The organism is Kitasatospora sp. NPDC023176, from assembly GCF_055560495.1.
Map to the genome: position 1 here is coordinate 221,431 of NZ_JBVHIP010000006.1, position 93,156 is coordinate 314,586.

At 71.0% G+C, this 93,156-nt stretch carries 95 protein-coding genes; 75 read left to right on the forward strand and 20 right to left on the reverse strand.

The window, feature by feature from the left end; all coding sequences use genetic code 11:
* Positions 1 to 130 precede the first annotated feature (130 nt).
* Positions 131 to 3,607, forward strand: coding sequence for a DNA-directed RNA polymerase subunit beta (gene rpoB, locus ACZ3YL_RS12190; RefSeq protein WP_188308274.1), 3,477 nt, complete (start codon positions 131 to 133; stop codon positions 3,605 to 3,607).
* A gap of 117 nt (positions 3,608 to 3,724) precedes the next feature.
* Positions 3,725 to 7,618 carry a DNA-directed RNA polymerase subunit beta' gene (locus ACZ3YL_RS12195; protein WP_188308273.1) on the forward strand — a complete coding sequence of 1,298 codons (3,894 nt, stop codon included), beginning with the start codon at positions 3,725 to 3,727 and terminating at the stop codon, positions 7,616 to 7,618.
* Positions 7,619 to 7,768: 150 nt separating this feature from the next.
* On the opposite strand, the gene ACZ3YL_RS12200 is transcribed toward ACZ3YL_RS12195, so the two are convergent.
* From ACZ3YL_RS12200 to ACZ3YL_RS12225, 6 genes are all read right to left on the reverse strand, one after another.
* Positions 7,769 to 9,031, reverse strand: a complete 1,263-nt coding sequence (locus tag ACZ3YL_RS12200) for a M48 family metalloprotease (protein WP_465656937.1) — start codon at positions 9,029 to 9,031, stop codon at positions 7,769 to 7,771.
* Between the two features lie 135 nt (positions 9,032 to 9,166).
* Positions 9,167 to 9,682, reverse strand: a complete 516-nt coding sequence (locus tag ACZ3YL_RS12205; RefSeq protein WP_465656939.1) for a Pycsar system effector family protein — start codon at positions 9,680 to 9,682, stop codon at positions 9,167 to 9,169.
* A 17-nt stretch (positions 9,683 to 9,699) separates the two neighbouring features.
* Positions 9,700 to 10,650: a hypothetical protein gene (locus ACZ3YL_RS12210; protein WP_188308271.1), complete on the reverse strand. Its 951-nt coding sequence runs from the start codon at positions 10,648 to 10,650 to the stop codon at positions 9,700 to 9,702.
* A gap of 50 nt (positions 10,651 to 10,700) precedes the next feature.
* On the reverse strand, positions 10,701 to 12,914 hold the full coding sequence (locus ACZ3YL_RS12215) for a hypothetical protein (protein WP_465656940.1): 2,214 nt from the start codon (positions 12,912 to 12,914) through the stop codon (positions 10,701 to 10,703).
* Positions 12,911 to 13,738: a hypothetical protein gene (locus tag ACZ3YL_RS12220; RefSeq protein ID WP_188308269.1), complete on the reverse strand. Its 828-nt coding sequence runs from the start codon at positions 13,736 to 13,738 to the stop codon at positions 12,911 to 12,913. The genes ACZ3YL_RS12215 and ACZ3YL_RS12220 overlap by 4 nt, the downstream gene beginning before the upstream one ends.
* A 111-nt stretch (positions 13,739 to 13,849) precedes the next feature.
* Complete coding sequence (locus ACZ3YL_RS12225; RefSeq protein ID WP_465656942.1) at positions 13,850 to 14,569, reverse strand: Crp/Fnr family transcriptional regulator; 720 nt, start codon at positions 14,567 to 14,569, stop codon at positions 13,850 to 13,852.
* A gap of 306 nt (positions 14,570 to 14,875) precedes the next feature.
* On the opposite strand from ACZ3YL_RS12225, the gene ACZ3YL_RS12230 reads away from it, so the two are divergent.
* The 4 genes from ACZ3YL_RS12230 to ACZ3YL_RS12245 all read left to right on the forward strand — a co-directional run bounded on the left by ACZ3YL_RS12230 (position 14,876) and on the right by ACZ3YL_RS12245 (position 18,276).
* Entirely contained in the window at positions 14,876 to 15,550 is a 675-nt protein-coding gene (locus ACZ3YL_RS12230; RefSeq protein WP_465656944.1) for a DUF4097 family beta strand repeat-containing protein, read from the forward strand.
* A gap of 94 nt (positions 15,551 to 15,644) precedes the next feature.
* A complete protein-coding gene (locus ACZ3YL_RS12235; protein WP_465656945.1) occupies positions 15,645 to 16,820 on the forward strand; it encodes a sensor histidine kinase in 1,176 nt (391 codons plus the stop codon).
* Positions 16,817 to 17,497, forward strand: a complete 681-nt coding sequence (locus ACZ3YL_RS12240; RefSeq protein WP_188308265.1) for a response regulator — start codon at positions 16,817 to 16,819, stop codon at positions 17,495 to 17,497. Before ACZ3YL_RS12235 ends, ACZ3YL_RS12240 begins: the two co-directional genes overlap by 4 nt.
* A gap of 140 nt (positions 17,498 to 17,637) precedes the next feature.
* Positions 17,638 to 18,276, forward strand: a complete 639-nt coding sequence (locus tag ACZ3YL_RS12245; RefSeq protein WP_465656947.1) for a hypothetical protein — start codon at positions 17,638 to 17,640, stop codon at positions 18,274 to 18,276.
* A gap of 56 nt (positions 18,277 to 18,332) precedes the next feature.
* Here ACZ3YL_RS12245 and ACZ3YL_RS12250 read toward each other — a convergent pair whose 3' ends face one another.
* A complete protein-coding gene (locus tag ACZ3YL_RS12250; RefSeq protein WP_465656948.1) occupies positions 18,333 to 20,123 on the reverse strand; it encodes a vWA domain-containing protein in 1,791 nt (596 codons plus the stop codon).
* A complete protein-coding gene (locus ACZ3YL_RS12255; RefSeq protein ID WP_188308262.1) occupies positions 20,120 to 21,184 on the reverse strand; it encodes an ATP-binding protein in 1,065 nt (354 codons plus the stop codon). The genes ACZ3YL_RS12250 and ACZ3YL_RS12255 overlap by 4 nt, the downstream gene beginning before the upstream one ends.
* 112 nt (positions 21,185 to 21,296) lie before the next feature.
* Between ACZ3YL_RS12255 and ACZ3YL_RS12260 the strand changes: the two genes are divergently transcribed.
* The 4 genes from ACZ3YL_RS12260 (at position 21,297) to ACZ3YL_RS12275 (ending at position 25,748) form a co-directional block, all read left to right on the forward strand.
* Complete coding sequence (locus ACZ3YL_RS12260; protein ID WP_465656951.1) at positions 21,297 to 22,037, forward strand: SIR2 family NAD-dependent protein deacylase; 741 nt, start codon at positions 21,297 to 21,299, stop codon at positions 22,035 to 22,037.
* A gap of 100 nt (positions 22,038 to 22,137) precedes the next feature.
* A complete protein-coding gene (locus ACZ3YL_RS12265; protein WP_188308260.1) occupies positions 22,138 to 23,352 on the forward strand; it encodes a cytochrome P450 in 1,215 nt (404 codons plus the stop codon).
* A gap of 15 nt (positions 23,353 to 23,367) precedes the next feature.
* Entirely contained in the window at positions 23,368 to 24,366 is a 999-nt protein-coding gene (locus ACZ3YL_RS12270) for an ADP-ribosylglycohydrolase family protein (RefSeq protein WP_188308259.1), read from the forward strand.
* Positions 24,367 to 24,425: 59 nt separating this feature from the next.
* A complete protein-coding gene (locus tag ACZ3YL_RS12275; RefSeq protein ID WP_188308258.1) occupies positions 24,426 to 25,748 on the forward strand; it encodes a serpin family protein in 1,323 nt (440 codons plus the stop codon).
* 91 nt (positions 25,749 to 25,839) lie between these two features.
* Here the strand turns inward: ACZ3YL_RS12275 and ACZ3YL_RS12280 are convergent, their stop codons facing one another.
* The 4 genes from ACZ3YL_RS12280 to ACZ3YL_RS12295 all read right to left on the reverse strand — a co-directional run bounded on the left by ACZ3YL_RS12280 (position 25,840) and on the right by ACZ3YL_RS12295 (position 30,822).
* Positions 25,840 to 26,955, reverse strand: a complete 1,116-nt coding sequence (locus ACZ3YL_RS12280; RefSeq protein ID WP_188308257.1) for an ADP-ribosylglycohydrolase family protein — start codon at positions 26,953 to 26,955, stop codon at positions 25,840 to 25,842.
* Between the two features lie 49 nt (positions 26,956 to 27,004).
* Entirely contained in the window at positions 27,005 to 28,294 is a 1,290-nt protein-coding gene (locus ACZ3YL_RS12285) for a DUF2786 domain-containing protein (RefSeq protein WP_465656955.1), read from the reverse strand.
* A 90-nt stretch (positions 28,295 to 28,384) separates the two neighbouring features.
* Positions 28,385 to 30,001, reverse strand: a complete 1,617-nt coding sequence (locus ACZ3YL_RS12290; RefSeq protein WP_465656957.1) for a transporter — start codon at positions 29,999 to 30,001, stop codon at positions 28,385 to 28,387.
* A complete protein-coding gene (locus ACZ3YL_RS12295) occupies positions 29,998 to 30,822 on the reverse strand; it encodes an ABC transporter ATP-binding protein (protein WP_188306745.1) in 825 nt (274 codons plus the stop codon). The genes ACZ3YL_RS12290 and ACZ3YL_RS12295 overlap by 4 nt, the downstream gene beginning before the upstream one ends.
* A gap of 255 nt (positions 30,823 to 31,077) precedes the next feature.
* On the opposite strand from ACZ3YL_RS12295, the gene ACZ3YL_RS12300 reads away from it, so the two are divergent.
* From ACZ3YL_RS12300 to ACZ3YL_RS12340, 9 genes are all read left to right on the forward strand, one after another.
* Positions 31,078 to 31,626 carry a DUF1707 and DUF4190 domain-containing protein gene (locus tag ACZ3YL_RS12300; RefSeq protein WP_223242733.1) on the forward strand — a complete coding sequence of 183 codons (549 nt, stop codon included), beginning with the start codon at positions 31,078 to 31,080 and terminating at the stop codon, positions 31,624 to 31,626.
* A 235-nt stretch (positions 31,627 to 31,861) separates the two neighbouring features.
* Positions 31,862 to 33,463 (forward strand): DUF2142 domain-containing protein, encoded by a 1,602-nt coding sequence (locus tag ACZ3YL_RS12305; protein WP_188306746.1) that lies wholly within the window; start codon positions 31,862 to 31,864, stop codon positions 33,461 to 33,463.
* Between the two features lie 378 nt (positions 33,464 to 33,841).
* Entirely contained in the window at positions 33,842 to 34,213 is a 372-nt protein-coding gene (gene rpsL / locus ACZ3YL_RS12310) for a 30S ribosomal protein S12 (RefSeq protein ID WP_014144289.1), read from the forward strand.
* A 2-nt stretch (positions 34,214 to 34,215) separates the two neighbouring features.
* Positions 34,216 to 34,686, forward strand: coding sequence for a 30S ribosomal protein S7 (gene rpsG / locus ACZ3YL_RS12315; protein WP_188306747.1), 471 nt, complete (start codon positions 34,216 to 34,218; stop codon positions 34,684 to 34,686).
* Positions 34,687 to 34,725: 39 nt separating this feature from the next.
* The gene (gene fusA / locus ACZ3YL_RS12320; protein ID WP_188306748.1) at positions 34,726 to 36,831 is read left to right on the forward strand and encodes an elongation factor G; all 2,106 of its coding nucleotides are present in this window, start codon (positions 34,726 to 34,728) and stop codon (positions 36,829 to 36,831) included.
* A gap of 217 nt (positions 36,832 to 37,048) precedes the next feature.
* The gene (gene tuf / locus ACZ3YL_RS12325; protein ID WP_031063092.1) at positions 37,049 to 38,242 is read left to right on the forward strand and encodes an elongation factor Tu; all 1,194 of its coding nucleotides are present in this window, start codon (positions 37,049 to 37,051) and stop codon (positions 38,240 to 38,242) included.
* Positions 38,243 to 38,429: 187 nt separating this feature from the next.
* A complete protein-coding gene (locus ACZ3YL_RS12330) occupies positions 38,430 to 40,499 on the forward strand; it encodes a hypothetical protein (RefSeq protein ID WP_188306749.1) in 2,070 nt (689 codons plus the stop codon).
* A 191-nt stretch (positions 40,500 to 40,690) separates the two neighbouring features.
* The gene (locus ACZ3YL_RS12335; RefSeq protein WP_188306750.1) at positions 40,691 to 41,650 is read left to right on the forward strand and encodes a glycosyltransferase family 2 protein; all 960 of its coding nucleotides are present in this window, start codon (positions 40,691 to 40,693) and stop codon (positions 41,648 to 41,650) included.
* Positions 41,647 to 42,072: a GtrA family protein gene (locus ACZ3YL_RS12340; RefSeq protein WP_317621232.1), complete on the forward strand. Its 426-nt coding sequence runs from the start codon at positions 41,647 to 41,649 to the stop codon at positions 42,070 to 42,072. Before ACZ3YL_RS12335 ends, ACZ3YL_RS12340 begins: the two co-directional genes overlap by 4 nt.
* 94 nt (positions 42,073 to 42,166) lie before the next feature.
* Here the strand turns inward: ACZ3YL_RS12340 and rfbC are convergent, their stop codons facing one another.
* Together rfbC and rfbA are read right to left on the reverse strand one after the other, a co-directional pair.
* On the reverse strand, positions 42,167 to 42,766 hold the full coding sequence (gene rfbC / locus ACZ3YL_RS12345) for a dTDP-4-dehydrorhamnose 3,5-epimerase (protein WP_465656963.1): 600 nt from the start codon (positions 42,764 to 42,766) through the stop codon (positions 42,167 to 42,169).
* The gene (gene rfbA, locus ACZ3YL_RS12350; protein WP_465656965.1) at positions 42,763 to 43,638 is read right to left on the reverse strand and encodes a glucose-1-phosphate thymidylyltransferase RfbA; all 876 of its coding nucleotides are present in this window, start codon (positions 43,636 to 43,638) and stop codon (positions 42,763 to 42,765) included. The genes rfbC and rfbA overlap by 4 nt, the downstream gene beginning before the upstream one ends.
* 83 nt (positions 43,639 to 43,721) lie before the next feature.
* On the opposite strand from rfbA, the gene rfbB reads away from it, so the two are divergent.
* The 6 genes from rfbB (at position 43,722) to ACZ3YL_RS12380 (ending at position 49,020) form a co-directional block, all read left to right on the forward strand.
* Positions 43,722 to 44,699, forward strand: coding sequence for a dTDP-glucose 4,6-dehydratase (rfbB, locus tag ACZ3YL_RS12355; protein WP_188306753.1), 978 nt, complete (start codon positions 43,722 to 43,724; stop codon positions 44,697 to 44,699).
* Positions 44,696 to 45,631, forward strand: coding sequence for a dTDP-4-dehydrorhamnose reductase (gene rfbD / locus ACZ3YL_RS12360; protein ID WP_465656968.1), 936 nt, complete (start codon positions 44,696 to 44,698; stop codon positions 45,629 to 45,631). The genes rfbB and rfbD overlap by 4 nt, the downstream gene beginning before the upstream one ends.
* A complete protein-coding gene (locus ACZ3YL_RS12365) occupies positions 45,628 to 46,959 on the forward strand; it encodes a lipopolysaccharide biosynthesis protein (protein ID WP_465656970.1) in 1,332 nt (443 codons plus the stop codon). Before rfbD ends, ACZ3YL_RS12365 begins: the two co-directional genes overlap by 4 nt.
* 68 nt (positions 46,960 to 47,027) lie before the next feature.
* Complete coding sequence (locus tag ACZ3YL_RS12370) at positions 47,028 to 47,717, forward strand: glycosyltransferase family 2 protein (protein ID WP_317621234.1); 690 nt, start codon at positions 47,028 to 47,030, stop codon at positions 47,715 to 47,717.
* Positions 47,714 to 48,112, forward strand: a complete 399-nt coding sequence (locus ACZ3YL_RS12375) for a DUF2304 domain-containing protein (protein WP_188306756.1) — start codon at positions 47,714 to 47,716, stop codon at positions 48,110 to 48,112. Before ACZ3YL_RS12370 ends, ACZ3YL_RS12375 begins: the two co-directional genes overlap by 4 nt.
* A gap of 5 nt (positions 48,113 to 48,117) precedes the next feature.
* Positions 48,118 to 49,020: a glycosyltransferase family 2 protein gene (locus tag ACZ3YL_RS12380; protein ID WP_188306757.1), complete on the forward strand. Its 903-nt coding sequence runs from the start codon at positions 48,118 to 48,120 to the stop codon at positions 49,018 to 49,020.
* Between the two features lie 78 nt (positions 49,021 to 49,098).
* Here the strand turns inward: ACZ3YL_RS12380 and ACZ3YL_RS12385 are convergent, their stop codons facing one another.
* Positions 49,099 to 50,859 (reverse strand): hypothetical protein, encoded by a 1,761-nt coding sequence (locus ACZ3YL_RS12385; RefSeq protein WP_188306758.1) that lies wholly within the window; start codon positions 50,857 to 50,859, stop codon positions 49,099 to 49,101.
* Positions 50,860 to 51,178: 319 nt separating this feature from the next.
* Here ACZ3YL_RS12385 and ACZ3YL_RS12390 point away from each other — a divergent pair, with 319 nt between their 5' ends.
* The 37 genes from ACZ3YL_RS12390 to glmM all read left to right on the forward strand — a co-directional run bounded on the left by ACZ3YL_RS12390 (position 51,179) and on the right by glmM (position 75,792).
* Entirely contained in the window at positions 51,179 to 52,978 is a 1,800-nt protein-coding gene (locus tag ACZ3YL_RS12390; RefSeq protein ID WP_188306759.1) for a hypothetical protein, read from the forward strand.
* 392 nt (positions 52,979 to 53,370) lie between these two features.
* Positions 53,371 to 53,679 carry a 30S ribosomal protein S10 gene (rpsJ, locus tag ACZ3YL_RS12395; protein ID WP_012785157.1) on the forward strand — a complete coding sequence of 103 codons (309 nt, stop codon included), beginning with the start codon at positions 53,371 to 53,373 and terminating at the stop codon, positions 53,677 to 53,679.
* Positions 53,680 to 53,693: 14 nt separating this feature from the next.
* On the forward strand, positions 53,694 to 54,341 hold the full coding sequence (gene rplC, locus ACZ3YL_RS12400) for a 50S ribosomal protein L3 (protein ID WP_188306760.1): 648 nt from the start codon (positions 53,694 to 53,696) through the stop codon (positions 54,339 to 54,341).
* A gap of 4 nt (positions 54,342 to 54,345) precedes the next feature.
* Complete coding sequence (gene rplD / locus ACZ3YL_RS12405; RefSeq protein WP_188306761.1) at positions 54,346 to 55,023, forward strand: 50S ribosomal protein L4; 678 nt, start codon at positions 54,346 to 54,348, stop codon at positions 55,021 to 55,023.
* Entirely contained in the window at positions 55,023 to 55,343 is a 321-nt protein-coding gene (gene rplW / locus ACZ3YL_RS12410) for a 50S ribosomal protein L23 (protein WP_411293020.1), read from the forward strand. Before rplD ends, rplW begins: the two co-directional genes overlap by 1 nt.
* 43 nt (positions 55,344 to 55,386) lie before the next feature.
* Complete coding sequence (rplB, locus tag ACZ3YL_RS12415; protein ID WP_188306762.1) at positions 55,387 to 56,223, forward strand: 50S ribosomal protein L2; 837 nt, start codon at positions 55,387 to 55,389, stop codon at positions 56,221 to 56,223.
* 11 nt (positions 56,224 to 56,234) lie between these two features.
* Complete coding sequence (rpsS, locus tag ACZ3YL_RS12420) at positions 56,235 to 56,516, forward strand: 30S ribosomal protein S19 (protein WP_030055821.1); 282 nt, start codon at positions 56,235 to 56,237, stop codon at positions 56,514 to 56,516.
* A gap of 50 nt (positions 56,517 to 56,566) precedes the next feature.
* Positions 56,567 to 56,914 carry a 50S ribosomal protein L22 gene (rplV, locus tag ACZ3YL_RS12425; protein ID WP_033824229.1) on the forward strand — a complete coding sequence of 116 codons (348 nt, stop codon included), beginning with the start codon at positions 56,567 to 56,569 and terminating at the stop codon, positions 56,912 to 56,914.
* Positions 56,914 to 57,738 carry a 30S ribosomal protein S3 gene (gene rpsC, locus ACZ3YL_RS12430; protein ID WP_188306763.1) on the forward strand — a complete coding sequence of 275 codons (825 nt, stop codon included), beginning with the start codon at positions 56,914 to 56,916 and terminating at the stop codon, positions 57,736 to 57,738. Before rplV ends, rpsC begins: the two co-directional genes overlap by 1 nt.
* A 5-nt stretch (positions 57,739 to 57,743) precedes the next feature.
* A complete protein-coding gene (rplP, locus tag ACZ3YL_RS12435; protein WP_030055824.1) occupies positions 57,744 to 58,163 on the forward strand; it encodes a 50S ribosomal protein L16 in 420 nt (139 codons plus the stop codon).
* Entirely contained in the window at positions 58,163 to 58,387 is a 225-nt protein-coding gene (gene rpmC / locus ACZ3YL_RS12440; RefSeq protein WP_049649042.1) for a 50S ribosomal protein L29, read from the forward strand. Before rplP ends, rpmC begins: the two co-directional genes overlap by 1 nt.
* Positions 58,387 to 58,659 (forward strand): 30S ribosomal protein S17, encoded by a 273-nt coding sequence (gene rpsQ, locus ACZ3YL_RS12445; protein ID WP_030055826.1) that lies wholly within the window; start codon positions 58,387 to 58,389, stop codon positions 58,657 to 58,659. Before rpmC ends, rpsQ begins: the two co-directional genes overlap by 1 nt.
* A gap of 102 nt (positions 58,660 to 58,761) precedes the next feature.
* Positions 58,762 to 59,133, forward strand: coding sequence for a 50S ribosomal protein L14 (gene rplN / locus ACZ3YL_RS12450; RefSeq protein WP_030393301.1), 372 nt, complete (start codon positions 58,762 to 58,764; stop codon positions 59,131 to 59,133).
* A gap of 15 nt (positions 59,134 to 59,148) precedes the next feature.
* The gene (rplX, locus tag ACZ3YL_RS12455) at positions 59,149 to 59,460 is read left to right on the forward strand and encodes a 50S ribosomal protein L24 (RefSeq protein ID WP_030232484.1); all 312 of its coding nucleotides are present in this window, start codon (positions 59,149 to 59,151) and stop codon (positions 59,458 to 59,460) included.
* Positions 59,460 to 60,029: a 50S ribosomal protein L5 gene (gene rplE, locus ACZ3YL_RS12460; protein WP_030393302.1), complete on the forward strand. Its 570-nt coding sequence runs from the start codon at positions 59,460 to 59,462 to the stop codon at positions 60,027 to 60,029. The genes rplX and rplE overlap by 1 nt, the downstream gene beginning before the upstream one ends.
* A gap of 4 nt (positions 60,030 to 60,033) precedes the next feature.
* Positions 60,034 to 60,219: a type Z 30S ribosomal protein S14 gene (locus ACZ3YL_RS12465; protein ID WP_030055830.1), complete on the forward strand. Its 186-nt coding sequence runs from the start codon at positions 60,034 to 60,036 to the stop codon at positions 60,217 to 60,219.
* 289 nt (positions 60,220 to 60,508) lie between these two features.
* The gene (gene rpsH / locus ACZ3YL_RS12470; protein ID WP_188301635.1) at positions 60,509 to 60,916 is read left to right on the forward strand and encodes a 30S ribosomal protein S8; all 408 of its coding nucleotides are present in this window, start codon (positions 60,509 to 60,511) and stop codon (positions 60,914 to 60,916) included.
* 22 nt (positions 60,917 to 60,938) lie between these two features.
* Positions 60,939 to 61,478, forward strand: coding sequence for a 50S ribosomal protein L6 (rplF, locus tag ACZ3YL_RS12475; protein WP_188306764.1), 540 nt, complete (start codon positions 60,939 to 60,941; stop codon positions 61,476 to 61,478).
* A gap of 3 nt (positions 61,479 to 61,481) precedes the next feature.
* Positions 61,482 to 61,865, forward strand: a complete 384-nt coding sequence (gene rplR / locus ACZ3YL_RS12480) for a 50S ribosomal protein L18 (protein ID WP_030232494.1) — start codon at positions 61,482 to 61,484, stop codon at positions 61,863 to 61,865.
* Between the two features lie 48 nt (positions 61,866 to 61,913).
* Positions 61,914 to 62,534 (forward strand): 30S ribosomal protein S5, encoded by a 621-nt coding sequence (gene rpsE, locus ACZ3YL_RS12485; RefSeq protein WP_030393306.1) that lies wholly within the window; start codon positions 61,914 to 61,916, stop codon positions 62,532 to 62,534.
* Positions 62,534 to 62,716: a 50S ribosomal protein L30 gene (gene rpmD / locus ACZ3YL_RS12490; protein WP_030055835.1), complete on the forward strand. Its 183-nt coding sequence runs from the start codon at positions 62,534 to 62,536 to the stop codon at positions 62,714 to 62,716. Before rpsE ends, rpmD begins: the two co-directional genes overlap by 1 nt.
* 2 nt (positions 62,717 to 62,718) lie before the next feature.
* Positions 62,719 to 63,171, forward strand: coding sequence for a 50S ribosomal protein L15 (gene rplO / locus ACZ3YL_RS12495; protein WP_030280790.1), 453 nt, complete (start codon positions 62,719 to 62,721; stop codon positions 63,169 to 63,171).
* 337 nt (positions 63,172 to 63,508) lie between these two features.
* On the forward strand, positions 63,509 to 64,819 hold the full coding sequence (secY, locus tag ACZ3YL_RS12500) for a preprotein translocase subunit SecY (RefSeq protein WP_188306765.1): 1,311 nt from the start codon (positions 63,509 to 63,511) through the stop codon (positions 64,817 to 64,819).
* Positions 64,819 to 65,472: an adenylate kinase gene (locus tag ACZ3YL_RS12505; RefSeq protein WP_465656977.1), complete on the forward strand. Its 654-nt coding sequence runs from the start codon at positions 64,819 to 64,821 to the stop codon at positions 65,470 to 65,472. Before secY ends, ACZ3YL_RS12505 begins: the two co-directional genes overlap by 1 nt.
* Positions 65,473 to 65,590: 118 nt before the next feature.
* Positions 65,591 to 66,430, forward strand: a complete 840-nt coding sequence (gene map / locus ACZ3YL_RS12510) for a type I methionyl aminopeptidase (RefSeq protein ID WP_188306767.1) — start codon at positions 65,591 to 65,593, stop codon at positions 66,428 to 66,430.
* A gap of 129 nt (positions 66,431 to 66,559) precedes the next feature.
* Positions 66,560 to 66,985, forward strand: coding sequence for a large conductance mechanosensitive channel protein MscL (gene mscL, locus ACZ3YL_RS12515; RefSeq protein WP_188306768.1), 426 nt, complete (start codon positions 66,560 to 66,562; stop codon positions 66,983 to 66,985).
* Between the two features lie 194 nt (positions 66,986 to 67,179).
* Positions 67,180 to 67,401 carry a translation initiation factor IF-1 gene (infA, locus tag ACZ3YL_RS12520; protein ID WP_003956442.1) on the forward strand — a complete coding sequence of 74 codons (222 nt, stop codon included), beginning with the start codon at positions 67,180 to 67,182 and terminating at the stop codon, positions 67,399 to 67,401.
* 32 nt (positions 67,402 to 67,433) lie between these two features.
* Positions 67,434 to 67,547 (forward strand): 50S ribosomal protein L36, encoded by a 114-nt coding sequence (gene rpmJ, locus ACZ3YL_RS12525; protein WP_003956441.1) that lies wholly within the window; start codon positions 67,434 to 67,436, stop codon positions 67,545 to 67,547.
* Between the two features lie 175 nt (positions 67,548 to 67,722).
* Positions 67,723 to 68,103, forward strand: coding sequence for a 30S ribosomal protein S13 (gene rpsM, locus ACZ3YL_RS12530; RefSeq protein WP_188306769.1), 381 nt, complete (start codon positions 67,723 to 67,725; stop codon positions 68,101 to 68,103).
* A gap of 72 nt (positions 68,104 to 68,175) precedes the next feature.
* The gene (rpsK, locus tag ACZ3YL_RS12535) at positions 68,176 to 68,583 is read left to right on the forward strand and encodes a 30S ribosomal protein S11 (protein WP_030232513.1); all 408 of its coding nucleotides are present in this window, start codon (positions 68,176 to 68,178) and stop codon (positions 68,581 to 68,583) included.
* Between the two features lie 130 nt (positions 68,584 to 68,713).
* Positions 68,714 to 69,736, forward strand: a complete 1,023-nt coding sequence (locus ACZ3YL_RS12540; protein WP_030055844.1) for a DNA-directed RNA polymerase subunit alpha — start codon at positions 68,714 to 68,716, stop codon at positions 69,734 to 69,736.
* 127 nt (positions 69,737 to 69,863) lie between these two features.
* Positions 69,864 to 70,343 (forward strand): 50S ribosomal protein L17, encoded by a 480-nt coding sequence (gene rplQ / locus ACZ3YL_RS12545; RefSeq protein ID WP_188306770.1) that lies wholly within the window; start codon positions 69,864 to 69,866, stop codon positions 70,341 to 70,343.
* Between the two features lie 79 nt (positions 70,344 to 70,422).
* On the forward strand, positions 70,423 to 71,334 hold the full coding sequence (truA, locus tag ACZ3YL_RS12550; RefSeq protein ID WP_465656981.1) for a tRNA pseudouridine(38-40) synthase TruA: 912 nt from the start codon (positions 70,423 to 70,425) through the stop codon (positions 71,332 to 71,334).
* 41 nt (positions 71,335 to 71,375) lie between these two features.
* Positions 71,376 to 73,034, forward strand: coding sequence for an ABC-F family ATP-binding cassette domain-containing protein (locus ACZ3YL_RS12555; protein ID WP_188306772.1), 1,659 nt, complete (start codon positions 71,376 to 71,378; stop codon positions 73,032 to 73,034).
* A gap of 232 nt (positions 73,035 to 73,266) precedes the next feature.
* Entirely contained in the window at positions 73,267 to 73,710 is a 444-nt protein-coding gene (gene rplM, locus ACZ3YL_RS12560; RefSeq protein WP_030055846.1) for a 50S ribosomal protein L13, read from the forward strand.
* Between the two features lie 45 nt (positions 73,711 to 73,755).
* A complete protein-coding gene (gene rpsI, locus ACZ3YL_RS12565; protein WP_317621235.1) occupies positions 73,756 to 74,265 on the forward strand; it encodes a 30S ribosomal protein S9 in 510 nt (169 codons plus the stop codon).
* A 162-nt stretch (positions 74,266 to 74,427) separates the two neighbouring features.
* Complete coding sequence (glmM, locus tag ACZ3YL_RS12570) at positions 74,428 to 75,792, forward strand: phosphoglucosamine mutase (RefSeq protein WP_188306773.1); 1,365 nt, start codon at positions 74,428 to 74,430, stop codon at positions 75,790 to 75,792.
* 98 nt (positions 75,793 to 75,890) lie between these two features.
* Here glmM and coaA read toward each other — a convergent pair whose 3' ends face one another.
* Positions 75,891 to 76,886 carry a type I pantothenate kinase gene (coaA, locus tag ACZ3YL_RS12575; protein WP_188306774.1) on the reverse strand — a complete coding sequence of 332 codons (996 nt, stop codon included), beginning with the start codon at positions 76,884 to 76,886 and terminating at the stop codon, positions 75,891 to 75,893.
* Between the two features lie 99 nt (positions 76,887 to 76,985).
* On the opposite strand from coaA, the gene glmS reads away from it, so the two are divergent.
* Positions 76,986 to 78,842, forward strand: a complete 1,857-nt coding sequence (glmS, locus tag ACZ3YL_RS12580; RefSeq protein WP_188306775.1) for a glutamine--fructose-6-phosphate transaminase (isomerizing) — start codon at positions 76,986 to 76,988, stop codon at positions 78,840 to 78,842.
* Between the two features lie 39 nt (positions 78,843 to 78,881).
* On the opposite strand, the gene ACZ3YL_RS12585 is transcribed toward glmS, so the two are convergent.
* On the reverse strand, positions 78,882 to 79,439 hold the full coding sequence (locus ACZ3YL_RS12585; RefSeq protein WP_465656984.1) for a Uma2 family endonuclease: 558 nt from the start codon (positions 79,437 to 79,439) through the stop codon (positions 78,882 to 78,884).
* A 173-nt stretch (positions 79,440 to 79,612) separates the two neighbouring features.
* Between ACZ3YL_RS12585 and ACZ3YL_RS12590 the strand changes: the two genes are divergently transcribed.
* The 5 genes from ACZ3YL_RS12590 to ACZ3YL_RS12610 all read left to right on the forward strand — a co-directional run bounded on the left by ACZ3YL_RS12590 (position 79,613) and on the right by ACZ3YL_RS12610 (position 84,738).
* Positions 79,613 to 81,088, forward strand: coding sequence for an NAD(P)H-hydrate dehydratase (locus ACZ3YL_RS12590; RefSeq protein ID WP_465656986.1), 1,476 nt, complete (start codon positions 79,613 to 79,615; stop codon positions 81,086 to 81,088).
* 186 nt (positions 81,089 to 81,274) lie between these two features.
* Positions 81,275 to 82,474: an alanine racemase gene (alr, locus tag ACZ3YL_RS12595; RefSeq protein WP_188306715.1), complete on the forward strand. Its 1,200-nt coding sequence runs from the start codon at positions 81,275 to 81,277 to the stop codon at positions 82,472 to 82,474.
* Positions 82,471 to 83,790 carry an alpha/beta fold hydrolase gene (locus ACZ3YL_RS12600; RefSeq protein ID WP_465656988.1) on the forward strand — a complete coding sequence of 440 codons (1,320 nt, stop codon included), beginning with the start codon at positions 82,471 to 82,473 and terminating at the stop codon, positions 83,788 to 83,790. Before alr ends, ACZ3YL_RS12600 begins: the two co-directional genes overlap by 4 nt.
* Positions 83,791 to 83,909: 119 nt before the next feature.
* Positions 83,910 to 84,413, forward strand: a complete 504-nt coding sequence (gene tsaE / locus ACZ3YL_RS12605) for a tRNA (adenosine(37)-N6)-threonylcarbamoyltransferase complex ATPase subunit type 1 TsaE (protein WP_188306717.1) — start codon at positions 83,910 to 83,912, stop codon at positions 84,411 to 84,413.
* Positions 84,414 to 84,543: 130 nt separating this feature from the next.
* A complete protein-coding gene (locus ACZ3YL_RS12610; protein WP_188306718.1) occupies positions 84,544 to 84,738 on the forward strand; it encodes a hypothetical protein in 195 nt (64 codons plus the stop codon).
* Between the two features lie 107 nt (positions 84,739 to 84,845).
* Here ACZ3YL_RS12610 and ACZ3YL_RS12615 read toward each other — a convergent pair whose 3' ends face one another.
* A complete protein-coding gene (locus ACZ3YL_RS12615) occupies positions 84,846 to 85,412 on the reverse strand; it encodes a hypothetical protein (protein ID WP_188306722.1) in 567 nt (188 codons plus the stop codon).
* Positions 85,413 to 85,568: 156 nt separating this feature from the next.
* Between ACZ3YL_RS12615 and tsaB the strand changes: the two genes are divergently transcribed.
* The 5 genes from tsaB (at position 85,569) to ACZ3YL_RS12640 (ending at position 89,117) form a co-directional block, all read left to right on the forward strand.
* A complete protein-coding gene (tsaB, locus tag ACZ3YL_RS12620; RefSeq protein ID WP_188306719.1) occupies positions 85,569 to 86,243 on the forward strand; it encodes a tRNA (adenosine(37)-N6)-threonylcarbamoyltransferase complex dimerization subunit type 1 TsaB in 675 nt (224 codons plus the stop codon).
* 23 nt (positions 86,244 to 86,266) lie between these two features.
* Entirely contained in the window at positions 86,267 to 86,746 is a 480-nt protein-coding gene (gene rimI / locus ACZ3YL_RS12625) for a ribosomal protein S18-alanine N-acetyltransferase (RefSeq protein WP_465657016.1), read from the forward strand.
* The gene (gene tsaD, locus ACZ3YL_RS12630; RefSeq protein WP_188306720.1) at positions 86,739 to 87,845 is read left to right on the forward strand and encodes a tRNA (adenosine(37)-N6)-threonylcarbamoyltransferase complex transferase subunit TsaD; all 1,107 of its coding nucleotides are present in this window, start codon (positions 86,739 to 86,741) and stop codon (positions 87,843 to 87,845) included. The genes rimI and tsaD overlap by 8 nt, the downstream gene beginning before the upstream one ends.
* Positions 87,842 to 88,129, forward strand: coding sequence for a hypothetical protein (locus ACZ3YL_RS12635; protein ID WP_188306721.1), 288 nt, complete (start codon positions 87,842 to 87,844; stop codon positions 88,127 to 88,129). The genes tsaD and ACZ3YL_RS12635 overlap by 4 nt, the downstream gene beginning before the upstream one ends.
* Positions 88,130 to 88,208: 79 nt before the next feature.
* Positions 88,209 to 89,117, forward strand: coding sequence for a polysaccharide deacetylase family protein (locus ACZ3YL_RS12640; RefSeq protein ID WP_465656992.1), 909 nt, complete (start codon positions 88,209 to 88,211; stop codon positions 89,115 to 89,117).
* A 1-nt stretch (position 89,118) separates the two neighbouring features.
* On the opposite strand, the gene ACZ3YL_RS12645 is transcribed toward ACZ3YL_RS12640, so the two are convergent.
* Positions 89,119 to 90,285 carry a THUMP-like domain-containing protein gene (locus ACZ3YL_RS12645; RefSeq protein ID WP_465656994.1) on the reverse strand — a complete coding sequence of 389 codons (1,167 nt, stop codon included), beginning with the start codon at positions 90,283 to 90,285 and terminating at the stop codon, positions 89,119 to 89,121.
* Between the two features lie 41 nt (positions 90,286 to 90,326).
* Positions 90,327 to 90,662 carry a hypothetical protein gene (locus ACZ3YL_RS12650; RefSeq protein ID WP_223242317.1) on the reverse strand — a complete coding sequence of 112 codons (336 nt, stop codon included), beginning with the start codon at positions 90,660 to 90,662 and terminating at the stop codon, positions 90,327 to 90,329.
* Positions 90,663 to 90,910: 248 nt separating this feature from the next.
* On the opposite strand from ACZ3YL_RS12650, the gene groES reads away from it, so the two are divergent.
* Together groES and groL are read left to right on the forward strand one after the other, a co-directional pair.
* Positions 90,911 to 91,216: a co-chaperone GroES gene (gene groES / locus ACZ3YL_RS12655; protein ID WP_014136232.1), complete on the forward strand. Its 306-nt coding sequence runs from the start codon at positions 90,911 to 90,913 to the stop codon at positions 91,214 to 91,216.
* Positions 91,217 to 91,347: 131 nt separating this feature from the next.
* The gene (gene groL, locus ACZ3YL_RS12660) at positions 91,348 to 92,976 is read left to right on the forward strand and encodes a chaperonin GroEL (RefSeq protein WP_465656996.1); all 1,629 of its coding nucleotides are present in this window, start codon (positions 91,348 to 91,350) and stop codon (positions 92,974 to 92,976) included.
* The last annotated feature ends 180 nt before the right edge of the window (positions 92,977 to 93,156 follow it).

A 93,156-nucleotide genomic window follows, 5' to 3' on the forward strand; every position in this document is an offset into this window, starting at 1 on the left:
CCGCAAAGCGGCTCTGACCTGGGGTTTCGACCCCGGCGGAGGCCAGTGGCGAGGGAGACGGAATCCAGGCTCAAGCAGGCCCGGCTGGTACGCGCGTAGTGAGCTCCGAGCCCTCGGAAGGACCCCCCTCTTGGCCGCGCCGCGCAACGCCTCGAACAATTCCGCCGCATCCACCGCCCCGCTCCGCGTCTCGTTCGCGAAGATCAAGGAGCCCCTCGAGGTCCCCAACCTCCTGGCCCTGCAGACCGAGAGCTTTGACTGGCTGCTCGGCAACGCGGCCTGGAAGTCCCGGGTCGAGCAGGCGTTGGAGTCTGGTCAGGACGTCCCCACCAAGTCCGGTCTGGAGGAGATCTTCGAGGAGATCTCCCCGATCGAGGACTTCAGCGGGTCGATGTCCCTGACCTTCCGCGACCACCGTTTCGAGCCGCCGAAGAACTCGATTGACGAGTGCAAGGACCGCGACTTCACGTTCGCGGCTCCGCTCTTCGTCACGGCCGAGTTCACCAACAACGAGACCGGTGAGATCAAGTCTCAGACGGTCTTCATGGGCGACTTCCCGCTCATGACCCACAAGGGCACGTTCGTGATCAACGGCACCGAGCGTGTCGTCGTGTCGCAGCTCGTCCGCTCTCCGGGCGTGTACTTCGACTCCACCCTGGACAAGGTGTCCGACAAGGACATCTACTCCTGCAAGGTCATCCCCTCGCGTGGTGCCTGGCTGGAGATGGAGATCGACAAGCGCGACATGGTCGGCGTCCGCATCGACCGCAAGCGCAAGCAGTCCGTCACCGTGCTGCTGAAGGCTCTCGGCTGGACCAACGAGATGATTCTCGAGGAGTTCGGCGAGTACGAGTCCATGCGCAACACCCTGGAGAAGGACCACACCCAGGGCCAGGACGACGCGCTGCTGGACATCTACCGCAAGCTGCGTCCGGGCGAGCCGCCCACGCGCGAGGCCGCGCAGACGCTTCTGGAGAACCTGTACTTCAACCCGAAGCGCTACGACCTGGCCAAGGTCGGCCGGTACAAGCTCAACCGCAAGCTGGGCAACGCCGAGTCCCTGGACTCCGGCGTGCTCACCGAGCCCGACATCATCGGTGCGATCAAGTACCTGGTGAAGCTGCACGCGGGCGAGACCGAGTGGCGTGACGAGACCGGCCGCGACATCGTGGTCGAGGTCGACGACATCGACCACTTCGGCAACCGCCGCCTGCGCAACGTCGGCGAGCTCATCCAGAACCAGGTCCGTACGGGTCTCGCCCGTATGGAGCGCGTCGTGCGCGAGCGCATGACCACCCAGGACGTCGAGGCGATCACGCCGCAGACCCTGATCAACATCCGGCCGGTCGTCGCCTCCATCAAGGAGTTCTTCGGCACCAGCCAGCTGTCGCAGTTCATGGACCAGACGAACCCGCTGTCGGGCCTGACCCACAAGCGTCGTCTGTCCGCCCTCGGTCCCGGTGGTCTCTCCCGTGAGCGCGCCGGCTTCGAGGTCCGTGACGTGCACCCCTCGCACTACGGCCGCATGTGTCCGATCGAGACCCCGGAAGGCCCGAACATCGGTCTGATCGGGTCGCTGGCCTCGTACGGCCGGGTCAACGCCTTCGGCTTCATCGAGACCCCGTACCGCAAGGTCGTCGACGGTGTCGTCACCGAGAAGGTGGACTACCTCACCGCCGACGAGGAGGACCGCTACGTCATCGCCCAGGCGAACGCCCCGCTGACCGCGGACCTGCACTTCGCCGAGCCGCGTGTCCTGGTCCGCCGCCGTGGTGGCGAGATCGACTACATCCCGGGCTCCGAGATCGACTACATGGACGTCTCGCCGCGCCAGATGGTGTCGGTCGCGACCGCCATGATCCCGTTCCTCGAGCACGACGACGCCAACCGCGCGCTCATGGGCTCGAACATGATGCGCCAGGCGGTGCCGCTGCTGAAGAGCGAGGCCCCGCTGGTCGGTACCGGCATGGAGTACCGCTGCGCCGTCGACGCCGCCGACGTCATCACCGCCGAGAAGTCGGGCGTGGTGCAGGAGGTCTCGGCCGACTACGTCACCGTGGCCAACGACGACGGCACGTACACCACGTACCGCGCCGCCAAGTTCACCCGCTCCAACCAGGGCACCGCCTTCAACCAGAAGGTGCTCGTGGACGAGGGCGCCCGGGTCGAGGTCAACCAGGTGCTGGCCGACGGCCCGTGCACCGACGAGGGCGAGATGGCCCTCGGCAAGAACCTGCTCGTGGCGTTCATGTCGTGGGAGGGTCACAACTACGAGGACGCGATCATCCTGTCGCAGCGCCTCGTGCAGGACGACGTCCTCTCCTCGATCCACATCGAGGAGCACGAGGTCGACGCCCGTGACACCAAGCTCGGCCCCGAGGAGATCACCCGGGACATCCCGAACGTCTCCGAGGAGGTCCTCGCGGACCTGGACGAGCGCGGCATCATCCGGATCGGCGCCGACGTCGTCACCGGTGACATCCTCGTCGGCAAGGTCACCCCGAAGGGTGAGACCGAGCTGACCCCCGAGGAGCGCCTGCTCCGCGCGATCTTCGGCGAGAAGGCCCGTGAGGTCCGCGACACCTCGCTGAAGGTCCCGCACGGTGAGTCCGGCAAGGTCATCGGCGTCCGCGTCTTCGACCGCGAAGAGGGCGACGAGCTGCCCCCGGGCGTGAACCAGCTGGTCCGCGTCTACGTGGCCCAGAAGCGCAAGATCACCAACGGTGACAAGCTCGCCGGCCGTCACGGCAACAAGGGCGTCATCTCGAAGATCCTGCCGGTCGAGGACATGCCGTTCCTGGAGGACGGCACCCCGGTCGACATCATCCTCAACCCGCTGGGTGTCCCGTCCCGAATGAACCCGGGACAGGTCCTGGAGATCCACCTCGGGTGGCTCGCCAAGCAGGGCTGGGACGTCTCCGGTCTCGCCGACGAGTGGGCCCAGCGCCTGCAGGCGATCGGCGCCGACCAGGTCGAGGGCGGCACCAACCTCGCCACCCCGGTCTTCGACGGCGCCCGCGAGGACGAGATCACCGGCCTGCTGGACAACACCACCCTCACCCGTGACGGTGAGCGCCTGGTGAACTCCACCGGCAAGGCCCGCCTGTTCGACGGCCGCTCCGGCGAGCCGTTCCCGATGCCGGTCTCGGTCGGCTACATGTACATCCTCAAGCTGCACCACCTGGTCGACGACAAGCTGCACGCCCGTTCGACCGGTCCGTACTCGATGATCACCCAGCAGCCGCTCGGTGGTAAGGCGCAGTTCGGTGGTCAGCGCTTCGGTGAGATGGAGGTGTGGGCCCTCGAGGCGTACGGCGCTGCGTACGCCCTGCAGGAGCTGCTCACCATCAAGTCCGACGACGTGCTCGGCCGCGTGAAGGTCTACGAGGCCATCGTCAAGGGCGAGAACATCCCCGAGCCCGGCATTCCCGAGTCCTTCAAGGTTCTCATCAAGGAAATGCAGTCGCTCTGCCTCAACGTGGAGGTGCTGTCCTCGGACGGCCAGTCCATCGAGATGCGGGACTCCGACGAGGACGTCTTCCGCGCCGCCGAGGAGCTCGGCATCGACCTGTCCCGGCGCGAGCCGAGCAGCGTCGAAGAGGTCTGACGGAGGTCGGGCCGGCTCGCGCTTCTGAATCCAGCAGAGCGTGCGGCCGGCCCGCCCCCAGGCCCCCCTCAGACCAACAGACAAACTCTCGAATCACGAAAGAGGGCTTGACGACCAGTGCTTGACGTCAACTTCTTCGACGAGCTCCGCATCGGCCTGGCCACCGCCGACGACATCCGCCAGTGGTCCCACGGCGAGGTCAAGAAGCCGGAGACCATCAACTACCGCACCCTGAAGCCCGAAAAGGACGGACTCTTCTGCGAGAAGATCTTCGGCCCCACCCGGGACTGGGAGTGCTACTGCGGCAAGTACAAGCGCGTCCGCTTCAAGGGCATCATCTGCGAGCGCTGCGGCGTCGAGGTGACCCGCGCCAAGGTGCGCCGTGAGCGGATGGGCCACATCGAGCTGGCCGCCCCGGTCACCCACATCTGGTACTTCAAGGGTGTGCCGTCCCGCCTCGGCTACCTGCTCGACCTGGCGCCGAAGGACCTCGAGAAGGTCATCTACTTCGCCGCCTACATGATCACCTGGGTCGACGACGAGCGCCGCCAGCGCGACCTGCCGTCCCTGGAGGCGCACGTCTCGGTCGAGCGCCAGCAGATCGAGAACCGTCGCGACTCCGACCTCGAAGGCCGTGCCAAGAAGGCCGAGACCGACCTGGCCGAGCTGGAGGCCGAGGGCGCCAAGGCCGACGTGCGCCGCAAGGTGCGCGAGGGCGCCGAGCGCGAGATGAAGCAGCTGCGCGACCGCGCGCAGCGCGAGCTCGACCGCCTCGACGAGGTGTGGGCCCGCTTCAAGAACCTCAAGGTCCAGGACCTCGAGGGCGACGAGCTGCTCTACCGCGAGCTGCGCGACCGCTTCGGCACCTACTTCTCCGGCTCGATGGGCGCGGCGGCCCTCAAGGACCGCCTCGAGACCTTCGACCTGGCGGAGGAGGCCGAGCGTCTCCGCGAGATCATCCGCACCGGCAAGGGCCAGAAGAAGACCCGTGCGCTCAAGCGCCTCAAGGTCGTCTCCGCGTTCCTGCAGACCAGCAACAAGCCCAACGGCATGGTCCTGGACTGCGTCCCGGTCATCCCGCCGGACCTGCGTCCGATGGTGCAGCTGGACGGTGGCCGCTTCGCGACCTCCGACCTGAACGACCTGTACCGCCGCGTCATCAACCGCAACAACCGCCTGAAGCGCCTGCTCGACCTCGGTGCCCCCGAGATCATCGTGAACAACGAGAAGCGCATGCTCCAGGAGGCCGTCGACGCGCTGTTCGACAACGGCCGCCGCGGCCGTCCGGTCACCGGCCCGGGCAACCGGCCCCTGAAGTCCCTCAGCGACATGCTGAAGGGCAAGCAGGGTCGCTTCCGCCAGAACCTGCTCGGCAAGCGAGTCGACTACTCGGCCCGTTCGGTCATCGTCGTCGGCCCGCAGCTCAAGCTGCACCAGTGCGGTCTGCCCAAGGCCATGGCGCTGGAGCTCTTCAAGCCGTTCGTGATGAAGCGCCTGGTCGACCTGAACCACGCGCAGAACATCAAGTCGGCCAAGCGCATGGTCGAGCGTGCCCGCCCGGTCGTGTGGGACGTGCTCGAAGAGGTCATCGCCGAGCACCCCGTCCTGCTGAACCGTGCGCCCACCCTGCACCGCCTCGGCATCCAGGCCTTCGAGCCGCAGCTGGTCGAGGGCAAGGCCATCCAGATCCACCCGCTCGTCTGCACCGCGTTCAACGCGGACTTCGACGGTGACCAGATGGCCGTCCACCTGCCGCTCTCCGCGGAGGCGCAGGCCGAGGCCCGCATCCTGATGCTGTCCTCGAACAACATCCTGAAGCCGGCCGACGGTCGCCCCGTCACCATGCCGACCCAGGACATGGTGCTCGGTCTGTTCTTCCTGACCTCGGACCGCGACAACGTGAAGGGCGCCGGCCGCACCTTCTCGTCGACCGCCGAGGCGATCATGGCCTTCGACGCCCGCGAGCTGGACGTCCAGGCCCCGATCGAGCTGCGCCTCGGCGCCGGCACCGTCCCGCCCCGCGGCTGGACCCCGCCGGTGGACGAGGATGGCCAGTCGAACTGGTTCGACGGCGAGCCCTTCCGCCTCGGCACCACCCTGGGCCGCGCGCTCTTCAACGAGCTGCTGCCCGAGGACTACCCGTTCGTCGACTACGAGGTGGGCAAGAAGCAGCTCTCCGCGATCGTCAACGACCTGGCGGAGCGCTACCCCAAGGTCGTCGTCGCGGCGACCCTGGACAACCTGAAGGCGGCCGGCTTCCACTGGTCGACCCGCTCGGGTGTCACCGTCTCCATCTCGGACGTCGTCGTCCCGCCGAACAAGCCCCAGATCCTGGAGGGCTACGAGGCGAAGGCGGAGAAGGTCCAGCGTCAGTACGAGCGCGGCCTGATCACCAACGACGAGCGCAAGCAGGAGCTCATCGGCATCTGGACCCAGGCGACCAACGAGGTCGCCGAGGCCATGAACGAGAACTTCCCGAAGACGAACCCCATCTTCATGATGGTCGACTCGGGTGCTCGTGGAAACATGATGCAGATGCGCCAGATCGCCGGTATGCGTGGTCTGGTGTCGAACGCCAAGAACGAGACCATCCCGCGACCCATCAAGGCGTCGTTCCGTGAGGGTCTCACCGTGCTGGAGTACTTCATCTCCACCCACGGTGCCCGTAAGGGTCTGGCCGACACCGCCCTCCGTACCGCCGACTCCGGCTACCTCACCCGTCGTCTGGTCGACGTCTCCCAGGACGTCATCATTCGCGAGGAGGACTGCGGCACCGAGCGCGGCCTGAAGCTGGCGATCGGTTCCGTGGGCGCCGACGGCGTGCTGCGCAAGGCCGACGACGTCGAGACCAGCGTCTACGCCCGCATGCTCGCCGAGGACATCACCGTCGACGGCAAGCTGCTGGCCACCGCGAACACCGACCTCGGTGACGTGCTGATCGACGAGCTGATCCGCCACGGCATCGGCGAGGTCAAGACCCGCTCGATCCTGACCTGTGAGTCGGCCGTCGGCACCTGCGCCATGTGCTACGGGCGCTCGCTGGCCACCGGCAAGCTGGTCGACATCGGTGAGGCGGTCGGCATCATCGCCGCCCAGTCCATCGGTGAGCCCGGCACCCAGCTGACCATGCGTACCTTCCACACCGGTGGTGTGGCCGGTGACGACATCACCCAGGGTCTGCCGCGTGTCGTCGAGCTCTTCGAGGCCCGTACCCCCAAGGGTGTGGCCCCGATCTCCGAGGCCACCGGCCGGGCGCGGATCGAGGACACCGAGAAGACCCGCAAGATCGTCGTCACGCCGGACGACGGCAGCGAGGAGATCGCCTACCCGGTCTCCAAGCGCGTCAAGCTGCTCGTCAGCGAGGGCGAGGCGGTCGAGGTCGGCCAGAAGCTGACCATGGGTGCCACCAACCCGCACGACGTGCTGCGCATCATGGGCCAGCGTGCCGTCCAGATCCACCTGGTCGCCGAAGTCCAGAAGGTCTACAACTCGCAGGGCGTGTCGATCCACGACAAGCACATCGAGATCATCATCCGGCAGATGCTCCGCCGCGTGACGATCATCGAGTCGGGCGACGCCGAGCTGCTCCCGGGCGAGCTCGTCGAGCGCGGCCGCTTCGAGACCGAGAACCGTCGTGTGGTCGCCGAGGGCGGTCACCCCGCCTCCGGCCGTCCGCAGCTGATGGGTATCACCAAGGCCTCGCTGGCCACCGAGTCCTGGCTGTCGGCCGCCTCCTTCCAGGAGACGACCCGGGTGCTCACCGACGCGGCGATCCACGCCAAGTCGGACCCGCTGCTGGGCCTCAAGGAGAACGTCATCCTCGGTAAGCTCATCCCGGCCGGTACGGGTCTGCCCCGCTACCGCAACATCCGGGTCGAGCCGACCGAGGAGGCCAAGGCCGCCATGTACTCGGCCGTCGGCTACGACGACTACGACCTGTCGCCCTTCGGCGCCGGCTCCGGCCAGGCGGTTCCGCTGGACGACTACGACTACGGCCCGTACACCGGCTGAGTCGAGCGTCACTGATCGCAGGGCGGTCACCCCTCACGGGGTGGCCGCCCTGCGGCGTTTTCGCGCCGGTCTGCTCGGCGCTGTTGGAGCTCGGCTCAGCTCGGCTCAGCTCGGCTCGGCTTGGCTCAGCTTGGCTTGGCTCGGCTCGGCTCAGCGATGGGTGGCGGCGGCCGTGGCCGCGCGCCAGTCCTCCAGGCGGCGGATCCGGGTATGGGTGTCCGGGTGGCTGGACAGCAGCCGCCGGCCGAGGCCCGGCCGGACGGCGCGGCCCCCGTTCTCCCGCGCCGCGATCGCCAGGGCCTGCTCCTCGTCCCGCAGGAAGCCGTGGAAGACCTCGATCATGGCGTCGGCGAACCCCAGCTCGGCGGCCTGGACGTCCGCCCGCAGCTCGGAGCGGCGGCCGACCGCGGCGAGCAGGTACGGCGTGACCACGACCAGCAGCAGCGGCGGGAAGGACACGGCCACGGCCACCACCAGGACGATCGCGACCAGCCCGACCACGAGGGCGCCGAGCAGCGAGAACACCGAGGCGATCCGGAACGCGATCACCGCCGCGATCCGGAAGACCGCCCAGGCGATCCGGGCCGGCATCGAGTACCAGTGGCCGAGCAGGGTCGCCCAGGCGTGCCCGCCGCGGTGGTGGCCGAGCTCATGGGCGAGCACGGCGGCCAGCTGGGCGTCGGGGAGGGTCTCCAGCGCGTACCGGGTGACCCCGACGATGTGCCCGGCGGCCGCGGTGGCGTTGACGGCCTTGTGGTCCTCGATCCACAGGTCGTACGCCTCCGGGTTCACCCCCGCCTTGGCGGTCACCTGGTGCCAGATCGGCTCCAGCCTGGTCAGCTCCGAGTGCAGCGCCGGACGCATCCGGAACAGGTAGCGGGCGAGGACCTTCTCCGTCGGGCGGTGGAAGACCAGCGCGCCGGAGGCGATCCAGAGGCCGATCAGCACCAGGTTCAGCGGCTCGGGGAGGAACAGCGAGACCAGCGTGACGACCAGCAGGCTGCACAGGAAGTGCGGGAGCTGCAGCAGCAGTTGGCCGACCGCGGTCGCGTCGGCGCCGCGCTGGCGGGCGGCCAGGTGGATCCGGCCGGTGTGCGGGTCGATGTCGACGGTGGGGTCGAGGAGCGGCGGCCGCGGTGGGGCGGGCGGCGGGGCGAAGCCCTGGGCGGGGACGCGGGGTGGCTGCTGCCGGGGGTGGGCGGGGGGTGCGTACTGGGGCGGGACGGGGGTGCTGGGGTACTGGGGCGGGGGCGTGGTCGGGTACTGCGGAGCGGCGCTGGGGTACTGCGGCGGGACCGTGGTCGGGTACGGGGGAGCGGCCTGCGGGTGCTGCGGCGGGACGGTCGGGTACTGGGGCGGGGGACCGGCGGGGTACTGCGGCGGCGGGGTGTCCGGGTAGGTCGGTTCGGTCATGGCGAGGTCCTCGGGGCCGGGACGCGCGCGGCGGCGGCGTCCGTACGGTGATGAGCGGTGCTGGACGGAGCGGGACGGTGCAGGACGGAGCGGGACGGTGCTGGACGGAGCGGGACGGGTGGTGCGGGAGCCGGGTCAGCCCAGGAACAGGGCGGTGACCAGCGGGAACAGTCCGACGCCGAAGGCGAGGATGCCGATCCGGACCCAGGAGTGCTTCCGCGAGGCGATCAGGCTGTTCTCCGCGAGCGCGGCGCGGACGGCCTCGGCGGCCAACTCCTCGGTGTCGGCCAGCGCGTCGGCGAGCAGACCCTGCTCGGCGGCCAGCCGGATGTCCCCGAAGTAGCCGAGCGGGCGGCCCGGGCGCCAGGTGCTGCGCCGGAACCGGGGCAGCACCGCGAACAGCAGCGCGACCAGCGAGACGGCGATGCCGAGGCCGCCGAGGGCCAGCAACACCTCGGCGGCGCTGGAGAGTCGCTGCGGCGCCCAGCCGGTGCTGGTGAGCAGGCCGCCGAGCACCCCGACGATGACGCCGAGGGCGGCGACCAGGACGGCGGCCTTGCTGTCCGCGCGGGCGATCTCGGTGCGCAGCTCGGCGAGCAGCGCGGTGCCGGGCGGTGGCGGTATCGGGCCGGTGGCGGGAGGGGCGGGCACGGTGGGGCTCCTCGGGTTCACTGCGACAGCGGAGGGTTCGGGCCCTTGTCGAGCCGGGGTGCGTCCGGGCCGGCGGGCCGGTGGCGCAGGATGGCTTCGAGCGCGGCCTTCGCGTCCCGGCGCGGGCCCTCCAACTCGAAGTCCTCCAGGGCGTTCTGGTCGAGCAGCCGCTGGATCACGTGGAGCTGGCCCTGGACCAGCTCCTGCTGCTCGTCCTTGAGGTAGCCGAGGGCCCGCGGCAGGTCCTCGGGGTGGGCGGCCACCTGGAGGGCCCAGGCGGTCACCCCGCCCTGCTCCAGGTGGTACTGGTAGAACGTCGCCTTCGCGGCGAGGATCTCGTTCGCCTCCTGGACCTGCCGGAGGGCGTGCGGGTGGGCCTGGGTGTCGAAGTGGTAGCCGCGCAGCCGCTCCTTCTGGTCGCGGGCGGCCTGGTCGATGTCCAACTGGACGGCGCAGCGCACCCGCAGGCCCTCGGCCTCGGCGACCGGGTACTCGTCCAGCGCCTGCTGGACGGCGGTCTCGGCCTCGCCGCTCCGGTCGGTGGTGAGGCCGCGGGTGACCGCCCGCATCCGCTGCCGGATGCGGGGGACGAGGAGGGCCGGGACGTCACCGATCCGGCCGGCCACCACCAGCTCCGGGGCCGCGACCTGCCAGTCGACCTCCACCACGGCCTCGAAGGCGCCGACGTCGTCCCGGCCGGGCAGCCGCTCCGTCATCCGCAGGTGGTGCAGGCCGAGGTCGATCTCGAACGCGGCCTGGTAGCCCCGGCCGACCAGATCGCTGAAGCCCGGGCGGTGCGGCGGCAGGAAGACCTGGTGCTCGCCGGACGGGGTGGTCAGGACCAGGGCGGAGTCGGCCCGGGCGTCCGGCCGCTTGGGCAGGCCGAGCGCGCGGCCCAGCGGGTGGACCTTCAGGACCGGGTCGATGAGGTCGCCGGCGGGGAGGTCGGGGCGGTGTCGTGCCGACATGCGCGGGTGCTCCAGGATCGGGACGGGTCGTCGGTTCGGGTGGTGCGGCCTCAGCCGCCGGGCAGGGCCGGCGCGGCAGGGCCGCCGGTGGGGCCTCGACGGACGGTGCGGACCAGGTGGTCCAGCCGCTGGCGGTCGCGCTCGGTGACGGCCAGGTCGTCGAACAGTTCGGTGAGCCGGGCGGTGGTCTCCGGCTGGTCGGCGGCACCGGTCAGCCAGCCGCGCAGCACGCCCAGGGCGGCGTCGCGGTAGAGGCGGTCGTCGAGTGCCGTGCGCCACAGGGCGACCAGCAGTGAGCGGACCGGCGCGGACTCCTCGGGGCCGGGCAGCAGCGTGACGCTGACCACGCCCCCCGGCTCGGGGCGCGGGCTGCGGGCGTACCAGTCGAGCAGCAGCGGCCGGCCCAGCGCACCGTCCTCGGTGCGCCGGGCGGCGGTCAGGAAGGTCGCCAGGGCCAGCTGCCGCAGCTGACCCAACCCGGAGAGCCAGCGGACCAGAGCGCGCAGAGCCTGCTCCGCCTCGGCGGAGAGCAGCAGCAGTTCGGCCGCTTCGAGCAGGCCGAGCACCTGGAAGCGGTCGGGCTGCTCCGGAGCGTGCGGGTCGAGCTGGAACCTGGCCGCGAGCTGGTCCAGCTCCTCGGCGCTCAGCCGTTCGGCGGCCAGCGCGAAGGCCTCCAGGGCCTGGGCCGGCAGCAGCGGGCCGAGCAGGGCGTAGCAGCGGATGGCCGTCCAGCGGCGGCGGGCGCTGTCGTCACCGGCCCAGCCGCGCAGGATGCGAGGGACGGCCGCGGTGCCCGCGTGGTAGGCCAGGGCGAGGCTGTTGGCGGCCTGGAGGCAGAGCCGGAAGTCCTTGGCGCCGGACCAGGGACCGAGCAGGCCGCTCATGGTGGCGGAGAGGTCGACGGAGGCCAGCAGGGCGGTGGTGGAGGCCACCCGGGCCCGGACCAGGGCGCGGGAGTCGGTGGCCAGCGCGTTCAGCCAACCGGTGATCGCGGGGCGGGCCGAGGGGTGGCTCGTCCAGACCTCGCGCAGCAGGGTGGGGGAGGTGCGGGGGTCCTGGAAGGACGCCATCCGCTGGGGGACCGGGCCCCAGGGGGTCTGCTCGGTCTCCTCGGTGAGTTCGGCCCGGGCGAGGGCCATCCGCTCCTCGATCGAGCTGCCGAAGGGCGGGATGCCGTCGGGCCGTCCGGGGGTGCGGATCGTCTCCAGCCGGCGGAACAGCTTGTCGGCGCACTCGGCGGCCAGGGTGTAGGGGGCGTGGTCGAAGACGGCCAGGGAGATCAGGAACGCCTTCTCCCGGAGGTGGAGTCCGTCGTCGCCGAACCAGCGGCCGACCTGGTCCTGGATGATGCCGTGGCCGAACTTGGCGATGTCCGATGGTTGGTCCGTCGTGGACGAGTACGCGGCCAGCGCGCCGGCGAACTCGGCGATCTCCCGCATCGGCCGGTTCTGTGCCAGGAACACCCGAACGGGGTCAAGGGCGAGCAGCTCGTCGACCAACGGGGTCAGGGCGAGCTGTCGCAGTCGGGCTACGTGCCTGAACAGCACGTCCCGGGGGTCGGGCGGTTGCCAGTCGACGGTGGGGAGTTCGCGGATCGCGTCGGACCGGATGGTGGTGATGACCAGGTAGCCGTCCTGTTTGGCAAGGATCTCGCGGAGGCGGTCGAGGTCGGATCGGAGCAGAGGGCGGGTGCGGGACGGCGTGTAGTCGGTGAGCAGGTAGCCCTGGGACGGTTCCGCGCCGGTCAGCAGAGCGGTGGGGGAGACATCGGGGTCGAGGTTGCGGATCCGATCGGCGCCCGTTCCTCGAAGCAGCATCAGAGCGGCGGAGCGGCGGCCGGTGTCGGCCCGCCCGGTGAGGATCAGGACCCGCTGCTCCTCCAGTACGCATACGGCCTCGTGGAAGTGCGGTCCGGGGCGGAAGACCTTGTCCAGAGCGTCCAGCTCTTCCGCCGGCACCTCGCCGGAGGCGTGCAGCGGAGCACCGAAGGCGGCGCCGAGCTGGTACACGGTGGTCTTGTGGCCGGTGACGACGTCGCCGTGGACCTGGCCGCCGGAGACGACGTGCTCGTCGCCGCCGACGAGGTTGCCGCCGAAGCTGGGGTCGCCGCCGGCGAAGAGGTAGTTGCGGCCGGCGAAGGAGTCCGGGACGTGTTCCAGCAGTTCCTGGACGGCCTCGTAGGCGTTCTGGGGCTCCTCGGGTGGGGCCTCCTGGCGGTCGTCCTCGTCGGGGACGGCGGCGTCCGCCTCGGCGGTGGCGGTCATCGGTCGCCGCCGACGGTGTTGCCGGTGTTGACGTCGCCGTGGACCTGGCCGCCGGAGACGATGTGCTGGTCGCCGCCGATCAGGTTGCCGCCGAAGGTCGGGGTGCCGCCGAGGAACTGGAAGGTGGCGGGGGCCTGCTGGGCCTGCTGGGCCTGCTGGGCCTGTTGGGGTTCCTGGATCCCTTGGGGTTCCTGGACCCCCTGGGGGACCGGGGCGGCGGCCGGGATCGGGTCGTCGGCCGGGGCGGGTACGGCGTGCAGCCAGGCCGGGAAGTCGCCCTCCTTGCCCCGGACGGTGACCCGGTGGAACGCCTCCGGCGCCAGGCCGCCGTGGCCGTGCCGGACGATGCCCTGGTAGAGCGGGTCGGACACGGCGAGCACGCAGGGCTCGTCCAGGGCCCGCAGGGTGGCGCGCAGGGGGGTCGAATCGAGCAGTCGGAAGGCCTGGTTGAGGTCCCAGCCGACGGCGCCGCCGAGGGCTCCGCCGAGTTCCTGAACGGCGACCTCGCCGGAGGCGAGCACGATCCGCAGCCGTACCCGGGCGCTGTCGGCGGCGAGGCGGTTGTTGGCGTGCAGCAGGACGGGGGTCTCGTTGATCAGTGCGTGCAGCAGCCGGGGTTTGGGAACGGTGGGGCTGATCAGGACCATCACGCCGTCGCCACGGTCCTCCAGGCGCTGGTCGGCGGGTTCGACCCCGGCGCTGCGCAGCGTCTCGTGCAGGACGGAGTAGAGCATGCGGCGCATGAAGGCCTGCTCGACGTCGTCCCGCCGGCCGAACTGTTCGATGTCCAGCAGCAGGATGGTGTGGTTCACCGGATCGGTCATGGTCGCCTCTCTGTTGGTCTTCGCGGCTCAGCCTGCCCGTTGCGGGCGTCGCGGCGTGAGCGCCGTTGAGGTACTCGCTCTGTGACGGTGTGCACAGAACCCCTGTGCGGATCAGCGGAGTTGACCGGGCCTCCGGAGCAGGTCGGGGCGCGCGATGACCAGGGAGCGGCGGCTGGTGGCGACGATGCCGCGCTCCCGCAGGGACTTGAGCAGCCGGGCGACGGCCTCCCGGGAGGCGCCGACCGAGCCGGCCAGCTCCTGTTGGCTGAGCGGGACGGAGACGACGATGCCCGCGTCGGTGCGGCGGCCGTGGGTGCGGGCGAGTTCCAGCAGGAGGTCGGCGAGCCGTTCGCTGACGCTCAGCGAGGCGAACTTGAGCCGGTGGTGGTCGGCGGCGCGCAGCCGGTCGGTGGAGAGGGCCAGCAGCTGCATCGAGGCGGCGGGGGTGCGCTGGAGGTAGGCGGTGAAGGCGGCGCGGTCGACGGCGGCGGCCTCGACCCGTTCCAGCGCGGTGACGGTGGCGGCCCGGGGCCGGCCGCTGAGGGCGGCGGACTCGCCGACGATGTCGCCCGGTCCGCGCAGGGCGAGCAGCGCCTCGTACCCATTCTCGGCGAGGGCGGTCACCTTGAGCCAGCCGTGCAGGACGAGCAGGACGTGGTCGGAGGGTTCGCCCTCGCGCAGCGTGGTGGAGCGTGCGGGGTAGGTGAGCCGGTGGCCGAGGGCGAGCAGGGCGGTGCGGTCGGCGGGGTCGAGCCGGGCCAGGAAGGGCACGCGGTCGTCGAGGCCGTGACCGGTCGCGGGACCTGGTCCGCCCGGCGGCGTGTTGGCCATTCCTGATCAGCCCTCGTTGTCTTCGCCTCGGCGCGGTGGGGCCGGGGAGGTCGAGCTCGGGGAGGTTGAGCCCTTGGGAGGCTGAGCTCCGTGAGGTTGAGCCTTGGGGGGTGAGCCCCTGGGAGGTTGAGCGCGGGCAAACAAGCTACCGGCGGAGCGGCCGCCGCGCCGGTGAATCCGCGAATTGCCCCTCATCCCCCTCGCGGGGGAGCCGGGGGAACCGCTCCGGCGAGGGAGGTGCGGCGGGGGCCGGTCGCGGGAGGGTTCTCGGTGTCGGGATGACGGGGCTTGCGAAGGGGGCCGGACATGAAGCGGGTGCTGGGCGCGGTGGCGATCACGGCGGCGGTGGTGCTGGGGATGCAGGGGTGTCTGCCGTTCTGGGGCGACGACGAGCACCGGACGGTCGACTACGGGGTGGCCGGGCAGGTCAAGGAGCTGGTGGTCGAGGCGGAGAACGGCGGCGTGGTGGTGACCGGCACCGGGGACTCGGTGCGGGTCGTCGAGCGGCAGAGCTACCGGGGGAGCGCGCCGAAGACCACCCACGAGGTGAAGGACGGCGTGCTGCGGCTGGGGTACTCGTGCGACTCCTGCGGGGTCGGCTACACGGTGCAGGTGCCGGCCGGCACCAAGGTGCGGATCAAGGAGGAGAACGGCGGGGTGCGGCTGGTCGGGCTGGCGGCCGAGGTGGACGCCGCGGTGGAGAACGGCGGGGTCGAGGCGACCGGGCTGACCTCCCCCACGGCGCACCTGAGCGCCACCAACGGCGGGGTGCGGGCAGACTTCGCGGCGGCGCCGACGACCCTGGACGCCGAGGTCGGCAACGGCGGGGTGCGGCTGAAGGTGCCGTCCGGGGAGGCGTACGCGGTGAACGCCCGGGCGCAGGAGGGCGGCGCGGACGTGGGTGTCCCCTCGCAGGCTGGCGCGGCGCACACCATCACCGCCCGGGCGGAGACCGGCGGTGTGACGGTCAGCGGTGTCTGACCGGGCGGTGCCGGACGTTCTGCCGGTAGGGCATGATCTTCTCCGCGGGGGCTGGTTCCCCGGGTACGGGGGAGGTACGACGGTGGAGCGCGCGGTGCGTTGGCGGAGCCGCACGGCCGGGCTGAGCCCGTACGTGCTGGACACCTTCCTGGCGGTCTGCTCGGCGGCGGTGTCGCTCTGGTCGGTCTACAACGACGACACGGACTGGCCCTGGTGGGTGTACCTGCTGGCGGGGTCCACCGCGCTGTTCCTGCCGTGGCGGCGCCGTGCCACGCTGACCGCGCTGATCGTGGGCAGCGCGCCCTCGCTGGTGCTGTCGGTGGTGGCGCACTCGGCGAATCCGCAGGTGCCGCTGTACGCGGTGATCGGGATGTACACGGTGGCGGAGCGCTTCCCGGACCGGCAGCGCTGGTCGGTGCTGGCGGTGGTGGTGGCCGCCAACGTGGTCGGCACCCACTCGCCGAACGGCGCCCTGTTCAGCGTGCTCACCTCGGGCGGTTCCTTCGTCTTCGGGGCCCTGGTGCGCACCCAGCGGGAGCTGGCCCGGATGCAGGCGGAGCGGGCGCGGGAGGCCGGGGTGCGGGCGGCCAGCGAGGCGGCCCGGGCGGTCGCCGAGGAGCGGGCCCGGATCGCCCGGGAGATGCACGACATCCTGGCGCACGCGGTGTCGCTGATGGTCATCCAGGCCGAGGCGGGGCCGCTGGTGGTGCGCGGCAACCCGGACCGGGCGATCCGCGCCTTCGACACGATCGCCGACGCGGGCCGGGACGCGATGGTCCAACTGCGGCGGGTGCTCGGGGTGTTGAAGGACCCGGACGCCGAGCGGGAGCTGGCGCCGCAGCCCCGGCTGGCCGAACTCGCCGACGTGGCCGAGCGGGTGCGCCAGGCCGGTTTGCGGGTGGACCTCGAACTCGCGGACGGGCTGGGCGGGTTGCCGGTGGACGTGGAGGCGGCCGCGTTCCGGATCGTGCAGGAGGCGTTGACCAACACCGTCAAGCACGCCGGGGCCGACCGGGTCGCGATCCGGGTGCGGCGCGCCGGAGAGGTGCTGGAGGTGGTGGTCTCCGACAACGGCCGCGGGGTGCCGCTGACCGCCGATCGCATGGTGGCCGGCTGGTCCGGCGGGCGCGGGCTGGTCGGCATCCGTGAGCGGGCGACGGCCTGCGGCGGCCGGGCCGAGGCCGGTCCGGGGCCGGAGGGCAGGGGTTTCCTGGTGAGTGCCCGGCTGCCGCTGGGGCCGGCGGGTGTGGTGGAGAGGGTGGGCGGATGACGCCGATACGGGTGGTGGTCGCGGACGACCAGGAGCTGGTGCGGGCCGGGTTCGGGATGATCCTGGACGCCCAGCCGGACATCGAGGTGGTGGCCGAGGCCTGCGACGGCGCCGAGGCCGTCGAGGCCGTGCGCGCGCACAAGCCGGACGTGCTGCTGCTGGACGTCCGGATGCCGGTGATGGACGGCCTGGAGGCGGCCCGCCGGGTGTGCGAGGAGTTCCCGGCCACCAAGGTGATCATGCTGACCACCTTCGACATCGACGACTACGTCTTCGACGCGCTGTACGCGGGTGCCAGCGGCTTCCTGCTGAAGGACGTCCGGCGGGACGACCTGGCGCACGGGGTGCGGATGGTGGCCTCGGGGGAGGCGCTGCTGGCGCCCTCGGTGACCAAGCGGCTGATCGGCGAGTTCGCCGCCCGCCGGCCGGGCGGCCGGGAGCGGGCGGTGCGGCCGCCGTCCAGGCTGCTGGAGCAGCTGACGGCGCGCGAACAGGAGACGCTGCGGCTGATCGCGCGCGGGCTGTCCAACGCGGAGATCGCGGCCGAACTGGTGGTCAGCGAGCACACCGTGAAGACGCACGTCAGCAATGTGCTGAGCAAGCTCGGGCTGCGCGACCGGGTGCACGCGGTGGTGTTCGCGTACGAGGCCGGGGCGGTGGTGGCGGGGGATTCCTGAGGCACTCCCCCGCGCGGGGGAGGGGCCGGATTCGCCGGTGCGGGCGATCCGCGACGAGGGGCCCGGCCGGGAGGCTCTGGGGTGTCGGAACGGGACACGGGCCACGGACTCGGGCCACGGACACCACGGGAGAACCTCGTATGAACGCCAGCCGCACCAGCCGCACCAGCCGCGCCAACCGCACCAGCCGCGCCGCCTGCTACGCCGCCGTCGGCGCCCCGGCGCTGATGGCCCTCTACGGCGGCATCCGCCTGGTGCCCGGCTCCCGCGAGCCCGGCCTCGGCTGGACCACCGGGCACACCGCGATGTTCGCCGGCCTGCTGCTGTTCGCCCCGGTGCTGCTGGCCCTGCGCCGGCTGCTCGCCCCGCGCGGCACCACCGGCGGGCGGCTGGCCGCGAACGCCGCGCTGGGGACGGCCTTCGCGGGCCTGGCGGCCTCGCTGGTGCAGATCGGGATCGACCTGTGCGTCGGCCTGGCCGCGGCGGACAAGGGCGAGCAGGTGCGGCTGTTCCAGCGGGTGCAGGACGTCCCCGGGGTGCTCCCGGCCGTCTACCAGGTCGGCCCGCTGCTGTTCTACGTCGGTCTGCTGGCGCTGCTGGTCGCGGCCTCGGTGGGAGCGGGCCGGGCGCTGCGCTGGTGGAGCCCGGTGCTGATGCTGCTCGGGACCGTCGCCTCGGGGGCCGACCTGGCCTTCATCCCGCTGGCCGCCGCCTGCTACCTGGTGGCGCTGTCCCCGCTGGTCCGGCTCGGCGCGGCGCCCCGTACGGCGCTGGCCTGACGACGGGCCTGACGAAGGCTCTGGCGAGGGCCCTGGTGAAGGCCTTGGCGACGGGCCTAGGTCATCCGGAACACCGGCCCGCGCGGAGTGAACGGCAGTCCGGCTCCGCGCGGGACGAGGAAGGCGTGCTCGCGGCGCAGCCGCAGCACGTCGCACTCGCCGTCGGTGATCACCAGGACGGGCGCCCCGGGCGGGAAGTCCTCGGCCCGTTCCAGCAGGTCGATGCCCGGCTGGAGGACGGTGCCGCCGCGCCCGTGCACCCGCAGCCGCCCGGCGATCTCCTCGACCGGGAGGTACCCGGCGTCGTGCGGGGCGGCGTCGCAGTGCACCACCCGGGCGGCCGGGACGTCCCGGGCGGCGGCGTAGGAGGCGATCGCGCCGAGCGCCTTGCCGAGCAGCGTGCGGTCCATCGAGCCCGAGGTGTCCAGGACGACCCCGAAGGTGCAGCGCGGCACCTCCTCCTCGGGGTGGTAGCGGCCGGCCCGGGGGATGTCCGGGGTGGCGGACTGCCGCCGGGCCGGGCGGGAGTAGCTGCGCACCGGTTCCGGCCGGGGCACGAACTCGTCGAACCAGCGGGCGAGTCGAGCGTCCCAGGGCAGCGGCGGGTGGGCGAGTGCGCGGATCTCCTCGACCAGCCCGGCCGGGAGCAGGCCGCGTTCGCGCTGGTGCAGTTCGAAGCCCTGTTGGAGGCCGCGCCGGTAGAAGTCGTCGAGGTCCACGTAGTCCCGGGGCGCTCCCAGCTGCTCGCCGAGGATGTCCGGGCGGTTCTTCCCGGCGAGGGTGGCGAGGCGGCGGATCCGGCGCTGGTCGCGGGCGATCCGGTCGTACACCTCCTCGGCCGACAGGCCCTTCAGCTGCGGGTCGTGCAGCAGCCCGTCGGGCATCTCGCCGACGCCCATCTCCAGCAGCCAGCCGTTGATGACGTAGTCGGCGGCGACGTTGAACAGGAACGGGTCCCGCCCGCCGCGGCGCTCGCCGTGCCGCAGGGCGGCGTGCAGGATCTCGTGGCCGAGGATGAACCGCCACTCCTCGTCGGAGTAGTGGCGCAGCGGGTTGACGTAGATCTCGGCGGCCTCGGCGTTGACGGCGGCCACGGCGATGTCGTGGGCCCGGGCGAGTTCGGCGTCGGCGACCACGGTGAGGCCGGCCGCGATGCCGCCGAGCAGCGGGTACGAGGAGACGAACCAGTTGAGCGCCCGGTTCCAGGGCCGCTGGGGCAGGCGTTCGCCGGTGGCGGCGTCGATCCGGCCGCCGGCCCGGTCCATCGCGGCGGACATGGTGCGGGTGAGCGCGGCGGCGAAGGCCGCCGACCAGTCGTCGGGCTGCCCGTAGCCGCGCCACTCGACCAGCAGTTGGTCGCGCTCGGCGGTGCCGGCCGTCCCGGCGGCGTCGACCGCGGGCAGGCCGGCGCGGCGCCAGCGGGCGGCCAGTTCCTCCTCGTCGCCGCCCGGGTACTCCTGGGGGAGGGCGACCGGGGCGCGGCCGACCGGGAAGGTGGCGAGGAAGCGGTTGACCACCGCGCAGCGGGCGGCGGCCTGGTACGCGTCGGGCTGGGTCCGGGTGCCGCCGGCGCTCGGGAGGTGGCCGAAGCCGAGGTGCAGCAGGCAGTGCGCCAGCGCCCAGGCCCACTCCTCGGGTTCGGCCCGGCGGCGCGGGTTGACGTGCAGGGTGCCGTTGGAGTCGGCCACCGCCCAGCCGTCCGGCGGGGCGGTGGTGCACTCCTCGGTGCGGCAGACGTCGGCGCGCAGGGCGGCGAAGGCCGGGTTGCGGCGCAGCAGCCGGACGCCCTCGGCGAAGGCCTCGGCGCCCGGGTCGGGCTTCTTCCGGTCGGCCTGGGCGCGCTTCACCGGCGGGCCTCGACCAGCCGGGGCATGTCCCGGGCGGCCTCGATCAGGAACCAGGAGGGCAGCACCGGGTTGCCGTCCGAGCCGTCGGCGATCACCGTCTGGGCGACCTCCACCGAGATCTCGGCCAGTTGCACCAGCAGCGACTTGGCGCGGAAGGCGGTCTGCCGCTGCGCCCCGGAGGCGTGCTCCTTGCCGGCGGGCAGTTCCTTGACCAGCCGGCCGCGGAAGGCGTCGGCCAGGTAGTAGAGCAGGTCGCGGTCCTCCAGCCGGTGCGGCCAGCGGGCGTCGCCCTTGAGGATGGCCTCCAGGCCGTAGGAGTTGCGGACGATCTTCGCGTAGCCGCAGAAGGCGATCGCGTGCTGCGGGGTGAGCAGCCCGTAGGCGACGACCTTGAGGGTCGCCTCGTCCAGGGTGGGGCCGAAGGAGTGCAGCGCGTCGGAGAGCATGTGCCAGGCGCGCGGGGTGGAGAACGGCTCCTCGGTCTTGGGCGGGGCGGACCACAGGTGGTCGGGCCGGTCGGTGAGGTGGTCGACGATCCAGGGGTGGATCCCGGCGCCGGCCGCCCAGCGCAGCCAGTCCTCGGCACTGGCCCGCAGATGGACGTGGACCATGCGGTTGACCAGCGCGGACGCCATCGGGCGGGCGAGCGCGCCGTCGGTGGCGCGGTTCCCGGCGCCGATCACGATGGAGCCGGGCGGCAGCTCGTAGGAGCCGATCCGGCGGTCCAGGATCAGCGAGTAGAAGGCCTTCTGGACGTCCGGCGAGGCCGCGTTGAGCTCGTCCAGGAACAGCAGGTACGGCTCGTCGCGGGCGATCTGCTCGGGCGGGCAGAACCGGGAGCGGCCCTCGGGGGTGAGCTGGGGGACGCCGATCAGGTCCTCCGGGGCGAGCTGGGTGCCGACCAGGCTCACGCAGTCCAGGCCGAGCGACTCGGCGAACGCCCTGACCAGGGAGGACTTCCCGATCCCGGGGGCGCCCCAGAGGAACACCGGGCGGACGGTGGCCAGGCCGAGCAGCAGCTCGGGGATCTGGGCGGGCGAGACGCTGACTGCTCCCTGCACGGGGCTCCTTCGCGGCGACGGTGCGTGACCGGCCCAGTGTGCGGCCGGAGTTGGCCGGGCGCACCCGGATTTTCGGTGGCCCGGGTGGCCCGGCGCCCGTACCGTCCGGGGTATGAACGCGAAGCGCCCCCTGATCGCCGTGCTCACCGGCGCGGGCATCTCGACCGACTCCGGCATCCCCGACTACCGCGGCCCGCAGGGACTTTGGCGCAAGGACCCGTCGGCCGAGGAGCTGGTCACCATCGGCCCGTACCGGGACGACCGGGCGGTGCGCGAGCGGGCCTGGCGGATGCGGCTGGAGACCGGTGCGCTGGCGGCCGAGCCGAACGCCGGGCACCGGGCGCTGGTCGACCTGGAGCGTTCCGGGCTGCCGCTGCGGGTGCTCACCCAGAACATCGACGGGCTGCACCAGCGGGCCGGCCTGACCGCCCGCAAGGTGCTCGAACTGCACGGCAACGTCCGGGAGACCCAGTGCCTGAGCTGCCGGGTGGTCGGCTCGATGGCGGACGCGCTGGCGCGGATCGAGGCGGGGGAGCCGGATCCGCACTGCCGGGCGTGCGGGGGGATCCTGAAGCCGCGGATCGTGATGTTCGGCGAGAACCTGGACCAGGAGGTGCTCGGCCAGGCCGACTCGATCGCCCGGGCCTGCGACCTGTTCATCGCGGTCGGCACCAGCCTCCAGGTGTTCCCGGTGGCCGGGCTGCCGTACAACGCGGTGAGGAGCGGGGCGAAGCTGATCATCGTGAACGGCGAGGAGACGCCGTACGACGTGGCCGCGACCGAGGTGATCCGGGAGCCGATCTCCACCGCGCTGCCGAAGCTGGTGCGGCGGCTGGCACTGGAAGGGGTCTGAGGGGCGGCGGTCGGACGGGTCGGAAGGGTCTCTTTACGGATGTACCGCGTGCGTACGATGATCCTTCCGGCGTCCCCTCACGGCCTGGAGTGATCGAGCGATGACGACGACGGCGAAGTTCGACCCCTGGTCGGCGGCGTTCGTGGCCCACCCGTACGACGCGTACGCCGAGCTGCGCGAGCACGCGCCGGTGACGTACCACGAGCCGACGAACCAGTGGCTGGTCTCACGCCACGAGGATGTCAGCGCCCTGCTGCGCGACCGGCGGCTCGGCCGCACCTACACCCACCGGTTCAGCCACCAGGAGTTCGGCCGCCCCGAGCCCGACCCGGCGCACGAGCCCTTCCACACCCTCAACGACCACGGGCTGCTCGACCTGGAGGCGCCCGACCACACCCGGATCCGCCGGCTGGTCTCCAAGGCCTTCACCCCGCGCATGGTCGAGGGGCTGCGGCCCACCGTCCGGCGCCTCGCCGGCGAACTGGTCGACGGGCTGCTCGCGGCCGGCGGCGGCGACCTCATCTCCGCCGTCGCCGAACCGCTGCCGGTCGCCGTGATCGCCGAGATGCTCGGCGTGCCGGAGGCCGACCGGCACCTGCTGCGCCCCTGGTCCGCCGACATCACCGGGATGTTCGAGCTCAACCCGAGCGAGGAGACCGCCCGCCGGGCCGTCACCGCCAGCATCGAGTTCTCCGACTACCTGCGCGCCCTCATCCGCGAGCGCCGGGCGGCCCCCGGCGAGGACCTGATCAGCGCGCTCATCCAGGCCCAGGAAGGCTCCGACGCGCTCAGCGAGCAGGAGATGGTCTCCACCTGCGTGCTGCTGCTCAACGCCGGCCACGAGGCGACCGTCAACACCACCGGCAACGGCTGGTGGGCGCTGTTCCGCCACCCCGGCGAACTCGCCCGGCTGCGCGGCTCGGTGGACGGACTGCTGCCCACCGCCGTCGAGGAGCTGATGCGCTGGGACACCCCGCTGCAGATGTTCGAACGCTGGGTGCTGGAGGACGTCGAGGTCCGCGGCGTCACCATCCCGCGCGGCGCCGAGATCGCCCTGCTCTTCGGCTCCGCCAACCGCGACCCGGAGCGCTTCGCCAACCCCGACCGCCTCGACCTCGGCCGCACCGACAACCCGCACATCACCTTCGGCGCCGGAATCCACTTCTGTCTGGGCGCTCCTCTTGCCAGACTGGAACTCACCGAGTCCTACGGCACGTTGCTGCGCCGGGCCCCGGGCCTGCGGCTGGTCCGCGAGCCCGAGTGGAACCCGGGCTACGTGATCCGCGGGCTCAGCGAACTGCTGGTCGAGGTCTAGACGGGGGAGAAGGCCGTGGGCAAGGCGACGGGCGCGCTGCTGGGGCTGGCGATCGGCGACGCGATGGGCCGGGTGACCGAGTTCAGGAGCGTCGAGCAGATCGCCGCCGACCACCCGGACTGGCGGCGACTCCCGCTGCCGGCGAAGGCGTTGGTCACCGACGACACCCAGATGACGCTCGCCCTCGGCCGCGGCCTGCGCACCGCCCTGGCGCGTGGGCCGCTCACCCCGCAGCGCCTGGAACGGCCGGTCCGGGAGGAGTTCGTCGACTGGTGGCGCTCCCCGGAGAACAACCGCGCCCCCGGCATGACCTGCCTGCGCGCCTGCGAGCGGCTCAGCCACGACGCGTACCGCTGGCAGCAGGCCAGCGACGTCGGCTCCAAAGGCTGCGGCGCCAACATGCGGGTCGCCCCGGTCGGCCTGATCCGCGAACTGGACGCCCGGCAGCTCTCCGGCGCCGCCCAGCTGCAGTCCGCGCTCACCCACGGCCACCCGACCGCGCTCGCCGCCAGCGACCTCACCGCGTACGCCGTGCGCGAGCTCGCCGACGGCCTCCCGCCCGCCGCCCTGCCCGCGGTGCTGCGGGCGTACGCGCTGGCGGGCCGTGAGCGGTACGACGCGTTCTGGCTCGGCGACCTCGCCGAGCGCTGGTACGGCACCTCCCCGCAGGCCGTCCTCGCCCGCGGCTGGGACGACTGCCTCAAGGTGCTCGACCAGCTGGAGGCCGCGCTCGCCGCACCCGACGTCGAGGCCGACCCCTGCCTGGCCACCGGCGAGGGCTGGGTCGCCGAGGAGGCCTTCGGCACCGGCCTGCTCTGCTTCCTGCTGCTGCCCGACGACCCGGTGGCCGCCGTCCGCCGGGCCGCCTACTCCAGCGGCGACTCCGACTCGCTCGCCTGTCTGACCGGCGCCTTCGCCGGCGCCCACCACGGCGAGGCGGTCTGGCCCGCGGAGTGGGTCGAGCGGATCGAGTACCGGGACGAGCTGCTGGAACTCGGCGCGCTCTGGGACTGACCCGGAACCCCGGGCGGGGCGCCCCGGAACCCGATTCCGGGGCGCCGCGTCGAAGGGCCATGACGAAAAGCCGCACCGGAACCCGTCGTCGCCCGCCCCGCCGCCCCGCGGCGCTGCTCCTCGCCGCCGCCCTCGCCGCGCCGCTGATCGGCGGCTGCGGCAGCACCGGAGCCGCCGCCACCGGAGAACTGCGGGCCTCCGCGCCGGCCGGTCGGCCCCCCGTGGACCCGGCCCAGGTGGCCGCCACCGCCAAGGCCACCGACGCCTTCGGCCTGGACCTCCTGCACACCCTCGCCGCCGACCCGGCCGGCGCCGGCCACAACCTGGTGGTCTCGCCCGCCGGCCTGGCCACCCTGCTCGGGATGCTGCTGCCCGGCGCGCGCGGCGCCACCGCCGAGGAACTGGCCAAGGCCCTGCACACCGACCTCGACCCGAAGCAGTACGCCTTCGCCGCCGGCGCGCTGAACCGCCCCGGCCCGGCCACCGACGGGCTCACCCTGCGCCAGAGCGACCAGGCCTGGACGAAGCAGGGCGCGGCCGTCGCACCGGACTACCTGGCCACCCTGGCCGGCGCCTTCGACGCCGGGGTGCACACCACCGACTTCGCGAAGAACCCGGAGGACGTCCGCAAGGCGATCAACGCGGCCGTGGAAAAGACCACCGACGGCCGGATCAAGGACCTCGTCCCGCCGAACGCGATCACCGCCGACACCCGGCTGGTCCTCACCGACGCGCTCTACCTCAAGGCCGAGTGGGCCACCGAGTTCAAGCCCGCGAACACCGCCGACCGCCCCTTCCACCGGCTCGACGGCTCCACCCCGGCCGTCCCGACCATGAGCCGGCACGACGACCTCAAGTACGCCGACGGCTCCGGCGGGATCGCCGGCGAGCCCTGGCAGGCCGTCGAACTACCGTACGCGGGCGGCACCCTGGCGATGGATCTGATCGTCCCCGCGCAGGGCGGCTTCGCGGCCTTCACCAAGGGGCTGGACCAGCCCCAGCTCGACCGGATCCTCGGCGCCCTCGCCGAGCAGCCCGTCGACCTCCAGCTGCCCCGCTTCCACTTCGACACCTCGAACGAGCTGAGCCCCGCGCTGCGCTCGCTCGGTGTCCACGCGGCCTTCGCGAAGGCCGACTTCGGCGGCATCGCCCCGGATCCGCTGGTCCTGGGCCCGGTGCTGCAGAAGGCCACCATCGAGGTCGACGAGGGCGGTACGGTCGCGGCGGCCGGCAGCGGCGCCGTGGTCTCCGGGGCGGCGGCGCCGTCCCCGCGCCAGCCCGCCGAGCTGCACATCGACCGGCCGTTCCTGTTCCTGATCCGGGACACCGCCACCGGGCGGCCGCTGTTCCTCGGTCAGGTCACCGACCCGCAGGCGAAGTAGCCACCACCCGGCCGGGCAGCCGCCCCCGGACACCCGCCCCCGGCAGCCGCCCCCGGACACCCGCCCCGAGGCGGGCAGGCGCGGGCGGGAGCTACCAGGCCGGGTAACGCCCGCCGAGCGCCGGGTGGCCCGGATCGCGGCTGCCGAACAGCACCAGCAGGTCGTCCGCGACCGTCAGCAGCTCGGCCCGGCCCTCGACCGCCCCCGCCCAGTCGGCGGGCAGCGCCGAGGCGCCGTACGCGGCCCCGACCAGGTTGCCGCAGACCGCGCCGGTGGAGTCGCTGTCCCCGGAGTGGTTCACCGACAACAGCAGCGCGGTGCGCACCGGGTCGGGGTCGAGGGTGGCCGCCAGCAGCGAGTGCACCGCGATGGCCAGGCACTCCTCGGCGATCCAGCCGAGCCCGACCCGCTCCACCGTCTCCGCCGAGGGCTCGGCCTCCTGGGCCAGCCGCACCGCCCGGGCCAGCGCCTGGACGGTCTCCTTGGACTTCGGCAGTTCGCGGATCTGCTCCACCGTCTCGCCGACCGCCGCCCACGGCTCCGTCCCGCCCGCCAGCCGCTCGATCAGCGCCGCGAAGGCGCCGGCCGCCAGGTAGCCGGTCGGGTGCCCGTGGGTGAGCTGGGCGCACTGCACGGCCAGCCCGAAGGACTGCTCGACGCCGAGCCGGGCCAGCCCGAACGGCGCCGAGCGCATCACCGAACCGCAGCCCTTGGAGCCGGGGTTGATCGGCCCCGGACTCCCGATCGGGGACGGCGCCTCGAACACCGGGTGCTCGGACACCCCGCTGAGGCAGGCGTTGCCCGGCGCCCGCCGCGCGTACAGGAACGGCCGGCCGAGCAGCCAGCCGTCGTACGGGTGCGGCTGCGGTCCGGTGTCCGGCTCGGGCTGGTACTGGGTCCGCAGCCAGCGCCGGTAGGCGCCGTGCACGGCCTCCGGCACCGAGCCGCCGCCGCCCGACCAGCCTCGGACGAATCCACGGATCAGGCCCTCGGCGGTGAACAGCGTCATCTGGGTGTCGTCGGTGACCTCCACCGGCCCGGTGCTTCCGGACGGCAGCGCGGTCACGCCCTGTGGACCGAAGCGGTCCTGGATCTGGTGGAGCTGTTGGAACTCCACCGGCCAGCCCAGTGCGTCGCCGATCGCGCCGCCGAGCAGCGCACCGCGCACCCGGTCCCGGTATCCCGACTCCGCCGCCGACTCCGTCACGTCGAATCCCCCTTCGTTCGTGGCGGGGTCGTTTCTATCAGGCGCGGCGTCAGTTGTGGATCTCGCCCCGCCCGTGCAGCGCCGCGCGGTCGGCCGCGGCCCGCCCGGCCGCCCAGCCCTCGCCGTCGCTGACCCGGACCCGCTGCGAGACCAGCTTCGGGAACAGCCGGCCGACCTCGTCGTCCACCGCGGCCGAGCGGGCGGCCAGCGCGGGCAGCAGCCGCTCGTCCGGCCGCAGCTGCTCCTCGGTGCCGTCCTCGCGCAGGTGCCGGCCGGCCGCGGCGGCGCTGGTGGCCCGCTCGGTGGCGGCGGTCAGCCGTTCGCGGATCCGCGCCGCGTAGGCGACCAGGAAGGACTGCCGGAAGGCCTTGCTGCGCGAGTCCTTGCGGGAGCCGGCCTTGTTGAGCGCGTGGGTGGCCTGCACCAGCAGCGAGGTGTAGAGCAGCTCGACGCCGTCGAGGTCCCCGTCGAAGCCGATCACGGTGCAGAAGCCGAACTCCTTCGCCCACACCACCCGGCACCGGTTCGCGGCCGCGACGGCGTCCAGCAGCATCGTCTTGGGGCCCTCGTACGGGTTGTCCACGCCGATCCGCAGCGCCGCCGGGGTGTTCCGGTCGGCCCCGGCGGCGGCCAGCAGCGCCTCGTCGATGCTGTGCTGGGCCATCAGCTGCTGGGCCTTGGCGGTCAGCGCCTCGGCCTCCTCCGGGAACTCGGTGGACTCGGCCTTGGCCAGCAGCGCCCGGATCCTGGCCAGCATCCGCGGCTCGCCGGCCAAAGCCCCGGGACGCTGCGGCCCGGCGGCGCGCCGCGTGGGCCCCGGCTGCCCCGGTGCGGGGCCGACCGGCGCGATCGGGGGCAGCCGGCCCCAGCTGCGCAGCAGCTCCAGGAGGGCGGTGGCGAGCGCGAAGCGGTCCAGCCGGTGCCGGTGGGCGAAGGCGCCGAGGTACTGCTCGTCGGCCGGCCACCAGACCTCGGCCTCCAGTTCGCGCAGCTGCTCCTGCCAGCGCCGGTCCAGGCCCGCGTCGGGGTGGCGGCGGCCCTCGGCGGCGATCAGGTCCACCGCGAGTGCCAGGTGGACGGGCTTCAGCCCGCGCCGCACCACCCGCACCAGGTCGGCCGGGCGCCATCCGGCGGACCAGCAGCGGCCCACCGCGGTGTCCGCGTAGCCGAGCAGCGCCCGGCTGACGGCCGGCCACTGCCCGGCCGAGGCGGCCAGCAGCGAGGCCCCGGTGTCCAGGGCGAGGTCCAGTGCGTCGTCGGGGGCGGTGAGCACCGAGCGCACCGCCTGCTCCAGCAGCGGCCCGGCGTTCCCGTCGCCCTGCTGCGCGCGCTTGCCCACGGTGTGTCCCTGCTCTCCTCGACGGCCCGGGCTCTGCTCGACGGTCCGGCCCCTCCGGCCCATGATGCCGGAGGGGGCGAGGCGAAACGTCTACCGCTCGATGGCCTTGGCCATGATCTCCGGCACACGGTCCAGCAGCTTGGTGGCCGCCAGCCGGATGCCGAGGGTGGCGACCAGGGCGCCGTAGAGCGGGCCGAGCGGCAGCAGCGGCCAGGTCGGTCCGTCCGAGGTCAGCGCCCACAGCAGGTAGCCGCCGACCGGCAGGGCGAGCACCGCGACGCCGAGCATCGAGCCGAACTGGTTGAGCAGGATCAGCCCGCCCTGCCCGGGGGCGGCGTTGCGCATCGGGTTGCTGTCGGCCGGCATGGTGTACGGCGCGAGCACGCTGAACACCGAGCCGAGCGCGATGCCGCAGCCGAGCACCGCCAGCGCCAGGCCGATCGCGGACGGCAGCCCGGCCCAGTCGCCGGTGGCGGCGGCCAGCACCAGCCCGAGCACCAGCGTGACCGGGACGGCGTACGACAGCACCGCGTACGCCCGGCCGCGCAGCTCGTCCCGGGCGTCGGCCGGGGTGCGCAGGGTGGCGGCGACCATCCAGAACGCCGAGCCGTCCATGCCGAACAGGTTGAGCATCTGCAGCCCGAGGAAGCTCCCGGTCATCGCCAGCAGGTAGACGCTGGACCAGCCCTGGACCACCGACAGCAGGCAGATCACCAGGGTCATCCCGACGCTGGTGAACAGCGCGGCCTTGGCCCGGGGCTCGCGCCAGGCGTACCGCAGGTGGCGCTGCATCACCGCGCCGGTGCGGCCCTGGGGCAGGAAGCGCCAGCCGGGGGTGTTCTGCACCCCGCGGGCCACCTCCAGGGTGGAGGAGTCGGCGGTCACCATCAGCTGCTGCAGGCTGGCGCGCCACCAGCGCAGCAGCAGGACGAGCAGCACGGCGGCCGCGGCCAGCTGGAGCAGCGCCACGGCGTACTCGCCCTCGCCGACGCTGCGGGGGGCGTCCGCCGCGCTGATCGGCGGGATCCAGCGCAGCACCGCGGCGATCGGCTTGAGCGGGCTGAGGTCGAGGTCCTTGTCGTGCTGACGGCCGAAGATGCTCTGCGAGCCGACGTTGGCGGCCTGGACGAGCAGGGCGAAGGCCAGTCCGCCGAAGATCGCGAAGTCCTTGCCGCGCCGGCTGGAGAGCATCCGGGCGTTCCCGGCCGCGACCGCCCGGGACAGTGTGACCAGGCAGAGCAGCGCGAGCGGCACGGCGACCACCGCGGTGGCGGCCGAGGCGCCGCCGTTCGCGCCGGACAGCACCGCGCCGGTCACCAGCACCAGGCTGATCAGCGGGCCGGGCCCGATCAGCGCGGCCAGCAGGGAACCGCGCAGCAGCGGGCCGGGCCGCAGCGGCAGCATGGTGAGCCTGGTCGGGTCGGAGCTCTCGTCGCTGGAGAACAGGAACAGCGGCAGCGCGGCCCAGCCCAGGGTGACCACGCCGAGCAGCATCACCCCGGTGTTCCCGGAGCCGGCGTAGCGCCCGTTCAGCATCGCCATGCCGAAGGCCAGGCCGGCCGCGAGGGCCAGGCCGAGGACGCCGCCGATGACGTACACGGCGGTCCGGCCGGGGCTGCGGCGCAGCCCGTTGCGCAGCAGTCGCAGCTTGAGGGCCACCAGGCCGCGGACCACCGTCCGCCCGTCGGGCACCGCGGCGGTCGTCACCGGGCGCTCCCGCCGCCGAGCCAGCCGAGGGCCTGGCCGTCGTCCTCGCGGACGCCGATCAGCTCCAGGAAGGCCTCGTGCAGGCTGCGGGCGCCGCGGACGGAGTCCAGCGGGCCCTGGGCGATCACCCGGCCCGCGTTGATCACGGCCACCCAGTCGCAGAGCTGCTCGACCAGTTCCATCACGTGGCTGGAGAAGACCACCGTGGAGCCGGCCGCCGCGTACCGCTTGAGCACGCCGCGGATGGTCTGGGCGGAGACCGGGTCGACGCCCTCGAAGGGCTCGTCCAGGAACAGCACGTCGGGGTTGTGCAGCAGCGCGGCGGCCAGGCCGATCTTCTTGCGCATGCCGGTGGAGTAGTCGGCGACCAGCTTGTCGGCGTCCCGGCCGAGGTCCAGGACGGCCAGCAGTTCCTCGGCGCGGCGGTCCACCTCGGTGGCGGGCAGGCCGCGCAGCCGGCCGGTGTACTGGAGCAGTTCGCGCCCGCTGAGCCGCTCGAACATCCGCAGGCCCTCGGGCAGGATGCCGATCCGGGCCTTGACCGTGACCGGGTCGGCCCACACGTCGGTGCCGTGCACCAGCACGGTGCCCTGGTCGGGCCGGAGCAGGCCGGTGATCATGGACAGCGTGGTGGTCTTGCCCGCGCCGTTCGGCCCGACCAGGCCGATGAACCCCCCGGCGGGCAGTTCCAGGCTGAGCCCGGCGACGGCGGCCTGGCCGCCGAAGTGCTTCCACAGTCCTTGGATGCTGACGGCGGACGGGGCGTCCGGTCCGGTGCGGCCGGTCGGGGTCGGTTCGGAGGGCGACGGTGCTGACGCCATGGCGGCCTTCTGTCTGTGGTCGTGGGCGGACGTACGGATGCTCGGGCGATTGCTCCGGAGCCCAGCGTGTCACCGCCCGTACGGGCTGTCGCCCGCTTTGAGCATCCCCTGAGCGTGTCCGCCGAACGGGTGGCGCGCCCGGCGGCCGGCCTCCGGCAGCTGCCGGTCCGATTCGGCAACTACTCAGTTCCGTTGTTCGTCCTGCACTATGAGGAACAGTGAGCGCGGGGGTGCCGTGGCGCCGGGAGGTGGCGGATGTCCGTTCAACCGTGGGGCGAGTCCCGTCCCGCCGATCGGTACGGCCAGGGGCCGGGGGTCGGCGGCTGGCAGCCCGCGCCGTCCCCGCAGGCGGCGATGCGGGCGAGCCATGCGGACCGGGACCGGACGGTGGACGTGCTGAAGGCCGGGTTCGCCGAGGGCCGGCTGTCCGCCGAGGAGTACGGGCAGCGCCACGAGGCCGCGGCCCGGGCGGTCACCTACGGCGAGCTGGCCGTGCTGGTGGCCGATCTGCCGTCCGGGCCGATGCCGGCGCCGGTCCAGGCCGCGCAGCCGGTCCCGGCGACGTTCCTGGCGCCGCCGCCGCCGTTGCCGCAGGCCCGGCCGACCAGCGTGCTGGCGGTGGTCTCCCTGGTGTGCAGCCTGACCTTCGTCATGGCGGTGCCCGCGGTGGTGACCGGCCACATCGCCCGCGCGCAGATCCGGGAGCGCAACATGGACGGGGACTGGGCGGCCGTCCTCGGGCTGGTGCTCGGCTACCTGGGCAGCTCGTTCTGGTTCCTGATGATCCTGCTGGCCTTCGCCTAGGGTCCGTCCTCGAACCCCGGGACCCGCCCGGTCCGCGGACCGCCGCCGTGGGTACGGTGTTCGCTCCCCGTCACCGGCTCGATCCGGTCCCGCCGTCGATGTCCACCCACCATCGACCGGCGGGGGAGTGCCTGCCGCGTCCGCACCGTCGATGTGACCGCGCAGAAGCCGACAGGGCATGATCAGGTGACGTGCCCCGTCCGACGAACCGAGCTGACCCGAAGGCCCACTCCAGATGATGATCACCGCAGTCAAGGGTCTTGCCGACCGGCTCGTCGCCTCGCCGAGGCGCCTGTGGGCCGTCGCGTTCGCGATCCTCTTCGCCCTGAGTGCGTCCTGGTCGCTCGCCACGCCGACCGGTGCGTCACCGGACGAGCACGCGCACCTCATCCGGGCGGCGGCCGTCGCCCGCGGTCAGCTCGAGGGCCGCGAGGTCATGGTCCCCCACATGGTGGCCTCCATCGAGGGGCGGTTCGCCGAGTCCGGCGTCGAGCTCCCGCCCATCTACCAGGCACTGAAGGACGTCAACGCCTGTTACGTCGGCCAGCCCCAGCAGTCGGCCTCCTGCGCCCCGGTGTTGAAGGACACACCCGGGACGACCCTGGTGACCACCGCGGCGGGCCGCTACCACCCGGCGTACTACTTCGCGGTGGGCTGGCCCAGCCTGTTCGTCCACGGCGAGGCGGCCTTCTCCCTGATGCGCCTGATGTCGGCGCTGATCTGCTCCGCGCTGGTGGCGAGCGCGGTGGTCTCCGCGGCGGAGTGGCGACGGCGTTCGTTCACCCTGCTCGGCGTGACCACCGCAGCCACCCCGATGGCGCTGTTCATGTTCGGTGTGGTCAACCCGAGCGGTCCGGAGATCGCCGCGGGCATCCTGGTCTGGAGCGCCGGGCTGCCGATGCTGATGAGCCCGGACCCCTACCTGCTGAACCGTCGGCTGGCCCGGCTGGGCGTGGGCGCGCTGGTGCTGATCGACATCCGGCCGCTGGGCCTGATCTGGTTCGGCGGGGCGCTGTTCTTCGCGCTGCTGCTGGCCAAGAAGGGCGCGGTGCGTGCGGTGGCGCGCCGGCGGTCCACCTGGTTCTGGGGCGCCGCGGCGGTGGTGGCGGCCGGGTCGGCGCTCCTCTGGGCGTCGAGCCATCCGGACAACTCGGTCATCAACACCCCGAGCGACCTGACCCCACGGGTCGCGGCCCGGGCAACGTTCGACAACGGCCTGCTGTACATGAAGCAAATGGTCGGCTACTTCGGCTGGTTGGACGCGCAGCCGCCGGCCGCGACGCTGCTGGTGTGGTGCTCCGTGGTGATCGCCCTGGCGCTGCTCGCACTGTGCTACGCCCGGTTCCGCGACACCCTGGCCGTCGTGGGGGTGCTGGTCGGGATCGTCGTGATCCCGATAGCGGCCCAGGCCGTCCAGGCGCGCCAGCTGGGCATGATCTGGCAGGGCCGCTACCTGCTGCCGTTCGCCGTGGGGCTGCCGATCATGTGTGCCGCGCTCTGCCACGAGCGGCTGCCGTGGGGCGGCTTCGCCTGGCGGCGGCTGCTGGTGCTCTCCGGCTTCTCGCTCGCCCTGGTCAATGCCGCCGCCTTCCTCTGGGCGCTGCGCCGCAACACGGTCGGCACCGAAGGGCCGCTGCTGATCAGCCCGGCCCACTGGTCGCCGCCCGGTGGCTGGGTGCTCTGGCTCGCGGTGTACACGGTGGCCGCGCTGGCGCTGGGGCTGTTCACCGCGGTGTCGGACAACCGGGCAGCCGCGGTGTCGCCGCCGCCGGGAGGCCCCGAGGGCCGCGCCGGGGAGGGCCGCGCCCGGCTCGCCGGGGCTCTGGGCGAGGCGTAGTGTTTGGCGGTGCGGGCGGTGCCCGGTTGTGGTAATGGCTCCGCCTCGCATCGATTTCCACCGCCTGTCCGGTGGGGAGCGTCACGACCTGCGGCGTTGCATTTGTTTTGACCGCGCCCCATGCGCTAGGTACGCTCTGACCTTGTGCCTGGGGTGTCCCCGGGTCCTTGTGCGTGCATGCACACCGGCCGCCGCGCCGAGCCGGAGCGCCTTCAGGCGCGCCGCGCGTTGAGCGCCGTCGCTGTACATCAGCCATGGGATTCCGTGTCGGAAAACGCCCAACACACCCGACCGCGTGGGTCGACCACGGGGTCGGGTGCAAGGGAGACACCGCAGGTTAGTTCCACCAAGCCTTGGCACACAGAAAACGGAGAAACGGTGCCTACGATCCAGCAGCTGGTCCGAAAGGGCCGGCAGGACAAGGTCGAGAAGAACAAGACTCCCGCGCTGAAGGGCTCCCCGCAGCGCCGTGGGGTCTGCACGCGTGTGTACACGACCACCCCGAAGAAGCCGAACTCGGCGCTTCGCAAGGTCGCCCGTGTGCGCCTCACCAGCGGGATCGAGGTCACCGCTTACATCCCGGGCGAGGGCCACAACCTGCAGGAGCACTCCATCGTGCTGGTGCGCGGTGGTCGTGTGAAGGACCTTCCTGGTGTCCGCTACAAGATCATCCGCGGTTCGCTTGACACCCAGGGTGTCAAGAACCGCAAGCAGGCTCGCAGCCGCTACGGCGCCAAGAAGGAGAAGTAAGAATGCCTCGTAAGGGCCCCGCCCCGAAGCGCCCGGTCATCATCGACCCGGTCTACGGCTCCCCGGTCGTCACCCAGCTGGTCAACAAGATCCTGCTGCACGGCAAGCGCTCCACCGCCGAGCGGATCGTCTACGGCGCCCTCGAGGGCGTTCGTGAGAAGACCGGCGCGGACCCGGTCGTCGCGCTGAAGCGCGCGCTGGAGAACGTCAAGCCGGCCCTCGAGGTCAAGTCCCGCCGTGTCGGTGGCGCGACCTACCAGGTTCCGGTCGAGGTCCGTCCGGGCCGCGCCAGCACCCTGGCGCTGCGCTGGATGGTCGGTTACTCCCGCGCCCGTCGCGAGAAGACCATGACCGAGCGCCTGATGAACGAGATCCTCGACGCCAGCAACGGCCTGGGCGCTTCCGTGAAGCGTCGCGAGGACACCCACAAGATGGCCGAGTCCAACAAGGCCTTCGCGCACTACCGCTGGTAGTCCGTACCCCGTCACTAGACAGAGAGAGAACGAGCCACCATGGCTGCAACCTCCCTTGACCTCGCCAGGGTCCGCAACATCGGGATCATGGCGCACATCGACGCGGGCAAGACCACCACCACCGAGCGGATCCTGTTCTACACCGGTGTCTCGTACAAGATCGGTGAGGTCCACGATGGCGCTGCCACCATGGACTGGATGGAGCAGGAGCAGGAGCGCGGCATCACGATCACGTCGGCCGCGACGACCTGTCACTGGACGGTCGACGGCGTCGACAACACCATCAACATCATCGACACCCCGGGCCACGTCGACTTCACCGTCGAGGTGGAGCGCTCGCTGCGTGTCCTCGACGGTGCCGTCACGGTGTTCGACGGTGTCGCCGGTGTCGAGCCCCAGTCCGAGACCGTGTGGCGGCAGGCTGACCGCTACGGCGTCCCGCGCATCTGCTTCATCAACAAGCTGGACCGCACGGGCGCGAACTTCTTCTTCTGCGTCGACACCATCGTGGAGCGCCTCGGCGCCACCCCGCTGGTGATGCAGCTGCCGATCGGTGCCGAGGCGGACTTCCAGGGCGTCGTCGACCTGGTCCGCATGAAGGCGCTGGTCTGGTCCACCGAGGCCGCCAAGGGCGAGATGTACGACATCGTCGACATCCCGGCCGAGCTGCAGGCGCAGGCGGACGAGTACCGCGAGCAGCTGATCGACACCGTCTCGAACGTCAGCGACGAGATCATGGAGCTCGCCCTGGAGGGCGAGGAGATCCCGGTCGAGCTGCTGCAGGACGCGATCCGCAAGGGCACCCTGAACTCGGACTTCACCCCGATCTTCTGTGGTACCGCCTTCAAGAACAAGGGCGTTCAGCCCCTGCTCGACGCGGTCGTCAAGTACCTGCCGTCGCCGCTGGACATCGAGTCCGTCGAGGGCACGAAGCCGAACGACCCGGAGACCAAGATCTCCCGCAAGGCTTCGGACGACGAGCCGCTGGCCGCGCTGGCGTTCAAGATCATGTCCGACCCGCACCTGGGCAAGCTCACCTTCGTCCGGATCTACTCCGGCCGCCTGGAGTCCGGCACCTCGGTGCTGAACGCCGTGAAGGGCAAGAAGGAGCGCATCGGCAAGATCTACCGCATGCACGCGAACAAGCGTGAGGAGATCGAGTCGGTGGGCGCCGGCGACATCGTCGCCGTCATGGGCCTGAAGCAGACCACCACCGGTGAGACGCTGTCCGACGAGAAGAACCCGGTCATCCTGGAGTCCATGGACTTCCCGGCCCCGGTCATCCGCGTCGCGATCGAGCCCAAGTCCAAGGGTGACCAGGAGAAGCTGGGTGTTGCCATCCAGCGTCTCGCCGAGGAGGACCCGTCCTTCCAGGTCAACACGGACGAGGAGACCGGCCAGACCATCATCGCGGGTATGGGCGAGCTGCACCTCGAGGTGCTGGTCGACCGTATGAAGCGTGAGTTCAAGGTCGAGGCCAACGTCGGCAAGCCGCAGGTCGCGTACCGCGAGACGATCCGTCAGGCCGTCGAGCGCATCGACTACACCCACAAGAAGCAGACCGGTGGTTCCGGTCAGTTCGCCAAGGTGCAGATCGCGATCGAGCCGCTCGAGCAGGCCGAGGGCTACGAGTTCGTCAACAAGGTCACCGGTGGCCGCGTGCCGCGGGAGTACATCCCGTCGGTCGACGCCGGTTGCCAGGAGGCCATGGAGTTCGGCATCCTCGCCGGCTACCCGCTCCAGGGTGTCCGCGTGAGCCTGCTCGACGGCCAGTCGCACGACGTCGACTCCTCCGAGCTCGCGTTCAAGATCGCCGGTTCGATGGCCTTCAAGGAAGGCGCGAGGAAGGCCAAGCCGGTCCTCCTCGAGCCGATGATGGCCGTCGAGGTCACCACGCCCGAGGACTACATGGGCGACGTGATCGGCGACATCAACTCTCGCCGTGGCCAGATCCGGTCCATGGACGAGCGTCACGGTGCCCGCGTCGTCGCGGCGCTGGTGCCCCTCTCCGAGATGTTCGGCTACGTCGGTGACCTGCGCAGCAAGACCTCTGGCCGCGCCAGCTACTCGATGCAGTTCGACTCGTACGCCGAGGTCCCCAAGGCCGTGGCCGAGGAGATCATCGCTAAGTCCAAGGGCGAGTAGGTCCGGCTCCGCCGGTCCGGAACCAGTCCGACATTCGGGCTGATTCCGACCCCTTAGGCTATGAGGAGGCGAACCGGGAGGATCCAGGCGGATCCTCCCGGGCCTCCGGCCCCCACCCGCGGGACGGTACGAGGTGCTCCGGCACCGCGGACCAAGCCCGATACAAGACCAACTGACGTCAGCACGGCGTACAGGATCTGTCCTCAGGAGGACTGCAGTGGCGAAGGCGAAGTTCGAGCGGACGAAGCCCCACGTCAACATCGGCACCATCGGTCACATTGACCACGGTAAGACGACCCTTACCGCGGCCATCACCAAGGTGCTGCACGACGCGTACCCGGAGATCAACCCCTTCACGCCGTTCGACCAGATCGACAAGGCGCCGGAGGAGCGGCAGCGCGGTATCACCATCTCGATCGCGCACGTCGAGTACCAGACCGAGGCGCGTCACTACGCCCACGTCGACTGCCCGGGTCACGCGGACTACATCAAGAACATGATCACCGGTGCGGCCCAGATGGACGGTGCGATCCTCGTCGTCGCCGCCACCGACGGCCCGATGCCGCAGACCAAGGAGCACGTCCTCCTGGCCCGCCAGGTCGGCGTCCCCTACATCGTCGTCGCCCTGAACAAGGCCGACATGGTGGACGACGAGGAGATCCTGGAGCTCGTCGAGCTCGAGGTCCGTGAGCTCCTCTCCGAGTACGAGTTCCCGGGCGACGACCTGCCGGTCGTCCGCGTCTCCGCGCTGAAGGCGCTGGAGGGCGACAAGGAGTGGGGCGAGAAGCTCCTCGGCCTGATGCACGCCGTCGACGAGAGCATCCCGACCCCGGCCCGCGCCGTGGACCAGCCGTTCCTGATGCCGATCGAGGACGTCTTCACGATCACCGGTCGTGGCACCGTCGTCACCGGTCGTATCGAGCGTGGCATCCTCAAGGTCAACGAGACTGTCGACATCATCGGCATCAAGGAGACCAAGACCACCACCACGGTCACCGGCATCGAGATGTTCCGCAAGCTGCTCGACGAGGGCCAGGCCGGTGAGAACGTCGGTCTGCTGCTCCGTGGCATCAAGCGCGAGGACGTCGAGCGCGGCCAGGTCATCATCAAGCCGGGTTCGGTTACCCCGCACACCGACTTCGAGGCCCAGTCCTACATCCTGTCGAAGGACGAGGGTGGCCGTCACACCCCGTTCTTCAACAACTACCGCCCGCAGTTCTACTTCCGTACCACGGACGTGACCGGCGTCGTGACCCTCCCCGAGGGCACCGAGATGGTCATGCCGGGCGACAACACCGCCATGACCGTCGCGCTGATCCAGCCGATCGCCATGGAGGAGGGCCTGAAGTTCGCCATCCGTGAGGGTGGTCGCACCGTCGGCGCCGGCCAGGTCACCAAGATCATCAAGTAATTTGATGCTCTGACGTCCCCGACGTCTGACCTTCGGTCGAGGAGGAGGGCTTGGTGAAGATCCCCGGATCTTCACCAAGCCCTCCTTCGTTGTGCAGAAAAGTCGTCAACTATGCTCGCGGCGTACGCCGGAGCGAAGCCGGGCGCGGGAGCGCGCCCCCTGTAGGGGATGGGATTTCGGGCTCTCGATGGACACTCTCCGCACCATGGCGGCCACCGCCTCGCCCGAGGAGGCCGCGCCGGGTGGCAGCCCCGGATCTCCGCCGCGCCCAGCGGGCAGACCGGCCCGCAGCCTGCCGTTCCTGGCCGGCGCGCTGCTCGCGTCCTGGCTGGTGCCCACCGCGCTGATCTCGGTCGGCCTCGGCTTCCTGGTCCTGCCGCTGCTGGTGCTGGCGGTCGCCGCGATCCTCCGGGTCGGCGGAGGGCTGCTCGACCGGCTGGTGGCGGCCGCCCTGGTCATCGCCGGCGGCGTGCTGGTGTTCGGTCTGCTGTTCTCGCTCTGGCCGTGGGGGATCGACCCCATCCCGACCTCCGGCGTGCTGTTCTCCGTGGTGGCCCTGACCGGCTGGCTGAGCCGCCGGGCGCCGAGGCTGCCGATGCGCTTCCGGCCCTCGGACCTGATGGTCGTCGGCACCGGCTACGTGATGTGGCACTACCTGCACAAGCCGTTGGTCGGCAAGGGGCCGGGCTGGCGACTGGAGTTCCTCACCACCTCCGAGGACCGGCTCAACCACTTCTCCTACTTCGTCGGCATCGAGCACGTCGGCGGCTACAACTTCCTGCACCAGGAGGCCGCCAAGGCGTACATGATGTCCGGCGAGGGGGTGTACCCGCAGGGTTCGCACTTCCTGCTGGCCTGGATCGACTCGCTGTTCCGCTCCTCGGCGGACCTGGGGTCGCCGCTGGACACCATGAACCGCTACCTGCTCTACGTCCTGGCCGCCTACGCGCTGCTCGGCGTGGCGCTGGTCTGGGCGGCCCGCTGGATCGGTGGCCCGCGGCTGCGCGGCTGGCGCACCGCGGCGGTGTGCGGGACGGTCGCGGCCCTGGTGTTCTCCAGCAACTACACCGACCTGGTGACGCACGGCTTCGACTCGACGGTCATCGGCCTGCTGATGGTGGCCCTGCTGACCGCCTTCCTGGTCCGCCCCGCACTGCGGACGCCGGACTTCCTGGTGCTCGCCGCGGCCGGTCTGATCACCGTCACCTACGTCTACAACCTGTTCGGCGCCGTCGCCGGGGTCGGCGTGGTGGCCGCACTGTTGGTCCACCGGCGGCGCCTGCGCCGCTCGCGCTGGCTGCTGTACGCCCTCGCCGGGGTCCTCACGCTGGGCCTGGCCGCCCTGCCGAGCGTGGTTTCGGTGCTCTCCGACCTGGACGTCGCCAGCACGTCCAACCTGGGCGGGCCCAGTGTCGGGGCCGACCGGACGATCCTGGTCGGCGGCCTGCTGCTGGCCCTGCTGGCCGCGGCCGTGCCCGCCAACCGGCGCACCGGCACCGGGCAGGCGCACCTGGCGGTGGTGATCGGCACGGGCGCGGTGATCTGCGGCTTCGCCTGGTGGCAGATGCACACCATCGGGCACGTCTCGTACTACTTCGAGAAGCTGGCCGGCACCGGCGTGGTGGTCGCGCTGGTCTCGATCGGCGCGATCGGGCCGCTCCTGCGGGCCACCCCGCCCACCCGGGTCCCGGTGCTGCGGCGCCGGATCGGTGACGGCGTGCTCTCGGTGATCTCGGTGGCGACCGCGCTCAGCCTGTTCGCCGGGGTGCAGTGGGGGATGGAGTCCTTCAAGGCGGCTCCCACGGCCTGGCACCAGAACTCCCTGATGGCCTGGAGCCGGGGCGACTCCTGGAGCGACATCGGCCCGCGGGGCGGCGCCACCGTCCTGGGGGACCTCGACGGCATCCACGAGCCGATGATGGTGCTGTACTCCAACGACGACTACAAGAACCTGAAGTCCACCTGGGTGGCGGCTCTGCTGCGCGGGCGCGGCGGTGACATGCGGGCGCTCTACGAGACGCACTGGGTGAACATCGGCGCCGAGCCGCGGAAGGACGCGGAGCACGAGGCGGCGCTGGCCCACGTGAAGACGGCCGCGGAGAAGCTCGGCCAGCCGATGACCGTGGTGGTCGCCGACCGGGCCACCGGCGAGCGGCTGCGCAAGGAGCTGACCGGCTTCCAGCCGCGGGTCACCGTGGTCGAGAAGCCGGGCAACAACTGGACCGAGCCGTGGAACCGGAGTTTCCCCGGGGACTGATCAGGGACCCGGCGGTGCCGGAGTGACTGCAGGTGGGGGCACCGTCCGAGCCGGGCGGTGCCCCGTCCGTTCTCCGGCCTCCGGCGCCGTCGAACCGATCTCACCCCGCACTCATCGGACTCATCGGGGGCTCACAACCGGCTGCTATTGTCGCCACGATCCAGCCCCACAGCGGAAAGCGGGACCAATTCATGTCGACAGCACCTCAGTTGTCGGTCGTCATGCCGATCTACAACGAGCAGGACGCGCTTCCGCTGACCGTCGAGCGGCTGCGGCCGATCCTCGACGGGCTCGGGGTCGACTACGAGGTGGTCGGCGTCGACGACGGCAGTACCGATGCCACTCCGGTGCTGATGCAGAAGATCCGGCAGGACTGGCCCCAGTTCCGGACCATCCGCTTCTCCCGCAACTCCGGCCACCAGGCCGCGCTCAAGGCGGGCCTGGACCGGGCGTTCGGCGACTACGTGGTGAGCATCGACGCGGACCTGCAGGACCCGCCGGAGAAGATCCCGGAGATGCTCGCGCTCGCCCGGGACGAGCAGCTCGACATCGTCTACGGCGTGCGCGGGGACCGCGGCAGCGACAGCTCCTTCAAGCGGCGCACGGCCGGCGCGTACTACTGGCTGATGCGCAAGCTCGTCGGCAAGCGGATGCCCAACCAGGCCGGCGACTACCGCCTGCTCAGCCGGGCGGCGGTGGATGCGCTCAAGGCGCTGCCCGAGCACCAGCCGGTCTACCGGCTCCTGGTGCCGTGGCTGGGCTTCCCCAGCGGCGAGGTGGTCTACGTCCGCGAGGAACGGGTGGCGGGCGCCACCCACTACCCGCTGGCCAAGATGGTGCGGCTCGCGCTGGACAGCATCACCAACTTCTCCGCCGCCCCGCTCCGGCTGGCCACCTACCTCGGCCTGGTGAGCTTCGTGGTCTGCATCGGGCTCGCGATCCACGCCACCGTCTCGTACGCGCTCGGGTCGACGGTGCCCGGCTGGTCCTCGCTGTTCATCGGGATGCTGTTCCTCGGCGGTGTGCAGCTGATCTGCGTCGGGCTGCTGGGGGAGTACGTCGGCCGGATCTACTCGGCGGTGCAGGACCGCCCGGCCTACTTCATCGGGTACGACTCGGCGGAGGACCACGAGCGGGACCCGGGCCGGTGACCTTGACCGAGGAGTCTGCCGAGCCCGCCCCGAAGACCCGGCGGCAACTGCCGTCCTTCCTGGTCATCGGCGTCCTGAGCACCCTCTTCTACCTGGGGCTGTTCGTCGCCGCGCGGTGGTTCACCAACCCGCAGGCGGCGAACCTGATCGCGCTGGCGGTCAGCGCGGTGGCCAATACGGCGGCCAACCGCCGCTTCACCTTCGGGGTCGTCGGCTCGAAGGGCATGGTCCGCGACCAACTGCAGGGCGCGGTGGCGTTCCTGATCGGGCTCGGCCTCAGCAGCGGTGCGCTGGCACTGCTCGACCTGGCGGTGCCGCACGCCTCCCGGATGGTCGAGGTGGCCGGGCTCGTCGTGGCGAACGGGCTGGCCACGCTGGCGCGGTTCGTCCTGCTCAAGCTGTGGGTGTTCCGGAACCGCTGAGCGGGGCCGGACCGGCGCGCCGCGCCGGTACCGCATGCGAAGGAGGGGGCGCGTGCCGATGCACGCGCCCCCTCCGGTCGGTCCCGGGTCGCCGTTACCGCACGTCGAGCGCGTCCGTGTAGGCCTTGCAGGCCTCGTAGGTCGGGAGCAGGCCGGAGGCGATGGCCTCCTTGAGGGAGGGCGCCGCCGCGTCGCGGGCGGAGAGCTGCGGAGCGTCGGCGGGCCACTCGATGCCGAGGTCCGGGTCCAGCGGGTGCACGCCGTGCTCGCCGGTCGGGTTGTACGTCGCCGAGCAGAGGTAGGTCAGCGTGGCGTCGTCGGTGAGCGCGCAGAAGCCGTGACCGAGGCCCTCGGCGATGTAGACGGCCTTGCGCTCGGTGTCGTCCAGGCGCACGCCCTCCCAGCGGCCGAAGGTCGGCGAGCCGACCCGCAGGTCCACGATGACGTCCAGCACCGCGCCGCGGGTGCAGGCCACGTACTTGGCCTGGCCGGGCGGGACGTCGGCGAAGTGGATGCCGCGCACGACGTCCTTCGCGGAGAGCGACAGGTTGGCCTGCGCCAGGTTCAGCGGGTGGCCGACCACCTCGGCGAGCAGGTCGAAGCGGTACCACTCGGTGAAGTGGCCGCGCGGGTCGCCGTGCACCTGCGGGGTGATCTCGAAGGCGCCCTCGATGGAGAGCTCACGGAACTTCACCGGCCCGCCGCCTCGTCCAGCAGCGCCACCAGGTACTGGCCGTAGCCGCTCTTCAGCAGCGGCTCGGCGAGCTCGCGCAGCTGCGCGTCGTCGATCAGGCCGGCCCGCCAGACCGCCTCCTCGATGCAGCCGATCTTGAAGCCCTGGCGCTCCTCGATGACCCGGACGAACTCCGACGCCTGCACCATCGAGACGAAGGTGCCGGTGTCCAGCCAGGCGGTGCCGCGGTCGAGGATGGTCACGTGGAGGTCGCCGGAGGTGAGGTACGCCTCGTTGACGGCGGTGATCTCCAGCTCGCCGCGGGCGCTCGGCTTCAGGCCGCGGGCGATCTCGACCACCCGGTTGTCGTAGAAGTACAGGCCGGGGACGGCGTACCGGGACTTGGGCTCGGTCGGCTTCTCCTCGATCGAGATGACCTGGCCGTCCTCGTCGAACTCGACCACGCCGTACGCCGTCGGGTCCGCCACGGGATAGGCGAAGACCCGGCCGCCCTTGGCGTCGGTGTGCTCCGAGAGCCGGGTGCCCAGGCCGCTGCCGTGGAAGATGTTGTCGCCGAGGATCAGCGCCACCGGCTCGTCGCCGATGAAGTCGGCGGCCAGCAGGAACGCCTGGGCGATGCCCTCGGGGCGCTCCTGGACGGCGTACTCCAGGCGGAGGCCGAGCTGGGAGCCGTCGCCCAGCAGGCGCTCGAACTGGTCCCGGTCGTTCGGGGTCGTGATGATCAGGATCTCGCTGATCCCCGCCATCACCAGGGTCGAGAGGGGGTAGTAGATCATCGGCTTGTCGAAGACCGGGAGGAGCTGCTTCGACACCGCTCGGGTCAGCGGCCAGAGCCGCGAGCCGGTGCCGCCGGCCAGAAGGATTCCACGCATGGAGTGCACCCTATTCGAGTCCGAAGGGGCGGGTGAGGCCCGGGTCGGCGGGTCTCCGGCGCGCCGGTAGACTACGGCGTATTATGCGCATCCTCGTGACCGGCGGTGCCGGCTTCATCGGTTCTGAATTCGTTCGCCAGCTTCTCGGCGCCGACTCCACTGACCAGATCACCGTCTTCGACAAGCTCACCTACTCGGGCGTCGAGGCCAACCTGGCACCGGTGGCGGGTCACAGCGGCTACTCCTTCGTCCGGGGGGACATCTGCGACGTCGACGCCGTCGACGCCGTGATGCCCGGCCACGACGTCGTGGTGCACTTCGCCGCCGAGTCCCACGTGGACCGGTCGATCGCTGGTGCCGGCCCGTTCGTGCTGACCAACGTCGTCGGCACCCAGGTCCTGCTGGACGCCGCCCGCAAGCACGGCGTGGGCCGCTTCGTCCACATCTCCACCGACGAGGTGTACGGCTCCATCAACGAGGGCTCCTGGACCGAGACCTGGCCGCTGGAGCCGAACTCCCCGTACTCGGCCTCCAAGGCCTCCTCCGACCTGCTCGCGCTGGCCTACCACCGCACCCACGGCATGGACGTCGTGGTGACGCGCTGCTCCAACAACTACGGGCACTACCAGTTCCCCGAGAAGGTCATCCCGCTCTTCACCACCAACCTGATCGACGGCAAGAAGGTCCCGCTGTACGGCGACGGCGGCAACGTCCGCGACTGGCTGCACGTCTCGGACCACTGCCGGGGCATCGAGCTGGTCATGCGCGGCGGCCGCGCCGGCGAGGTCTACAACATCGGCGGCGGCACCGAGGCGACCAACAAGGAGCTCACCGGCCTGCTGCTGGAGGCCGCCGGTGTCGGCTGGGAGATGGTCGAGCACGTCGCCGACCGCAAGGGCCACGACCTGCGCTACTCGATCGACATCAGCAAGATCCGCGAGGAGCTCGGCTACGAGCCGCAGGTCCGCTTCGAGGACGGCCTCGCCGCGACCATCGCCTGGTACCGCGAGAACCGCGCCTGGTGGGAGCCGCTGAAGCAGAAGGCGGCGCTGCAGAAGTGAGCGACACCTCCTCGGGCCGGGTCCGCTGGCTCGTCACCGGCGCCGTCGGCATGCTCGGCCAGGACCTGCTGACGGTCCTCGCCGGTGACCCGACGGCCGAAGTGACCGCCCTCGGCCGCGCCGACCTCGACATCACCGACGCGGAGGCCGTGCTGGCCGCCGTGGAGGGCCACGACATCGTGGTGAACTGCGCAGCCTGGACCGCGGTCGACGCGGCCGAGACCGAGGAGGAGGCCGCCACCGCCGTCAACGGCACCGGTGTGCGCCACCTCGCCGCCGCCTGCGCCAAGACCGGCGCCCGGATGCTCCAGGTGTCGACCGACTACGTGCTGCCCGGGGACGCCACCGAGCCGTACGCCGAGACCGCGCCGACCGGCCCGGTCAACGCGTACGGTCGCGGCAAGCTGGTCGGCGAGCAGGCCGTGGCGGAGCTGCTCCCGCAGCACGGCTACGTGGTGCGCACCGCCTGGCTGTACGGCGAGCACGGCAAGAACTTCGTCGCCACCATGCTGCGGCTCGCCGCCCAGCGCGAGACGCTGGATGTCGTCGACGACCAGCAGGGCCAGCCGACCTGGTCGCTGGCCCTGGCCCGGCAGCTCGTGGAGCTCGGCACCGCCGCGCTCGCCGGGCGCGCCCCGGCCGGGGTCTACCACGGCACCGCGGCCGGCCGGACGACCTGGTGCGGACTGGCGCGCGAGGCCTACCGGCTGAGCGGCCTCGCCCCGGAGCGGATCCGTCCGACCACCTCCGCGGCGTACGTCACGCCCGCCGCCCGGCCCGCGTTCAGCGTGCTGGGCCACGACCGGTGGGCCGCGGCGGGCCTCAGCCCGCAGCCGGACTGGCGCGAGCAACTCGCCGAGGCGCTCGGTACCCCCGTGTTCACCGAGTTGGCTGCCACGGCTCGGGCGATCGAGAGCGACAGACTGCAGTGAGGAATCCGCTGGCCAAGGTAGCCGCCGCGCTGCCGCCGGGAACCCTGGCGGTGGCGGGCGGCACTGTCGTGCTGGGCGCGGCTTCGTACATCCACCTCGGTGTGGCGGGCCACAGCCTCTCGGTCGACGACATGGCGAACGTGTCCCTGCTGTGGACCATCGTGATGTCCGTCGGCATCGGCGTCTTCTTCCCGATCGAGCAGGAGCTGACCCGGATCGTCGCGGCCCGCGCCGCGCTCGGGCACGGTGCCGCCCCGGTGCTGCGCCGCGCCACCCTGCTGACCGGCGGGATCCTCGCCACCGTGCTGCTGGCGCTCGGGATCGGAGCCCGGCCGATCGCCGACGCCATGTTCCACGGGGACCGCTCGCTGGTGCTGGCACTGGGCGGCGCCTTCCTCGGCATGGCGGTCTGCTACCTCACCCGCGGTGTGCTGGCCGGCCTCGGCCGGTTCGGCGCGTACGGCACTCAGCTGGGCATCGACGGCGGCCTGCGGATCGGGCTCGCCGCGGGCGCCGCGGTCGGCGGGGTGCACTCGGCGCTGGCGTTCAGCCTGATCCTGGCCGTCGCACCGGTCGCGGCCACCCTGCTGACCCTGCCGCCGCTGTTCCGGGCCGTCCGGCCCGGCCCACGGGTGCCGTGGTCGGAGCTCTGCTCCGGGCTCGGCCTGCTGATCTGCTCGACCCTGCTCTCCCAGGTCGTGGTGAACGCCGCCGTGGTGAGCACCAAGCTGCTCGCTCCCTCGAACTCCGCCCTGATCGCCGCGCTGCTCAACGCGCTGGTGCTGGCCCGAGTCCCGCTGTTCGTGTTCGGATCGCTCCAGGCCTCGTTGCTGAGCGGGCTGTCCTCGGCGATCGCGGTCGGCGACCGTGCGGCCTTCACCGGTATGCTCCGCCGGATCGGCCTCGTGGTCGGCGGCCTCGGCGTGCTCGGCGGGATCCCGGCGGTGGCACTCGGTCCCTGGCTGATCCAGGTGCTCTTCGGCGCCAAGCCGGTGCTCGGCTGCCTGGACTTCTTCTGGATGTCCGCCGGCACCGTGGCGTACATGTTCGCGATGGTGCTCGGTCAGGCGCTGATGGTATTCAAGCGTCACAACCTGCAGTTGCTCTGTTGGGCGGTCGGCACCGCGTTCCTCGCCGGCGTCACCTTCCTGCCCGGCGACGTGGCCACCCGCGTGGTCGTGGCCTACACGGCAGGATCGGTGGTCACGGTGCTCGGTATGCTGGCTGCGCTCAGGCGCAGCTTCCCCGGTTCGACGGCGACCGACACCGTGCGGAGCACATCGGAGCAGGCCGCACCCTCCGCGACTGCCGGGGTGGTCGGCGAATGACCGCACCGCCCCGCAACATACAGATTGCCGCGCACGAGCGCGGGAGACACCCCGAACATGGAGCCCCCGTGTCCCAGTACGACGACGTCTGGCTGGTGATCCCGGCCTACAACGAAGGTCAGGTGATCGCTGACGTTGTGGAGGGAGCGCGCAAGACGTTCCCGAACATCGTTGTGGTCGATGACGGCAGTGCGGACGACTCCGCCAAGCACATCATGACGACGGGCGCCCACCTGGTGCGGCACCCGGTCAACCTCGGTCAAGGCGCCGCGCTGCAGACCGGCCTCGCCTACGCGCTCGCCCAGCCGGGGGCCAAGTACTTCGCCACCTTCGACGCGGACGGCCAGCACCAGACGGCCGACGTCGAGAAGATGGTCGCCCTGCTCCGCACGGGCGAGGCGGACGTGGTCCTCGGTTCGCGCTTCATCGAGCAGAACGGCCAGGTGCCGTGGATCAAGCGTGTGGTGCTGAGGACCGCCGCGACGGTCAGCCCGACGGCGCGCAAGCTCAAGCTCACCGACTCGCACAACGGCCTGCGCGTGCTCAACCGTGAGGCCGCGAGCCGGATCCGGATCACCATGAACGGCATGGCCCACGCCTCGGAGATCGTCGGCTTCCTGGCCGGCGCCGACCTCCGGGTGGCCGAACTCCCGGTGGACATCCTCTACACCGACTACTCACGCGCCAAGGGTCAGTCCCTGATCAACGGCGTCAACATCATCTTCGACATCTCGCTTCGGGAGCGTGGCCGCCGATGAACTACTTCTGGATCCAGCTGGTGCTGATCGTGGGTGCGGTCACCCTCGCGTTCATGTTCATCCGGCGCTGGGACGCGGCCAACACCCGGGCGTGGAAGCGCATCGCGTTCTCCGTCTTCGTGATCGCGAACATCTACGCGATCCTGCGTCCGAGCGATGTCACCTGGGTGGCCCACAAGTTCGGCGTCGGCCGCGGCACCGACCTGGTGCTGTACGTCATGGTCCTGGCCATGGGCTTCCTGACCTTGAACACCTTCCTGCGGTTCCGCTCGCTGGAGAAGAAGATCACCGATCTGGCCCGCACCGTCGCGATCAACGAGGGTGCCCGGCTGAACGGGGAGCGCTTCGACCTGGACCTGCCGGTCTCCGCCCCGGTGAAGAGCGACGGAGCCTGAGCCCCATGGCCACCTTCGAGTTCATGCTGCCGTACTACGGCGACGTGGCGTTGATGCAGGCCGCGGTGCGCAGCATCCTGGGACAGACCGACCCGGACTTCCGGATGACCGTCATCGACGACGGCAAGGAGCCGGACGTCCCGGGCTGGTTCGCCGAACTCGGCGACGACCGGGTCAGCTACCTGCGCAACGAGCAGAACCTGGGGATCACCAAGAACTTCCAGAAGTGCGTGGAGCTGTCGACCGCGGACCACGTGGTGATCATGGGTTGCGACGACCTGCTGCACCCGCACTACCTGGAGACCGTCCGGTCGATTCTGGCGGCCAACCCCGGCCTGGGCATGGTCCAGCCGGGCGTCGAGGTCATCGACGGGGACGGCGTGGTCAGCTCGGGCCTGGCCGACAACGTGAAGGGCAAGCTGTACGCCCCGAACGTCAGCGGCCGGCGCCTGATGGGCGGCGAGGAACTCGCGGCCAGCGTGCTGCGCGGCAATTGGCTGTACTTCCCGTCGATCTGCTGGCGCGGCGACGCCCTGCGTGCGGTCAGCTTCCGCGACGAGTACTCGGTGATCCAGGACCTGGCCCTGGTGGTCGACCTGCTGGAGCGGGGCGAGTCGATGATGATCGACAACACCACGGTCGTCTTCCAGTACCGCCGCCACGCGGTCAGCGAGTCATCGGTGCAGGCTTTCTCGGGCACCCGTTTCACCGAGGCGGAACGCTACTTCAACGCGGTGGCCGAGCGCATGGACAGCCGTGGCTGGCCGAAGGCCGCCCGCGCGGCCCGGGTCCGCAGCGCCTCCCGCTTCCACGCGCTCACGATGCTCCCCGGCGCGCTGCGTCGCGGTCAGACGGCCGGCGTCAAGGTACTGGCCAAGCACGCGTTCACCGCGGGGCAGCGGCACTGACGCGCGGCCCCGCGCTCACGTGAAGGAGCCCGGTCCCCTGCTCAGCAGGGGACCGGGCTCCTTCCGTTGCGCGGCGGGTCAGCCCGCCGACAGGGTCGTCAGCACGCTCCGGAGCGCGCCGGAGGCCTTCGGGCGGGTGGGGAACGGGCTGTTCGGGGAGCAGCCCAGCGTGCCCTGGTCCGGGCCCTGGACGAGCCGTCCGGACAGGTCGCCCGGCTTGGAGCACTTGTTGTTCGGCGCGTACGCGGAGCAGTGCCCGTTGAGGCTCTCGGTCGTCTGCGAGGCCAGGGCGAGGTGGCCGGTGTCGGTCTGCGTGGTGGGCATGAAGCGGTCGGCGGTGGCGGAGCCGGCCATCCCGTACAGCAGGCCGAGGGCGCAGAGCGCGCCCGTGGCGACCGCGCGCGGGGTCAACCGGGGGAGCACGCGGACCGGCGCGATCTCGGCGGCCGCGTCGCGCCGGGCGCCGAACCGCTGGGCGGCCAGGTAGCAGGCGAGGCCGACGAGCACGAGCGTGCAGTACAGCAGCTGGGCGCTGGTGCGGGGGTAGAGCATGACGGCCTGGTCGCGCTCCATGTGGGAGGCGTACCAGTACCGCATGAGCAGGGCGCTGGCCGCGCAGGCGGCGGTCACCAGGACGGAGGCGCGGTTGATGCCGAGCGCCAGGGCGAAGCCGAGGCCGGCGAGCAGGACGACGGAGAACAGTCCCACCCCGCCCAGCTCACCGGGGATCGGCCAGGTGCTCCAGGCGTCCGTGCCGGGGAGGTCGTCCCGCCACATCGCGAAGTACGTCGGTTCGACGTAGGTGTCGAAGTAGCAGTACCGGTCGACGGTGGATCCGGCCGAGCCGAGCATCCGCACCAGGTAGCTGCCGGCCACCGCGAGGAAGACCACGGTGGTCGCCGCGAGGGTGGTCCCGGCCGTGGCCAGCGCCCGGGTCCCGCCGTCCTTCCAGACCCGGACGAGGAGGATCGCGGCCAGCACGATCACGCCGAGCGCCGACCAGACGAACCAGCCGGAGTAGAGGATGAACATCAGGCCGACGGCCAGGCCGAGGCCGGCGCCCTGAGCCGCGGCGCGGCGGCGGGGGAGTTCCTTGGAGTGCTGGAGCAACTGGACGAGCTTGCCGAGGACCGGCACCAGCGCCACCAGGACCAGGGTGGTGTACGGCTTGTAGGGCTGCATCATCGGCAGCGACGCGGTGACACCGATGCCCAGCGCCCACAGCGGCGGCAGCAGCAGCCGCCACGCCAGGTAGGCGACCGGGCCGAGCAGCCCGGTGAAGAGCAGGGAGAGCAGCTTCATCGCGTAGCCGACGTCGCCCCCGGTGAAGGCCTCGGCGGTCCAGGCGACCAGGTGCGGGAACATCGGCGGGTAGGCGCCGTCGAGGGGCCTGCCGTGCATGAGGGCTCCGGCCCACGCCTGGAGCGTGCCGGAGTCGCCGCCCTGGGCGTACAGCGGCCAGAAGGTGTCGCGCAGGGCGAGCGAGACGCCGGCCGCGACGACGCCGGAGGCGAGCCCGGCGACGGCTGCCGCCGCGAACCGCAGCGGGGTCTGCGGCCAGCGGCGCATCGCCGGGAGGCAGACCACCAGGACGAGGCCGAGCAGCAGCACCAGCTGGAGCTGCAGTGCGGCCAGGCCGCTGACCTGGCCGATCCGGGACATCGGGTCGAGGTGGACGAACCGTGCGAGGCCGGTCATCAGCAGGCTCGCGGCCAGTGCGACCAGGCCTTCGAGGACCCAGAGCAGGAAGCCGTTGCGGACCGGTCCGCGCGAGCCCTGGCGCCGTACGGGACCTCGTATGTGGTCGGCCGGAGGAGCCGCGGTCTGGAGGCTGGTCACTGGGTGGTCCTTCGGAGCCGGGCGTGGACGGTGGGCGGACGGTGCCGAGCGTCCGGGACCGGTCGCTCAACTGCTCGACCGATTCTGCCAGGGGCACGGATGCCGCTTTCCCCCGGATCGGACACATGTGCGGATATCCGGTGGAGGCGGCAGCCGACTGTGATCAAACCGTTGGAATGAACTCCGACGGGGGTCGGGGGAGCGCGGATTCCTTGGGCGGCACGCCCGTTGGGGCTCACCGGAGCGAGGTAGTGTCTCCAAGGCGCCGGGTGCCCGGAACAGCCCTGTGGAGTCCGCAGTCCTACGGAAGTGAAGCGACATGACCGATCTGGCAACCGACCGGCTCAGCGGACCGGATGCGAGACCAGATGGCGACGGCAGCGCCCGTTCCGTCGGCCAGGCGGCCACTTACCGCTGGTTCGAGCAGCGCCGGGTCCTGGTGGCCGGAGAGATCCTGGTCAGCGTGGTGGCGGCGCTCGGCTTCACGCTGCTCTGCCGCCACATCAGCGTGAACCCGCTGAACCGGATCGGTCAGGTCAGCGGCCTGGCCAAGATCCAGCAGTACGCGGCCATGATCGGGCTGCCGATCCTCGCCGTCCTGGTGTACACCGCCTACCGCGGCGGGCTGCGCCGGCACGGCATCGTCCAGCGGCTGGTCTGTGCCGCCCTGGCCGGCCTGGCCACCGGCGTGGTGGCCGGCGGCGTCGTGGTCGCGCTGCGCGGCACCCCCTGGCCGCTCGGCGGACAGGAGGGCGACCCGAGCGTCCTGGTCGACATGGCGACGTCGATGATGCACGGCAAGGGGATCTCCGGGGTCTACCCGCCGCTGTTCCCGGCGGCGATGGCGCTCTGGTCCGAGCTTCACTACGGCGGGGTCGGCGGCGCCGGCTTCGCCCTGCACGACCTTCAGATCGTCTGCAGCGCGCTGGTGGGGCCGATGAGCTACCTGGCCTGGCGGCTGATGCTGAGGCCGTTCTGGGCGCTGGCCATCGCGGTGCCGTCGGCGCTCGTCTTCCTCGACCCGATCCGCCCGTACAGCCACGTCACGATGATCGTCCTGCTGCCGTTGCTGGCGGCCTGCCTCCGCGAGCTGCGCCGGGCGGAAGAGCTGTCGACCCGGTCGCTGTGGCTGCGCGGCCTCGGGTTCGGCGCCGTGTTCGGGATCCTGTTCCTCTGGTACTCGGGCTGGTACCTCTGGGCGGCGCCGGGCGTCTTCCTGCTGAGCCTGTTCCTCTTCCCCTGGCGCGCCGGCCGGCGGGCCACCCGCCGCGCCCTGCTGTTCCTGGCGGTCGTGCTGGCCACCGCCGGGGCGATCGGCTCGCCGCTGCTCTACAACATCGTCAGGCAGGGCGCGGACACCCCGGACCGCTACGCCTACATCGCCACCTACGTCGACCCGGCCTACGTGCTGGGCTGGATGTCCGACCGCAACGGCACGTCGACCTATCACAACTGGCCGCAGGCGGGTGAGCTGGTCGGCCAGACCGGATTCGCGGTCATGCTGATCGCCGCCGTCGGCATCGGGGTGGGCCTGGGCCTGCGCAACCTGATGGTCCGGCTCGCCGCTGCGGTGCTGGCCGGCGCCTGGTTGATGCGGTTCTGGTTCGCCTCGCACATGGCGCACTCCCAGATGATCCAGCTGTACCCGCGGACCACCTGGATCATCATGTACTGCCTGCTGATCCTCGCGGTCGTCGGGCTGATGACCAGCCTGGAGCGCGGTGTCGGCTGGCTGGGGCGGCTGTTCCGTTCCAGCGGCCGCGCTCCCTCCGCGGGGCCGGTGATCCCGCACCGGGTGGTCAAGCAGCTGACGGCCGGCCTGATCTGCGCCCTGGCGCTGTTCGCGACCATGGGGGCCTCCTGGTCGGTGGACCGCTACATGCCGCAGCCGGAGTCCACCAACAGCATGGGCCTGGACGCCTGGCGGGCCCACACGATCAAGAAGAAGGACGGCACCTGCCCGAAGTACTCGCCGGTGGCGAAGTGCGCGGACATCATCACCAAGGACTGGAAGCCGAACCCCGACACGCGCTTCATCTGGTGCGCCAACGTGACCACCGAGGACTGGCCCACGGTCTGCGGCCGGCAGGCCCCCTGGGTGACCGGGGAGAAGAAGTAACCCGCACGAGCGACGGTCGGGGCCGGTGAGGTACGCCTCACCGGCCCCGATTGGCATCCGGGCTGCTCCATGTGGCAGTATGTCCAAGTTGCTCGGTTGAGTGCCGATGCTGCGCGCCTCCCGCCGGGAGGACTGGAAGCGAGTCCCATGTACTCGTCGTTCCCGTGATGGCCGTCAAGCGTGAGTTCTACGCCACGGCAGCTGCGGGGCGAAAGTACGGGAATCTTCCGGGAAGCGTGTGCGGGGCCTCGACCCGGCTCCCCCCACCCCGAAAGTTCGAAACCGACGAAGTACTTCGCCGGTTTTTTGCAAGCGCGAAGGCGACACGCCCGAGCGCGGGGGTCGGAGGGGCAGTCGTGTGGCAAATAAGGACAAAGGACTACTGAGTAGCCATGGCGGGACAGAAGATCCGCATCCGGCTCAAGGCCTACGACCACGAGGTCATCGACTCTTCGGCGAAGAAGATCGTCGAGACGGTGATCCGTACTGGTGCGCAGGTCGCGGGCCCGGTGCCGCTGCCCACTGAGAAGAACGTGTACTGCGTCATCCGCTCGCCGCACAAGTACAAGGACTCGCGCGAGCACTTCGAGATGCGTACTCACAAGCGTCTGATCGACATCCTCGACCCCACGCCGAAGACGGTTGACTCGCTCATGCGTCTCGACCTGCCGGCGGGCGTCGACATCGAGATCAAGCTCTGAGAGGCGCACCGAAGATGGCTAAGCAGATTAAGGGCATCCTGGGCGAGAAGCTCGGCATGACCCAGGTCTGGGACGAGAACAACCGGGTTGTCCCGGTGACCGTCGTCAAGGCTGGGCCCAATGTCGTGACCCAGGTCCACACCGCCGACAGCGCGGCCGGCTACAGCGCCGTCCAGCTCGGCTTCGGCGAGATCGACCCCCGCAAGGTGAACAAGCCCCTCGCGGGCCACTTCGCCAAGGCCGGTGTCACCCCGCGCCGTCACCTGGTCGAGCTCCGTACCTCGGACGCGTCCGAGTACACCCTCGGCCAGGAGATCACCGCGGAGCTGTTCGAGGCGGGTGTCAAGGTCGACGTGACCGGCACCTCCAAGGGCAAGGGCTTCGCCGGTGTCATGAAGCGCCACAACTTCCGGGGCCTCGGCGCCGGTCACGGTGTGCAGCGCAAGCACCGCTCGCCCGGCTCGATCGGTGGCTGCGCCACCCCGGGTCGCGTGTTCAAGGGCGTGAGGATGGCCGGCCGGATGGGCCACGAGCGTGTGACCACCCAGAACCTGACCATCCATGCCGTTGACGCGGAGAAGGGGCTGCTCCTGATCAAGGGCGCAATCCCGGGCCCGAACGGCGGCCTCGTCCTCGTCCGCACCGCGGCGAAGGGGCTGTGAGGATATGAGCACCATTGACATCCTGTCGCCCTCGGGCGACAAGACCGGCAGCCTCGAGCTGCCGGCCGAGATCTTCGACGCGAAGGTCAGCGTTCCGCTGATGCACCAGGTCGTCGTGGCGCAGCTCGCTGCGGCCCGTCAGGGCACCCACAAGACCAAGACTCGTGGCGAGGTCCGCGGTGGCGGCAAGAAGCCGTACCGCCAGAAGGGCACCGGCCGCGCCCGTCAGGGCTCGACCCGTGCGCCGCAGTTCGCCGGCGGTGGCGTCGTGCACGGTCCCGTGCCGCGTGACTACTCGCAGCGGACCCCGAAGAAGATGATCGCCGCCGCCCTGCGCGGTGCGCTCACCGACCGGGCCCGCCACAACCGCATTCACGTCGTCACCGACGTGATCGCGACCGAGGCGCCGTCGACCAAGGCCGCCAAGGGTCTGTTCGGCAAGATCACCGAGCGCAAGAACATCCTCCTCGTCGTCGAGCGTGCCGACGAGCTGGGTCTGAAGAGCGCCCGCAACCTGCCGAACGTCCACATCCTGGACGCCGGTCAGCTGAACACCTACGACGTGCTCGTCTCCGACGATGTGGTCTTCACCCAGGCCGCCTTCGAGCGTTTCGTGGCCGGTCCGGCCGCGTCCGCCAAGGCCGTGGCTGCTGAGGGCGAGCTCGAAGGGAGCGCCGCCTGATGGCTGCAGAGATCACGAGCAAGACGTTCACGGACCCCCGTGACGTCCTGGTGAAGCCGGTCATCTCGGAGAAGAGCTACTCGCTCCTCGACGAGAACAAGTACACGTTCATCGTGTCGCCGGGCGCCAACAAGACCCAGATCAAGCAGGCCGTCGAGGCGGTCTTCTCGGTCAAGGTCGAGTCGGTCAACACGCTCAACCGTCAGGGCAAGCGCAAGCGCTCCAAGACGGGCTTTGGCAAGCGCAAGGACACCAAGCGCGCCATCGTGACGCTGGCCGAGGGCAACCGCATCGACATCTTCGGGGGTCCGGTCTCCTAACGGAGACTCGGATCGTCGATAAGGACGAGGACGAGAGAGCCAAATGGGCATCCGCAAGTACAAGCCGACTACGCCGGGCCGTCGCGGCTCCAGCGTGGCCGACTTCGTAGAGATCACGCGGTCCACGCCGGAGAAGTCGCTGGTTCGCCCCCTGCACAGCAAGGGCGGCCGTAACAACGCCGGTCGTATCACCGCTCGCCACCAGGGTGGCGGACACAAGCGCGCCTACCGCGTGATCGACTTCCGTCGTCACGACAAGGACGGCGTGCCGGCCAAGGTCGCTCACATCGAGTACGACCCGAACCGCACCGCGCGCATCGCGCTCCTGCACTACCTGGACGGCGAGAAGCGCTACATCATCGCGCCGCGCGGCATCGCGCAGGGTGACCGGATCGAGAACGGCGCTGGCGCCGACATCAAGCCGGGCAACAACCTGCCGCTGCGCAACATCCCGGTCGGTACCACCATCCACGCGGTGGAGCTGCGTCCCGGCGGCGGTGCCAAGCTGGCCCGCTCGGCCGGCTCCGGCATCCAGCTGCTGGCGCGTGAGGGCAAGATGGCGCACCTGCGCATGCCCTCCGGTGAGATCCGCCTGGTCGACGCGCGCTGCCGCGCGACCGTCGGCGAGGTCGGCAACGCCGAGCAGTCGAACATCAACTGGGGCAAGGCCGGCCGTATGCGCTGGAAGGGCGTCCGCCCGACCGTGCGTGGTGTCGCCATGAACCCGATCGACCACCCGCACGGTGGTGGTGAGGGTAAGACCTCTGGTGGCCGCCACCCGGTCTCGCCGTGGGGCCAGAAGGAGGGTCGTACCCGTCGCCCGAAGAAGGCGTCGGACGCTCTCATCGTGCGCCGCCGCAAGACCAACAAGAAGCGCTAGGAGCAGGTCAGATGCCGCGCAGTCTCAAGAAGGGCCCCTTCATCGACGGCCACCTTCTCAAGAAGGTGGACGCGCAGAACGAGGCGGGTACCCAGAACGTCATCAAGACCTGGTCCCGTCGCTCCGTGATCTTCCCGGCCATGCTCGGCCACACGATCGCGGTGCACGATGGCCGTAAGCACGTCCCGGTGTTCGTCACCGAGTCGATGGTCGGCCACAAGCTCGGCGAGTTCGCGCCGACGCGCACGTTCCGCGGTCACGTCAAGGACGACCGCAAGTCGAAGCGTCGCTAGTCGCCAGCGAGATTACCGACTCAATGACTTACACCAGCAAGGGGACAACCATGGAAGCCAGGGCCCAGGCGCGGTACATCCGCGTCACGCCCATGAAGGCCCGCCGCGTGGTGGACCTCATCCGTGGCCTGAACGCCACGGAGGCCCAGGCGGTCCTGCGTTTCGCTCCGCAGGCCGCCACCGTGCCGGTCGGCAAGGTGCTTGACAGCGCCATCGCCAACGCCGTGCACAACTACAACCACAACAACGTGGACGATCTCGTCATCAGCGAGGCGTACGTTGACGAGGGCCCGACCCTGAAGCGGTTCCGTCCGCGTGCCCAGGGCCGTGCCTACCGGATCCGCAAGCGGACCAGCCACATCACCGTGGTCGTCAGCAGCAAGGAAGGGACCCGGTAATGGGCCAGAAGGTTAACCCGCACGGGTTCCGCCTCGGCATCAGCACGGACTTCAAGTCCCGCTGGTACGCCGACAAGCTGTACAAGGACTACGTCAAGGAAGACGTTGCCATTCGTCGCATGATGACGAAGGGCATGGAGCGCGCCGGCATCTCCAAGGTCGAGATCGAGCGCACCCGCGACCGCGTCCGCGTCGACATCCACACCGCTCGCCCCGGCATCGTCATCGGTCGCCGTGGCACCGAGGCCGACCGCATCCGCGGCGACCTGGAGAAGCTGACCGGCAAGCAGGTCCAGCTGAACATCCTCGAGGTCAAGAACCCCGAGCTGGACGCCCAGCTCGTGGCTCAGGGCGTCGCGGAGCAGCTGTCCTCGCGCGTCTCCTTCCGTCGTGCCATGCGCAAGTCGATGCAGGGCACCATGAAGTCCGGCGCCAAGGGCATCAAGGTCCAGTGCTCCGGTCGTCTCGGCGGCGCCGAGATGAGCCGTTCGGAGTTCTACCGCGAGGGCCGTGTGCCGCTGCACACCCTGCGCGCGAACGTCGACTACGGCTTCTTCGAGGCCAAGACGACCTTCGGCCGCATCGGCGTGAAGGTCTGGATCTACAAGGGCGACGTCAAGAACATCGCCGAGGTCCGCGCTGAGAACGCCGCTGCCCGCTCGGGTAACCGCCCGGCCCGTCCCGAGGGTGGTCGTCCCGCCCGCGGTGGCGAGCGCCGTGGTGGCGAGCGCGGTGGCCGTGGCCGTCGCCCCGCCGCTGCCGAGGCCTCCGCGGCCCCGGTCGCCGAGGCTCCGGCTGCCGAGAACACCGGAACGGAGGCCTGACCCCAATGCTGATCCCCCGTCGGGTCAAGCACCGCAAGCAGCACCACCCCAAGCGCCGCGGCGCTGCCAAGGGTGGCACCGAGCTCGCCTTCGGCGAGTACGGCATCCAGGCCGTCACCCCGGCCTACGTGACGAACCGGCAGATCGAGTCCGCTCGTATCGCCGTCACCCGTCACATCAAGCGTGGCGGCAAGGTCTGGATCAACATCTACCCGGACCGTCCGCTCACCAAGAAGCCGGCCGAGACCCGCATGGGTTCCGGTAAGGGTTCGCCCGAGTGGTGGATCGCGAACGTGCACCCGGGTCGGGTCATGTTCGAGCTGTCGTACCCCAACGAGAAGGTGGCTCGTGAGGCGCTGACCCGCGCTGCTCACAAGCTCCCGATGAAGTGCCGGATCATCCGGCGCGAGGCAGGTGAGAGCTGATGTCGGCCGGCACCAAGGCTGCTGACCTCCGCGAGCTGGACAACGAGGGTCTCGTTGCCAAGCTCCGTGAGGCCAAGGAGGAGCTGTTCAACCTCCGCTTCCAGGCGGCGACCGGGCAGCTCGACAACCACGGACGGCTCAAGCTCGTCCGTAAGGACATCGCGCGGATCTACACCCTGATGCGCGAGCGCGAGCTGGGCATCGAGACGGTGGAGAGCGCCTGATGACTGAGAACACCAACGAGACGCGCGGTTTCCGCAAGACCCGTGAGGGTCTCGTCGTCAGCGACAAGATGGACAAGACCGTCGTCGTCGCCGTCGAGGACCGCGTCAAGCACGCTCTGTACGGCAAGGTCATCCGCCGTACGAACAAGCTGAAGGCGCACGACGAGGCGAACGCCTGCGGCATCGGCGACCGGGTCCTCCTCGCGGAGACCCGCCCGCTGTCCGCGACGAAGCGCTGGCGCGTCGTCGAGATCCTCGAGAAGGCCAAGTAACGAAGTTGATGCGGTACGGCCGTATGTGCACCAGGCTCCTCGCGGGCGCTGGTGTGAGCAGCGGCCGGCCCGTCAGCTCTCGTTGACGATCAGGAGAAAGCTGTGATCCAGCAGGAGTCGCGACTGCGTGTCGCCGACAACACGGGCGCGAAGGAAATCCTTTGCATCCGCGTTCTCGGTGGCTCCGGTCGCCGCTACGCCGGTATCGGGGACGTCATCGTCGCGACCGTCAAGGACGCGATCCCCGGCGGTTCGGTGAAGAAGGGTGACGTCGTCAAGTGCGTCGTCGTCCGTACCGTGAAGTCGCGTCGTCGTCCGGATGGCTCGTACATCCGCTTCGACGAGAACGCCGCGGTCGTTCTGAAGAACACCGATGGTGACCCCCGTGGCACCCGCATCTTCGGCCCGGTGGGCCGCGAGCTGCGTGACAAGAAGTTCATGAAGATCATCTCGCTTGCGCCGGAGGTGCTCTAACTCATGGCGAACAGCATGAAGATCAAGAAGGGTGACCTGGTTCAGGTCATCACCGGCAAGGACAAGGGCAAGCAGGGCAAGGTCATCCAGGCCATGCCGGCTGAGAACAAGGTCCTGGTCGAGGGTGTGAACCGGGTCAAGAAGCACACCAAGCCGGGCCCGGGCACTCAGGGTGGCATTGTCACCGTCGAGGCCCCGGTGCACGTCTCCAACGTCCAGCTGGTCGTGGAGAAGGACGGCAAGAAGGTCGTCACCCGCGTTGGCTACCGCTTCGATGACGAGGGCAACAAGATCCGCGTTGCCAAGCGAACCGGTGAGGACATCTGATGTCTGAGACGACTGTTGAGAAGGTGACCCCCCGTCTCAAGGAGCGTTACAACTCCGAGATCAAGGGTCAGCTGCAGGAGCAGTTCTCGTACGAGAACGTCATGCTGACGCCCGGCCTGGTCAAGGTCGTCGTCAACATGGGTGTCGGCGAGGCCGCCCGTGACAGCAAGCTGATCGAGGGCGCGATCCGCGACCTGACCGCGATCACCGGTCAGAAGCCGGCCGTGACCAAGGCTCGTAAGTCCATCGCGCAGTTCAAGCTGCGCGAGGGCCAGCCGATCGGCACGCACGTCACCCTCCGCGGTGACCGCATGTGGGAGTTCCTGGACCGTCTGGTGTCGCTGGCCCTGCCGCGTATCCGTGACTTCCGTGGCCTCTCCCCGAAGCAGTTCGACGGCCGTGGCAACTACACCTTCGGTCTGACCGAGCAGGTTATGTTCCACGAGATCGACCAGGACAAGGTCGACCGTCAGCGCGGTATGGACATCACCGTCGTGACCACCGCTCAGACCGACGACGAGGGCCGGGCGCTCCTGCGCGCTCTGGGCTTCCCGTTCAAGGAGGCGTGAGCCAATGGCGAAGAAGTCCCTCATCGCGAAGTCCGAGCGCAAGCCGAAGTTCGGCGTCCGGGCTTACACCCGGTGCCAGCGCTGCGGCCGTCCGCACTCGGTGTACCGCAAGTTCGGCCTGTGCCGTGTCTGCCTCCGTGAGATGGCACACCGCGGCGAGCTGCCGGGCGTGACCAAGAGCTCCTGGTAGTCCTCTTCTTCCAGAAGACGGCCAGAGCTTTAGGCACAGCCAGCGAAGCAGAGGTGCCCGATCCCACACCGGCCCGTTTTGGGCCTGCCGTACGGATTCCCGTAAGGTAGTGGGGTCGGGCCCCCTGCCACGGCTTCCCCATGGATGTCCGTGGCCCTCTTACGGGAGGGCTCGCACCCAGTCTTACGACGTCGCAGGTCCCCTGCGCTTGTGCCTCTGACGCACTCGAAAGAGTGCGGCAGGGGGACCTGGCGCGGAGAAACCGCGGCGAGAGAGGCCTGAGGCCATCATGACCATGACCGACCCCATCGCAGACATGCTCACGCGTCTGCGTAACGCGAACTCGGCGTACCACGACACCGTGGCGATGCCGGCTAGCAAGATCAAGGCGCACGTCGCCCAGATCCTGCAGCAGGAGGGGTACATCTCCTCCTACAAGGTTGAGGAGCCGACTGAGGGCGAGGTCGGCAAGAAGCTGACCATCGAGCTCAAGTTCGGCCCCAACCGTGAGCGCTCCATCGCCGGCATCAAGCGCATCAGCAAGCCGGGTCTGCGCGTTTACGCAAAGTCCACCAACCTGCCGAAGGTTCTCGGCGGCCTGGGCGTGGCGATCATCTCCACGTCCTCCGGCCTCCTGACCGACAAGCAGGCCGCCAAGAAGGGCGTAGGCGGAGAAGTCCTCGCCTACGTCTGGTAATTCGGGAAACGGAGGTACAGCAATGTCGCGCATTGGACGGCTGCCCATCCAGGTCCCCGCTGGCGTGGACGTCACCATCGATGGCCAGGCGGTCTCGGTGAAGGGCCCGAAGGGCTCCCTCACCCACGTTGTCGCCGCGCCGATCGAGATCGGTAAGGGCGAGGACGGCACGCTGCTCGTCACCCGCCCCAACGACGAGCGTCAGTCGAAGGCCCTGCACGGTCTTTCCCGCACGCTGGTGGCGAACATGATCACCGGCGTGACCGCGGGCTACCGCAAGTCGCTGGAGATCAGCGGTGTCGGCTACCGAGTTCTGGCGAAGGGCTCCGACATGGAGTTCCAGCTGGGCTACAGCCACCCGATCCTGGTCGAGGCCCCCGAGGGCATCTCCTTCGTCGTCGAGTCGGCCACCAAGTTCCACGTGGACGGCATCGACAAGCAGAAGGTCGGCGAGGTCGCTGCGAAGATCCGCAAGCTGCGCAAGCCCGACCCGTACAAGGCCAAGGGCGTCAAGTACGCGGGCGAGGTCATCCGCCGCAAGGTCGGAAAGAGTGGTAAGTAAGCGATGAGTGTCTCTGTCAAGATCGGCAAGGGCAACGCCTACAAGAGCGCCGCTCGCAAGCGCCGCGCGATCCGCGTTCGCAAGCGCGTCGTCGGCACCGAGGTGCGTCCGCGCCTCGTCGTGACGCGCTCGAACCGTCACATGGTCGCCCAGGTCATCGACGACGCCAAGGGTCACACCCTGGCGTCGGCGTCCACCCTCGACGTGTCCATCAAGGGCGCCGAGGGCGACAAGACCGAGCTGGCCAAGAAGGTCGGGAGCCTGGTCGCCGAGCGCGCCAAGGCTGCCGGCATCGAGGCGGTCGTCTTCGACCGCGCGGGCAACCGGTACGCCGGCCGCATCGCCGCCCTGGCGGACGCGGCTCGCGAGGCCGGGCTCGACTTCTAAGCCGCTCGTCGACTCTGTCGGCGGACGTAATCGAGAGAGGTAATTCCAATGGCTGGACCCCAGCGCCGCGGTAGCGGCGCCGGCGGCGGCACCGGTGGCGAGCGGCGTGACCGTAAGCGTGACGACCGGGGTAACGCCCCCGCCGTCGAGAAGACCGCTTACGTCGAGCGCGTCGTCGCGATCAACCGTGTCGCCAAGGTTGTCAAGGGTGGCCGTCGTTTCTCCTTCACCGCGCTGGTCGTGGTGGGCGATGGCGATGGCACCGTGGGTGTCGGTTACGGGAAGGCGAAGGAGGTTCCGGCCGCCATCGCCAAGGGTGTTGAGGAGGCCAAGAAGAACTTCTTCAAGGTCCCCCGTATCCAGGGCACCATCCCGCACCCGATCCAGGGTGAGAAGGCCGCCGGCGTCGTGCTCCTGAAGCCCGCCGCCCCCGGTACCGGTGTTATCGCCGGTGGTCCGGTGCGCGCCGTCCTGGAGTGCGCCGGCATTCACGACATCCTGTCGAAGTCGCTCGGCTCGGACAACGCGATCAACATCGTGCACGCCACCGTGGCTGCTCTGAAGGGCCTCGTGCGCCCCGAGGAGATCGCCGCGCGTCGTGGCCTGCCGCTGGAGGACGTGGCCCCCGCCGCTCTGCTGCGGGCGCGTGCTGCTGGGGTGAGCGCCTGATGGCTCGCCTGAAGATCACGCAGACCAAGTCGTACATCGGCAGCAAGCAGAATCACCGTGACACCCTGCGTTCGCTTGGTCTCAAGCGCATGCACGACGTCGTGGTGAAGGAGGACCGTCCCGAGATCCGCGGGATGGCCCACACGGTCCGTCACCTGGTGACGGTTGAGGAGGTGGACTGATCATGGGCGACAACCCGATCAAGATCCACAACCTGCGTCCCGCCCCGGGTGCCAAGACCGACAAGATCCGTGTGGGTCGTGGTGAGGGCTCCAAGGGTAAGACCGCCGGTCGTGGTACCAAGGGCACCAAGGCCCGCTACCAGGTTCCGCAGCGCTTCGAGGGTGGCCAGATGCCGCTCCACATGCGCCTGCCGAAGCTGAAGGGCTTCAAGAACCCGTTCAAGATCACGTTCCAGGTCGTCAACCTCGACAAGCTGGCCGAGCTCTACCCGCAGGGTGGAGAGGTCACGGTCGAGGACCTGGTCGCGAAGGGCGCGGTTCGCAAGAACTCCCTCGTCAAGGTGCTCGGCACCGGCGAGGTCTCGGTTGCGCTGCAGGTGACGGTCGACGCCGTCTCCGGCTCGGCCGCCGAGAAGATCAAGGCCGCCGGCGGTACGGTCACCGAGCTCGTCTGAGCCCGCTGAACCCGCCGACACCCGGCTTCGAGCCCCGCACCTCCTTCGGGAGGTGCGGGGCTCGTGCTTTTACCGCGGCTTTCACCTCCGGGCCGAAATCCGGCGGTACCGGCGCTCGTTCTTTTGTGTGGCAAAACCGGGCATCCCGTACCCCCGTGAGTGGGGGAGGGACGGTACGCGCTTCTTTCGAGTGGCCGCGCACTGTTAGAGTCCGTGGAGTTCCCTTGTAGGCTGCGCGTAGGCTCGCCTGTGCCGTCTGTACGGGGGCCCGTACCGCAAACTCCCCATTCAGGACCGACCCTCCCGCCGACGACGCGCGGGAGGCGCAGGAGGCACCGTGCTCAGTGCGTTCGCGCGGGCGTTCCAGACGCCCGACCTGCGCAAGAAGCTGCTGTTCACGCTGGGCATCATGGTGCTGTTCCGGCTGGGCTCGCACATTCCGATCCCGGGCGTGAGCTTCACGGCCGTGAACGAGTGCGTGAAGGAGACCAAGAACAACGGCCTCTTCGGGCTCGTCAACCTGTTCAGCGGTGGCGCGCTACTACAGCTGACGATCTTCGCCCTCGGCATCATGCCGTACATCACGGCGAGCATCATCCTCCAGCTCCTCACCGTCGTGATCCCGCGACTGGAGATGCTGAAGAAGGAAGGCCAGGCCGGCCAGGCGAAGATCACCCAGTACACCCGCTACCTGACCATCGCGCTCGCCGTGCTCCAGGGCACCGGCATCGTCGCGACGGCCTCCAGCGGCGCGCTGTTCTCGGGCTGCCTGCAGGCCAACCAGATCGTGCCGGACACCTCGGTGTTCCGGATCGCCGTCATGGTCATCACGATGACCGCCGGCACCACGGTCATCATGTGGCTGGGTGAGCTGATCACCGACCGCGGCATCGGCAACGGCATGTCGCTGCTGATCTTCACCTCGATCGCCGCGCAGTTCCCGTCCTCGATGTGGGCCATCAAGACCTCCGGCACCATCGGCGGCGGCTGGGTCGAGTTCCTCTCCGTGGTGGCCGTCGGCATCATCGTTGTGATGCTGGTCATCTTCGTCGAGCAGGCCCAGCGCCGGATCCCGGTCCAGTACGCGAAGCGCATGATCGGCCGCCGGGCGTTCGGCGGCACCTCGACCTACATCCCGCTCAAGGTGAACCAGGCCGGTGTCATCCCGGTCATCTTCGCCTCGTCGCTGCTGTACATCCCGGCCCTGGTGGTCCAGCTGACCAACAGCCAGGCCGGCTGGGCGGTGTGGATCAAGCAGAACTTCGTCAAGGGTGACCACCCGATCTACATGGCCACCTACTTCCTGCTGATCGTCTTCTTCGCCTTCTTCTACGTCGCCATCTCCTTCAACCCCGAAGAAGTTGCCGACAATATGAAGAAGTATGGTGGCTTCATCCCGGGCATCCGGGCCGGCCGGCCGACGGCCGAGTACCTGAACTACGTGCTGACCCGGATCACGTGGCCGGGTTCGCTCTACCTGGGCCTGATCGCGTTGATCCCGATGATCGCCCTGGTCGCCTTCGGACAGCAGACCAACTTCCCGTTCGGTGGCACCAGCGTGCTCATCGTCGTCGGCGTCGGACTCGAAACTGTGAAGCAGATCGAGAGCCAGCTCCAGCAGCGCAATTACGAAGGGTTCCTCCGCTGATGCGTATCGTCCTCGTTGGTCCTCCCGGGGCCGGGAAGGGTACTCAGGCGCACCTGCTCGCCAAGACCCTGTCCATCCCCCACATCTCCACCGGAGACCTGTTCCGCGCCAACATCGGTCAGGGCACCCCGCTGGGGCTCGAGGCCAAGAGCTACATGGACGCGGGTCGCCTGGTGCCGGATGAGGTCACCATCGGGATGGCCAAGGACCGCATGCTCAAGGCCGACGCGGCCAACGGCTTCCTGCTCGACGGCTTCCCCCGCAACCTGGGTCAGGCCAAGGCGCTCGACGAGTTCCTGGTCGAGCAGGGCATCAAGCTGGACGGCGTGCTGGACCTGGAGGTCCCCGAGGACGAGGTCGTGCGCCGGATCGCCGGCCGCCGCCTGTGCCGCAACGACGGGGGCCACGTGTTCCACGTGGACTACAACCCGCCGAAGGTCGAGGGCGTCTGCGACGAGTGCGGCGGCGAGCTGTACCAGCGCTCGGACGACACCGAGGAGAAGGTGCGCACGCGCCTGGAGGTCTACCACACGGAGACCGAGCCGATCATCGACTACTACGTCCAGCAGGGCCTGGTGGCGACCATCTCGGCCCTCGGCAAGGTGGACGAGGTCACCCAGCGCGCGATCGAGGCGCTGAAGCAGAACGGCTGAGTTCGCTCGGCGAGGTACGCGTGGAACGGCCGGGTCGCCCGTGGAGCGGGCGGCCCGGCCGTTTTCGACGTCGTACGGTGGTAGGCAGTGGTAATCCGGACTTGGAAGGCGTGACCTGATGGTGGAGATCAAGACCCCCGAGCAGATCGCGAAGATGCGGGCGGCCGGGCTGGTCGTCGCCGAGGCGCTCAAGGCCTGCCGCGAGGCGGTCGCTCCCGGGGTGACCACCCAGGAGCTCAACGACATCGCCGACAAGGTCATCACCGACCACGGCGCCACCTCGAACTTCCGCGCCCACCACGGTGGGCTGTGGTTCCCGGGCGTGATCTGCGCCTCGGTGAACAACGAGGTCGTGCACGGCATCCCCGGCGAGCGGGTGCTGCAGGAGGGCGACATCATCTCGATCGACTGCGGCGCCATCCTGGACGGCTGGCACGGCGACTCGGCGATCACCGTCGCGGTCGGCGAGGTCCGTCCCGAGGTGGAGATGCTCAGCCGGGTGACCGAGGGCTCGATGTGGGCCGGCATCGCCCAGATGAAGAAGAGCAACCGCCTGGTGGACGTCTCCAAGGCGATCGAGGGCTTCATCCGCCGCCAGCCGCTGCCGCCCAAGGGCAAGTGGGGCATCACCGAGGGCTACGGCGGCCACGGCATCGGCACCGCGATGCACATGGAGCCGCACGTGCTGAACTACGTCGAGCGCGGCCGCGGCAAGGGCCCGAAGCTCGTCCCCGGCACCGTGCTGGCGATCGAGCCGATGGTCTCGCTGGGCACCCCGCACACCGCGGTGCTGGACGACGAGTGGACGGTCGTCACCAACGACGGCACCTGGGCCTCGCACTGGGAGCACTCGGTGGCCGTCACCGAGCAGGGCCCGCTGGTGCTGACCGCCTTCGACGGCGGCAAGGCCGAGCTGGCCAAGCTGGGCGTCACCGCCGCTCCGGACCCGCTGGCGTAGTCGCCGCGGTGGCCGACCGTCGCCGCTGACAAGGGATCAGAGCCCCGGAGGTTTGGACCTCCAGGGCTTTTGTCCTATTTTTAACGGCTGGCAGTGGCAGTTGGCTTACGAGTGAGCAGGAGAGCACACGTGCTCAAGGGATTCCGCGACTTTATGATGCGCGGCAACGTCGTCGACATGGCGGTCGGTGTGGTCATCGGAGCCGCGTTCACCGCGGTGGTGACCGGCTTCGTCACCGCGTTCCTCACCCCGCTGGTCGGCGTGGTGATCGGCGCGGCCGGCGACTTCAGTTCGTACACCGCGACGATCGCCCACGTGACCTTCCCGTACGGGCAGTTCCTCAACGTGCTGATCGCCTTCGTCATGACGGCCGCGGTGCTGTACTTCTGCGTCGTGCTGCCGGTCACCAAGGCGACCGCGCGGTACCTGCCGCAGAAGCCGAAGACCCTCACGCGCCCCTGCCCCGAGTGCCTGACCGAGATCCCGCAGGCCGCCCGCCGCTGCTCGGCCTGCACCGCCCACGTCGACCCGCTGACCGTCCCCGCCGGGGTCTGACGCGGCCGGTGTGACGGTGGACTCCTTCCGGTACCCCCGTTTTGGCCCGCGGGACGCGCTGGCGTAGGATGGACCGTCGGCTCACTCGTAGCGTGCTTCAGCGCGCCCTCTTCCCTCCGGGGGAGGGGTGAACCCAGGTTCGCACGAGCGTTCCGCATACGGTAGCCGGTCCCGGAAGGTGGATCTCGCAGTTCATGGCTAAGAAGCAAGGCGCCATTGAGATCGAGGGCACCGTGATCGAGTCTCTTCCGAACGCGATGTTCAAGGTCGAGCTGCAGAACGGTCACAAGGTCCTCGCGCACATCAGTGGCAAGATGCGCATGCACTACATCCGCATCCTGCCGGACGACCGGGTCGTCGTGGAGCTCAGCCCCTACGACCTCACGCGCGGCCGGATCGTCTACCGCTACAAGTAAGAACGTCAGATCTAGACCCGGAGAACCTGAACATGAAGGTCAAGCCGAGCGTCAAGAAGATCTGCGACAAGTGCAAGGTGATCCGCCGTCACGGCCGGGTCATGGTGATCTGCGACAACCTGCGCCACAAGCAGCGCCAGGGCTGATCTCCCTCCCGCATTTCTCGTAGTACTTCGCGCGACGCGAAAAACGTCATACGCGGGCTACCCGATCCGTCCAGGCGGACGGAATGCCTCCCCCGGTCAGAGGCCGGGGCTCCCTCACCGTGAGGTGTCGGAGTAGGTAGCACGCAAGACCTCTGAAGAACCACAGGAGCCATGAATGGCACGCCTCGCCGGCGTTGATCTCCCCCGTGAGAAGCGGATCGAGATCGCCCTTACGTACGTGTACGGCATCGGCCGTACCCGCGCCCAGCAGACCCTCGCCGAGACCGGTGTCAACCCGGATGTCCGCGTTCGCGACATCAGCGAGGACGACCTGGTCAAGCTGAGCCAGTACATCGACGCCAACTACACGGTCGAGGGTGACCTCCGCCGTGAGGTGGCCGCCGACATCCGCCGCAAGGTCGAGATCGGCTGCTACGAGGGTCTGCGTCACCGCCGTGGCCTGCCGGTCCGCGGCCAGCGCACCCACACCAACGCGCGTACCCGCAAGGGCCCGCGTCGCGCGATCGCCGGCAAGAAGAAGCCGGGCAAGAAGTAGTCCGTCCCGTAACCGGACATCCCTCCGGCCCGCGGGTCAGCGGACCGACCACCTCAGTAGGAGAACAGACTTATGCCCCCCAAGGGTCGTCAGGCTGCCGGCGCGAAGAAGATCCGCCGCAAGGAAAAGAAGAACGTCGCTCACGGCCACGCGCACATCAAGAGCACGTTCAACAACACCATCGTTTCGATCACCGACCCCGCGGGCAACGTGATCTCCTGGGCCTCCGCCGGCCACGTCGGCTTCAAGGGCTCGCGCAAGTCCACCCCGTTCGCCGCGCAGATGGCCGCCGAGGCCGCTGCCCGTCGCGCGCAGGAGCACGGCATGCGCAAGGTTGACGTCTTCGTGAAGGGTCCGGGCTCCGGCCGCGAGACCGCGATCCGTTCGCTCCAGGCCACCGGCCTGGAGGTCGGCTCGATCCAGGACGTCACCCCCACCCCGCACAACGGCTGCCGTCCGCCGAAGCGCCGCCGCGTCTGACGCAGCGCCTTCGGGCACGCTGGTCCTGCTTTAAACCACGTACGGGGTCTCGTTTTCTGCGGGACCCCGTACGCTTGGTCCTGTCGGCATCAAATAGTGGGTGCCGAAGACAACTGGAGGAACATCCCCCATGCTTATCGCTCAGCGCCCCTCGCTGACCGAAGAGGTCGTCGACGAGTTCCGCTCGCGGTTCGTGATCGAGCCGCTCGAGCCGGGCTTCGGCTACACCCTCGGCAACTCCCTGCGCCGCACGCTCCTGTCGTCGATCCCGGGTGCCGCTGTCACCAGCATCCGCATCGACGGCGTCCTGCACGAGTTCACCACCGTGCCGGGCGTCAAGGAGGATGTGACCGACCTCATCCTCAACATCAAGCAGCTGGTCGTCTCCTCGGAGCACGACGAGCCGGTCGTGATGTACCTGCGCAAGCAGGGCCCGGGCGTCGTGACCGCCGCCGACATCGCCCCGCCGGCGGGTGTCGAGGTGCACAACCCCGAGCTGGTCCTCGCCACCCTGAACGGCAAGGGCAAGCTGGAGATGGAGCTGACCGTCGAGCGCGGTCGCGGCTACGTCTCCGCCGTCCAGAACAAGGCCTCCGGCCAGGAGATCGGCCGCATCCCGGTCGACTCGATCTACAGCCCCGTGCTGAAGGTCACCTACAAGGTCGAGGCCACCCGTGTCGAGCAGCGGACCGACTTCGACAAGCTGATCGTCGACGTCGAGACCAAGCCCGCCATGCGTCCGCGCGACGCCATGGCCTCGGCCGGCAAGACCCTGGTGGAGCTGTTCGGCCTCGCCCGCGAGCTGAACATCGACGCCGAGGGCATCGACATGGGCCCGTCCCCGACGGACGCCGCCCTGGCCGCCGACCTGGCGCTGCCGATCGAGGAGCTGGAACTCACCGTCCGCTCCTACAACTGCCTCAAGCGCGAGGGCATCCACACCGTGGGTGAGCTCGTCGCCCGCTCCGAGGCCGACCTGCTCGACATCCGCAACTTTGGTGCGAAGTCGATCGACGAGGTCAAGGCGAAGCTGGCCGGCATGGGCCTGGCCCTCAAGGACAGCCCGCCCGGGTTCGACCCGACCGCCGCCGCCGACGCCTTCGGCGCCGACGACCTGGACGACGCGGGTTACGCGGAGACCGAGCAGTACTAAGAGACTTGGCCGCGGGGGCGGTTCCACGGAGCCGCCCCCGTCGTCATGGAAAGCCGTACGGGCAACAGTGCCGGTACGCCCGCTGCGGTACCTGATACGGCCGTAGTCGGAGATTCAAGGAGTCACCATGCCGCGTCCCACCAAGGGTGCCCGCCTCGGCGGCGGCCCGCACCACGAGCCGCTGCTGCTCGCCGGTCTGTGCCGGGAGCTGTTCCAGTACGGCCGCATCACCACGACCGAGGCCAAGGCCCGTCGGATGCGCCCGCTGGCGGAGAAGCTGATCACCAAGGCGAAGAAGGGCGACATCCACAACCGTCGCCTGGTGCGCAAGACCATCACCGACGTCTCGGTGCTGCACACCCTCTTCACCGAGATCGCGCCGCGCTACGAGAACCGCCCGGGTGGTTACACCCGTATCACCAAGATCGGTCCCCGTCGTGGCGACAACGCCCCGATGGCCGTGATCGAGCTGGTCGAGGCGCTGACCGTCGCGCAGACCGCCGTCGGCGAGGCCGAGGCCGCCGCCAAGCGTGCCGTCAAGGAGGCCGATGAGGCCGCCGCCGTCGAGACCAAGGCCGACGAGGCCGAGGCCGCCGAGCAGGCCTGACACCTCCAGGTGTGATGCGGGCCCGCTCTCCCAGCGATGGGGGAGCGGGCCCGTTCCTTATTCGTAGGAGCGGGAGCAAGTGGTCAACGATTGCGCCGAGCAGCCGCCGGTGAAGGACGGCCCGGCCGACGGGTACGTCCGGGTCCGGCTCGACCTCGCCTACCAGGGCGCCGAGTTCTCCGGCTGGGCCCGGCAGAAGGGCGGCCGCCGGACGGTCCAGGAGGAGATCGAGAGCGCGCTGCAGGTCGTCACCCGCAGCCAGGAGCTCTTCCCGCTGACCGTGGCCGGCCGCACCGACGCCGGTGTCCACGCCCGCGGCCAGGTCGCCCATGTCGACCTGCCGGCCGAGCTGTGGGAGGCGCACCGGGAGAAGCTGCTCCGCCGGCTGGCCGGACGGCTGCCCGGGGACGTCCGGATCTACCGGGTCGGCGAGGCGCCGGCCGGGTTCGACGCCCGCTTCTCGGCGATCTGGCGCCGGTACGCGTACCGGGTCGCCGACCACCCCGGCGGGGTCGACCCGCTGCTGCGCGGGCACGTGCTCTGGCACGACCGGCCGCTCGACGTGGACCGGATGAACGAGGCCGCGAAGCTGCTGCTCGGCGAGCACGACTTCGCCGCGTACTGCAAGAAGCGCGAGGGCGCCACCACCATCCGCACCCTGCTGGAGCTGCACTGGGAGCGGGTCCCGGTGGACGCCTACGCGAGCCAGGAGGGCGCCCTGGCGGTGGCCACCGTCCGGGCCGACGCCTTCTGCCACAACATGGTCCGGGCGCTGGTCGGCGCGATGCTGCTGGTCGGCGACGGGCACCGGCCGGTGGAGTTCCCCGGCGAGGTGCTGGCCGGCGGGGTCCGCAACTCGGCCGTCAACGTGATCCGACCGTACGGGCTCACCCTGGAAGAGGTCGGCTACCCGCCGGACGACCAGCTGGCCGAGCGGAACCGGCAGGCCAGGCGGATGCGCACGCTCCCCGGACAGCCAGCCGCCCTGTAATCCGTTTTGGCCCGGGGCGTCCGCTTGGGACAATCCCTTCCATGGGACACGTCGAGATTTCGCACCTGGAGTACTACCTGCCGGACGGGCGGGTGCTGTTCGACGACGCGTCCTTCCGGGTCGGCGAGGGCGCCGCGGTCGCCCTGGTCGGCGCCAACGGGGCCGGCAAGACCACCCTGCTGCGCATGATCGCGGGGGACATCCAGCCGCACGGCGGCACGGTGACGATCAGCGGCGGGCTCGGCGTGATGCGCCAGTTCGTCGGCACCACCGGCCGCGAGGACCAGAGCGCCACCCCGGGCGCCCTGCCCGCCGACGCCTCGGTGCGCGACCTGCTGGTCTCGGTCGCCCCGGAGCGGATCGCCAAGGCCGCCCGGACGGTGGACGCCGCCGAGCTGGCGATGATCGCCCAGGACGACGAGAAGACGCAGATGGCCTACGCCCAGGCGCTCTCCGACTGGGCGGACGTCGGCGGCTACGACTACGAGACCGACTGGGACGTCTGCACCATGGCGGCCCTCGGGATGCCCTTCGACAAGGCCCAGTGGCGCGGCCTGAACACCCTCTCCGGCGGCGAGCAGAAGCGCCTCGTCCTGGAGACGCTGCTGCGCGGCCCCGAAGAGGTGCTGCTGCTCGACGAGCCGGACAACTACCTGGACGTTCCGGGCAAGCGCTGGCTGGAGGAGGCCATCAAGGCGACCTCCAAGACCGTGTTGTACATCTCACACGACCGCGAGCTGCTCTCCCGCACCGCCGAGAAGATCATCAGTGTGGAGTCCGGTGCCGCTGGCAGCAGCGTCTGGGTGCACGGTGGCGGCTTCGACTCCTTCCACGAGGCCCGCAAGGACCGGTTCGCGCGCTTCGAGGAGCTGGGGCGGCGCTGGGACGAGGAGCACGCCAAGCTCAAGAAGCTCGTGGTGACCCTGCGCCAGGCCGCCTCGGTCAGCCACGCCCTCGCCACCCGCTACGCGGCCGCGCAGACCCGGCTGAAGAAGTTCGAGGAGGCCGGCCGGCCGGAGGAGCCCCCGCGCGAGCAGAACATCACCATGCGGCTCAAGGGCGGGCGCACCGGTGTGCGCGCCTTCACCATGGAGCGGCTGGAGCTCACCGGGCTGATGCAGCCCTTCGACCTGGAGGTCTTCTACGGCGAGCGGATCGGGGTGCTGGGCGCCAACGGCGCCGGCAAGTCGCACCTGCTGCGGCTGCTCGCGGGCGACGACAGCGTGGCCCACACCGGCGACTGGAAGCTCGGCGCCCGGGTCGTCCCCGGTCACTTCCGGCAGACCCACGCCCACCCGGAGCTGTTCGGGCGCACCGTCCGCTCGATCATCGAGGAGGAGCACGCGCTCAGCCGCGGCGCCGCGATGGGCGCGCTGCGCCGGTACGAGCTGGACCGGCAGGAGGAGCAGAAGTTCGAGTCGCTGTCCGGCGGACAGCAGGCCCGGCTGATGATCCTCAAGCTCGAACTCGACGGTGTGACGGCCCTGTTGCTCGACGAGCCGACCGACAACCTGGACCTGGAGAGCGCCGAGGCGCTGCAGGCCGGGCTGGAGGCCTTCGAGGGCACCGTCCTGTGCGTCACCCACGACCGCTGGTTCGCGAAGACCTTCGACCGCTTCCTGGTGTTCGGGGCGGACGGGCGGGTCTTCGAATCGGCCGAGCCGGTCTGGGACGTCACCCGGGTCGAGCGCGAACGCTGAGTGACCGCGGGGTGGGCGGCCGGCGATTTTGACCGCTTCCCGCCCGCCCGGTAACCTGGACGCTTGATGTGCGTATTGGCTCGCTCTATCTCACGTGAGAGGTCGGTACGCCGGAGACATCAGGTCGACGACCAGCGGTCCCCCCTTGAATTGCGTCCAAGGTTGGCCAGGCTGCTCATCCGTCCGGGTGCTCCTGTCAGGACTCACTCACTGAAAAGCGAAGGCTACGACCGTGCGTACGTACAGCCCCAAGCCCGGCGACGTCCAGCGTCAGTGGCACGTCATCGACGCGACCGACGTCGTGCTCGGCCGCCTGGCCTCCCAGGCCGCCAACCTCCTCCGGGGCAAGCACAAGGCGATCTACGCGCCGCACGTTGACACTGGTGACTTCGTCATCATCATCAACGCCGACAAGGTGCACCTGTCCGGTAACAAGAAGACCCAGAAGCTGGCCTACCGCCACTCGGGCTTCCCGGGCGGTCTGCGCTCGGTGCGCTACGACGACCTGCTGGCGAACAACCCGGAGAAGGCCGTCGAGAAGGCCATCAAGGGCATGATCCCCAAGAACAGCCTGGGCCGCCAGATGCTCTCGAAGCTGAAGGTCTACTCGGGCGACCAGCACCCCCACGCTGCCCAGCAGCCGGTGCCGTTCGAGATCACCCAGGTCGCGCAGTAATTCGGCCACCAAGCCCCCCAACACTGAAAAGAGCTGAGGAACATCGTGGCCGAGACCACTGAAACCCTTGAGGTCGACTTCGACGAGGCCGCTGAGGCCGTCGAGGGCGAGTACACCTCCGAGGAGAGCTACACCTCCGAGTCCCTGGCCGGCCGCTTCGGCGAGGCCACCCCGGGCGCCGGCCTCGGCCGTCGCAAGGAGGCGATCGCCCGCGTGCGCATCGTCCCCGGCACCGGCCAGTGGAAGATCAACGGTCGCACCCTCGAGGGTTACTTCCCGAACAAGGTGCACCAGCAGACCGTGAACGAGCCCTTCAAGCTCCTCGAGCTGGACGGCCGTTACGACGTCGTCGCCCGCATCAGCGGTGGCGGCGTCTCCGGCCAGGCCTACGCGCTGCGCCTCGGCGTGGCCCGTGCCCTGAACGAGGCCGACGTGGACAACAACCGCGGCGCCCTCAAGAAGGCCGGCTTCCTGACCCGTGACGCCCGCGCCGTCGAGCGCAAGAAGGCCGGTCTGAAGAAGGCCCGCAAGGCGCCGCAGTACAGCAAGCGCTAATCGCGTCCCCGGGGGTGCGGTCCGCCCTGGCGGCGCACCCCCTGGTTGCGCAAACCGTCGCCCCGGAGTACCTCGTGTACTCCGGGGCGACGTGTTCCCCGGCTAACGTGCGGCGGCCGGGATCATCGGTGGGTTCCGAGCATGGTGATGGAGGACGGGACAGTGGGACGACTCTTCGGTACGGACGGCGTACGCGGCGTGGCCAACGAGGGCCTGACGGCGGAACTGGCGCTCGGCCTGTCGGTCGCGGCCTCCCACGTGCTCGGCGAGGCCGGCGCCTTCGACGGGCACCGGCCGGTCGCGGTGGTCGGCCGTGACCCCCGCGCCTCGGGCGAGTTCCTGGAGGCCGCGGTCATCGCCGGCCTGGCGAGTTCCGGCGTCGACGTGCTCCGGGTCGGCGTGCTGCCCACCCCCGCCGTGGCCTACCTCACCGGCGCCCTCGGCGCCGACTTCGGCGTGATGCTGTCCGCCAGCCACAACGCCATGCCGGACAACGGCATCAAGTTCCTCGCCCGCGGCGGCCACAAGCTGGACGACCGGATCGAGGACGCGATCGAGTCCCACTACCGCAAGCACACGGTCGACGGCGAGGACTGGAACCGCCCGACCGGCGCGGCCGTCGGGCGGGTCCGCGAGTACACCGAGGGCTTCGACAAGTACGTCGCCCACCTGATCGGCGTGCTGCCCAACCGCCTGGACGGGATCAAGGTCGTCATCGACGGCGCCCACGGCGCGGCCGCGTACGTCGCCCCCGAGGCCTTCGCCCGGGCCGGCGCCGAGGTCGTCCACACCCTGGGCGCCGAGCCCACCGGCCTCAACATCAACGACGGCGTCGGCTCCACCCACCTGGACCGGCTGCGGGTCGCGATGAAGGAGTACCAGGCCGACCTCGGCATCGCCCTGGACGGCGACGCCGACCGCTGCCTGGCCGCCGACGCGGAGGGCAACGAGGTGGACGGCGACCAGATCATCGCCATCCTCGCCGTCGCCATGAAGGAGGCCGGCACCCTGCGCCGCAACACCGCGGTCGCCACCGTGATGTCCAACCTCGGCTTCAAGCTGGCGATGGAGCGCGAGGGCATCGACCTGGTGGAGACCGCCGTCGGCGACCGCTACGTGCTGGAGGCGATGAAGGAGCACGGCTTCGCGCTGGGCGGCGAGCAGTCCGGCCACGTCATCCTGCTGGACCACGCCACCACCGGCGACGGCACCCTGACCGGCCTGATGCTGGGCGCCCGACTGGCCGCCACCAAGCAGCCGCTGGCCGACCTGGCCGCCGTGATGACCCGGCTGCCGCAGGTGCTGATCAACGTCAAGGGCGTCGACAAGAGCCGGGTGCGGACCAGCACCGAGCTGGCCGCCGCCGTCGCCGCGGCCGAGACCGAGCTGGGCGCCACCGGCCGGGTGCTGCTGCGCCCCTCCGGCACCGAGCCGCTGGTCCGGGTCATGGTCGAGGCCGCCGACCCGGCGCAGGCCGAGGCGGTCGGGCAGCGCCTGGCCGAGGCAGTGCGCACCCACCTGGGCTGAGGCCCCCGTACGGCGAAGGCCCCCACCGGTCGGCTTCGGTTCGAAGCCGGCCGGTGGGGGCCGTCCGTGTTGCCCGTCCGTGGGGTTTCGAGGGGGTCTCAGAGCTTGCGCAGCAGCGCCCGGCGGACCTTGTGGTCCGAGCCCTTCTGCAGGACCAGGGTGGCCCGGCCGCGGGTGGGCAGCACGTTCTCCACCAGGTTGGGCTTGTTGATGGTGCGCCAGACCTGGCGGCCGTACTCCATCGCCTCCTCCTCCGGCACCTCGGTGAAGCGGGTGAAGTAGGAGTTCGGGTCCTGGAAGGCCGTCTGCCGCAGCTTGCGGAAGCGGTCCAGGTACCAGTGCTCGATGTCGTCGGTGCGGGCGTCGACGTAGATCGAGAAGTCGAAGTAGTCGGCCACCGCGAGGCGGGTGCGGCCGTCGGTGCCGGGCAGGGCCGGCTGGAGCACGTTCAGCCCCTCGACGATCAGGATGTCCGGGCGCTCCACCGTCAGCCGCTGGTCCGGCACGATGTCGTACACCAGGTGCGAGTACACCGGCGCGGTGACCCGGTCCTTGCCCGCCTTCACGTCCGCCACGAAGCGCATCAGCGCCCGGCGGTCGTACGACTCCGGGAAGCCCTTGCGGGCCATCAGGCCCCGGCGGCGCAGCTCGGCGTTGGGCAGCAGGAAGCCGTCGGTGGTGACCAGCTCGACCCGGGGGTGCTCGGGCCAGCGGGCCAGCAGGGCCTGGAGCAGGCGGGCGGTGGTGGACTTGCCGACGGCCACCGAGCCGGCCACGCCGATGATGAACGGCGTGCGGGTGCGCTCGGTGTCCGGGGTGTCCAGGAAGGTGCCCAGCGTGCCGCGCAGCTCGTGCGTGGCGTGGATGTACAGATTCAGCAGCCGGGACAGGGGCAGGTAGACGTCACGTACCTCGTCGAGGTCGAGAGCCGTGCCGAGACCGCGCAACTGCTCCACCTCCTCGGCGGTCAGCGGCAGTGGCGTACGCTCGCGCAGCGCGCTCCACTCGGCCCGGCTGAGGTCCACGTAGGGGGACGGGGACGGGCCGGGCGCGGCGGCGCCCCGCGTACACAGTTCGGTCAGCACATGCTCCATTGTGAGCCGTCACGGTGTTCACCGTGGCTGTGGTGTCGGTCACGCAGCGTTGGCGAGGGGCGGGAAAACGGCCACAGAACCGCCCTTATGCTGGCACGCATGTGCGGAATTGTTGGATACGTGGGCGCGCAGTCCGCCCTCGACGTAGTAATCGCGGGCCTGCAGCGACTGGAGTACCGGGGCTATGACTCGGCCGGTGTCGCGGTGCAGGCGCAGGACTCCGAGGGGCAGTGGAGTCTCGTCACGGACAAGCGGGCGGGCAAGCTCGCCAACCTGGAGAAGTCGCTCGCCGAGTCCCCTCTGCCCGGCGGCACCACCGGCATCGGCCACACCCGCTGGGCCACCCACGGCGGCCCGACGGACGCCAACGCCCACCCCCACCTGGACGACGACCTCCGGGTGGCCGTCGTCCACAACGGCATCATCGAGAACTTCGCCCAGCTGCGCGCCGAGATCGCCGAGCGCGGCCACACCCTCCGGTCGGAGACCGACACCGAGGTCGTCGCCCACCTGCTCGGCGAGGCGTACCAGGGTGACCTGGCCGAGGCCATGCGCGTGGTCTGCGGCCGGTTGGACGGCGCCTTCACCCTCGTCGCCGTCCACGCGGACGCGCCCGACGTGGTGGTCGGCGCCCGCCGCAACTCGCCGCTGGTGGTGGGCCGCGGTGAGGGCGAGAACTTCCTCGCCTCGGATGTCGCCGCGTTCATCGCGCACACCCGCGAGGCGATCGAGCTGGGCCAGGACCAGGTCGTCGAGCTGCGCCGGGAGGGCGTGACCGTCACCAACTTCGACGGCACCCCGGCCGACGTGCGCGAGTACCACGTCGACTGGGACGCCTCCGCCGCCGAGAAGGGCGGCTACGACTACTTCATGCTCAAGGAGATCGCCGAGCAGCCGAAGGCCGTCGCCGACACCCTCCTCGGCCGGATCGGCACCGACGGCCGACTGACCCTCGACGAGCTGCGCATCTCCGACGCGGACCTGCGCTCGGTCGACAAGGTCGTCATCGTCGCCTGCGGCACCGCGTTCCACGCGGGCATGATCGCCAAGTACGCGATCGAGCACTGGACCCGCATCCCTTGCGAGGTCGAGGTCGCCTCGGAGTTCCGCTACCGCGACCCGATCATGGGCCCCGGCACGCTGGTCATCGCCATCTCGCAGTCCGGCGAGACCATGGACACCCTGATGGCGCTGCGGCACGCCCGCGAGCAGGGCGCCAAGGTGCTGGCGATCTGCAACACCAACGGCTCGACCATCCCGCGCGAGTCGGACGCGGTGCTGTACACCCACGCCGGGCCGGAGGTCGCCGTCGCGTCGACCAAGGCGTTCCTCACCCAGCTGGTCGCCTGCTACCTGGTCGCCCTCTACCTGGGCCAGGTGCGCGGCACCAAGTGGGGCGACGAGATCTTCACCATCATCCGCGAGCTCGGCGACGCGCCGAAGCAGGTCGAGCAGGTGCTGGAGACCATGGAGCCGGTGCGCGAGCTGGCCCGCTCGCTGGCCGACGCCCGCTCGGTGCTGTTCCTCGGCCGCCACGTCGGCTTCCCGGTGGCCCTGGAAGGCGCGCTCAAGCTCAAGGAGCTCGCCTACATGCACGCCGAGGGCTTCGCGGCGGGCGAGCTCAAGCACGGCCCGATCGCGCTGATCGAGGAGGGGCTGCCGGTCGTGGTGGTCGTGCCCTCGCCGCGCGGGCGGTCGATCCTGCACGACAAGATCGTCTCCAACATCCAGGAGATCCGTGCGCGCGGCGCCCGCACCATCGTGATCGCCGAGGAGGGCGACGAGGCCGTCGTGCCGTACGCGGACCACCTGATCCGCATCCCGGTCACCCCGACCCTGCTCCAGCCGCTGGTCTCCACCGTCCCGCTCCAGGTCTTCGCCTGCGAGCTGGCCACGGCCAAGGGCCACGAGGTCGACCAGCCGCGCAACCTGGCGAAGTCGGTCACCGTCGAGTAGCCGCCCGGCTCTTCGTGGCGCCCCTGCGGTGGCTGTGCCCTACCGCAGGGGCGCCGTGTCGAGCGTGAAGGAGAACGGGGCGGGCAGGTCGATCGGCTTGCCGAAGTCGGTCTGGGAGAGTGCCCTGTAGTCGCCGTTCTCGGGCTCGGTGAACAGGGTGACCTTGCCTGCGGTGCGGTCGATCAGCAGGTAGCAGGGGATGCCCGCGGCGGCGTAGCCCCGGCGCTTCGGCTCGCGATCCTTTTGCGGGTTGGTCGAGGTGATCTCGAACACGAGCAGGACTCCTTCTGCCGGCGCCCAGGAGTCCAAGTGATCGAAGTGGTCCTCCGGGACCACCGTGCCGTCGGGGATGAAGCGGCCTCCGGGAGTGATGAGGCCCTTGTTACCCGCGATGTCCAGTTCGATCGCGGCGTTCCGGAAGAACTGCTTGGCGACCTTCGAGAACGCGCCCTCGTGCGGCCCGTCCGGCGGTGGCGTCACAGTGATCTCCCCTTCGATGAGCTCGGCCTTGAATCCGGGCGGAGTGTCCAGCTCCAGAAACGCCTGGAGAAGCCCGTCCTGGTCCAGCGGACGCTCGACTGCTGGCATGGCGGCCATGGCCCTTCTCCCTCCTGTGTGGGTCCGTGCCGAGCCACAAGGTAGGCGTACGGACCGACATCGGTGGGGCATCGACGTGGGTGTCACTCGAAAGTGTGCCGCAGGCCCGGCTGCGGTGGGGTGGTGGCGCGGGCTAGCGTCGGCGGTAGCCGACCGCTGAAGGAGTTCTCCCCATGCGTCATGCACACCCCGTGGACATCGTCCGGGCCGCGGAGGCCGAGCTGATGGCGCGGCTGCCGGAGGGCACGTTGATGCAGCGGGCGGCCGCCGGGCTGGCGGCGACCTGTGCGCGGCTGCTGATCCGGCGTCGGGGGCGGGTGTACGGCAGCCGGGTGACGGTGCTGGCGGGCAGCGGGGACAACGGGGGCGACGCGCTGTACGCCGGGGCGGCGCTGGCCCGGCGGGGGGCGCGGGTGACGGCGGTGCTGCTCGCGCCGGGCAAGGAACACCGGGGTGGGCTGGCCGCTCTGCGGGCGGCCGGTGGGCGGGTGACGGCGGAGCAGGAAGTCGGCCTGGCCGACTTCTCGCGTGCGGACCTGGTGCTGGACGGCATCGTCGGCATCGGCGGCCGGGGCGGGCTGCGCCCCGAGGCCGTCCCGTACGCCCGGGCCGGGCGCCGCGGGCTGGTGGTGGCGGTGGACCTGCCCAGCGGGGTGGCGGCGGACAGCGGTGAGGTGCCCGGCGAGGTACTGCGCGCGGACGTCACGGTCTGCTTCGGCACGTACAAGCCCGGGCTGCTGATCGACCCGGGGGCCTCCTGCGCGGGCGCCGTACAGCTGGTGGACATCGGGCTGGCGCCGCCGGAGCCGGAGGTGACGGCCCTGCAGCACGCGGACGTGGCGGCGCTGCTGCCGCTGCCGGGCGCGGAGAGCGACAAGTACCGGCGCGGCGTGGTCGGGGTGGCGGCCGGTTCGGCCACCTACCCGGGGGCGGCACTGCTGGCGGTCGCCGGGGCGCTGCGGGGCGGCGCGGGCGCCGTCCGGTACGTCGGCACGGCGGCCGAGGAGGTGGTGCGGCGCTTCCCGGAGGCGCTGGTCACCGAGGGCGGCCCGGCCGGGGCCGGCCGGGTGCAGGCCTGGGTGGTCGGGCCGGGCGGCGGTGAGGGGGCGCGGCAGGCGCTGGCCGAGGCGCTGGCGAGCGACGTCCCGGTGCTGGTGGACGCGGACGGGCTGACCGAGCTGGGCCGGCTCGGGCCGGACGCGCTGGCCGGCCGGACGGCGCCCACCCTGCTCACCCCGCACACCGGCGAGGCCGCCCGGCTGCTGGCCGGCGCCGACGGCACCGCGCCGCCCGCCGCCGACGAGCTGGCCGCCGCCCGGCTGGCCACCGCGCGCCGGCTGGCGGCCGCCTACCGGGCCACCGTGCTGCTGAAGGGCTCCACCACCGTGGTCGCCGACCCGGGCGGGGCCGTCCGGGTGAACCCCACCGGCACCTCCTGGCTCGCCACGGCGGGCAGCGGGGACGTGCTGGCCGGTCTGGCCGGTTCGCTGCTGGCCGCCGGCCTGTCCCCGCTGGACGCCGCCTCGGTGGCCGCCTATCTGCACGGCCTGGCGGGCCGGGAGGCGGCCGGTGACCCGGGCGCACCGGTGACGGCGCTGGCGGTGGCCGAGGCGCTGCCGGCGGTCTGGCGGGCGGTCCGGGAGCCGTAGCCGGCGCCGGCCGACGGGCCTCCCGCCCGGCCCCGGGGCGGAACCGAAACGTCCGTTCACCGCGTCCTCCGCTGGGCGGACGGGCCGTTTGCCGCAGGTCGGCGGGGTGCGGGAGGCCGCGGTGCCGACCACCGCGCCGATGGGCCGTTCGGCGAGGACTCCGGGACGTCTGGGAGACTGACCCTGATGACAACTGCGAACACGACCGGCACAGCCACCCTCACCGACGGCGTACGGGCCGAGGCGACCATCGATCTCGCCGCCCTGCGCGGCAACCTCGCGGCCCTGCGGGAGCGCGTCGGGAGTTCGGCGGTGATGCTCGCGGTCAAGGCGGACGCCTATGGCCACGGCGCGGTCGAGTGCGCCCGTGAGGCGGTCGCGAACGGGGTCGGCTGGCTCGGCTGCGCGACGCCCGACGAGGCGTTGGCGCTGCGGGCCGCGGGCATCCGCCCGGAGCAGGCCCGCATCCTGTGCTGGCTGTGGACGCCCGGCGGGCCGTGGCGCGAGGCGCTGCGCGCGGACCTGGACATCTCGGTCAGCGGCCGGTGGGCGCTGGAGGAGCTGCTGACGGCCGTTCGGGAGACCGGCATCCCGGCGCGGGTGCACCTGAAGGCCGACACCGGCCTCGGCCGCAACGGCTGCCAGCCGCACGACTGGCCGCAGCTGGTGGCCGAGGTGCGGCGCGCCGAGGCCGAGGGGCTGCTGCGGGTCGTCGGCGTCTGGTCGCACTTCGCCGCCGCCGACGAGCCCGGCCACCCGTCGATCCAGGCCCAGTTGGACTCCTACCGCGCCGCGCTGGCGCACGCCGAGGCCGCCGGGCTGCGCCCCGAGGTGCGGCACCTCGCGAACTCCCCGGCCACCCTGCTGCTGCCGGAGGCGCACTTCGACCTGGTCCGCACCGGCCTCGCCGCGTACGGGCTGTCGCCGGTGCCCGAGGTGGGTTCGCCGGCCGACTTCGGGCTGCGCCCGGTGATGTCGCTGTCGGCCCGGCTGGCGCTGGTCAAGCACGTCCCCGGCGGGCACGGGGTCAGCTACGGCCACCACTACGTGACGCCCGGCCCGACGACGCTGGGCCTGGTCCCGGTCGGCTACGGCGACGGCGTGCCGCGCCACGCCAGCGGCACCGGCCCGGTGCAGATCGGCGGCAAGTGGCGCACGGTGGCCGGCCGGGTGGCGATGGACCAGTTCGTGGTGGACCTGGGCGGCGACACCCCCGAGGCCGGCGACCAGGTGCTGCTGTTCGGCACCGGCGAGAGCGGGGAGCCCACCGCCGAGGACTGGGCCCGCGCCTGCGGCACCATCTCGTACGAGATCATCACCCGGATCGGCGCCCGGGTGCCCCGCCGCTACCTGGGCGGCAGCCACGAGGGGGGCCGCGCGGCATGACCGACACGCCGACCGACGGCAACCCGGTCGCGGCGGTGGCCAAGGCGGCCGGCGCGGCCTCCGGGGTGAGCCGGGCCGGCGTGATCGGGATCTCGGTCGGCGTGCTGGCGGCCGGCGCGGCCGCGGGCGTCGCGATCGAACGGCTGACGGTCGGCCGGGCGATGCGCCGCCGGGCCCGGGCCGAGCTGGAGGCGACCGCCCCGTACGGCTCGCTGCGCGGGCGCCCGCTGACGGTGGCCGCGCCGGACGGCACCGGGCTGTACGTCGAGCTGGACGGCACCGGCTGGGACGAGCCGGAGGGCGGCGGCACCGGGCCCGAGCACTCCGGGTCCGAGCGCTCCGGGGGCCAACGCTCCGGGGGCGAGCGGGCGAGTGACAGCGCTGAACCGCTGACCGTGGTGTTCAGCCACGGCTACTGCCTCAACCAGGACAGCTGGCACTTCCAGCGGGCGGCGTTGCGCGAGGGCATGCGGCTGGTCTTCTGGGACCAGCGCAGCCACGGCCGCTCCGAGCGCTCCCGTACCTACCTGGCGGGCGAGCCGGCCGGCATCGACCAGCTGGGCGGCGACCTCAAGGCGGTGATCGACGCCGTCGCGCCGACCGGGCCGCTGGTGCTGGTGGGTCACTCGATGGGCGGCATGACGGTGATGGCGCTGGCCGACCAGCACCCGGAGCTGTTCCGGGAGCGGGTCGCCGGGGTCGCGCTGGTCGGCACCCTGGCGGGGGACTGGAACGAGGTGAGCCTCGGTCTGCCGAAGGCCGGGGCCAAGCTGTTCAAGAAGGTCGCGCCGGGCGTGGTGAGGCTGCTCGGCCGTCAGGTCGAGCTGGTGGAGGCGAGCCGGCGGATCGGCTCGGAGGTCGCCGCCGTCTTCTACCGGAGGTTCTCCTTCGGGAGCCGGGACGTCGACCCCGGCGTGGTGCGCTTCGCCGAACAGCTGCTGGACGCCACCTCGATCGACGTGGTCGCCGAGTTCTACCCGGTGTTCGGCGCGCACGAGAAGTACGAGGCGCTGGCCGCCCTGCGCGGCCTGCCGGCCCTGGTGCTGGCCGGGACGAAGGACCTGCTGACGCCGTCCGCGCACAGCGAGGCGATGGCGGAGCGGCTGCCGGGCGCCGAGCTGGTCCTGGCCGAGGGGGCGGGGCACCTGGTGCTGCTGGAGCGCCCGGAGCTGGTCGACCACGAGTTGGCGCTGCTGCTGCGCCGGGCGGTGGACTTCGCCGGCGCCGCGCCGCTGCCGACGGCCGTCCTGGAGCTGGCCGACGAGCCGGCGGAAGCGTCCGACGCCTCCGAGGAAGCGGCCGTCGACCCCGCCTGAGACCCCCTGAGCCCCGCCGAGCCGGACCGCGCGCCGCGGCCGGGCGCGGCGATGTGGCACGGTAGCGGTGGCGGCCGGTGGTCGGTGCGCCGCTACGGACCGAAGGGCAAGACACGCGCATGGGCTCGCACGCCACTCTGACCGTCCCCACTCCGGAGCGGATGGGCCGGCTCGGCCGGGAGCTGGCCGCGCTGCTGCGGCCGGGGGACCTGGTGCTGCTCTCCGGCGAGCTGGGGGCGGGGAAGACCACGCTGACCCGGGGCCTGGGGGAGGGGCTGCAGGTCCGCGGGGCGGTGACCTCGCCGACCTTCGTGATCGCCCGGGTGCACCCGTCGCTGGTCGGCGGCCCGGCCCTGGTGCACGTGGACGCGTACCGGCTGGGCGGGGACCTGGACGAGATGGAGGACCTCGACCTGGACGTCTCGCTGCCGGAGTCGGTGGTCGTGGTCGAGTGGGGCGAGGGCAAGGTCGAGCGACTGGCCGAGGACCGGCTGGAGGTGCGGATCGAGCGGGCGATCGGCGACACCGCCGGGGAGGACCACGACCCGCGCCGGGTGCTGCTGACCGGTATCGGGGGGCGCTGGGCGGGCGCGGAGCTGGCGGAGCTGGCGGAGCGGGCCTGAGCCGCGCCCCCGCACCGGTCGATCGGGTTCCACCGTTTTGCCGACAGGCTGTCGGGAAGGTGTTGCGGGCGGGGCGCCGGGCGTGGTGGGATGGGTGCTGCGGTTAGGTCTGCCTAACTAGGGAGGCGCCATGTCGAGCACCACCCCCGCCCCGGAGCGCGCCGTGCGCACCGCCGGGGCCGGAGAGTCCGCCCACCGCGCTCCGGGCGAGCCGATGCGGGCGCTGCTGGCCGCCTGCGCGGCCGCCGAGGCGGTGTCCACCCCGCCCGAGCCGCGGCCCCGGCAGGCCGAGGAGCCCGAGGCCGGGACGCCCCGGGCCGCGTAGCACCGTGCGGCCGGGTAGCGGCGTGCGCGTGGAACCGCGCGCAGAAATCCGTGCGTGAAACCGTGCGTGAACCGCGCGCGTGGCACCGCGTTCGCGGAGCGCCCGGCTCAGGGGACCACGACCACCTTGGTGCCGTTCGGCGCGAAGTCCCAGAGCAGCTGGCCCTCGGCGCGGCCACTGCGGATGCCGCCGGTCTTGGTCTTCGGGTCGGCGGTCGGGGTCGCGCCGTCCAGCGCCGCGCTGAAACCGAACACCACGCCGTTCTGCTGCGCGAAGCGCACCACGTGCTCGATCTGCCGACCGTCCGTCCCGGTGCCGCTGGGGTTGCGGCTGTACACCGAGTAGCTGCCCGGGGTGGGCTCGATCGAGCCCGGGGTGACCGCGAAGGCGGCCGCGACCTGCGGGTTCTTCTTCGGGTCGATCAGCCAGACGAAGTGGCTGCCGACCGAGTAGACCACCCGCGTGCCGCTGCCCGAGGTGGCCGGCAGCGGCGGGACGGTCGGGGTGGCCGAGGCGCTGGGCGTCGCGGAGGCGGCCGGGCCGGTGGACGTCGAGGCGACGGTCGGCCGGGCTCCGCCCGCGCGGTCCTGCGCACCGTTGGCCTGGAAGGCCAGCAGGCTCACCACCGCCAGGGCCCCCAGGGTCAACCCCGTGACCACCACTCCAGGACCCATCTTCGCCACGTGCCCGCTCCCGCCGCCGTCCGCTGTTCGTACGGCCCTAATCGTGCCAGGTCCCCCGGGCGGGTCGGCAGCGCCCAGTACGTGTGTTCCGGATGGGGACACCAGCTCGATCAGCCGGTCGGCCCAACGTCGGTCTAACCTTGACCCGTGCTGCTGCTCGCGTTCGACACCGCCACCCCCGCCGTCACCGCCGCCGTCCACGACGGCACGGCCGTCCTCGCCGAGACCCACCAGGTCGACGCCAGGCGCCACGGCGAACTGCTGCTGCCCGCGATCGACCAGGTCCTGCGGGCCGCCGGAGTGGACAAGAGCCACCTCACCGGCATCGCGGTCGGCGTCGGCCCCGGCCCGTACACCGGCCTGCGGGTCGGTCTGGTGACCGCCGCCGCGCTCGGCCACGCGCTGGGCCTGCCGGTGCACGGCGTCTGCACCCTGGACGCGATCGCCTTCCAGGCCCGGGCCGAGGGACTGGCCGGGCAGCCGTTCACGGTGGCCACCGACGCGCGCCGCAAGGAGGTCTACTGGGCCTCGTACGACGCCGACGGCAACCGCACCGAGGGCCCCGGCGTGGACCGCCCGGCCGAGCTGACGCCCGCGGCCCGCTCGGTGGGCGCCGGCGCGCTGCTCTACCCGGACGCCTTCCCGGGCGGCCACGGCCCCGAGCACGTCTCGGCCGGCGCCCTGGCCGGCTTCGCCGCGGCCGAGCTGGCCGCCGGGCGCGAGCTGCTCCCGAACGTGCCGCTGTACCTGCGCCGCCCGGACGCCCAGGTCCCGGCCGCCTACAAGACCGTCCTAGGGGGCAAGGCGGTGCTCCCGGCGTGAACCACGGCACCACCCTGCGCCCGATGCGCTGGTGGGACATCGAGCCGGTGATGGACCTGGAGTTCAGGCTGTTCCCCGAGGACGCCTGGTCCCCCGGGATGTTCTGGTCCGAGCTCGCCGAGGCCCACCCCGGCGGCACCCGCCACTACTCGGTCGCCACCACCACGGACGGCACGATCGTCGGCTACGCCGGTCTGATGACCGTCGCCGGCGAGGGCGACGTCCAGACCATCGCCGTCGACGACCGCCACCAGGGCGGCGGCCTCGGCACCGCCCTGCTCACCGACCTGATCCACGAGGCCGCCCGGCGCGGCTGCGCCGACCTGCTGCTGGAGGTGCGGGTGGACAACCAGCGCGCCCAGCGGCTGTACGAGCGCCACGGCTTCGAACCGGTGGGCATCCGGCGCGGCTACTACCAGCCCGCCAACATCGACGCGCTGGTGATGCGCCTCGAGCACCCCAGCACTGACCCGAAGGACCCTAAGGACACCCCCCATGGCTGACGAACCGCTCGTCCTCGGCATCGAGACCTCCTGCGACGAGACCGGCGTCGGCATCGTGCGCGGTACCACGCTGCTGGCCGACGCGGTCGCCTCCAGCGTCAACGACCACGCCCGCTTCGGCGGTGTCGTCCCGGAGATCGCCAGCCGCGCCCACCTGGAGGCGATGGTCCCGACCATCCAGCGCGCCCTGGACACCGCCGGGATCAAGGCCAGTGACCTGGACGGCATCGCCGTCACCGCCGGCCCCGGCCTGGCCGGCGCGCTGCTGGTCGGCGTCAGCGCGGCGAAGGCGTACGCCTGGGCGCTGGACAAGCCGTTGTACGGGGTCAACCACCTCGCCTCGCACATCTGCGTCGACCAGCTGGAGCACGGTCGGCTGCCCTCGCCGACGATGGCCCTGCTGGTCTCCGGCGGGCACTCCTCGCTGCTGCTCAGCGAGGACATCACCACGGACGTCCGCCCGCTCGGCGCGACCATCGACGACGCGGCCGGCGAGGCCTTCGACAAGGTCGCCCGGGTGCTCGGCCTGGGCTTCCCGGGCGGCCCGATCGTCGACCGGACGGCCCGCGAGGGCGACCGCAAGGCGATCAACTTCCCGCGCGGCCTGAGCGGCAGGAACGACCCCGAGTACGACTTCTCCTTCTCCGGTCTGAAGACCGCCGTCGCCCGCTGGGTGGAGGCCAAGCGCCGGGCCGGCGAGGAGGTGCCGATCGCCGACGTCGCGGCCTCCTTCCAGGAGGCGGTCACCGACGTGCTCACCCGCAAGGCCGTCAAGGCCTGCAAGGACAACGGCGTCGACCACCTGATGATCGGCGGCGGCGTCGCGGCCAACTCCCGGCTGCGCGAGATGGCCCAGCAGCGCTGCGACCGGGCCGGCATCCGGCTGCGGGTGCCCCGGCCGGGCCTGTGCACCGACAACGGCGCGATGGTGGCGGCGCTGGGCTCCGAGATGGTGTGGCGCGACCGCGCCCCCTCCGCCCTCGACCTGTCCGCCGACTCCTCGCTGCCGGTGACCGACGTCCACGTGCCGGCCGCGGTGATCGGGCACGGCGACGTCCACGGCCAGGCCTACGACGCCCTCGGTGGCGGCGCCGCGTGACCGTCGCCGCGATGTGGGAGGCCCGGGCGGCGGACGGCCGGGGGGCCGAACTCGCGGCCTGGGCACGGGAGTCCGCGCTGCCCGCGCTGCGCGGCGCGGCCGGGCTGGAGCGTCTCGAACTGCTCACCGCGCCCGGCACGGGGGCACCCCCGGCCGAAGGCGGGGGGAGGGTGCTGCTGATCGCCTGGTGGAGCGGCGAGCCCGTGCCGGTCGCCGACCCGCCGGCCGAGCTGCTCGGCCGCCCGGTGCACCGCTGGTCCTTCACCAGTGAGCACGTCGAGTAGGCCGTGGACGGGAACCGCCACCGCGGCCGCTACCGTGCATAGCTGAGAGAGAGCTGGACGGGACCGGGAGCGCGCTGCGGTGAACAGGGACGGGCTGAGCAGGACCAGGACGTACGCGGCGGGGGCGCTGGCCCTGCTGGCCTTCGCCACCGCGTGCGGCGACAACGGGGGCGGCGGCAGCGCCGCCCCGGCCGCGAGCACGGCCGCGCCGGCGGCGGCCAAGCCGACCGGCGGCGCGCCGAGCGCCGCGGCCACCACGCCCGGCGCGGCCCCGGCCCAGGGCGACGCCGCGGCCTGGGCGAAGTGGAACCTCAAGCCGCTGGCGCCGGCCCCCGCGCCGCCCGCCGACAAGCCCATCAAGCTCGAACGCACCGGCACCGTACCGGTGTTCAGCGATGTGAAGACCGCCGACAAGGTCGTCTTCATCACCATCGACGACGGCGCCGAGAAGGACCCGAAGTTCGTCGAGATGCTGACCGACCTCAAGGTGCCGATCTCGATGTTCCTGACCAAGGACATCGTCAAGAACGACTACGGCTACTTCAAGCCGCTCCAGGCACTGGGCAACCACATCCAGAACCACACCGTCACCCACCCGGTGATGAGCAAGCTCCCGGCGGACAAGCAGAAGTCCGAGATCTGCGAGGACCAGGCCGCGCTCACCCAGCAGTACGGCACCGCCCCGCTGCTGTTCCGCCCGCCGTTCGGCGACGGCGCCAACACCCCCACGCTCAACACGTCGGTGCAGCAGTGCGGTCCGCGGGCGATCGTGCTCTGGCGCGAGTCGATGCAGATCCACGACATGCAGTACCAGGCGGGGGACAAGAAGCTGAAGTCCGGCGACATCATCCTGGCGCACTTCCGCGGCCCCAAGGAGCTCAAGGGCGCCACGATGACCCAGATGTTCGCGGACCTGCTGGCCCGCATCCAGGAGCAGGGCTTCTCGGTGGCCCGGCTGGAGGACTACATCCAGGCGCCGGCCTCGTAGGTCAGACCGGCTGTCCCAGCATCATCAGCGGCCCGGCGTCGGTGCGGCTGAGGATCACCGTGACGGCGTTCGGCCCGGAGGGCTTGAGCTGGCGGCGCAGCTCCTCCGGGGTGATCGCCATCCCGCGCTTCTTGATCACCACCGTGCCGACCGCGCGCTCGCGCAGCAGCGCCTTCAGCCTCTTGACGTTGTACGGCAGCACGTCGGTGAGCTCGTAGGCGTGCGCGTACGGGGTGGCGACCAGCCGGTCCGAGGTCACGTAGGCGATCTTCGGGTCGATCAGCCGGCCGTCGACCTGCCCGGCCACCTCGGCCACCAGGTGCGCCCGGATCACCGCGCCGTCCGGCTCGTACAGGTACCGCCCGACCGGGCCGGCCGGCGGGTCGGGCAGGTCGCCGCCGGTCAGGGTGGCGCCGTGCGGCAGCAGGGTGGCGCGGTGCGGGCGGGTCGCCCCGGTGCCGAACCAGAGCACCGCCTCCTTGACGTCCCCGTGGTCGGAGACCCACTCGGCCTCGGCGTCCGCCGGGACGGCCTCGTGCGGGATGCCCGGGGCGACCTTCAGGGCGCCGATCGGGGTCCGCCGGCCGGCCTCGATCGCCCAGGACAGCGGCGGGGCGTACGCCTTCGGGTCGAACACCCGGCCGCGCGAGGTGCGCCGGGCCGGGTCGGTGAACACCGCGTCGTAGCCGGTGACGTCCACCTCGGCGACGTCCGCGCAGCGCACCTCGACCAGCTCGGACAGGCCCAGCGCGGCGGCGTTGGCCGCGGTGGCGGCGCAGGCCGCCGGGTCCCTGTCGACGGCCAGCACGTGGATCCCGGCCCGGGCCAGCGCCAGCACGTCCCCGCCGATGCCGCAGCACAGGTCCGCGAGGCGCCGTACGCCCAACTCGGCGAAGCGGCGGGCCCGCCACTCGGCCACGCTGCGCCGGGTGGACTGCTCGACCCCGTTGGGCGTGAAGTACATCAGGTCGGCGTCCGCCCCGAACTTCGCCCGGGCCCGCTGCCGCAGCCGCGCCTGCCCGAACGCCGCCGACACCAGCTCCGCCGGGTGCTCCCGCCGCAGCCTGGTGGCCAGCGCCAGCTCCTCCTCGGGGGCGAACTCGCGCAGCTCGGCGAGCAGGGCCTGACCCTCGGGGGTCAGCAGGGGCTGGAGGTTCTCGGTGTCCACGGGGTCATTCTGACCGGTCAGCGGCGGTGCGGGCGTTCCGTTCAGCGCCAGAGGACGCCCGAGGAGAGGGTCGCGGGCAGCAGGAACGGCGAGAGCGCGGCGACGACCGGGAGGAGCTGGTAGCCGGACCGCCGGGTGCGGACGGCCACCAGCACGCCGGCCACCAGGGCGGCGATCGGGGCGGCCGTCATCCCGACGCCCAGGAAGGCCCAGCCGTGCCCGTCCCCGTCGTCCCCGGCGCCGGGGCCGTTGCCGAGGCCGGCGATGAAGGAGAAGACGACGAACGGGAGCACGACCCCGATCAGGGGCAGTGCCAGCAGGGCGAGGGACACGTCCTTGAGCGGGGCCGGGCGGACGTGCGTCGGGAGCGAGGTCATGGCAGGAGTCTGGCCGCCCGGCCGGGGATCGCACATGAGTACGGCTACTCATCCGTAGCCTGGGCTCCTGGGGCGCGCCGTTGGCACTCTGGTTGACTGAGTGCTAACGGCAGCCTATGGTCGTCCTTGGCACTCCCCCCGTGGGGAGTGCTAATGCGAAGACGTGTGTCTGACCCCCGCGACGGCAGGCACGCAGGTTCGCCCCTACCCGTTAGAAAACCCCGTAATCTCCGAAGGGGAGCTCGGACGTGACCACCAGCAGCAAGGTTGCCATCAAGCCGCTCGAGGACCGCATTGTGGTCCAGCCGCTCGACGCCGAGACCACCACGGCCTCCGGCCTGGTTATCCCGGACACCGCCAAGGAGAAGCCCCAGGAGGGCGTCGTCCTGGCTGTCGGCCCGGGCCGCTTCGAGGACGGCCAGCGTCTGCCGCTCGACGTCGCCGTCGGTGACATCGTCCTGTACTCGAAGTACGGCGGCACCGAGGTGAAGTACCAGGGCGAGGAGTACCTCGTCCTCTCGGCGCGCGACGTTCTCGCCATCATCGAGAAGTAAACGCAGCACCGAGAAGCAAGTCGTTCCGACCCGCCCCGGATCCGTGTCCCAAGTGACAGGGGCCCGGGGCGTGGTTGTTGGTTCACGTAGTTCGGCGGCCGGCCGGCCGCAGCCCCGAGGGAATAGGGAACATGGCGAAGATCCTGCAGTTCGACGAGGACGCCCGCCGCTCGCTGGAGCGCGGTGTCAACAAGCTGGCCGACACCGTCAAGGTGACCATCGGCCCCAAGGGCCGCAACGTCGTCATCGACAAGAAGTTCGGCGCCCCGACCATCACCAACGACGGTGTCACCATCGCCCGTGAGGTCGAGCTGGACGACCCGTACGAGAACCTTGGCGCGCAGCTCGTCAAGGAGGTCGCCACCAAGACCAACGACGTCGCGGGTGACGGCACCACCACCGCCACCGTGCTGGCCCAGGCCCTGGTCAACGAGGGTCTGCGCAACGTCGCCGCCGGTGCCGGCCCGGCCGCCCTGAAGAAGGGCATCGACAAGGCCGTCGCCGCCGTCTCCGAGCACCTGCTGTCCGTCGCCCGCGAGATCGAGGGCAAGGACGACGTCGCCGCCGTCGCGTCCCTCTCCGCGCAGGACACCCAGGTCGGCGAGCTGATCGCCGAGGCGATCGACAAGGTCGGCAAGGACGGTGTCATCACCGTCGAGGAGTCGAACACCTTCGGCGTGGAGCTGGACTTCACCGAGGGCATGCAGTTCGACAAGGGCTACCTGTCGCCGTACTTCGTCACCGACGCGGAGCGTCAGGAGGCGGTCCTCGAGGACCCGTACATCCTGATCAACCAGGGCAAGATCTCCTCCATCCAGGAGCTGCTGCCGCTGCTGGAGAAGATCCTGCAGTCCGGCGCCTCCAAGCCGCTGCTGATCATCGCCGAGGACGTCGACGGCGAGGCCCTGTCGACCCTGGTCGTGAACAAGATCCGCGGCACCTTCAACGCCGTCGCCGTCAAGGCCCCGGGCTTCGGCGACCGCCGCAAGGCGATCCTCGGCGACCTGGCCGTCCTCACCGGCGGCACGGTCATCTCCGAGGAGGTCGGCCTCAAGCTCGACCAGGCCGGTCTGGACGTGCTGGGCACCGCCCGCCGCGTGACCATCACCAAGGACGAGACCACCATCGTCGACGGTGCCGGTGACTCCGAGGCCGTGGCCGGCCGCGTCGCCCAGATCAAGGGCGAGATCGCCGCGACCGACTCCGACTGGGACCGCGAGAAGCTGCAGGAGCGCCTGGCCAAGCTGGCCGGCGGCGTCTGCGTCATCAAGGTCGGCGCCGCCACCGAGGTGGAGCTGAAGGAGCGCAAGCACCGCCTGGAGGACGCCATCTCGGCGACCCGTGCCGCGGTCGAGGAAGGCATCGTCGCCGGCGGTGGCGCCTCCCTGGTGCACGCCGCCAAGGTGCTGGACGGCGGCCTCGGCCTGTCGGGTGACGAGGCCACCGGTGTCGCCGTGGTCCGCAAGGCGCTGCACGAGCCGCTGCGCTGGATCGCCCAGAACGCCGGCCTGGAGGGCTACGTCATCACCCACAAGGTCGCCGAGCTGGAGGCGGGCTTCGGCTACAACGCCGCCACCGGCGAGTACGGCGACCTGCTGAAGGCCGGCGTCATCGACCCGGTCAAGGTCACCCGTTCCGCCCTGGAGAACGCCGCCTCGATCGCCTCCCTGCTGCTCACCACCGAGACCCTCGTGGTGGAGAAGAAGGAGGAGGAGCCGGAGGCCGGCCACTCGCACGGCGGCCACGGCCACTCGCACTGACGCCCCGGCGCGACAGCCACAGCGTCTGACCGGAGGCCCGGTCCGTACCCCGCACGGGGTGGCGGGCCGGGCCTCCGGCTGTTATTCGCCCGCTCGCCTCCGGGTCGCTCGGGTCCGGTGCCGACGGTCGGCGGGCGCTGCGCCACCTCCTTCGTCGGCGGCTGGGCCCTTCTCGCTTTC

Excerpts from the sequence above, each read along its gene's own strand:
- rplF (WP_188306764.1), top strand. The coding sequence starts at position 60,939 with ATGTCGCGCATTGGACGGCTGCCCATCCAGGTCCCCGCTGGCGTGGAC.
- rplW (WP_411293020.1), top strand. The coding sequence starts at position 55,023 with ATGGCTGCAGAGATCACGAGCAAGACGTTCACGGACCCCCGTGACGTC.
- infA (WP_003956442.1), top strand. The coding sequence starts at position 67,180 with ATGGCTAAGAAGCAAGGCGCCATTGAGATCGAGGGCACCGTGATCGAG.
- ACZ3YL_RS12215 (WP_465656940.1), bottom strand. The coding sequence starts at position 12,914 with ATGACCGCCACCGCCGAGGCGGACGCCGCCGTCCCCGACGAGGACGAC.
- ACZ3YL_RS12610 (WP_188306718.1), top strand. The coding sequence starts at position 84,544 with ATGTCGAGCACCACCCCCGCCCCGGAGCGCGCCGTGCGCACCGCCGGG.
- map (WP_188306767.1), top strand. The coding sequence starts at position 65,591 with ATGGTGGAGATCAAGACCCCCGAGCAGATCGCGAAGATGCGGGCGGCC.
- ACZ3YL_RS12505 (WP_465656977.1), top strand. The coding sequence starts at position 64,819 with ATGCGTATCGTCCTCGTTGGTCCTCCCGGGGCCGGGAAGGGTACTCAG.
- rpsQ (WP_030055826.1), top strand. The coding sequence starts at position 58,387 with ATGACTGAGAACACCAACGAGACGCGCGGTTTCCGCAAGACCCGTGAG.
- tsaD (WP_188306720.1), top strand. The coding sequence starts at position 86,739 with ATGGCTGACGAACCGCTCGTCCTCGGCATCGAGACCTCCTGCGACGAG.
- rpmD (WP_030055835.1), top strand. The coding sequence starts at position 62,534 with ATGGCTCGCCTGAAGATCACGCAGACCAAGTCGTACATCGGCAGCAAG.
- rpsS (WP_030055821.1), top strand. The coding sequence starts at position 56,235 with ATGCCGCGCAGTCTCAAGAAGGGCCCCTTCATCGACGGCCACCTTCTC.
- ACZ3YL_RS12390 (WP_188306759.1), top strand. The coding sequence starts at position 51,179 with ATGACCGATCTGGCAACCGACCGGCTCAGCGGACCGGATGCGAGACCA.
- rplR (WP_030232494.1), top strand. The coding sequence starts at position 61,482 with ATGAGTGTCTCTGTCAAGATCGGCAAGGGCAACGCCTACAAGAGCGCC.
- ACZ3YL_RS12615 (WP_188306722.1), bottom strand. The coding sequence starts at position 85,412 with ATGGGTCCTGGAGTGGTGGTCACGGGGTTGACCCTGGGGGCCCTGGCG.
- ACZ3YL_RS12600 (WP_465656988.1), top strand. The coding sequence starts at position 82,471 with ATGACCGACACGCCGACCGACGGCAACCCGGTCGCGGCGGTGGCCAAG.
- ACZ3YL_RS12265 (WP_188308260.1), top strand. The coding sequence starts at position 22,138 with ATGACGACGACGGCGAAGTTCGACCCCTGGTCGGCGGCGTTCGTGGCC.
- ACZ3YL_RS12590 (WP_465656986.1), top strand. The coding sequence starts at position 79,613 with ATGCGTCATGCACACCCCGTGGACATCGTCCGGGCCGCGGAGGCCGAG.
- rplB (WP_188306762.1), top strand. The coding sequence starts at position 55,387 with ATGGGCATCCGCAAGTACAAGCCGACTACGCCGGGCCGTCGCGGCTCC.
- ACZ3YL_RS12650 (WP_223242317.1), bottom strand. The coding sequence starts at position 90,662 with ATGACCTCGCTCCCGACGCACGTCCGCCCGGCCCCGCTCAAGGACGTG.
- rpmC (WP_049649042.1), top strand. The coding sequence starts at position 58,163 with ATGTCGGCCGGCACCAAGGCTGCTGACCTCCGCGAGCTGGACAACGAG.
- tsaE (WP_188306717.1), top strand. The coding sequence starts at position 83,910 with ATGGGCTCGCACGCCACTCTGACCGTCCCCACTCCGGAGCGGATGGGC.
- glmS (WP_188306775.1), top strand. The coding sequence starts at position 76,986 with ATGTGCGGAATTGTTGGATACGTGGGCGCGCAGTCCGCCCTCGACGTA.
- ACZ3YL_RS12465 (WP_030055830.1), top strand. The coding sequence starts at position 60,034 with ATGGCGAAGAAGTCCCTCATCGCGAAGTCCGAGCGCAAGCCGAAGTTC.
- rplX (WP_030232484.1), top strand. The coding sequence starts at position 59,149 with ATGAAGATCAAGAAGGGTGACCTGGTTCAGGTCATCACCGGCAAGGAC.
- rfbB (WP_188306753.1), top strand. The coding sequence starts at position 43,722 with ATGCGCATCCTCGTGACCGGCGGTGCCGGCTTCATCGGTTCTGAATTC.
- ACZ3YL_RS12330 (WP_188306749.1), top strand. The coding sequence starts at position 38,430 with ATGGACACTCTCCGCACCATGGCGGCCACCGCCTCGCCCGAGGAGGCC.
- rpsG (WP_188306747.1), top strand. The coding sequence starts at position 34,216 with ATGCCTCGTAAGGGCCCCGCCCCGAAGCGCCCGGTCATCATCGACCCG.
- rpsM (WP_188306769.1), top strand. The coding sequence starts at position 67,723 with ATGGCACGCCTCGCCGGCGTTGATCTCCCCCGTGAGAAGCGGATCGAG.
- rplQ (WP_188306770.1), top strand. The coding sequence starts at position 69,864 with ATGCCGCGTCCCACCAAGGGTGCCCGCCTCGGCGGCGGCCCGCACCAC.
- rpmJ (WP_003956441.1), top strand. The coding sequence starts at position 67,434 with ATGAAGGTCAAGCCGAGCGTCAAGAAGATCTGCGACAAGTGCAAGGTG.
- coaA (WP_188306774.1), bottom strand. The coding sequence starts at position 76,886 with ATGGAGCATGTGCTGACCGAACTGTGTACGCGGGGCGCCGCCGCGCCC.
- rpsE (WP_030393306.1), top strand. The coding sequence starts at position 61,914 with ATGGCTGGACCCCAGCGCCGCGGTAGCGGCGCCGGCGGCGGCACCGGT.
- rpsH (WP_188301635.1), top strand. The coding sequence starts at position 60,509 with ATGACCATGACCGACCCCATCGCAGACATGCTCACGCGTCTGCGTAAC.
- ACZ3YL_RS12220 (WP_188308269.1), bottom strand. The coding sequence starts at position 13,738 with ATGACCGATCCGGTGAACCACACCATCCTGCTGCTGGACATCGAACAG.
- ACZ3YL_RS12225 (WP_465656942.1), bottom strand. The coding sequence starts at position 14,569 with ATGGCCAACACGCCGCCGGGCGGACCAGGTCCCGCGACCGGTCACGGC.
- rimI (WP_465657016.1), top strand. The coding sequence starts at position 86,267 with ATGCGCTGGTGGGACATCGAGCCGGTGATGGACCTGGAGTTCAGGCTG.
- ACZ3YL_RS12245 (WP_465656947.1), top strand. The coding sequence starts at position 17,638 with ATGAACGCCAGCCGCACCAGCCGCACCAGCCGCGCCAACCGCACCAGC.
- ACZ3YL_RS12300 (WP_223242733.1), top strand. The coding sequence starts at position 31,078 with ATGTCCGTTCAACCGTGGGGCGAGTCCCGTCCCGCCGATCGGTACGGC.
- fusA (WP_188306748.1), top strand. The coding sequence starts at position 34,726 with ATGGCTGCAACCTCCCTTGACCTCGCCAGGGTCCGCAACATCGGGATC.
- rplV (WP_033824229.1), top strand. The coding sequence starts at position 56,567 with ATGGAAGCCAGGGCCCAGGCGCGGTACATCCGCGTCACGCCCATGAAG.
- ACZ3YL_RS12380 (WP_188306757.1), top strand. The coding sequence starts at position 48,118 with ATGGCCACCTTCGAGTTCATGCTGCCGTACTACGGCGACGTGGCGTTG.
- ACZ3YL_RS12260 (WP_465656951.1), top strand. The coding sequence starts at position 21,297 with ATGAACGCGAAGCGCCCCCTGATCGCCGTGCTCACCGGCGCGGGCATC.
- ACZ3YL_RS12540 (WP_030055844.1), top strand. The coding sequence starts at position 68,714 with ATGCTTATCGCTCAGCGCCCCTCGCTGACCGAAGAGGTCGTCGACGAG.
- rplC (WP_188306760.1), top strand. The coding sequence starts at position 53,694 with ATGGCTAAGCAGATTAAGGGCATCCTGGGCGAGAAGCTCGGCATGACC.
- ACZ3YL_RS12275 (WP_188308258.1), top strand. The coding sequence starts at position 24,426 with ATGACGAAAAGCCGCACCGGAACCCGTCGTCGCCCGCCCCGCCGCCCC.
- rpsJ (WP_012785157.1), top strand. The coding sequence starts at position 53,371 with ATGGCGGGACAGAAGATCCGCATCCGGCTCAAGGCCTACGACCACGAG.
- ACZ3YL_RS12210 (WP_188308271.1), bottom strand. The coding sequence starts at position 10,650 with ATGTCGGCACGACACCGCCCCGACCTCCCCGCCGGCGACCTCATCGAC.
- ACZ3YL_RS12240 (WP_188308265.1), top strand. The coding sequence starts at position 16,817 with ATGACGCCGATACGGGTGGTGGTCGCGGACGACCAGGAGCTGGTGCGG.
- ACZ3YL_RS12200 (WP_465656937.1), bottom strand. The coding sequence starts at position 9,031 with ATGACCGAACCGACCTACCCGGACACCCCGCCGCCGCAGTACCCCGCC.
- ACZ3YL_RS12230 (WP_465656944.1), top strand. The coding sequence starts at position 14,876 with ATGAAGCGGGTGCTGGGCGCGGTGGCGATCACGGCGGCGGTGGTGCTG.
- rplO (WP_030280790.1), top strand. The coding sequence starts at position 62,719 with ATGGGCGACAACCCGATCAAGATCCACAACCTGCGTCCCGCCCCGGGT.
- ACZ3YL_RS12555 (WP_188306772.1), top strand. The coding sequence starts at position 71,376 with ATGGGACACGTCGAGATTTCGCACCTGGAGTACTACCTGCCGGACGGG.
- rplE (WP_030393302.1), top strand. The coding sequence starts at position 59,460 with ATGTCTGAGACGACTGTTGAGAAGGTGACCCCCCGTCTCAAGGAGCGT.
- rplD (WP_188306761.1), top strand. The coding sequence starts at position 54,346 with ATGAGCACCATTGACATCCTGTCGCCCTCGGGCGACAAGACCGGCAGC.
- ACZ3YL_RS12375 (WP_188306756.1), top strand. The coding sequence starts at position 47,714 with ATGAACTACTTCTGGATCCAGCTGGTGCTGATCGTGGGTGCGGTCACC.
- ACZ3YL_RS12305 (WP_188306746.1), top strand. The coding sequence starts at position 31,862 with ATGATGATCACCGCAGTCAAGGGTCTTGCCGACCGGCTCGTCGCCTCG.
- ACZ3YL_RS12585 (WP_465656984.1), bottom strand. The coding sequence starts at position 79,439 with ATGGCCGCCATGCCAGCAGTCGAGCGTCCGCTGGACCAGGACGGGCTT.
- ACZ3YL_RS12295 (WP_188306745.1), bottom strand. The coding sequence starts at position 30,822 with ATGGCGTCAGCACCGTCGCCCTCCGAACCGACCCCGACCGGCCGCACC.
- groL (WP_465656996.1), top strand. The coding sequence starts at position 91,348 with ATGGCGAAGATCCTGCAGTTCGACGAGGACGCCCGCCGCTCGCTGGAG.
- rpsK (WP_030232513.1), top strand. The coding sequence starts at position 68,176 with ATGCCCCCCAAGGGTCGTCAGGCTGCCGGCGCGAAGAAGATCCGCCGC.
- rplP (WP_030055824.1), top strand. The coding sequence starts at position 57,744 with ATGCTGATCCCCCGTCGGGTCAAGCACCGCAAGCAGCACCACCCCAAG.
- ACZ3YL_RS12335 (WP_188306750.1), top strand. The coding sequence starts at position 40,691 with ATGTCGACAGCACCTCAGTTGTCGGTCGTCATGCCGATCTACAACGAG.
- alr (WP_188306715.1), top strand. The coding sequence starts at position 81,275 with ATGACAACTGCGAACACGACCGGCACAGCCACCCTCACCGACGGCGTA.
- rpsC (WP_188306763.1), top strand. The coding sequence starts at position 56,914 with ATGGGCCAGAAGGTTAACCCGCACGGGTTCCGCCTCGGCATCAGCACG.
- rfbA (WP_465656965.1), bottom strand. The coding sequence starts at position 43,638 with ATGCGTGGAATCCTTCTGGCCGGCGGCACCGGCTCGCGGCTCTGGCCG.